Below are 114,513 nucleotides of genomic sequence, written 5' to 3' on the forward strand. Positions count from 1 at the left end.
CTGTTTATACCCCACCGAACCGGACAAATATTGCTGGATAATGCTGAGCTTAAATTGCTCACTGTACTTCGACATGAAAAACCCCAAAAGTTGGTGTCCAACTTTTGGGGTTCAGTTCACGAAGGCGGTTTCTTTATTTCCTGGCGGAAGCGGTGTCAGCCGACTTGAAGTATACCAAATTCCGTGAAAGGCCATGCACGTTAGCATCCATGCGGGTTACATTCAGATTGACAACCACCGCCGTCCATACCGATCCACTAGTATCGGTACATTTTCTGGCTAAAGAGAAGGGGCGCAAGTACCTTCTGACTGCCTAAAGTATGTAAAGCGGTTGTCGTCAACGAATGCCGGCGACCGCCAACGATTTTATCTCTATTAAAATATATATTATTTGTAAATATTTTTAAGAGAACCACTGCCGAAATATTTTTCGTATTCAGCAGCAGCGAAACCGTCCATCATCCCTGCAATATAGTCGGCAACAACACGTGCACGGGGTTCGTTAAGCTTTCTTAGCTCAGGAGGTAGGAGAATATTATGCTTGTTATACTTTTCATCCGATAATACGGTGAAAAGTCCGCGAATAATTTTCTCTCCTCTTTTTTCATAGAGTTGAACATCCTTCTTCCTCGAAATTGCCTTGAATAAAAGTCTTTTCAATCCTTCTGCCAGAACCGAGTTATTTTTATATCCAATTTTTTTCTCATTGTTCTCCTCTACTACGCTGATATCCAAGCAAAGCTCATGTACTATTTTCGAAGTTAACTCTTTTCTTAGAACAGCCGAATATTCTTCGGAACTTTCTAAACACCAGCATTTATTGGCTTCATCTCTCGCTGAGTCAGCTATACGCTTAAATAAATCGTACCCGCTGTTGAACTCCTTGCTTATCTTAAACTCATAGATTATTTCATCTAAATTAATAGCACCGAAGCTGAGAGCATCTTCCAAATCATGGGCTGCGTACGCAATTTCGTCCGACAAATCCATAATTTGTGCATCTATGCCTTTCCTAACACAGACAGAATTTTTCTTCAGCTCTTGGGTGAGAAAATCATAATCATCGTCGTACAGAAATTTTCTCTTATTCTCATTTCTATTGAAAAAATATTTTGTAATTCCAAACAGAGTTCTTACTGTTAAATTAAGACCACTATAAGAATGATGCTTTTTTTCCAATGTCCTGAGTATTCTGAATGCTTGAGCATTTCCTTCGTAACCACCTACGTCTGCAGTTAATTCGTTTAATATTACCTCGCCGTAGTGACCGAATGGAGGGTTTCCAATATCGTGAGCTAGAGAACAGGTTTCAGCCACAACACTTTTTTCCAACTTCAAATCAGAAGCAATGGATCTCGCGAGCTGAGCAACCTCTAAGCTGTGAGTAAGCCTATTTCGATTGAAGCGATTAGCATCCACACCTAACAACTGCATTTTTCCCTGAAGTCGTCGAAAAGATGAAGAGTACAAAACTCGTGCATAATCTCTCATGCACCCTTCACGACTAGTATTCCGATCATCAGTTGGTTGAACTATCCTATACTCAAGTTTAGCTACTTTCGTCTCTTCGTCACGCGCAAATTCAATAGACTCTTCAGAATACATAAATTTTTCCTGGTAGTGAGCTTGGTTGTTTATGATTTTAAGCACATTCCTTGATATTCCACACAAGGAAAAATGATATTCCATCAAGCATAACACCTTACCTTACCTCAGAAGAAGAAAATTTTTCTCACCATTTTTATCTCCGATAAAAAATTAAACACAAGCAATATTAAAAAGAGAAATTTTGCATGTGAGAGTTATAAAAAGACACTTTTTTCCATGGAAATAATAGATTTAAAATTAATTCATAAAATATCATTAATTCCGAAAGTAAAATTAGAGAAATAATACCACTAGAAAAATCACATTTTATAAATCCAAATCATTTCCGGCTTACCTACCAACGGAAGAGGAGAGTCAACTAGCATTCAATCTATTTTGGTGTTTAAATATTGAAACCAACATTAAACGCACTTAACAGAATAAGGGAAATCATTCTATTAAGTGCAGGCAGGGCAGGTAGGCGACAACTCAGAGAAGAATAGGAAATAGGCGACTAATTAATACCCTAAAAATTCACAACCTTAAAAATCAGGACTTAAATAAGTTATTTGGAAGAAAACTTAAACCAATCAGAAACTCCCTAGAATGCAAAGTGTAAAAATTTTATATCATCAAAAAATTATCTTTCTCAAATATTAAATATAAAAATATTGGGATTAGATACCAAATATAAAATGATTTTTTAATTAATGTTCAACTAGATTCTATAGGTTTGTTTTAAAAAATTTTTGCTGGGCGGTTGTATTTTCTCAAAATATCGGCTACATGGCTGGTGAGACCAACCTGTCCTATAATAATTAGTCCCTCGTTACTCTTCAGCGAGGCAAGACATTTCCTCAAAGCTTGTAAGCCTGCCGAGCTTTCAAATTTAATCCACACTTCAGGCTCACCCGGTACAATAATTTTATCCAGTGTCGCAGTAGCACCACGATGTAGTTGTACAATCCAAGCCTTACTTCCATCGTGAACCCATTCAAATCGAATTGGGCCAAAATTTTCATATGCTTTACCGAAAAGATTTAACACATCAGATACTACATCTTTTGGCAATTCTTCTGGTTTGGCGGCACCAAGCATAAATGCCTCGCCATCGCCTTTTTTCCCCTCTATCAAAGGCTGCCCACTCGCGTCCACAATTAAAGCACCTGAATATTCGGATCTCACAGCATGTTGTGACAAAACTGATGCAATATGAACATGCTGGGGATCTTCTCTTGACATGAGTTCGAACGGGTCCAACCATCCATGATGAGTCGTATACTTACCAGGAACTTGTTCAGTCGGACATGTCCTTATCCATCTTTCTGATTTACCTGTAGGTGATCCAAAGCTAAATGGCGCAATCCTTCTACTGATGACTGTAGTGTACGGGACAGGTAAATTTGCTTGGTCTGCCATTAATAGGCCAAATGCCTTATCACCAACAATTTTACTAAAATTATTAGGCCAAATATTTTGTGGCTCAAGCTCTAAAAACTCCGTCTCTTCGTATTCCCAAGCAATTAGATGGGAATTATTCCAACCACATGCTCTGGGGTGAATACTGAATTCTATGCGTTCACACCCTGATGACTTTAATGGAAATTCGATGCCGTAAATGCTCTCAATTAAATTTTTTCCCCATTTATAACTTAGTGATGCTGTACCAGATTTTTCTACACACCGGGGAGTATCGTCGGGAGAGAACTCTATTACCCCGCCCTGCAAAACCCCAGATACTCCTCCATCACTCACATCAATTGTTTCATTTGCAATAACAAAAAAATCGGCTTGTCCCAATCTCAATACTGACTCCATCGCTTTATCTATGCACCGAATCCCATAGATGAACTCGTGACTTTTAGGGTCATTAGGCAGGAAACTTCGGATGTTAATTGAACGATCAACACTAGAGTTCAACAAAGCTATCAGAGCGTCATGTATGGAGCTAAACATGTGATTTGCCTTATAACCTAAAATTCGGCAATACTCTTGTTTTTGTGAATTTCCAGGAGAAAAGCTAACAAACTGCGCAACGTTCACCGTGTCAGCGAGACGGTTTAACGATTCATCTTTACGAAAATAGATAGTAGAGGGACTAAATTTCATAACTTCTCCGAATATGCGCAGTTCCCACTGATTAATATTAAGCAGCAACGTAGATTTATTGTTAAAAATAACATTACATAGCAGTGAAGGTGCTGAATAGCAACTTCATCCATATAGAATGCAACATATGATTGTATCTTGCGATGATCGAACTTGATAGATAAAGGTGTTATTGGTTCGCGCCAAAAATACTTCCACGCGACACCCTGTAACCGAGAAAATAAGAAAATTTGAACGACATTTGTTGCTCGCAATCCATGAACTTACCAGTGACAAGCGCGCGAAAACGCCTCAACAAAAAAAGCCCCAACTCATGGGGCAATGTTCAAAATTTGGCGGAAGCGGTGAGATTCGAACTCACGAACAGTTTAACCCGTCGCTAGTTTTCAAGACTAGTGCCTTCAACCACTCGGCCACGCTTCCAGAGCCTGCATTATACATAAAGCTGGGTGCGTTACCAATGGGGGAAGGCATGTTGGCAGAAAATTTACCCCTTGGCGAGGGCGAAGGAAGCTACTTTTGAAATAACGCTGAAGTTGCTTTTACCCCAGAGGCAAGTGCTGGAATCAAACCCGGCGAGTATGAGGTATCCCGGGTCTTTGCTGCGGGCTAAAAGAGGGCCCTCGAACCTGCGAAAACGTAAAACTACAACTCCCAATTCACCCGCAACACGCGCTCAAACTCCCCGGCCGGCAGCGGCCGCGAGAAGAGGTAGCCTTGCACTTCATCGCAGCCTGAACTCTTCAGGAAAGCCAGTTGTTCGGCCGTTTCCACGCCTTCGGCGATGACTTTGTGGTGCAGCTGCTGGGCGATGCTGATGATGGTGCTGGCGATGGCGCAGTCGCTGGCGTCTGTCGGGATGCCGGTGGTAAACGAGCGGTCGATCTTGAGCGTGTCGATGGGGAAACGCTTGAGGTAGGACAAGCTGGAATAACCGGTGCCGAAGTCGTCCAGCGACAGGGCCACGCCCAGCGCCGTGATGCGGTCCATGATGCCGATCACGCGCTCGATGTTGTGCATCAGCGTGCTTTCCGTGATTTCCAGCTCCAGCCAGGCCGCTTCCAGGCCGTAGCGGGCCAGGGTCGCCGCTACCCTGGCGGGCAGGGCCGAGGTGAATTCGCGCGCGGAGACGTTGACGGCCAGGCGGATCGGCGGCAGGCCGGCCAGTTTCCACGCTTGCGCCTGGGCGCAGGCCGCTTCCAGCACCCATTCGCCCACTTGCACCACCAGGCCCGTCGATTCGGCCAGGGGGATGAACTCGGCGGGCGGGATCATGCCGTGTTGCGGGTGGTGCCAGCGCACCAGCGCTTCGGCGCCAATGATGCGCCCGCTGCCCAGCGCGTATTTCGGCTGGTAATGCAGCAACAGTTGCTGTTCCGATAATGCCTGACGCAAGCCTGTTTCCAGGCGCATGCGCGCCTGCATGCCCAGGTTCATGTCCTGGCTGTAGAAGGCCACGCTTTCCGCTTCGCCGCCGCTGTCCTGCTTGGCACGGTACATGGCGATGTCGGCCAGGCGCAGCAGGGTTTCCGCGTCTTGCCCGTCTTGCGGATACACGCTGATGCCGATGCTGGCGCCCACGCGCAAGTCGTGGCCTTCGATCAGGAACGGTTGCACCAGGGAAGCGAGCAGCTTTTGCGCCACCATGCTGGCCTCGAAGTGCTGGCCGATGTCGAACAGGCCCACGGCGAACTCGTCGCCGCCCAGGCGCGCCACCAGGTCCTGGTCGCGCAATACCTTGCGGAAACGCAGCGAGACCTGACGCAGCAATTCATCGCCGATGCGCCGGCCCAGGGTGTCGTTGATCAGCTTAAAACGGTTCAGGTCGATGAACATCACGCAGCCGAGCATCTTGCTGCGCTGCGCCACGGAGAGGGCCTGGTCGACCAGCTTGGCCAGCAAGGTGCGGTTGGGCAGGCTGGTCAGCGGATCGTAATAGGCCAGGTGGTGCAATCGCTCTTCGGCCAGCTTGCGTTCCGTGATGTCCGTCAGGTAGGCGATGAGTCCGATGGGTTTGTCGTCCATGTCTTGCAGCGGCGACAGGGACAGGCTGGCCCAGAAGATTTCGCCCGACTTCTTTCGGCGGCGCACTTCCATCAGGCGTCCTCCCTGCTCCAGGAAGGCGTCGTGGAAGCCAGTATCTTCGTCGTCGTACAGGAACAGGATGTTGCGCCCCACGGCTTCCACCGAGGTGTAGCCGAACAGGCGCTCGGCGCCCTTGTTCCAGCTGGTGATGTAGCCCGTCAAGTCCATCGTCAGCACGGATTCGTGCAACTGGTCGAGGATTTGCGTCTGCTGCGCCAGCAAGGCTTCGACTTGCGCAAACGCATGGGTCGAGCGTTGCGCCAGCGAATGCACCTGCAGCACGCCGGCCGTCAACGAGGCCAGGCTGGCCAGGTGGCGGCGGTCGGCGTCGTTGTACAGGCTGCGTCCCGCCACGCTGTAATGGCCGAAACAGTGGCCGTCAAAACTGATTTCCTGCAGCAAGGTGGGCGTATCGCGGGGAAACGGCGCGGCGGGCACAGCGGCGCCCATGCTGCCCGCAGGCAAGAACTGGCCATGCGGGCTGGCCATCACGGCGCTGGCGATACGGCCCAGCTCAGCCACCAGCGCGGGACCGCGCAAACGCACGACGGCATCGCACAGGGCGGCGCTGTCACCGAGGTAATCCGACACCGGCAGCAAGGTCATGCTAGAGGTTCCGGCTGACCTGGATGGCCCATTGGTAGGCCTGTAGCAGGCTGCGCCAATAGGTTTCTCCATCGATGCCGGCACGGCGCAAGACTTCGGGCGGCGGCGTGGCGCTTTCGACCAGCGCCAGCAAGGTGCCCAGCTCGCCATTGCGTTCCAGCAAGGCGTCGTTGACTTCGGGCGCCAGGTTCAGGGTGGCGATGATCTCTTCCATCGGCATGCCCAGCAGGACGTCGAGCAGGGAAAACACGCCCGTCATGAAGGCCAGATCTTGCGCATCGCGGTCGCCGCCGCGCAGCTGGCACAGCGCTTCCATCTGCGCCGCGCGCACGGCCGCCAGCGGCAGCAGCGCGTGGATCTTGCCATCGTCCTGTTGCCGCGCATACAGCAGCAGTTGCAGCCAGCGCTGCAGCTGGCGCCGACCCAGCAGGCTGATAGCCTGGCTGAAGCTGGTAATCGGCGCCGTAAAACCAAAGGCGGCCGAATTGACCAGTTTTAATAGATGATAGCTGAGCGATGGGTCCTGTTTGAGCGGCACTTCCAGCTCGTGCGCGTCGGCATCGCGGGCCAGCAGGCCCAGCAGCGCCAGCAAGCGCCGGCGCGAGGTGGCGTCTTCCGGCTCGCTTTGCTGGCGCGCATGCTGCAAGGCGTAGTCGCCGGCAAACCAGCTCACGCCGATTTCTTGCAATGCGGCAAGCTGCGCCGCGTCGACGATGTTGTAGGCCAGGTGCGGCCCCGGCAAGGGCAGCAGCTGATGCAGGGCCGGGCGGGCGCCCGCCGCGTCAAAACTCAGCGCGCGCGCGTCGACCTGCGCCGCCACCACGGGACCGGCATCGGCGCCATCGAGCAGGATGCGATAGCCGGCGTCGCGCCATTGCTGGCATTTTTTCTGGATTTGCTTGTCGCCGGCAAGTTGCGCCGGCAAACGGAAAATGGTGCGTTGCGGCACCAGTTGCGCCAGCACGGCCTCGTCCACGCCATGCGGGTCGGCCAGGGGAATGATGCAGTCGAGCGGCGCCAGGAAGGCATACGCATCGGCAGCGGCCAGCGCCGCCAGCAGCGGCGCCGTCGAGGCCTGCGGTACATGCAAGGTGACAGCGACCCACTCGTTATGAGCATTGGCCACTGCTTGTAATCCCACCAACGGAAACAGGTTTGATTCAGACGCTGACATCGGTATCTCAGTGTGGGTAGGGCGCCATAGTAAATAAACTGACCAGCATTGGCAACCCTGGCCCGACAGGGATGCCATTTCGACAGCGAGAATCATTCTATCCGAATCTCACCCGTGAAACAGTTTAATTTTGGCAATAAATATTCAAAAAAAACACTCCCCCCGGGAGACCCGCCTGTCATGCGGGTTTGAAAAAATCACCGTGACGCGAGCGCCGTTCAGGCGCCGCCGCCATGCGCATGTTCGACCGCATATTTGATCAATTCGGCCTGCCCTTCGATGCCCAGCTTGCGCTTGATGTTCAGGCGGTGCGTCTCCACCGTGCGCACGCTCAAGTCCAGGTCGCGGGCGATCTGCTTGTTCGACTGGCCCGCCGCGATGTGTTGCAGCACTTGCTGCTCGCGCGTGGTGAGAAAGGAATCGTGCACTTGCGGGCGCGACAACTGCCGCGCCAGGGCCGCGCTGTAATAAATGCCACCGGACATCACCGTCTCGATGGCGAAGACGATATCTTTCCCTGGAGCATCTTTGAGCACATAGCCGCGCGCGCCGGCGGCGATGGCTTGCGACACGTATTCGAGCTTGTCGTGCATGGACAGGATCAGCACGGCAATCTGCGGAAACGCCTGCTTGAACAGGGCCGTCGCTTCGATGCCGTTGATGCCGCGCATATTAATATCCATCAATACGAGATCCACCTGATGGAGGCGCGCCTGGGCCAGGGCTTCGTCGGCACCGCCCGCCTCGGCCACCACGTCGAAATGCGCCACCGCCTCTAGGCGCGCGCGCAAGCCGTCGCGCACGAGGGGATGGTCGTCCACCAGCAGGATGTTGATCGTCTTGGTCATGTCTCGGTATCTTCTCGGTATCTGTTCATCAGTGTGTCGGTGGAAGGGCGAGCCGCGCCAGCACCAAGGTACCGGCCGGCGACGAGGTGATGTGCAGGCTGCCGCCGATGGCTTCCATGCGTTCCGTCATGTTGCGCAGGCCGATGCCGCGCTGCGGATGCAGGGCGATGCCGTCGAAGTCGAAGCCGCCGCCATTATCCTGGATGCGCAATTCCACCGCCTTGCCCGCCTCGCGCAGACTCACTTCCACGCCGCGGGCGTGGGCATGGCGCTCGCAATTGGTCAGCGCTTCCTGGGCGATGCGGAACAAGACGGTATTGACCATGTCGGGCAAGCTCTCGCCCGCCGCCGCCGGGCTGGCCGTGAAACTGGCTTGCGCGCTGCTGCTGTCGTTAAATTCATGCACCAGGTGGTCGAGCGCGGCGGCCAGTCCCAGGTCGTCGAGGATGGCCGGGCGCAGGTTGTGCGAAATGCGCCGCACTTCGCCCAGCACCTTATTCAGCTGCTCGGCGGCCCGCTCGAACGTGGCGGGCGCCTTTTCTTTTTGCTCGGCATTGCCGCCCAGACGCGCGATGCCCGCCTCGATCTGCAGTTTAATCGACACCAGCCACTGGCTGATGCCGTCATGCAAGTCGCGCGACAGCCGCGCCCGCTCCTCCTCCTGCGATTCGACCACGCGCTGTGCCAGCACTTTCAGCTTGGCGTCGGCCACGCGCAATTCGCGCAAGTTCAGCACCAGGCCGCAGGCGGCCACCAGCAGGGAGCCGAGGATGGCGATGGCGGCGATCAGCTCCATGGTCGAGCGGATATTGCGCGACTGCTGGGCGTCAACCTTGGCCAGCGCCTGGTCCACGTCATCCATATAAATACCGGTACCCATCATCCAGCCCCATTCCGGCATCAATATCACATAGCCGAGCTTGGGCGCGGACTTGTTGGTCGAGGGCTTGATCCAGTTGTAGCGCTCGAAGCCGCCGCCGCTCCTGGCGCGCTGCATCAGGCGCTGAATGGTCAGATTGCCGTCCGCGTCGCGCAACTCCCACAGATTCTGCCCCACCAGCTCGGGCTGGCGCGGATGCATCAGCGACTTGCCCTGCAAATCATAGATGAAGAAGTAGCCATCGTCGCCATAGCTGAGGGCGGACAGGATGCGCTTGGCTTCCTCTTGCGTGGCGGCATCCTTGCGGCCCGAGCCATATAACGAGGCGATGGAATGGCTGGCCAGGGTCACGTAATGCTTGAGCTCGGCCTCCTTGCTGGCCAGGTAGGCTTGCTGGATGGTGGCGCGCTGCTGCTCGGCCAGGGTAATCGCCTGGTGCCGCACAGCAAACGCGATGGCGCACAGGGCGAGGATGAGCGGCGTGATGGCCAGGAAGATGACTTTCTGTCTGAGTTTCATGGCCTGGCGCGCTCCGGCGGCGTCGATGCTGGTGGGAATGCGTGATTTTACGTCGCGGCGCGGTGATCGGTCTGCGTAGTAATACTGAGCGTTACTGCGTAGTGGTGCGCTTGCGGCAATTATACGATTCCTGAATACTTGCCATAAGCTGCAAATACACCAAAAGTCACATCAAACTGGCGACGACCAGGACCCGCAGCACACATCATCGCACGGCACAGCGCCCGTCAATCTCTGGAGGAAGCATGAACCGCATTTTCAAACAGCTCGGCTGGGCAGCGCTTGCGCTTGCCGGCGCCGGATCCCTGGGCGTCGTCGCCCTGCAACGTGGCGAACCGATCAGCGCGATCTGGATCGTCATCGCCGCCGTCTGCGTCTACCTGATCGCCTACCGTTTCTACAGCCTGTTCATCGCCGACAAGGTGCTGGGCCTGGACGCACGCCGCATGACGCCGGCCTTCAAGCACAACGATGGCCTCGACCACGTGCCGACCAACAAATATGTGCTGTTCGGCCACCATTTCGCGGCGATTGCCGGCGCCGGTCCCCTGGTCGGCCCCGTGCTGGCCGCACAGATGGGCTATTTGCCCGGCATGCTGTGGATTTTGGCGGGCGTGGTGTTTGCGGGCGCCGTGCAGGATTTCATCGTGCTGTTCATTTCCATGCGCCGCGACGGCCGCTCGCTGGGCGACCTGATCAAGGCTGAACTGGGCGAAATTCCCGGCATGATCGCCTTGCTGGGCTGCTTCATGATCATGGTCATCATTTTGGCCGTGCTGGCCTTGATCGTCGTCAAGGCGCTGACCGGTTCCCCATGGGGCAGCTTCACCGTGATGGCGACGATTCCCATCGCCCTGTTCATGGGCGTGTACTCGCGCTTCATCCGCGTGGGCCGCATCGGCGAGATTTCCATCATCGGTTTTGTGCTGCTGATGCTGGCCATCATCGGCGGCCAGTATGTGCAGGAATCCGCCGTACTGGGCCCGATGTTCACGTTCACGGGTACGGAACTGACGTGGATGCTGATCGGCTACGGCTTCATCGCTTCCGTGCTGCCCGTGTGGCTGCTGCTGGCACCGCGCGACTATCTGTCGACTTTCCTGAAAATCGGCACGATTCTGGGCCTGGCCATCGGCATCATCGTCGTCGCGCCTTACCTGAAAATGCCGGCCATGACTAAGTTCATCGACGGCTCCGGCCCCGTCTGGTCGGGCAATCTGTTCCCCTTCCTGTTCATCACCATCGCCTGCGGCGCCGTCTCCGGCTTCCACGCGCTGATTTCCTCGGGCACCACGCCGAAGATGATTGAAAACGAAAGCCACGCCCGCTTCATCGGCTATGGCGCCATGCTGATGGAATCGTTCGTTGCCATCATGGCCCTGGTGGCCGCCTCGACCATCGAGCCGGGCATCTATTTCGCCATGAACAGCCCGGCCGCCCTGATCGGCACCACGGCCGAGTCAGCCGCACAGGCGATCTCGCAATGGGGCTTCTATGTGACGCCGGAAATGCTGACGCAGACGGCCAAGGATGTGGGCGAGCACAGCATCATCTCGCGCGCGGGCGGCGCGCCGACCCTGGCGGTCGGCATGGCGCAGATTCTTTCCGGCGCCATCGGCGGCAAGGCCATGATGGCCTTCTGGTACCACTTCGCCATCCTGTTCGAGGCGCTGTTCATCCTGACGGCCGTCGATGCAGGCACGCGTGCGGGCCGCTTCATGCTGCAAGACTTGCTGGGCAGCTTCGTGCCAGCACTGAAACAGACGGAAAACGTCATCGCCAACCTGCTGGCCACGGGCCTGTGCGTGGCGGCCTGGGGCTACTTCCTGTACCAGGGCGTGGTCGATCCATTGGGCGGCATCAACACCCTGTGGCCGCTGTTCGGCATCGCCAACCAGATGCTGGCAGCCATCGCGCTGATCCTCGGCACTTGCGTGCTGTTCAAGATGAAAAAAGGCCGCTATGCGTGGGTCACCATCACGCCGACCATCTGGCTGCTGCTGTGCACGCTGACGGCGGGCTGGCAAAAGATTTTCGACGCCAATCCGCGTGTGGGTTTCCTGGCGCATGCGAAGAAATACTCGGCGGCGCTCGATGAAGGCACTCTGCTGGCACCGGCCAAGTCGGTGGCGCAGATGCAGCAGATCATCTTCAACGATTACCTCGACGCCGGCCTGGCCGCCTTCTTCGTCATCGTCGTGATCAGCGTGCTGTTCTTCGGCATCCGCACCATCCTGAAGGCGCGCCGCGACAGCCAGCCGAGCACCAAGGAAACGCCGTTCCAGGCCATGCCCACGGTGCAATGATGATCGACGAAATCATCAAGGCTGGACGGTATCTGGGGCAAAGCATGCGGCTCATGTGCGGCTTGCCCGAGTACGACACCTATGTGGCGCACCGGGAAGTGACCCATCCCGGCGAGCCGATGATGACGTATGAAGAGTTTTTCCGCGAACGGCAGGAAGCGCGCTACGGCGGCGCCGGCAAGCGTGGTGGTTGTTGTTAAGTCCGGTGTTGTGACTCAGTAATGGAGGGCGGTCCTGCGGGACCGCCCTTTTTGTTTCATCTCGTATAAGTTCCCCTCCCCTCTCCTCCCTTAGACCCACATCAACATCAGAGTGTGTCTTCGCGTCTATATTTTTCCAATAGGAATTAAAAAACAGTCAACGTATCGACCGGAGAAGCGCCGCCACCATGTTCAATTTCCAACGCTCCAGCATCAGCCAGAAGCTGACCATGATCTCGGTACTGTCATCGGGCTGCGCGCTGCTGCTGGTGTTCGTGGCGTTTGCGCTGACGTCCGTGCTCAGCCACAAGAATGATGAAGGCAAGCAATTGCTGTCGCTGGCGGGCGTGATCGGTGCAGCCAGCGCGGTGCCCTTGCTGGCGGGCAAATCGGCGCAGCCACAGGCGGAGCAGGTGCTGGCCGCGCTGGCCGCGCGCGACGAGGTGGCCCAGGCGGCCCTGTTCGACCGGGGCGGGCGCCTGTTCGCCCTGTACCGCGCGCCGCAGCATGCGGACGGCCTGCCAGCGCCGGAAGACATGGACCCGGCCTTGCTGGCCGACATGGCCGTGCAGCCCGTCACGCAAGGCGCGGGCACGACGCTGGCGCCGGCCATGCGTTTGTACCGTCCCGTCTACCGGCCAGGCGAGCCGCAGCAGATCATCGGCGCCGTGCTGATCGAGGCAGACCTGAACCACATGTGGCGCGACATCGGCCGCCACGTGGGCGCCATTGGCGGCGCCACCGTGCTGTCCTTCCTGATCGCAGTCTTCCTGGCGCGGCGCTTCAAGAGCGTGATTGCCGAACCGATCACCAAGCTGATTGATACGGCGCAAAAAGTGTCCAGCAGCCAGACCTACAGCCACCGCATCGCGCACCAGCGCAGCGACGAGCTGGGCGTGCTGATCGACAGTTTCAACGACATGCTGGCGCAGATCGACAGCCGCGACAGCACCCTGGCCAATTACCGCGACCAGCTCGAGCGCCAGGTGGGCGTGCGCACGGCGCAGCTGGAAAAGGCCAAGGATGCGGCCGAGGCGGCCAGCCAGGCGAAAAGCGCCTTCCTCGCCACCATGAGCCATGAAATCCGCACACCGATGAATGGCGTGCTGGGCATGACGGAACTGCTGCTGGCCAGCCCTTTGAGCCCGCAGCAGCGCCACTACACGAGCATGGTGCAGCGCTCGGGGCAGAATTTGCTGGTGATCATCAACGACATCCTCGATTTCTCCAAGATCGAGGCGGGCAAGCTGAGCGTGGAATACATCCGCTTCAATTTCCGCGAATTGCTCGACGACATAGAGCACGTGTTCGCGCCGCAGGCGGAAGCGAAAAACATCAGCCTGGAATTCGATATCGCCTACGACATCCCCATCGCCATCTGCGGCGACCCGAACCGCTTGCGCCAGATCATCGTCAATCTGCTGGGCAATGCCATCAAGTTCACGGAAACGGGCAAGGTCACCGTGAAAGTGACCGTGTGCAGCGAAGACGCGCCCAGCGTGGGTTTGCGCTTCGAGGTGCACGATACGGGCATCGGCGTGTCGAGCGAGGCGCAGACACGCATCTTCGAATCGTTCTCGCAGGCCGATGGTTCGACCACGCGCAAGCACGGCGGCACGGGCCTGGGCTTGACGATCTCGAAACAGCTGGTGGAGCTGATGGGCGGCACTATCGGCGTTGATAATGCTTTAACGCAAGGCTCGATCTTCTGGTTCGAAGTAAATTTCGATAAGCGGCGGGTCGACAGCGATGACCCGTCCTTCAACCTGAAAACCACACGAGGGTTACGCGCCTTGATCGTCGACCACACACCCGCCACGCGCGCCGTGCTGGAGCGGCAGCTGGCCAGCTGGCACATCGGCTGCGACAGCGCCGGCACCGCCAGCGACTGCCTGGGCAAGCTGCGCGCGGCCGCGCAGGCGGGCACGCCGTATGCCGTGGCCCTGCTCGACATGGAATTGCCGCGCACCAGCGGCCTGGCCCTGGCCGCCACCATCAAGAGCGACCCGCTGCTGGCCGACCTCAAATTACTGCTGCTGAGCACGGAACAGGCGGCGGCCGACCCCGTGCAGCGGCGCGAGGCGGGCGTGGCCTTCCAGCTGATCAAGCCGGCCCGCGAATGCGACCTGTTCGACTGCATCGTCACGCCGCCGCGCGCCAGCGAGGGCATGCGCATCCATCCGCCACACGCGGCGCGGCAGGTGGGCCGGCGCCAGCGCCGCCGCGTGCTGCTGGCCGAGGACAATCGCGTCAACGTGGAAGTGGCGCTGGCCATGCTCGACAGCCTGGGCCTGGACGTGGTGTGCGCGCACAACGGCGAAGAAGCCTTGCAGGCGGCGCAGGCCGAGGATTTCGATTTGATCCTGATGGACTGCCAGATGCCCGTGATGGACGGCTTTGCCGCCACGGCGGAAATCCGCCGCCATGAACAGCAGTGCGGCCACGCGCGCGTGCTGCCCATCGTCGCCATCACGGCCAATGCGCTGCAGGGCGACCGCGAGGCATGCCTGGCGGCCGGCATGGACGATTACCTGAGTAAACCTTTTACGCAGCAGGACCTGGGCCACACGATTGCGCGCTGGATCACCCTGCCGCGCGCGGCCAGCGTGCACCACAGCGAGGCGCCGCAGGCGCAAACACCGCCAGCGCCTGTAGAAGTGCCGCCCGAACCGCCGCCCGAGGTAACGCCGCTATCGGCCGCCCCGCCCGCAGGCCAGCCGCTGAACCGGCAGGCGCTGGAAAACATCCGCGCCCTGTCGCGCGCCGATGGCGATGCGCTGCTGGAACGCGTCATCCTGGCTTTTACCAGCGAGACGCCGCGCCAATTGAGCGCCATGCGCGCAGCGATTGCCGGCGCGGATGCGGAAGCGCTGCGCAAGGTGGCGCACAGCCTCAAGTCGGGCAGCGCCAACGTGGGCGCCGATGGCCTGGCGCAACTATGCAAGGAGATGGAAAAACTGGGCCGCGCCGGCAGTACCGAGGGCGCGGCTGCCCTGCTGCAGCAGATGCAGCAAGCCTTCCTGGCCGTACGCGAATCGCTGAGCGCCATCCTCGTGAAGGAACACTGACATGACAGCGCCCCTCCCTCCCCCACGCGGCCTGGTGCTGGTGGCCGACGACGATCCCGTGATGCGCTTGCTGATGCGGCAAATGCTCACTCAGGTGGGCCTGGACGTGATCGAGGCCGAAGACGGCGTGCAGGCGCTGGCCAGCTACAAGCACAGCGGGCCGGACCTGGTCATGCTCGACGTCGACATGCCGGCCCTGGACGGCTTTGCCGTGTGCCGCGAAATCCGCCGCCAGGAAGTGGGCGGCACCGTGCCCATCATCATGGTCACGGGCGACGACGAGCTGGAAGCGGTCACGCGTGCCTACGAGGTGGGCGCCACGGATTTCATTTCCAAGCCCATCAACTGGCCCATCCTGGGCCATCGCGCGCTGTACGTGCTGCGCGCCAGCGACGCCATCGCCCGCCTGCGCATCGCCGACGCGCACAACCGTGCCGTGCTGGCCGCCATCCCCGACACCTTCTTTCGCCTGAACCGCGAAGGCTTTTATCTCGACTATGAACAGGGCCACGACGCCAGCGTCGGCTTTTCCCTCAGCGACTGCGTGGGCAACCATATCGGCGACGTGCTGCCGCCCGAAATCGCCGCGCGCCTGCTGGACCAGGCGCACGCCGTGCTGGCCACGCAGCACATCGGCTCGGTCGACTACACGCTCACGCACGAAAACAGCACGCGCCATTTCGAGGCGCGCCTGGTGGCAACGGGAGCCGACGAAGTGCTGGGCCTGGTGCGCGACATCAGCGAGCGCAAGCGCACGGAAGAGCAGATCCGCCGCCTCGCCTACTGCGACAGCCTGACGGGTATCCCCAACCGGCAAGCCTTCCTGGAAACGCTGGAACGCGAACTGCTGCGCTCGAAGGAGCACGACAAGAAATTCGCCGTGCTGTTCATGGACCTCGACGCCTTCAAGCGCATCAACGACACCCTGGGCCACGACGTGGGCGACCATCTGCTCAAGGTGGTGTCCGAGCGCCTGCGCGAAACCATCCGTCCCAGCGACCTGGTGCTGCGCGCCGAACACGAGTTTGAGGCCAGCTTCGGCGGCAGCAACCTGGCGCGCTTGGGCGGCGACGAATTCACGATTTTGATTCCCGACCTGGAGCGCGTGGAAGACGCGCTGAACGTGGCGCACCGGGTCAAGGAAGCCATGCGCCGGCCCTTCATGATCGAGGCGCACGAGATTTTCGTCACGGCCAGCATCGGCATTTCGCTGTATCCGGAAGATGGCGAGGATTGCAATTCGCTACTCAAATATGCGGACACGGCCATGTACCACGCGAAGAACTGCGGCAAGAACAACGCCAAGCTGTACAGCTCATCGCTGACGATGGAAATCATGAGCCACGTCAAGATGGAAGTGGGCTTGAGGAAAGCCTTGCAGAACAACGAGCTGTACTTGCTGTACCAGCCGCAGATCGACGTCCCCAGCACGCAGATCGTGGGCGTGGAAGCGCTGGTGCGCTGGCGCCACCCCGAGCGGGGCATCATTTCGCCCACGGAATTCATCCCGCTGGCCGAAGAGACGGGGCTGATCGTGCCCATCGGCGAATGGGTGCTGCGCACGGCGTGCAACCAGGCCAAGGCGTGGCAAAACGACGGCGGGCGCGCCATCCGCATGGCCGTGAACCTGTCGGCCAAGCAATTCAAGGATGAAAACCTGACGCAGATCGTGCTCTCGGCGCTGGCCGACACGGGCCTCGATGCGCGCCTGCTGGAACTGGAACTGACGGAAGGCACCTTGATGGACGATGCGCGCGCCACCATGGTGACGCTGGAGCAATTGCGCGGCATCGGCGTGTATCTGTCCATCGACGACTTCGGCACTGGCTACTCGTCGATGAATTATCTGAAACGCTTCGACGTGCGGGCCTTGAAGATCGACAAGAGCTTTATCGCCGGCTTGCCGCAGGACACGGAAAACGCGGCCATCACGCGCGCCATCATCGCCATGGCGCATGGCTTGAAGATGGTGGTGGTGGCCGAGGGCGTGGAGACGGACGAGCAGTTGCTGATGCTGGAAGAATACGGCTGCGACATGGCGCAGGGATACTTTTTAGGCCACCCGTCACCGCACGACACGATTACGGCCATGCTGGTCAGGCAGGCCGACCAGCTGGCCAGCCTGGAAACTAGAGCACTTCGAAGGCAAGGATTTGCGTGACTTGCTGGGCGTTGAAATTATCGTCGGAAATCATCACCAGGCTGCGGCGGCCGTTTTCCAGGCGCGGGCCCCAACTGATGCCTTCGATATTGTCGATTCTTGCCAGGCCGATCTTTTCCAGGTCCAGCAGCAGTCGCTTGCGCGCCGGCACGTACTTCGCGCCCGCCAACGCCGGCATGGACTGGATGTCGCTGGCGCCATCGGTATCCATCGCGTAGATGCGCACATGGTTCGAATACACGCCATCGGCGTGTTCCACGCCGGCCCGCTCCACCACCAGCACCTGATGGTCGTTCACGGCAAGAATTTCCGACACGCCATTGTCCGCTTCGCGCCCCGGCGCGGGCCGCGAAGCCACGGCTTCAATCGGATACGCATACTGGCGCAGCACGGTGCCAGCGCGGTCCAGGCGCGTGATGCGCACCACGGAACCAATCTCGGGCGTGGCCAGCGGGCCATCCTGGTACAGGGCCGCTTCCATGCCCAGCCACAGGCTCTTGCCATCCGAGGAAAACGACAGTGCCTCGAAGCTCATGTTGTTGCGCGAGCCAATTTCTTCCTGCGAGACATTGAACATGGCGGGCGTGGGCAAGGTAGCCAGATAGTGGCCGCCGCTATCGGCGTGGCGCACAAACGGATGCAGACCCACCTTGCGGTTGCCTTCGCTGCCATACCACAGGCTGCCGTCCTGCGGATCGACGCGGATGGTCTCGATGTCGGGCACCTGCTCGCCACTCTCCAGCTTGGCATGCGCCAGGTTCGGGTAGCGGCTGCCGTCAGGCTGCGTGAAGAAATGCACGCTGGTCAATGTCACGCCCGTAAACGCCTTGCTGTCATAGTTCAAGGCAGCGCGGTAGAAGCGGGCCGGATTGATTTCCGAGCGGTCATCGCTTTCCATCACCCAGCTCTTGTTGGCGGCATCGTAGTCGATGCCGGACAGGCCGCCCACCGTGGTGCCTTCAAACGCCTGTTTCAAAGCGATGCGCTGCTCGCCGATCAGGCGCAGGCCGGCAATCGGCGCGTCGTGGGGGAAGCTGGCGCAGGCGGAGAGGACGATGGCGGCGGATGCCAGGGCAAGCGCGGTACGGAAAATTCGATGCATGACAGGTATCAGTGAGTTGCGTAGGTCGGCTTAGCGCGAAGCGCGTAAGCCGACAACATTGTTGGCCCGGCCGGTAGCGTCGGATCACACCACCCCATCGGCCTTGAGTTGCGCGATGGCGGCAGCGTCATAGCCGAGCGATGCCAGCACTTCATCGTTGTGCTGGCCCAGGGTAGGCCCCAGCCACTGCGTCTTGCCGGGCGTGGCGGACAGTTTCGGGCTGATGGCGGGCAATTTGACGGGCGTGCCGTCGGCGAAATGGTGTTGTTCGAACATGTCGCGGGCGAGAAATTGCGGATCGCTCAGCATATCGCGCACGGAGTAAATTTTGCCAGACGGCACGTCGGCCGCCTTCAACACGGCCAGCGCGCTGTCTATCGTGTGCGTGGCGCACCAGGCGCCGATGGCGTCGTCGATTTCCTGCGTGCGCGCCACCCTGCCGTCGTTGCGCGCCAGCTGCGGGTCGCCCGCCATATCGATGCGGCCCATGGCCAGCATCAGGCGCTTGAAGATGGCGTCGCCGTTGCCGGCAATCACGATGTTTTCGCCGTCGCCCGTCGTGTAGGTATTCGAAGGTACGATGCCGGGCAAGGAACCGCCCGTGCGCTCGCGCACCACGCCCGCCTGGTCGTATTCGGGCACCAGCGACTCCATCAGGTTGAACACGGATTCATACAGGGCCACGTCGACCATCTGCCCTTCGCCGGAGGCCACCCCACCGGTCACGTCGCGGTGGCGCAGCGCCATCATGGCGCCGATCACGCCGTGCAGGGCCGCCACCGAGTCGCCGATCGACACGCCCACGCGCACGGGCGGGCGGTCGGCAAAGCCGGACACATAGCGCAGGCCGCCCATGGATTCGCCGATGGCGCCGAAACCCGGTAAATCCTTCATCGGCCCCGTCTGGCCAAAGCCGGACAGGCGCACCATGATGAGGGACGGCTTTTCCTTTTTCAGCTGTTCGTAGCCCAGGTCCCACTTTTCCAGCACGCCGGGGCGGTAGTTCTCGACGATGATGTCCGCTTCCAGGGCCAGCTGGCGCGCGATGGCGCGGCCCTCGGGCGACTTCAGGTTCAGGGTCAGACTTTTCTTGTTGCGCGCCTGCACCGACCACCACAGGGAGGTGCCATCTTTCAGCACGCGCCAGGTACGGATGGGGTCGCCGCCATCGGGCGACTCGATCTTGATCACGTCGGCGCCGAATTCGGCAAGCATGCGGGCACAGAACGGCCCCGCGATCAGGGTGCCCAGTTCCAGCACTTTAATGCCTTTTAAAGGTAAAGCAGGGGTTTCAGGCGGCATGCCGCCTGCCTGCGTACGGTCTTGCCCTGCAGGGCAAGACTCCTGCCCCAAAGGTTTTTCATCGGCGGCAGTGGTCGCGGAGGATTCTGTCATGTTATGGTCAGGTTGCCCTGCGGTCGAGCATCGCGCGGGCAATCGTGCCCGCGTCGACGTATTCCAGTTCGCCACCCACGGGTACGCCGCGGGCCAGGCGGCTCACGCGCAAGCCCCGCGCCTTCAGCATTTCGCTGATGTAATGGGCCGTCGCTTCACCTTCATTGGTGAAATTGGTAGCCAGTACCACTTCACCGACCACGCCATCGTTGGCGCGGCCCAGTAATTTTTCGAGGTGGATGTCTTTCGGGCCGATGCCGTCCAGCGGAGAGAGTCGCCCCATGAGGACGAAATACAGGCCCTTGTAGGTGAGCGTCTGCTCGATCATCAACTGGTCGGCGGGCGTTTCCACCACGCACAGCAAGCGCTTGTCGCGCTCTTCGTCGAGACAGGTCTCGCACACTTCGTGTTCGGTAAAGGTATTGCACAGGCCGCAGTGATGCACGGCATCGACGGCCTGGAACAGGGCGCGCGACAGCATGGCCGCGCCTTCCCTATCGTGCTGCAACAAATGAAATGCCATCCGCTGCGCCGACTTGGGGCCGACGCCGGGCAGGCGCCGCAGCGCCTCGGTCAAAAATTCAAGCGACTTGGACATGGATCAACCCTGCCCCGTGCCACAGATCGAGCGCATGCGGGATTGCATCAGAATGGCATTTTGAAGCCGGCTGGCAAGTTCATGCCGCCGGTCAAGCCTGCCATTTTTTCCGCGGACGTCGCTTCCGCCTTGCGCACGGCGTCGTTGAAGGCAGCAGCCACCAGGTCTTCCAGCATGTCCTTGTCGTCGGCCAACAGCGACGGGTCGATGGAGACGCGCTTGACGTCGTTCTTGCACGTCATGACGATTTTCACCAGGCCGGCGCCGGACTGGCCTTCCACTTCCACCAGCGCCAGTTGGTCCTGGGCCTTTTTCATGTTGTCTTGCATTGCTTGCGCCTGCTTCATCAGGCCAGCCAGTTGATTTTTCATCATGAGAATGCTCCGTTAATTCAGTTTGTGAGTGTGTTAATCATCAATGCAGGGTCGGCGCGGCGGAGCCGGCCGGTGCAGGGGTAATCGTTCCCGGCACGACAAAAGCGTCGAATGCACGCTTCATGTCGAGCACGAAGGGATCGCTGGCGATGGTTGCTTCCGCTTGCAGCTGGCACGCCTCGCGGTGGGCCTGCGCTTCCGCGCTGGCCGTGTACCAGACGGCGCCCAGTTCCGTGTCGACCGCGACCTTGCGGCCGAAGCGTTCGGTCAGCGCGGCCGCCAGTTTTTCCACGTTGGCCGGGCTGCGCCACGTATCGATCGGTACGCGCAGGCGGAACGTGGTGCTGTGGCCATCGTGCAGGCATTCGATCAGCTCGGCCTGCACGGCCAGCTGCTGGGCCACGCCGCGCAAGGGCAGCACGGCGGCGACGGCCGGCCAGTTGCCATCCCAGTCCAGGCCCGGCACGGGCGTGATCACATACGGCCCGCTGGGCGCGGCTTGCTTGGCGGCACGCTGCGGCATGACGACGGCCGGCTGCTCGGAACTTTGCGCGGCGGGCGCCGACACGGCGATGGACGCGCTGTCGTCGGAAAATTCGGTGACCCACGGCGGCAAGTCGTCGTCGGCGGGCGCCTGCTGTGGCGCTGCCTGGCGTGCCGGCTGCACGGGCGCGGGTGCGGCCACGGGAGCTTCCATCACGGCGACGGGTGGCGCATCGTCCCACGGCGCCGGCGCTTTCGCGGCGGCGGGCGGTGGCGGTGCAGTCTGGACGAACGCGGCCGGGGCTGGCGCTGCGGCGACAGGTTCCGGTACTGCTACTGGTGCCGGCGCGGCTGGCTTGGGCGCCGACGATGGCGCCGATGGCGCGCTGCCCGGACGGCCTTTCGAAGCGGCGCGGGCCGCTTCCAGCGCCGCATTGATGGCGGCGCGGGCGGAACTGATGGGAGCGCCCGAGGCTCCCGGGGCAGCCGCAGCAGGCGGCGGCGCTGCCGGTGCCGGTGCCGGGGCTGGGACAGGTGCTGGGGCTGGCGCAGGTGCGGCCACACGTGGCGGCGGCGCTTCGCTGCGCGCCATGCTGGCGGCGGCGGCAACGACGGCGGGCGGGGTCACGGTTGCATGGCTGGCCACGCTGTTGGTGGCGGCGCGGACTGTCGGTGCGGACGCGCCAGCGGCGGCGCGCGCGGCGGCGACAGCGGCGGGACGGCTCATTGCCCCTGAATTCGGTGCGGCAGTTGGTGCAGCCGCCGGCACGCCATCGGCGCCGCCTATGCCGGGCCGAAAGGCCAGCATGCGCAGCAAGGTCATGGTAAAGCCCGCGTATTCGTCGGGCGCCAGGCCCAGTTCATTGCGGCCATGCACGGCGATCTGGTAAAACAGCTGCACTTCTTCCGCGTCAAACGCGGCAGACAGGCGCACAATGTCCGCGTATTCGGGCAAATCCTGCGGCAAGGCGGCCGGCACGGTTTGCGCCAGCGCAATGCGGTGCAGCAAGGTGCCCAGATCCTGCAGCGCGCCGTTATACGACAGACTGCGCGAAGCCATCTCGTCGGCCACGGCCAGCAGATCGGCGCCATCCTGCTGCGCCAGCGCGTCGAGCAGGCGCACCAGGTAGGATTGGTCGAGCGCACCCAACATGCCTTGCACGGCGTCAAGCGTCACTGCGCCGGCCGCATACGCGATGGCCTGGTCCGTCAGCGACAGCGCATCGCGCATGGAACCGTGGGCACCCTGGGCCAGCAGGCGCAAGGCCGGCTGTTCGAAGGCGATGCCTTCCTGTCCCAGGATATTGTCCAGGTGGCTGATGATGTGGCCGGGCGGCATCTGCTTGAGGTTGAACTGCAGGCAGCGCGACAGCACGGTCACGGGAATCTTTTGCGGGTCCGTCGTGGCCAGGATGAACTTGACGTGTTCAGGCGGTTCTTCCAGCGTTTTCAGCATGGAATTGAACGCGTGGTTCGTCAGCATGTGCACCTCATCGATCATATAGACCTTGAAGCGCGCATTGCTGGGCGCGTAGACCGCCTGTTCCAGCAGCTGCGCCATTTCATCGACGCCGCGGTTCGACGCCGCATCCATCTCTATATAGTCGACAAAGCGTCCCGCATCGATTGCCGTGCATGCTTCGCAGACGCCGCAAGGCTGGGCCGTGATGCCGCCCGTGCCATCGGGGCCGATGCAATTGAGCGATTTGGCCAGGATGCGCGACAGGGTCGTCTTGCCGACGCCGCGCGTGCCCGTGAACAGGTAGGCGTGATGCAATCGGCCGCTGTGCAAGGCATGCGTGAGCGCGCGCACGACGTGCTCCTGGCCGACGAGCGTCTCGAAATTCTTGGGGCGGTATTTACGGGCGAGGACTTGATAGGACATGCTGAGATTTTACCATGCGATTTTGCGGGTGATCCTGCGCGGCGGGCGCAAGCCTCATGGCCGGGCCATACACTATGGCAAACGCGGCAAAGCAGCAATTGTATAACATGGAGAGTGGCATTCTGGAAAATCAGGCAAGCATGCGGACTGGCAAAACACAGCGCCGCAAAACAAAAAAGCCGCCAACGGCAGCTTTACTGTTTGTTTCCCGAAGGAGGCGAGCCTGATCTGCGGCACTCATGGTTAATAGCCGTGGCTGCTTCGTTCCCGACCTGACCAGGTTAGCCATGCCACGATGCGCAGGGGCCCGCCAGGGACAATTATAACCGACCTGCGCAAGATTGGGAAATTGCCGTGTCAATGCTGCGTACGTCGGCGCAGGTCGGCGCAGGTCGGCGCAGGTCGGCGTAGGTCGGCGTAGGTCGGCTTAGGCCGCAGGCCGTAAGCCGACACTGCTGAGTATGCAGGCCGACACCGCTGAGTACGCGGCCGACACTGCTGAGTATGCAGATCGTGAACATGCAAGCAACGTCGGGTTACGCGCAAGCGCTAACCCGACCTACAGCCCCAGCTCTTGCCAGATACTGTCCACCTTGGCCTTCACTTCCGGCGTCATGGCGATCGTCGTGCCCCACTCGCGCGTCGTTTCGCCCGGCCATTTATTCGTCGCATCGATGCCCATCTTGCTGCCCAGGCCGCTGACGGGCGAAGCGAAGTCCAGGTAATCGATCGGCGTGTTGTCGACCAGCGTCGTGTCGCGGATGGGGTCGACGCGCGTGGTGATGGCCCAGATGACCTCTTTCCAGTCGCGGATATTCACGTCTTCGTCGACCACCACGATGAACTTGGTATACATGAACTGGCGCAGGAAGCTCCACACGCCGAACATCACGCGCTTGGCGTGGCCCGCGTACTGCTTCTTGATCTGCACCACGGCCATGCGGTAGCTGCAGCCTTCGGGCGGCAGATAGAAATCCGTGATTTCGCTGAACTGCTTTTGCAGCAAGGGCACGAACACTTCGTTCAGGGCCAGACCCAGCACGGCCGGCTCGTCCGGCGGCTTGCCCGTGTACGTGGAGTGGTAGATCGGGTCGCGGCGCATGGTGATGCGGTCGATGGTAAACACGGGGAAACTGTCCTGCTCATTATAGTAGCCCGTGTGGTCGCCATACGGCCCTTCCAGCGCGTGTTCATAGCCGCTCGGATGGTTTTCATCCGGGTAGATATGGCCTTCGAGCACTATTTCGGCCGAGGCGGGTACGCGCAGCTCGCTGCCGATGGCTTTCACCAGCTCCGTGCGGCTGCCGCGCAGCAAGCCGGCGAACTGGTATTCGGACAGGCTGTCCGGCACCGGCGTGACGGCCCCTAATATAGTAGCGGGATCGGCGCCCAGCGCGACGGCGATCGGATACGGCTTGCCCTTGCTTTGAATCGCATGCTCGCGGAAGTCCAGCGCCCCGCCCCGGTGCGCCAGCCAGCGCATGATGACCTTGTTGCGTCCCAGTACTTGCTGACGGTAAATGCCCAGGTTTTGCCGCTTCTTGTTCGGCCCCTTGGTGATCACCAGGCCCCAGGTGATCAGGGGCGCAATATCGCCGGGCCAGCAATGCTGGATGGGCAGGCGCGCCAGGTCGACGTCATTGCCTTCCCAGACGATTTCCTGGCACTTTGCGCCGCGCAACTCTTTCGGCGACATGTCCCATACGGATTTCACCAGCGAACCGAGGCCCAGCAAGTCCTTGAAATCCTTCGGCGGCTCCGGCTCCTTCAGGCGCGCCAGCACATGGCCGATCTTGCGCAACTCGCTGACGTCTTCCGCGCCCATGCCCAGCGCCACGCGGCGCGTGGTGCCGAACAGATTGCCCAGCACCGGCATGTCGTATCCCGTCGGATTGTTGAACAGCAAGGCCGGTCCGCCTGCGCGCAAGGTGCGGTCGCACACCTCCGTCATCTCCAAAATCGGCGAAATAGGGGTCGAAATAGGCTTAAGTTCACCCATTTGTTGCAGCTGAGAAATAAAATCTCGCAAATCTGAATATTTCATGTGTTTTTAATTTTTTTTGACGTCGGACGCCGTTGCTGAAGGATCTATGCCAAGTAATTGATTTTATTGGCTTTTGGCACAATGCAAGACAAAAAGTAAGACATAAAAGTAATAAAGAATCGATTCGTTAGTATTGACTTGATATAAAACGGCTTCTACAATTCGCCCAACTTGAAAGAGCACGCCGGCCCAGAGCTTGATTTTAGCGTTTCTCTTTCATTCACGGAGTCGGGGCTCCACATGACATTTTAAGGAGTGTTTTCAAAAGGCGTCTGCCTTACCCCCGGTAAAAGTTGTATTGCGACTGATCCAATACCAGCATGGGACCGATCAGCTCAAGCAAGCAATGACGGCGTTTCTCGCACGCATCCATACGCGGCGGAAACGATGATATTTCTGATGCACGGCATTGGCAGTACCCACAACACCGCGAGACCGCGGAGGGACTGCCTGTTGACGCGACATTTCGGGGAACTCTATGACTCATCGTAGCACTGAAGCAGCATTGCCTGCTTCAACCGTGGCTGGCCAGCCAGCGTTGGCGCGTTTGCGCGCCCGCGCACAGGCCATTTCAGCACGTGGCGTATTGACCACTGCGCAACACACACTGACAGTCTTCGGCATTTCCGCCCTGGCACTGATCGCCCTGCTGATGTTCCGCCCCGACCTGGGCAAGCAACTGACGCACAGCCTGTTTCCGCTGCCGATGGCAGAGGCGCAAGCCGTTGAAGCGCCGGCCCTGTCGGCACTGATGGAAGCGCCTGCATCCGTGCAAATGGCCGCCGCCAACGAGGCACCGTTGACCAAGGAAGAAAAAGCCTTGCTGGGCACGCAAAAGCAGCAGCAATGGGTCACCAACTGGCTCTCCAAACGCTACCGCGTGGCCAACGATGCGACCAATATGCTGGTCTCGACGGCGTACCTGACGGCCCGCGAAATCAAGCTGGACCCGCTGCTGATCCTGGCCGTGATGGCCATCGAGTCGGGCTTGAACCCGTTCGCGGAAAGCCCGGTCGGCGCACAAGGCTTGATGCAAGTCATGTCGAAAGTGCACCATGAGCGCTTCCAGGAAATGGGCGGCGTGCAAGCAGCCCTGAACCCGGTCGCCAACATCCGTGTCGGCTCGCTGATCCTGAAAGACTACGTCACGCGTGGCGGTTCCGTCGAAGCGGGCCTGAAAACCTACGTAGGCGCCGCCAATTTCGCCACCGACTCGGGCTACGGCTCGCGCGTGCTGGCCGAATACCGCCGCCTGAAGCAAGTATCGGCTGGCCAACGCGTGCCGACCAGCACGCCGGTGATGGCATCGAACACGCCAGCGCCAGCCAAGGCGCCTGCGCCGGAAAGCGGCATCACCATCAAAGTGCTGCCGCACAACGAGATCGCGGGTCTCTGATTCCCCTGTGACCCTTTAAAAGCCCTCACAGGGGCATCCAAAGAAAAAGCCACCGGCACTTGCGTGCGGTGGCTTTTTCTTTGCCCTGTGGCCTCAGCCACAGGAAATACTTACTCTATATTACTTGCGCTTGTTGGCGCCCACTTCTTCCTCGCGGAATTTCACTGCCAGCTTGTCCAGCACGCCGTTCACATACTTGTGGCCGTCGATACCGCCAAACGACTTGGCCAGCTCGACCGCTTCGTTGATGACGACGCGGTACGGGATTTCCATGTTGTTCTTCAGCTCGAACGCGCCGATCAGCAGGATGCCGTGTTCGATGGGCGACAGTTCCGCGATGTTGCGGTCGATCAAGGGAGCCATGCTGTCGCGCAGCGCCAGCGAATCCTTGATGGCGCCGTACAGCAGCACCGTGAAATGATCGCCATCGGCCTTGTCGAAACCATGCGCGGCGCGAATATTGTTCACGACGGTGGTCGCGTCTTCATTGTTCAGCAGCCACTGGTACAAGCCCTGCAGCGCAAACTCGCGCGCGCGGTGACGCGGCGTGCGGTTTTTGCTGGGATTGGCGAGCAAATTTTTCTCAGTCATGATTGTTACCTGTTCTTAAATACGTATTTACTGCAGATAGTGACGAATACCGCGGTGGACTGCCAGGCAGCACACTGCGGCGCAAGCACGATTAATCCTCGTCTGTGTCTTGCAACTCTTCCAGCGCTTGCGCTAAATTAGCCATTTCCACTGCCACGCGTGCCGCTTCGGCTCCCTTGACCAGCATGCGCACTTCCGCCTGCTCGTCGTTTTCCGTCGTCAACACTGCGTTGGCGATGGGGATGCCGTAATCGAGACCGATGCGCGTGATGCCTGCGCCCGATTCGTTCGATACCAGCTCGAAGTGGTAGGTTTCACCGCGAATCACGGCGCCCAGTGCGATCAGGGCGTCGAATTGCTCGGTTTCTGCCATTTTTTGCAGAATCAGTGGGATTTCCAGGGCGCCCGGCACGGTCACGTGCAGGATATCTTCATCGGCCACGCCCAGCTTGCTCAACTCTTCCAGGCATGCCGACAGCAAGCCACCACCGACGATTTCATTGAATCGTGCCTGGACGATACCGACGCGCAAACCTTCGCCGGCAAAATTGGTTTCATAGGTTCCTACGCTCATCATATGCCTCTTTAATCTGGTGGTTCAGGGCGACATGCACATGCCGCCATCGTTTACTCTCACATCGACGCCTGACAAAAATTTAGTTAGGCGTCTGGCCAGGATGGCACTGAAAACCTGTCACTTCCAGGTCGAAACCGGCCATCGACGGCATCTTGCGGGGACTGGCCAGCAATTGCATCTTGCTCACGCCCAAGTCGCGCAGGATTTGCGCGCCGATACCGTAGCTGCGCAAGTCCATGCTGGCGGCGCGGCCTTTCGGCTTGGCTTGCGGCGTGTCCAGCGCGGCGAACTGGGCAAACAGCTCGCTAGAGGTCTCGCCGCAGTTCAGCAAGACCATCACGCCCCGCTCGGATTGCTTGATGGCCGCCATCGAGGCCGCTACCGTCCACGAGTGGGTGGTCGCTTCGCTTTCCAGCACGTCCAGCAGGGAAACGGGCTGGTGCACGCGCACCAGTGCTTCCAGGCCGGGCGCCAAGTCGCCGTGCACGAGGGCCAGGTGGGCCGAGGCGCTGGGTTTGTCGCGGAACGCGATCAAGCGGAATTCGCCGTGCGCCGTGTGCAGGGTACGCTCGGCAACGCGCTCGACCAGGGACTCCGTCTGGCTGCGGTAATGGATCAGATCGGCAATCGTGCCGATTTTCAAGCCATGCTGCTCGGCAAACACCAGCAAGTCCGGCAGGCGCGCCATGGTGCCGTCGTCCTTCATGATTTCGCAAATCACGGACGCGGGCGTCAGGCCGGCCATGGCCGTCAAGTCGCAGCCGGCTTCCGTATGGCCTGCGCGCATCAGCACGCCGCCTTTTTGCGCTTTCAGCGGGAAGATGTGGCCAGGCTGGACGATATCGCTGGGCTGCGTGCCCTTGGCCACGGCCACCTGGATGGTTTTGGCGCGGTCGGCGGCGGAAATACCCGTCGTCACGCCTTCGGCCGCTTCGATGGACACGGTAAAGTTGGTGCCATACGCCGTGCCGTTGCGCGACGTCATCATCGACAGGTTCAGCTCGTCGCAACGCTCTTCCGTCAGGGTCAGGCAGACCAGGCCACGCGCATGCGTGATCATGAAATTGATGGCTTCAGGCGTCACGAAATCGGCGGCAAGCACCAGATCGCCTTCATTTTCCCGGTCTTCTTCATCGACCAGTATCACCATGCGGCCGGCGCGTAATTCAGCGACGATCTCCTCGGTGCTTGATATAGACATCATTGATCCTCTTAGTGAGACTAAAAACTGAAACATCGCGTGCGAATATTCCGCGAATTTCCGGGAATTTTCTTATAACCTGCTATTTTAAAGGATTTAGCGCTTGCAGACCTGAAATAAGACAGCTTTGCGGCATGCGCGCCGCAGCCTGCCCTACAACGCGCCGATTCCTCGATCCAGCGCAAATGGCGGCGGCAAGACGCGCGCCGCCAGCCTTGCGAAGAGCATAAGATCAGCGAGTCACCGCCACGGCGCTGACGCCCCACTCGCAACGACACCCCACACAGGAGCGGCAACATGAAAACCAACGGATCGGCCATCTGGTCAGGCGGCATCAAGGACGGCAAGGGCGCCATCAGCACGCGCAGCGGCGCCTTGCAGGAATATCCCTACGGCTTTGCCAGCCGCTTCGAAGGCAAGCCCGGCACCAATCCCGAAGAATTGATCGGCGCCGCCCACGCGGGCTGCTTCACCATGGCCCTGTCGCTGATCCTCGGCGAGGCGGGCCTGACGGCGGAAAAGATGGAAACGACGGCCGAAGTGACCCTCGACAAGGTGGACGACGGTTTTGCCATCACGGCCGTCCACCTGATCCTGAAAGCAAAGATACCGGGCGCCGACCAGGCGAAATTCGAGGAATTGACGGGCAAGGCCAAGGCCGGCTGCCCCGTATCGAAATTACTTAAAGCCAACATTACCCTGGACGCTACCCTGCTGCCCTAGATTTTCGTCACGGGCTTGACGGGCTCCACGGCAGCGACGGGCGCCACCAGAGGCAGGCGCGAGTCGCTGGCCGGCAATGGCCGGTTCATCAAGCCCGGATTCAGGGCTGCATTGTTGAGGTTATACGCGGCGATGGCCGCCGCCACGGACGGATCTTGCGACGAGGGCGGCGGCACGGCCATGCCCGCATTTTGCGCGGCCAGCTCTTGCGCCTGGGCATTTTGCTGGGCCAGCTGGGCTTGCGCCGTCGCCAGGCCCGCATCGGCTTGTACTTGTGCTTCGCCTGCCAGCGACTGAGCCCGGTCGGACGCCGCCCGTATCGCCCCTGCAGCCTCCTCCTGCTGCACCTGCTGATCGGTATTCATGCGTTCGCTGTCGATGCGCCGGGCATCCACGCGCAGGCTGTCGGCCCGCTGCGCCTGCAGCAAGTCCTGCTCATCGATGGTGACGGCTGCCGGCGCCGCCGGCCGCAATTCCTGCAAGTCCAGGTTCAACTCTTCCGTTTCCAGTTGCTGCTGCAGCTCCAGTTGTCGTTGTGCAATGGCAGCAGTTTGTGCCGGCGCCCCTTGAACCGTGGCCTGCGCGGCGCTGGCCGGCAAGGCTGCGCCCGTCAAATCCGCTTCGACCACGGCCGCCAGCGGCGCGCCCTGCCGCTGGACCAGCACGGCACCCACCTGTGCCAGCACGTCCGTTCCCTGTTGCAAGGCATCCAGGGTGGCGCTACTGTCGGCCGCATATGCGGCCTGCAAAGTTGCCGCATCGACATCTTCATTGCGCAAATCGATGCCGATGCGGGCCAGTTGCGCTTGCGTGAGCAGGCCGCCGTCCTGCGCCAGCGCGGCCGCCGCATCCGTGGTGCCATCGCCCGACAACAAATCGTAGCGCTGCGCCAGGCTGCCCGGCGTGTCACCCGCCGTCGCCAGCTGGCTGGCATCGATGCCGCTCGTTTGCAGCTGGGCGAACGATTCCGTCAGCTGTCGCGCCAGCGCCAGCAAATCATCATTGACATTCACGGGGGTATTTGCCGTGCCGGCCTGCTCTGCGGCGCCCTGCAAGGCCAGCAGTTGCCGACGCGACAAGGCCACGCCGGACAGGAACTGCCCCAACGGAGAGAGGTCGACCTGGGTCGATGACAGAGCGGCGAGGGCCGCCGCCGCGCTGGACGACGGCACAGGCAGCGCGGGCGCCAGAGGTGCCGTTTCGCCCACGCGGGGCGTCGCCGGTATGACATTGGGCACGGTTGCGCGCGAAATCGGGTCCATGGCTAGCCTCCACTGCGGAAAGCTTCATAGTATGCGCGTCTGCAAGAAAAGCAACACACGCTTGGCAAGATGCAAAGGCCGGCGGAGGTGTTGCTGTGTTCAGTTGCTGTGTTCAGTTCTTATTTCAGGCGGCAGCCTTGTCCAGCGACAACATGCGCTCGACATAGCGGGCGATCAGATCGATTTCCAGGTTGACCTTGCCATCGACCGTCAAGTGTTTCAGGGTCGTCATGGCAATGGTGTGCGGAATCAAATTGATCGAGAAGCGGCAGCCATTGACGGCGCCCGCGCCCAGGTCGTCCACGCGGTTGACCGTCAGGGACACGCCATTGACGACGACGGAACCCTTGAAGGCCAGGTATTTCGCCAGTTCATGCGGCGCTTCGATGACCAGCTCCCACGATTCGCCCACGGCTTCGAACTTGCGCACAATGCCCAGGCCGTCGACGTGGCCGGACACCAGGTGGCCGCCCAGGCGCTCGGCCAGGGTCAGGGCTTTTTCCAGGTTCACCTCCGTGGTGGTATCGAGGCCCACGGTGCAATTGAGGCTTTCGCGCGAGACGTCGACGGCAAAGCCCGTGTCCGACTTTTCCACCACCGTCATGCAGGCGCCATTGATGGCGATCGAATCGCCCAGGGCCACGTCGGCCAGCGGCAAGCCGCCCGCGTGGATGGTCAGGCGCACGCCGGCGTCGAGGCCGCCTTCGAGTGCTTGCACGGTTTCAATCTTGCCAATGGCGGCAACAATTCCTGTAAACATGGAGCTAACCCTATAAAAATGAGTAAATTTATTAATTGCGCTGGGCGAATCTTGCAAGGATACGCAAATCTTCGCCCACTTGCTGAATCTGGTGAAATTGCAAAGTGCGCTGCTGTTTGAGATCCGTCAAGGCGGGCAAGGCAAACATGCCTTGCCCATCGCCCAGCAAGGTGGGCGCCAGGTAGACCAGCAACTCGTCGACGCAGCCTTCGCGGATCAGCGAGCCGTTCAGCCTGGCGCCGGCCTCGACGTGGACTTCATTGCATTGCCGGCGTCCCAGTTCCAGCATCAGCGCGGCCAGGTCGACCTTGCCGGCCGCGTTCGGCAGCAGAATGACTTCCGCGCCCAGGGCGCGCAGCTGCGCCTCTTTCTCGGGGTTGGCCACGGCGGCCACGATCCACGTGCCGCCGCCTTGCAAGATGCGTGCATCGAGGCTGATGTCGAGCCGGCTGTCGACGACGATGCGGCGCGGCTGACGCGGCGTCTCGACGGCGCGCACGTTCAATTGCGGATCGTCCGCCTTGACCGTGCCGATGCCCGTCAGGATGGCACAGGCGCGCGCGCGCCAGGCATGGCCGTCGGCACGCGCCTCCGGTCCCGTGATCCACTGGCTTTGTCCATTGTGCAAGGCCGTCATGCCGTCCAGGCTGGCCGCCGTTTTCATGCGCACCCACGGCTTGCCGCGCTGCATGCGCGAAAAGAAGCCGATATTCATTTCATATGCCTCGTCGGCCAGCACGCCCGTGCTGACGGCGATGCCGGCCGCTTCCAGCTTGGCCAGCCCCTGCCCCGCCACCAGCGGGTTCGGGTCCGTCATGGCGGCCACGACGCGCCCCAGCCCCGCGCGCACGAGCGCATCGGAACAGGGCGGCGTGCGGCCATGGTGGTTGCACGGTTCCAGCGTGACATAGGCAGTGGCGCCGCGCACGTCGTTGCCGCGCGCCGCCGCATTCGCCAGCGCTTGCACCTCGGCATGATCCTGCCCCGCCGCCTGCGTCACGCCAGCGCCGATCACCTGGCCATCCCGGACGATCACGCAGCCGATGCGGGGATTGGGCGAGGTCGTGTATAAACCGCGCGCCGCCCATTCCAGCGCCAGGCGCATGCCATCGATATCGTTGAGTATTTCCACGGGCTTCTTTGATAGTGAGTAATAGAAAAGTCGGGTTACGAACTGTCGGCCACCCCGCTGCAATTGGCCGCTTGCTGCTGCGGATCGCACACGCGCACCCGGCCCAGCATATTGATTTTAATATGGCGCACCTGCTTTCCCAAAGTCAGGGACAAGGTACCCCAGCGCGCCGCCAGACTATTGGTCGCGCTGCAACTGCGTCCTGCGCCATTGTAGGCGATATAAAACGGCGCCGTGGCCGAGGAAAACGCAAACTGGGCCGCAATGCCCGCCGGCAGCGGTCCCTGGCGCAACAACAATTCGTCGCCGTCATCGAACGCCAGGTTGGCATTGCGGTCGATGAATGCCAGCCAGCCCGTGCCCCAGTCCGTGCCACCGGGCCCGGCCGGCATCAGCAGTACGCGCTGTCCCCGCGCCATCGCCTGCGCCCGCGTCAATTCGATGGCCGAGAACAAGTCCGTGGCCGCCGCCCGCACCTGCTGGCGCGCCAGCAACTGCTGCAGGCTGGGCATGGCGGCGGCCGCCAGCAGCGCCGCAATCGCCAGCACGGCCAGCAATTCGAGCAAGGTATGCCCGAAGGTCCGCCCAGTCCGCGGTGGCCGCTTGGGCTTGACCATGAACTAAGGCCAGCAACGGCTGGCGGGGCCGCTGCTGCCGCGCTGGCCCGTGCTGCTCAAGGACAGGACACCACAATCGGCATCCTGGAATTGCGCATCGACCTTGGACGTGCCCGGCATGGCCCGCAACAGCACACATTGCCCTATCGTCGAGCCGGGACAAGCCAGTGCCTCGATTTCATACGCGCTGGCAGCCGCGCTGGCAGCCGGCCCTTCGCCGGACCACCACGGAAACGCTTGCACCTGCGGTGCCGGCGAGACCGAGGAAAAGGCCAGGTAATGATTGTTTTGCGAATAATAACGTTCCTGCTGCTGCATCAGCCGCAGCAAGGTCGCCTGTCCCTGCACCCGCTTGGCGCGCACGACATGGCCGTGATAAGCGGGTACGGCCAGCGCCAGCAGCAGACTCATGATCGCCAGCGCGGACAACAGTTCGATCAGGCTGAAGCCCAAGGTAGCGGCAAGGGTGCCACCGTCTGCAGCGGGCCAGTGCCGCCTTGCCAACGTCCCCATGCGAACCCTCCTTTCCAAAAAAGTGCCAGCCGATGCGCCACCCTTGCCGGGCCTACTTTTTCTTGGCCGCCTCGTGTAATTCGCGCCAGTTCGCCACTTCGCGCCAGCTGAGGCGCCGGGCCGGCAGCGGTGCGCTGACGACCTTGAGCACCGTCCCGCTGGCCGCGCCAGGCAAACCCGGTTGCAGCACGGCCAGTTCCTTGCGCCCCTCGGCCCGTCCTGCCGCCGTCGCGGCGCCCACCGTGCTGTTCAGTTCCAGCGCCAGCGGCGGCGCGCGCGCCAGGCCATCGAACAAGCGCCCCGTCTGCTCGCCCGCCTGCACGACGCCGGCGCCATCGGCGGCAAAGCCGCTCAGCACATCGAGCACGTACAGGCGCGTGGCCGGCTTGGCGCAAGGGTCGCTCCCGGGCAGGACGGTATTGAACAGCACCTTGCCTGCGGCCAGTACGGGACTGCTGACGCTGCGTTCTCCCGTCTGCGCGGGATTGAGAAAATCGAGATGCCAGCCGCGCATGGCCTCGTTGCCCGTATAGCGCAGCTCCGCGCCATCGACGCGCACGCCGCCCACCGCCTCGCCCAGGCTGCGCGGCTCCAGGTCGGCCCGGCTGCGCGTGGGGGATGTTTCCCGCAAATCATCGTGCACGGCATAAAACGACTGCGACAGAAAGGCGGAAGGCCAGGTATCGGCCGCTTCGAGCAGCTTGCCCGTGCCGAACAGCAGTACATAGCCGCCACCGGGCGCGTACGCCACGCTCGGTTGCTGCGTCACGGGCTGGCGCCTGCCCTGTGCATCGCGCGCGACAAACACGAGCTTGCGCCCCAGGCCATCCTTCCACGGCGGCCCGCCGGCCATGTCGAGACGCCAGATATTGCCCTGCAAATCGCCTACATAGATATACGCCAGTGCGCCGTCACCGCCCGGTACCACGGCGGGCGGGCCCAGCGCGTGGAGGACGGCATCGGCATCGGCGCCCGCATCAGTATCATGGCCGCCACCGCCGCCGCTGGCCACGGGCACCTTGAGCCGGAAGTAATTACTTCCCAACAGCCAGGGTGTGCCAGGCGCCTTGTCCAGCGCCAGCAGAAAAATGGCGGCGGCCGCTGCGGGCGCCATCGTCTCCTTGCCGTCATTCACATGGTTGTTGTACCCGCTGGCAACGATGGCAAAATCGCGGTAGGCCGGCGCGCCCTCCTTGCCGCCCATGTTGATGCGCGCAAAGGATGGCGGCGCGCGCACATTGCCCATCAGCTTATCGTCGCGGTCGGTAAACTCCCACAGCGCCCCGTCTTGCGCGAAGCGGGCCGGGTCGGTGATGTCGAGCGCAAACACGCCTTGTGCCCCGCCGCCCATGCCCGACACCAGCACCGTCTTCCAGCGTCCCAGCGCCAGCACTTCCGCCGTGGCTGCCGCGCCGTCGAGCAGCGGGCCAGGGCTGTAGTGAGTGCTCGCAGCGGCTGCTGCCGCGTGCAGCAGCGCCTGCGGCAGATAGGCAAACACTTCGCTGCCCGTGCGCGCATCGAAGGCATGCAGCAAGCCATCGTTGGCGCCCAGGTACAGCATTTTGCGCCGCTGCAGCAGCGTCTGGCGGTGCAAGCCATAACCGGCGCCCGGCATGCCCAGCCCGGGCGCGCCCACGTACAGCAAATTGGCGTATGGTGCCGCCCCCAGGCTGCCCGACCTGCGCCGCAGGAAGCCGCCCGGCTGGCCCACCTCGTGCGTGCGCTGACCCAGCAGGTACGCCAGGCGCACCTCCCCTTGCCCATCCCCGCCGTCGAATGCGTTGCGCTGTTCCGCGTCGAGACGGTTCCAGGCCAGCGGCATCAGGCTGCCCTGGGCGTCGAGCGTGTAGACGGGACGCAAGACTGTCGGCGTTCCATCCGGTGCCACCTTGTCCAGCCCGCCGGCGCGCCACCATGACTTGCCCGGAAGCAGCGCGCCAGCGGCGCCCACGGCAAACGCGGCGCGCGACAAGCTCATGCTGCCATCGGCCAGGCGCAGCTGCGTCTGGAACCAGTATGCCTCTTCCGTCCCGCTGGCCAGCGCCATCAGGGCCGGTCCGGCAAGCGTCGCCGGCAAGGTAGCCTTGTCGGCAGCCGCAAAGGCTGAGCGCAGTCCCGCGATCAGGGCAGCCGGGTCGCTGCCGGGCAAGTAATGGGCGGGCCAGCGGCCGTCCACGCTCCACTCCTCCAGCGCGCTGCCCGTTGCGCTCTTGTAGGGGTTGGCGTCACCGTTCGCATCGAGAAAGCCGCCATATTTGGCCGCCAGCAACAAGGGTGTGGAGGCGGGCGTGGCGGCAGGCACGCTCGCCGGGTCGCCCTGGCGCAAGTCGCCCGCATAGTGCTCGACCTTTGCCACGCCGTCGTTCTTGCCGCCAGGACGCAGTGGCTGCACATGCGACCAGTAGGCCAGGCCCGCCGCATGGTAGCTGGCACCGCCCGCCCCGTGGGCCAGCAGCTCCAGCGCCGCCAGTTCGGGCCGTGGTGCGGGATTGCCCTGCGCGCCGCTGCTTTCCAGGCTGCCCACCGCGTGCGTCCAGGCCATCGCATCAAATGGCGGCGACGCAAAGCCATCGGCGGCGCAGGCGCGGTCGCCGTTGGATGCGGGAGCCACAGGAACATTGCCGGGCACGTAGCGGTCGAGCACCATGCCCGCATCGCCGAGGCTGACGACGACATGGCGCTGGCAGCTGGCCGTTTGCGGGTCGCTCCATGGAGTCACGACCGGCAAGCCGTCGTCGATGGCGGGCGGGGCCGTGGCAGGCGGCACCGGGGCGCTCGCCTGCCTTCCCTGCAGGTAGCGCAGCGATTCGTACAGCAATTCGGCCAGCGGCGCCGCCCTCGCGTATGCACCGGGATGTCCGGCGTTGCTTCGGCCCAGGCCATTGATGTAAGCGGTCACCCCGCCGCCAGGGCTCGCAGCTTGAGACATATAGACGCCAGTGACTCGATTCCATTCGGCGTCGGCATTATCTTGCGGCAGATAGTCGGGCGCCGTCCAGCGCTGCCGTCCCACGTGGGCCAGCGGTGCGCGCAGCACGCCGCCATACACGGGACCGGCGCTGGCGCTCACGCCGTTCAAGTGGCCAAACACGCCCACGCGCAGCCGGCCGCCATGGCGCTGCACGGCGCCCACGGGCTTGTAGTTCTTGCCATACGCCAGACACAAGTCGTCGCGCAGCGGCCCTTCTTCCGTGTCGCAGACGCGCACGCGCGCGAGAAACACACCGTGCGTGGCGGCAGTGCCGGGCGCGTCGCAACTGCCGCCCGGCGGCAAGCTGGCGTCGCCGAACAGCAGGCGGTTGTGGCAGGAAACGATGGCCAGTTGCGCCAGCGCAAACGGCGTCGCCGCCGCCACGCCGGCCTGCAAGACCTTGCGCGGGAAAAAGACAGAGTGGGCAAAGAAGTCGACGGGGCCGTCGCCATCGGGCAGGTAAGCGCGCTGCAGCACCGTCTTGCGCACCTCGTCGATGACGCGGTCGCCGCCCGTCAGTGCATAGCGGACGATATCGAGCAAGCTGGCGCTGGCCCAATTGAGAAAGTTACCACTAAAACTATCGCCGCCGCAGCCGTGCAGCGCATCGGCCCGTTTCAACACAGAGAAGTAAGCGGTCGCTACGCGCAAGTCCGGCAGCATGACACCATCCTTGCTGCGGTACGGATAGCTGTAGCACATGCGCGCATGAAAGTAACCGGCGTACTCGCGCTGCGGCGCATAGTCGCCGCCATGCGCAGCAGCGGCGGCCGCATGCGTGAGGGACAGGTTGAGCAGCAGATTCGGCGGCACCCTGGCACCGTGCAAGCCCGCGTCGGCCCGTGCCAGCGTCACCGTCGGCTGGGCCGCAACGGCACCACAAGCCAGGCAAGCCAGCAGCGTCAGGCAGGCGTACAACAAAGCGAATGAGCAAGCCCTCATGGCCCCGCTCCCGCCGCCTCTTTGCGATAGTAGCTTTGCAGCACGACTTGCGTGCTTTCCTGCGCGCCAAAACCGATGGCCGTGATGCGGTACACATAGCTTTCCGTGGCCAGGCCGCCAGTCACTGCCGCCGCCTGCGCGCCGGGCGGGTGGAACGGCAGCAGTTCGATCAGGTAGCGGGGCCGGCGCGACGGCAGGAAACCCTGCCCCGTCGGCATGACGGCGCCCGTGAACTGGCCATATGGCACCGCGCGGCTGCTCCCTTCGGCGCCATCGAGGTCCGTACTTAGCCAGAGTGCTGGCGCGTCCGGCGCTGCAGGCAGGCACAGGCCCAGTGCGCCTCCCTCGCCACAGTCGTCCGCGAAGCCGGCCGCACTGCCTGACGCGAAGAGGCTGCTGCGTCCCGGTGCGCCGGGCAAGCCTTCGATATCGTTCTGCGCATCCACCAATGCCTCCTCCGCCGCCTGAAACGCGATCTGCCGGTCGCGCTCGCCGCGTGCCGCCTTTTCGCCCTGCAAGGCCATCTGCGCCGCCGATATACCCAGCAGCAAGATGATCACCAGCAGGCACAGCACATACACGAGGGTGGCGCCACCGTGACGCACACGAGCTACGCACCAAGGTTCGCAACAGCGCCCGCCCGCGCCAGCCATCATGGCGCCCGCCTAGACCGGCCCGTTGCGCAGCATGATGCTTGTCTGCACCAGTTGTCGCAGCCGCGAGCGCGTCGCGGCGGGCAAGGCCGTGCGCGCGATGCGCACGCCCGTGTCGCCAGCGCCGTGCGCCTCGGCATATGCCTTGCCGAACAGGTCGAACTGCGCCGGTCCCAGTTCCGCCATCTTGTTCGCCTGGCCCGCTTCGCCATGCAACAGCAGCGCCACGCGCACGCCGGCCACGCGCTTCCAGTGCGTGCGGCGATACAAATCGCGCTGGCGCGCGGCCGCATCCTCACCCACCAGCACCAGCGCCGCATCGAAGGCGTCGAGCGCGCTGGCGTTGACATAGCGGTTCGCCACGCCGTCGGGCGGCATATCCGTGTCGAGGCCATACAGCACCTGAAAACCATCGACGCCACGGATGATGGCGTCCGCCCCCCAGCCGTTCGCGCCACGGTATTTGCAGCGCAACTCGCCCTCGCCATCGGCGCCCTGCGCCACATAGAAAATGCTCCAGCCCCGCTGCGCCTGCGTTTGCGCGGCCCCCACGCCGAAGCCCGCACAATTGAGCACGGAACCGTCGCCACCCTCTTCCTTGCCGGCGCCGTAGTAGCGCAGGGCCAGCACATCGCTGCCATGCAGGGCGTCGGGCAGCGCGCCGCTGATGCCCTCGCTGTTCTTGCCCAGGCTGTGCGCGTCGAGGCCGGCGATATTCGCGCTGTCGTGCGCGGCATGGGCGACGGGCGCGGCGCTGCTGTCCCAATTTACATAGGCCGTCTGGCGCACGGCGCGGGTGATGGTGTCGAGCGCATAGCGGCCGTTGTCGTCCAGGCGCGCACTGGAGGACTGGTCGCCATAACTGCCGCTGGCCGCCAGCAGCACGCTATTGGCCGCCAGCATCAACAGCGCGCCCAGCGACAGGGCCACCAGCAATTCGAGCAGGCTCATGCCACGATGCCGGCGCAAGCGGGCGTGCATGCCGTTCATGCGCCGCCTCCGCCCAACTGGAATGTCAGCCTGGGCAGCGACTCGCCTGCCGCATTCACGGCGGGCGAACCATCGGGCTGTCGGCCACGCCAGCCCAGCTTGATGACGATGGGTGCGCCCTTGCCGCCGCTGCACGCCCACTGCAAGCCTTGGGCGGCGGCATCCCAGGCGGGCGCGTCGCGGCAGATATGCAGGCGTGCGCCGGGCAAGGCCGATTGCAGCTGCTGTTTCCATTCGGCGATATCGAATTGCGCCAGTTCGGCCGCGCTGCAGGCGCCAGCACCAAAACAGTCGGGCGCGCCGCCTGCTTCGGCGTCGTCCGCCGCCGCATAGGCCACGTTCAGGTAGGGATTGCCCGTATCGGGGCCATTCATAAGCACGCTGTTCGCGCGCATGCGTTCGGCCATGCCGGCGGCGAGTTGCACGCCCGCCGACAACAGCGCCGACTCGTGGCGCGCGCGCAGGGAATGCAGTTGCAGGATGCTGGCGCCCAGCAAGCCCAGCGCCAACAGCAACAGCGACACCAGCACCTCGACAAGGCTGCTGCCACCCGCAGGAAACATAGTGCGACCGCCATTGCGCATGCGCTACTCCCTTCCGCAGACAGAGTCGCAAGAACAGGCGGCCCAGCTACACGATAGGCGCGCGCAAAAAAACGGGTCTGCGCTGGCGCAAACAGCACGGCGATAAGGTGAGAAGAACAGCGTTGGGATTGATCAGACCGCTTGCCAGGCGAACGCTGGCGTGGTGCACACGGGGCGCAGAACCGGCCCCGTTTTCAAGTTTTCAATAAGGTGAGCGTCAGGGCTTGCTGCGCGCCTGTCCCACTTCGGCGATCGCATCCTGGAACTCGGCCAGGTCTTCGAAATTCTTGTAGACGGAGGCGAAGCGGATGTAGGCGATCTTGTCGAGGCGCTTGAGTTCCTGCATGACGAGTTCGCCGATATAGCCGGAATCGACTTCGCGCAAGCCGCTGGTCAGCAGTTTTTCCTGGATGGAGGCGATGGCCGTATCCACGGAGGCGGCCGCGACGGGACGCTTGCGCAAGGCCAGCATCAAACTGCCGCGCAACTTATCCGCAGCGAACTCCGTCCGGCTGCCATTCTTTTTGACGACGGCCGGCATGATAAGTTCAATGCGCTCGTACGTGGTAAACCGCTTGTCGCATTTGCCGCAACGGCGGCGGCGCCGAATGGCATCCCCTTCCTCCGATACGCGCGTATCGAGAACCTGGGTGTCGCCGTGCTGGCAAAATGGACATTTCATGGGCTGGCTACAACTTTATAGTAATAATTACGGGAAATCGCCGCCCTTGTACAAAGGGCGCCCGAATCACTCCGGGCGCCCTTGGGCACGAAGGAATGTGTCATACAGAATCTTACTCTGTATGACACATTCTGGACAAATAATTATGCGTACACTGGATGCGCGTCGGCCAGCACTTTCACGGCCGCTTTCACGCGCTCGATGGTGGCGGCGTCATGCGGATTGTCCAGCACGTCGGCGATCAGGTTGCCCACTTCTTCCGCTTGCGCTTCCTTGAAACCGCGCGTCGTCATCGCCGGGCTGCCCAGGCGGATGCCCGAGGTGACGAAAGGTTTTTGCGGGTCGTTCGGGATGCCGTTCTTGTTGCAGGTGATGTGCGCGGAACCGAGGATGGCTTCGGCTTCCTTGCCCGTCAGGTTCTTGGCGCGCAGGTCGACCAGCATGACGTGCGATTCGGTGCCGCCGGAAACGATGCGCAGGCCGCGCTTGATCAGGGTTTTCGCCAGCACGTCGGCGTTCTTGACCACTTGCTTCTGGTATTCGACGAATTCCGGGCTCAGCGCCTCCTTGAAGGCGACGGCCTTGCCGGCGATCACGTGCATCAGCGGGCCGCCCTGGATGCCGGGGAAGATGGCCGAGTTGATGGCTTTTTCGTGCTCAGCCTTCATCAGGATGATGCCGCCGCGCGGGCCGCGCAAGGATTTGTGCGTGGTCGAGGTGACGAAGTCGGCGAATGGCACCGGATTCGGGTACAGGCCGGCGGCGATCAGGCCGGCGTAGTGGGCCATGTCGACCATGAAGTAGGCGCCCACTTCCTTGGCGATCTTGCCGAAACGCTCGAAGTCGATCTTTTTCGAGAAGGCCGACGCGCCGGCGATGATCAGCTTCGGCTTGCGTTCACGGGCCAGACGTTCCATTGCCTCGTAATCGATGTCTTCTTCCGCCGTCAAGCCATACGACACGACGTCAAACCATTTGCCGGACATGTTCAGCGGCATGCCGTGGGTCAGGTGGCCGCCTTCGGCCAGCGACATACCCATGATCAGGTCGCCTGGTTTCAGCACGGCAAAGAACACGCCCTGGTTCGCCTGCGAGCCGGAGTTCGGCTGCACGTTCGCGCATTCGGCGCCGAACAGTTTTTTCACGCGGTCGATGGCCAGTTGCTCGGCGATGTCGACGAATTCGCAGCCACCGTAGTAACGCTTGCCTGGATAACCTTCGGCATATTTATTCGTCAGCTGCGAGCCTTGCGCTTCCATTACGGCTGGCGACGTGTAGTTCTCCGACGCGATCAGTTCGATGTGGTCGTGCTGGCGCGTGTTCTCTTTTTGAATGACGGCGAACAATTCAGGATCGACGTTGGCGAGGGTGTGATCTTTTGCAAACATGTAAAAACTCCAAGTATGAGGGTGCTTGTACTGGCAGGTTGGATCGAATGAGGGGAGCCGGCGTTAAGTGAATAACAACATTGGACAGGCAGCCTCTTCGTGCTTTTCCATAGTGGCTACCCAGGCGAACGGCTGATGAAAAATCTCACGTTTCCCGGTGGGTGCCCACCTTTCGCCGGTTTGCCGATCGCCATCCATGGAGATCGCCCGACTTTTCGCCAGTCACGTGAGACGTAATGGAAATCAAATTGTAAGTTAAGTGCCCAAATTGAGCAAGGAATGCAACCGTGCGGCTATAATCGCCGCGCGCCATCGCAGCCCGGGCATGGGCACAGGCCGCCCCGCAGCGTGCCTGCGGCTCTTAAGCTGAACGTAAACCTGGCTGCGGCATGTAAGCGTATGTTACGAAGCTTGCCATTGTGCCCCCCGGATTTACAATGCTGCGGTGCAACTTATATGCAGCTTTTGCATGGCTTTCCAGCAAGCGCCCACAGTCACAAGAAGAAAAATCGCGTAAAATGTTGCTCAATCTCACTACTGGCGCAATAAACATGCCTTCAGTCTTTACCTGGAACGTACGTGTCTACTATGAAGACACCGACGCCGGCGGCATCGTCTATTACGCAAATTACCTGAAATTCTTCGAACGCGCGCGTACCGAATGGCTGCGCGCCATCGACGTGGGCCAGCAGGAATTGCTGGAACAACACGACGCGATGTTCGTTGTCAAAAGCGTCAACGCCGACTATCATGCGCCAGCCAGGCTCGATGACACGGTAAGATTAACCTTAAGCATAGAAAAAATGGGGCGCGCCTCCATCGTTTTCCTGCAACAAGCCTGGTGCGGCGACCGCCTGCTGAACACGGCCCGCGTCAAGATCGGCTGCGTCGACTCGGCACTGCGCCCGCGCGCCGTGCCTGATGCAGTGGCAGCCCGCATGCGCGCCGCCTGAGCCCTACCCGCCACCCCCCGGACAATTCACCCAACAGACTGCCAGCCAATGAACGTTACACAAGATCTTTCTTTCCTCGCGCTCATCTCCAATGCCCATTTGATCGTGCAACTGATCATGGCCCTGCTGCTGCTGATTTCCCTGACCAGCTGGACTTACATTTTCCGCAAGATGTTTGCCGTGCGCCAGGCGCGCAAGCAAACCATCGAATTTGAACGCAGCTTCTGGGCCGGCGGCAACCTGCATGCGCTGCATCAAAGCGCCAGCGGCAACCGCGACCAGAGCGGCGCGCTGGCCCGCATCTTCGATGCCGGCATGGGCGAATTCATCAAGGGCAAGGCATCCTACGGTTCGCGCGAAGCGCTGGACGTGGGCGCCGTGCTCGACGGCGCACGCCGCGCCATGCGCGCCGCCTTCCAGCGCGAAATGGACGTGCTCGAATCGCACCTGGCCTTCCTCGCTTCCGTCGGTTCCGTCTCGCCCTACATCGGCCTGCTGGGCACCGTGTGGGGCATCATGAACGCCTTCCGCGGCCTGGCCAACGTGCAGCAAGCTACCCTGGCTGCCGTCGCGCCCGGCATTGCCGAAGCGCTCATCGCCACCGCCATCGGCCTGTTCGCGGCCATTCCCGCCGTCGTCGCCTACAACCGTTTTTCGCATGACATCGACCGCCTGGCGATCCGCTTCGAAAGCTTCGTCGAGGAATTCTCCAACATCTTGCAGCGCCAGTCGCGCTAAAAGGGAGCAGCGTCCATGGGTTCCTCATTCAATAGCGGCGGCATGCGCGGCGGCCGTGGCCGCAAGTTCAAGTCCGAAATCAACGTCGTGCCGTATATCGACGTGATGCTGGTGCTGCTGATCATTTTCATGGTGATGCCATCGTCGAACAATCCCAGCGTGGTGAACCTGCCCAACGCGGAAAGGTCGGCGAAACCGCCCGATGACTATATTCAGATCGTGCTGAAACCAAATGGTTCGCTGTCGATCGGCGTCATCGGCAAGGAACAGCTGTCGCCGGAAACGGAACCGAACCGCGACGCCCTGCTGCGCAAGCTGCGCGGCTTACACGAGAGCAATCCCGACTATCCCGTGATGATTGCGGGCGACAAGGAAAGCAAGTACGACGATGTGATCCAGCTCATATCGGAAGCGAAAAAGATGGGCATTACCAGAGTCGGCCTGGCCACCAAGTAAGCGCATTACCCTGTTTCCAGACTTGACCGTTTTTAGATAGACTAGACTTTGCAGACCAAACAAATCGACCATGTACTCGGCAAGCCCTATAGCGTGCCGCGCGAACGCAGCCGCTGGCCCTCGCTGGGCCTGGCGCTGGCGATGCACCTTGGCCTGCTGTTTTTCCTGTGGGTGGGCGTACACTGGCAAAATACGGAACCTGTCGCCGTCGAAGCGGAAGTATGGGACCTGAAAGTGCAGACGGCCGCGCCGCCACCCGAGGTGGCGACGGAACCGGAGCCGACACCGGCGCCGCCGCAACCGCAAGTGGAGCAACCGGCTCCGCCGCCACCGCCGCCGGTGGCAGCGCCCGAGCCGAAGGTTGACCTGCGCGAGGCGGAGATCGCCCTGGAGCGCAAGAAGGCCAAGCTGAAGGAAGAAAAAGACAAAGCGGCAGCGGAAGAACGCCGCAAGCAGGAATTGAAGGAACGCGAGGAAGAAAAGCGCGAACTGGAAAAACAGAAGCAGAAAGAAAAAGACAAGGCTGCCAAGCTGGAGAAAGAAAAAGCAGAAAAGGCCGACAAGCTGGAGAAAGCCAAGGAAGCCAAAGAGAAAGCGGCGGAAGAAAAAGCCGAGAAAGAACTGGCCGATAAAAAAGCCGCGGCCGAAAAAGCCGCCAAGGCCAAGAAAGCGGCGGAAGAGAACAAAGCCGCCGACAAGGCGCGCGCCGCGGAAATGAGCCGCATCACGGGTGCGGCGGGCGCCGGCACAACGGGCACGGCCGCGAAAGCGACCGCGCCACGCAAGGACAGCGGCTATGTCGCTGCCCTGACGAGCAAGATCAAGAGCAATATCGCGTACAGCGGTAGCACGGACGTGCCGGGCAACCCGCGCGCCGTGTTCAAGATCGAGCAACTGCCAACTGGGGAAATTATTTCGGTCCGAAAGATTAAAAGCAGCGGTCTGCCGGCGTATGACAGCTCGGTGGAAAACGCCATTAATAAATCGTCGCCACTGCCGAAGAAAAAAGACGGCACCGTGGAACGCGAGATTGAACTCATATTCGAGATGAAGGATTTGCCTAAATGATGACCATGAAAAAAATGAGCTATGTCGTGCTCTGTGCCGGCCTGATGCTGGGAGCCTCCGGCGCCCAGGCGCAGCTGCGCGTGGAGATTACAGGGATCGGCAGCAACCAGATCCCGGTAGCTGTCGCCAGCTTTGTCAATGAATCGGCGGCGCCGCAATCGCTGTCCGGCATCATCAAGGCCGACCTGGCGCGCAGCGGCGTGTTCAAGCTGATCGACGCCGATGCGCCCGTATCGGAAACGGCCCCCGTCAGCTACGACCAATGGAAGTCGCGCGGCGCCGACGCGCTGGCGGCCGGCAGCGTGCAAAGCATGGCCGATGGCCGCCTGGACGTGCGCTACAAGCTGTTCGACACCATCAAGGGCGCGCAGATCTCGAGCATGAACAATGCGGCCGCGCCGCAGTTCAACCGCCTGCTGGCGCACAAGATCGCCGATGACATCTATGAGAAGTTGACGGGCACGAAAGGCGCGTTCGCCACGCGCATCGCCTACGTCACGCAATCGGGCCGCGAATACCGCCTGGAAATCGCCGACGCCGATGGCGAAGGCATCCAGGTCGCCCTGCGCTCGAACGAGCCGATCATTTCGCCATCGTGGTCGCCGGATGGCACCAAGGTGGCGTATGTCTCGTTTGAAAAGAAAAAACCGATTGTCTACGTGCAAAACCTGGTGACACGCCAGCGCACCATCGTATCGAATGAAAAAGGCAGCAATTCGGCACCCAGCTGGAGCCCGGACGGCGCACGCCTGGCAGTGGCCCTGTCGCGCGATGGCCATACCCAGGTCTACACCGTCAATGCCGACGGCAGCGGCTTGCGCCGCGTCAGCAACAGCAGCGGCATCGATACGGAACCCCAATTCTCGGCCGATGGCCAAAGCATTTACTTCACCAGCGATCGCAGCGGCGGACCACAAATCTACCGCATGTCGGTCAGCGGTGGCGACGCCAAGCGCGTGACGTTTGGCGGCTCCTACAACATCAGCCCGCGGATTTCGTCCGACGGGAAGACTCTCGCTTATATTTCCCGTCGCGACGGCAATTTCCAGCTCTACGCGCTCGACCTGGCTAGTGGTCAGGAACTGCGTCTGTCGGACACCGCCAACGACGAATCACCGAGCTTTTCGCCCAACGGGAAATATATCATGTACGCGACCGAATCCGGACGACGCAAGTCGCTGGCAGTGGTATCGGTGGATGGCCGCGTCAAACAGCGTTTGACTACGCAAGCTGGCAATATCAAGGAGCCCACCTGGGGTCCTTTCATGAAGTAAATGCTGTACAGTTTCACCTTTAACCATGACCCGGAGAATAAAAATGAGTAACTTTAAAAGCTTGGCTTTCATCGCCGCTACCGCAGCCCTGCTGTCCGCCTGCAGCACCCCAGTCAAAGTCGCAGAAACCCCAGTGGTTGAGCGCGCTCCTGAAAAAGTCGTCGCTCCAGTTGACACCCGTCAAGTTCAGCCAGTAACGACCGCATCGGTCGATCCACTGGACGATCCAAAAGGCGTGCTGGCTAACCGCAGCATCTACTTCGACTTCGACAAATACGTCGTACGCGAAGCAGACACCGCAGTCGTGCAAAACCACGCTGGCTACCTGGTGAAAACGCCTAGCCGCAAGATCCTGATCCAAGGTAACACCGATGAACGCGGTGGCGCTGAGTACAATCTGGCCCTGGGCCAGAAACGTGCTGAAGCCGTGCGCAAGTCGATGGCCGCCCTGGGCGTGCCAGAAGGCCAAATGGAAGCCGTGTCGCTGGGCAAAGAAAAGCCTAAAGCTCAAGGCAGCAACGAAGCAGCATGGGCAGAAAACCGCCGCGCTGACATCGTTTATTGATGTTCACGGGTGAGCGCTGCAGCATTGACGCTTACCTAACTGGCCAGTCATAGGCATAATAATGGGGCGCAGCGCGGTGATTCACCGCCCGGCGCCCCGTTTGCATGTTTTGCGTAACCTTTGAAAGCCCGACCCATGATGACATTCTCGAAAGCCGGCGTCGCCGCCGCCTTGATGGCCGCGTTTGCCTACCTGCCCCTGCACGCCAACGCCGCCCTGTTCGACGACGACGAAGCGCGCAAGGCCATCCTGGAGCTGCGCGCCAAGGTCGACGCCATGGCACGCGACCTGAACAGCCGCATCGACACCAAGGCGGACAAGACCAGCACCTTGAGCCTGCTCAACCAGCACGACCAGACCATGCAAGAGATCGCCCGCCTGCGCGGCCAGATCGAAGTGCTGGGCAACGACCTGACGAATGTGCAAAAGCGCCAGAAGGATTTCTACACCGACATCGACGCGCGCCTGCGCAAGCTCGAGCCGCGCCAGGTCACCATTGATGGCCAGGAAGCGGCCGTGGGCGTCTCCGAGCAAAGCTCGTACGAGTCGGCATTCGGCCTGTTCAAGTCGGGCGACTACAAGGGCGCCGTCACGGCCCTGGACGCCTTCGTGAAACGCTACCCGGAATCGGCCTACGCGGCCAACGCACAATACTGGCTGGGCAACGCCTATTACGCCCAGCGCGACTGCAAGAGCGCCATCACGGCCCAGCAGGCAGTGCTGAAACACTACCCGGACAGCCCAAAGGCGCCCGACGCCATGCTCAACATCGCCAGCTGCTACACGGAGCTGAAAGACAAGCCGAACGCGACCAAGACCCTGAACGCCCTGATCTCGCGCTACCCGGAGTCCAGCGCGGCGCAAGCGGCCAAGGAACGGGCCGGTAAAAAGTAAAACCGGGGAAAAAGTTGCCCGTTAGGTTTGACAGAATCCCGGGCACGCCCTATAATCTTTCTTCTTCGGGTCGTTAGCTCAGCTGGTAGAGCAGCGGACTTTTAATCCGTTGGTCGCAGGTTCGAATCCCGCACGGCCTACCACGAATACGCAGTACTGATCTGCTTGCGAGTTGTACTAGCAAGCATTTTTTTACAGCACAGTGTTACCGAAGTTGTTGTAAAAAGTTTTTGGGTCGTTAGCTCAGCTGGTAGAGCAGCGGACTTTTAATCCGTTGGTCGCAGGTTCGAATCCCGCACGGCCTACCAAATACTATGAAGAAGCCAACCGTTCGCGGTTGGCTTTTTTGTTTTCAGCAGCATCACTTGCGCAGGATGCCATTCCTGACACAAATCAAACGCCTCATCACCTGCGATACAGCTTTGTCGGACTGCCGTATAATCAGACCATCATGAGCACCATCCTACCCTCGACCACGTCCGAATTTGAGACAACGGAAGCCGCCGAAACCTATGACCACTGGTTTCGCGCCAAGGTATTGTCGTCACTGAATGATGACCGCCCTGCCCGCCCACATGGCACTGTCATGGCGCAACTGAAAAAAATCGTCGCAGCCGGGCCTGATGACCATGCTGCCGATTCAATGGAAGGTTGAAGCGCAGGAAGATTTGACCGCGATACTCACGTATATCGCGCAGCGCAACCAGCCGGCGGCGTTGCAGCTTTACAATGACATCGACCACGCCATCTCCCGACTTCCCTGCCACCCTCACCTATACCGGCCCGGAAGAGTTTCAGGTACGCGCGAAATGCTTGCCCATCCAAACTATGTCGTCGTGTATCGCGTTGAAGCAAGCGCGATAGAAATTCTTGCCGTCATGCATACACGGCAACTATATCCTTAAGCCCCTTCTCCCGGCATATCGGAAAACAGTCCTTAACGCGACACCAACGCCGGCCTCCCGGCCAGATGCGCCACCACGCCACCCATCACCCGCCCCAGCGGCACCTCCACCCAGCGGTGAAACGCGGCCCCGGCCACCAGGCTGGCACCCCAGGCGGTCAGCATGCCCAGCGCCTGCCAGGCCGGCTCCAATGGAACATAGGAGGTAAACAAGGCATTCACCAGCAGGCTGACAGGGAAGTGCACGAGGAATACGGCATACGAGATGCGCCCCAGGGCGTTGATGATGTTCCAGGCGCCGCCCTGCGCGGGCGTGCGGGCGCGGCCAAACAGGAACAGGGCGCAGGCGACGATCAGCGCCAGCGCGATGCGGCTGCGGTAATCGACGGCCAGGGCCAGCAGGACGGGTACGGCGGCCATGACCATGAGCGCGGTCATGGCACCGGGCTTGCGCCTGGGGTCGCTGGCCCACCAGGCCATGAGTCCCAGGCCATAGCTGCCGAAGAAATACGGCGCCCAATTGTCCCAGCCCGCATCGAGATTGAAATACAGCAAGGAAAAGGTGATGCCCACGGTGACGGCCAGCGGCATCAGCCAGTGTCCGCGCCGCTGGCCCGCCAGGCGGCCGCCCAGCCACAGCAGCGATACCGTCAGCAGGTACAGCTGGAAATCGATGGCCACGTACCAGGCGCCGGCCGACAGCGATTCATAGCCCAGCACGCCATGCAGCAGCAAGGCATGGGCGCTCAGCTGGCCCAGGGTAACGGCGGCCGACATGGAATCGTGCAGCATCCAGATGCCGGCCACGGGTGTAATGATGGCGGCGAGCAAGGTGGCGGCCAGGAAAGGCGGCGCCAGCTTGGCATAGCGGCGCCAGACGGCTTGCAAGGGGGTGGCGATGCCGGGACGACCGGCGGGAGAGAGGGATTTGGCGACCAGGAAGCCGCCGATGACGAGAAACACTTGCACGGCGATGCGCGCGCTGCCGCCCAGCCAGTCCAGCAACTCGGGCCACAGGGGGCGCACGTAATCGGACATGGGGCCGTAAAACGCCAGGTGATGCAACACGATCAACTGCGCCGCGCCCGCCTTTAAACCATTGATCCAGCCAAACTGCGGACGACTTGCCAGGTCCGCCCGTGATACCGCTGCTGCTACCGTCATTCCCATCCCTTGCCATGCCAGGCAGTGTCGCCAGCCCTTCGCGCAACAGGCGCGCGGCCGAGGATTTACCGAAAGGCCGACATCATAGCCGAGCCTGGCAAATGGCGGGGCACGGCAGGCGGCTAAGCCGCCGGCTTTTCCGCTTCCGGCGGCCCGGACGCCAAGGGCTGCTGCGCCAGAATGGCGTCCAGCAAGCCGGGGAAACGGCTCTCGATATCGGCGCGGCGCAGGGTGTTCATGTGCGTCGTGCCCGCGTTTTCCGTGTAGACCAGGCCCGCTTCGCGCAAGACCTTGAAATGGTGGGAGACAGTCGACTTCGGCCGCCCGCCATCGAGGTCGCCGCAGGCGGCCGCGTCCACTCTGGCCAGGTGGCGCACGATGTCGAGGCGAATGGAATCGCTCAAGGCGTAGAGTACGCGTTCGAGGACGAATTCGCTGGCGGGAGGATGTTTGTGTGGACGCATGAGCAGAATCATACAGCATGCGCTATACTAATTCCATTCTTCGAATATTTACGAACTACCGAATCAGCATTTCCCTACTTTTCCATCAACATACACAAAGGCCACCATGTCCGCCCTCTTCCAGCCCTACACCCTCAAAGACATCACCCTGCGCAACCGCATCGCCGTGCCGCCCATGTGCCAGTACATGGCCGTCGATGGCCAGGCCAATGACTGGCATCTGTCGCACTATGCGGGGATGGCCCGTGGCGGCGCGGGCCTGGTGATTGTCGAAGCGACGGCCGTGGCGCCGGAAGGCCGCATCACGCCCGGCTGCACGGGCATCTGGAACGATGACTTGGCGCAAGCCTTCGTGCCTGTCGTGAAAGCCATCAAGGCGGCCGGCTCCGTGCCCGGCATCCAGATCGCCCACGCAGGCCGCAAGGCCAGCGCCAACCGACCATGGGAAGGCGACGACCATATTCTTGACGGCGACGCGCGCGGCTGGCAAACCATCGCCCCGTCCGCCATCGCCTTTGGCGGCGGCCTGCCGAAAGTGCCGCGCGCCATGGACCTCGACGATATCGCCCGCGTGCAACAGAACTTCGTCGACGCGGCCATTCGCGCGCGTGAAGTGGGCTTCGAATGGCTGGAACTGCACTTCGCCCACGGCTACCTGGCGCAAAGCTTTTTCTCGTCCCACGCGAACCAGCGCGACGACATCTATGGCGGCAGCGTGGAAAACCGCAGCCGCTTCCTGTTGGAAACATTGAAAGCCGTGCGTGCCGTATGGCCCGAGCACCTGCCGCTGACGATCCGCTTCGGCGTGCTGGAATTCGACGGCCGCGACGAACAAACCCTGCTCGAATCGATCGGCCTGGTGCGCCAGTTCAAGGATGCGGGCATGGATATGCTCAGCGTCAGCATGGGTTTTACCATTCCCGACGTGTCGATTCCGTGGGGTCCGGCCTTCATGGGGCCGATCGCCGAGCGCGTACGCCGCGAAGCGGGTGTTCCTGTCTCGTCCGCCTGGGGCTTCGGCACGCCAGCGATTGCCGAGCGCGTCGTCAAGGAAGAACAGCTGGACGTGGTCATGGTCGGCAAGGCGCACCTGGCCAATCCGCATTGGGCATACTTTGCCGCCAAGGAACTCGGCGTGGAACGCGCCTCGTGGACCCTGCCGGCGCCGTACGCGCACTGGCTCGAACGCTATTGATCATCGTTGACCGTTGCCGGATGCCCCTCCAGGGGCAGTTCCGGCAGGAACAGCAGGAAGACCAGTCCCACTAGCAGCAGCACGGCGCCGGCACCAAACACGCTGGCGATCGCATGGCGGTACACTTCCACCGTCTGCGCCGCCGCATGCGCGCCCAGCGCCGAGACGGCTTCCACGCCATGTTGCTGCAGCTGGTGCGCCAGGATGGCGCCGGACGCCGTCACGCCCAGCAAGCCGCCCAGCGAGCGGAAAAAGGCCAGCATGGCCGTGCCCACGCCGCGGCGCGCCAGGGGCAAGGCATTTTGCACGGCTATCGTCATGTTCGGCATCACCAGTCCCAGCCCCGTGCCGAGGAGGAAGATGGCCGGCTCGATGATCCAGTAACCGCGCGACGTTGCCATGGCCCAGGCCAGCACGGCAAACGCCACCACTGCCACGGCCAATCCCGCCACCTGCACCATCTTGTACTTGCCCGAGCGCGACAGCACACGTCCGTTGAACATCGACGACGCCACCAGCCCCACCATCATCGCCACCGTCATCACGCCGGACTCCGCCGGACTGGTGCCCATCACCAGCTGAAAGAACAGGGGAAAGAAGACGCTGGCGCCCATCAAGCCCATGAAAGTCATGGCCATCACCAGACTGGCAATATTAAAGGTGCGGTTCTCGAACAGATCGGGCGGCAGCACGGGTTCATCCACCCTGCTCACGTGGAAGGCTAGCCAGATACCCAGCAGCACGGCAATGCCGCCGCACACCTTGATGGCCAAGGAATCCCACGGCCATTCCGTGCCGCCCAGCGCCAGCACCAGCAGGGCCGCCGTGATGGCGCCCGTCAGCAATGCCGACCCCAGGTAGTCGATCTTGTGCGCATGCGTGCGCGCGGGTTTGCGCATGGCGCGCGCAATGATGACAAAGGCCACCGCGCCGATGGGCAGGTTGACATAGAAAATCCAGTGCCACGACAAGGCATCCGTGATGACGCCGCCCAGCACGGGGCCCAGCACGCTGGTGACGGCATACACGATGGGCACCATGCCCTGCCGCTTGCCCCGTTCGGCCGGCGGCACGATGTCGCCAATAATGATTTGCGCCAGCGGCATGAAGCCGCCCGCACCCAGGCCCTGGATGGCGCGAAAAATGATCAGCTCCGTCATATTCTGCGCCAATCCACACAGCACGGAACCGAGCAAAAAGGTCAGCAGGGCCGTGAAGATCATGGGACGGCGGCCGTACTGGTCGGCCAGCTTGCCGTACAGGGGCATGGTGGCCGTCGAGGCCAGCACGTACGCCGTCACCACCCATGACAAGTGCGCCATGCCGCCCAGATCATCGACGATGCGCGGCAAGGCCGTGGCGACGATGCTCTGATCCAGCGCACCGAGGCCCAGCACGGCCATCAGGCCCAGATAGATGGCGCGCACTTCGCGTTCGGTGACGGGCTTCGCGGCGTCTTTTTCAGCGCCTGCGGCGTGATCGTGGCCGCTCATGCCTGGCCAATCTCAAGCAGGGGCTGCATGGCGGCGGCCAGCGCATCGATCTGCTGCGGCGACAAGCGGGCGATGCGCCGCGCCAGCGCATCGCGGCGGCGCGCGCGCAAGGTTTCGAGCATGCTCAAGCCTTGCGCGGACACCTGCAGGCCCGAGCGACGCCGGTCCTGCGGATCGGGCGCGCTGCGCTCGACCAGGCACGCTTCTTCGAGCGACTTGACCTGCGCGCTGACGGTGGGCCCGCGCACATTCTGCAGACGCGCCAGCGCGGCCACGCCGATGCCGGGCTGCTCATGGATCAGCGCCAGCAGCATGTACTGCATCATCGATACGCCACCCTCCAGCTCGCCCCCTTCACGCTGCATGGAGCGCAACAGGCGCTTGAACGCCAGGCGCAAGTCATCGGACAGCGCCAGCGCGCGTGCGGGAATGGGAAGGTCTTCGGTTGTAGGCATGGAATCAGATAAATAGGTAGGCTATCTACTTATATTAGACCGCGCATGAGGACCATGCAAGGCTTTTTTCCACCCCGGCCCTTCCCAAAACCGCCGTTGGCCGTCATAATAGCCGCCCTTGGGTCGTTAGCTCAGCTGGTAGAGCAGCGGACTTTTAATCCGTTGGTCGCAGGTTCGAATCCCGCACGGCCTACCAAGAATTTGCAGTCCGCTTGCATGCCTTCATGGCAAGCACGTACCGCACAGTATTACCGCAGTAAGTAGTCAAAGTTTTTGGGTCGTTAGCTCAGCTGGTAGAGCAGCGGACTTTTAATCCGTTGGTCGCAGGTTCGAATCCCGCACGGCCTACCAAATACTTCAGGAAAGCCCACGAATTTCGGTTCATGGGCTTTTTTGTGTCTGGTCGCTTCAAAAAACCTCCCACTCGCATCTAGACCTGCAAGACGTTTCAAGGCAACCACAATCGCAATGCCTTTCTGCCGCTGATGCTTAGTTCGATGGAACCGGTATAAAATCGAGCTTTGGCACAACTGGGAGGTTATATGTCGAAGGACGAAGAAGGCGCAACTGTGAGCCGTCAAACGGCTAAAGCTGCGCTCGATAACATTCGCCGCATGCTAAAAGGTGAGGTAGGGTTTCCTGCCCCAGTGGACGCTACAGGTGAGATGACGAAGGCTGCCGTTCCAGTTTTGCAGTCACCTCCGGAAGACCTCCCGTTCCATGGCACCTCAGAGCAAGTAATCGCAGGCTTCGAGGATGCTGCGAAGACGACTGCCGAGAACGTCCAATATTGGAGCGCACTTGAATTGATGGAACTGTTGGGCTATGGGTCCTGGCAAAGCTTTGAAGGCGTCATACAGCGTGCGTATATCGCCTGCAATCAAAGTGGACTCACCATCAATGAGCATTTTTCGGAGATAAGCGAAAACGTTAAAACTCAAGCAGGAGTAGAGTCGCGAATTCGCGATATCAAGGTTACCAGATACGGCGCATATTTGATTGCACAGAATGCCGACTCCAAGAAAAAACAGGTGGCGTTTGCTCAAACATATTTTGCGGTACAAACGCGCCGACAAGAACTACAAACAGATTATGATGAGCAGCTAATTGAACAACATCGCCGCCTGTCATTGCGCAATGACATTGCTGAGCACAATAAGGACTTGGCAGATGCCGCGAAAGACGCTGGTGTAGTTCAGCCAATGGAGTATGCAGCGTTCCAAAATGCTGGCTACCGAGGTCTATACAACGGACTGGATGCGGCGGGCATCAAAACTACCAAGCGACTCACCGGAAATGCGAAGATCTTAGATCACATGGGCAGCACGGAACTAGCGGCGAATCTTTTTCGGCTTACGCAAGCCGAGGACAAACTACGCCGCGAGGGGATAAAGGGAAAGTCTAACGCCAACGCTGCGCACTACGATGTGGGTCAAAAGGTGCGCAAGGCTATTGCGGACATTGGAGGCACTATGCCCGAGATGCTAGAAGTAGCAGAAGATATCAAGAAAGTTCAGCAACGTTTAGAAAATAAGAAAGCAGTAAAAGAATTGAAATGACATAGGAATCGGCGACAGGCAAACAGCACCACCAGCGATAGTTATGGGGACCGGAGTCAAGTCCGGCATTCGTACACGATTTCAGCCTTGACCACCTCTATCAACAGCAAGTTGCGCTTTATCAAACGCCGATATTGCTCGATTCACTGCCATTCCCTTCCCCATACCTCCCCGGCGTCACCCCCATCACCCGCTTGAACATGGCGATGAAGGCGCTGACGTTGTCGTAGCCCAGGTCCAGCGCAATCGTCGTCACGGGCTGGCCGGTGGCCAATAATTCCAGGGCGCGCAGGATGCGGGCGCGCTGGCGCCAGGCGGAGGGCGTAAAGCCCGTCTCGAGCGTAAAACGGCGGGCAAGGGTGCGCGGTGATACGCCGGCCCAGGCGGCCAGCGCTTCCACGCCCCGCTCGTCGGCCAGGTCATCGAGCACGGCGCGCGCCACACGCAACAGGCGCGGGTCCGTGGGCAGGGGCAAGCCGAAGGATTCGTGCGGCGCGGCGGCGATCTCGTCGAGGATCACGCCCGCTACCCTGATCTGCCGCGCGTCCAGCGCGCCCTCGTCCCAGGCGCTGGCGCGGCCCACCGCCTCGCGCAGCAAGCCCGAGACGCGCATCACGCAAGGCGCAGCGGGCAAGCTGCCGCAACTGGTCTCGTCCACATACACACTCCAGCCCGCAAACGGGCCATGCGAACGCAGCGCATGGACGTGATGGGGCGGCACCCACACGCAGTGGCTGGCCGGCACCACCCACTGCCCGCTATCGGCAGCAACGGAAAGCAAGCCCCGCATGGCGCCGAATAGCTGACCACTGGCATGACTGTGCGCCGCCGTCACCCGTTCCTGCGGCTGGGCAATGCGCATGGCACGCAGCGGCGACGGCGTCGAAGGCAAGATTGGCGGATTTGACGTATCGAATGACATAAACAACGCAGGCAAGACAATCCCGCCATCATACAGTGGAGTCTTTCCATCGTTCAGGAGTTCACCATGCGTGCAGAAGACGTATTAGCCGATCAACAAAACCAGGGCCAGTTCAATGGCGTCACCGTGCGCAAGGGAACGGTGGGAGCCTTCCTCGCCAATGCCAGGCTGTGGCTGGACGAGACCACCAGCGACGCCGAACGAGGCATCGCCGAGCGCGACATCCTCGACGCCTTGCCCGCCCTGCACGCGCTGGGACTGTTCGATATCCTGCAAGTGCGCGACCTTGCGCTGCGCGAACTGGTATCAGTTTCCGCAGCGCGACCGGGCTGACTCGTCCCCGGCGCGCATTTCCTCTATCATGCTGCTTTGCCCGCCTTCGCACCCGCCATGCCGTTTACCATTGCCACCTCCGTCCACAGCGAACTGATCATCAAGAAAAGCCGTTTCATCGGTTGCGTGCAGCCGATGACGGACCGCGCCAGCGCGCAGCAGGTGGTCAACGACTTGAAGGCGCAGCATCCGGGTGCATGCCATGTGTGCTGGGCCTTGCTGGCGGGCGGGCAGTCGGCGGCCGTTGATGATGGCGAACCGAGCGGCACGGCCGGGCGGCCCATGCTCGACGTGCTGCGCCACCAGGATCTGGAAGGCGTGCTGGCCACCGTCGTGCGCTACTTTGGCGGGATCAAGCTGGGCGCAGGCGGCCTGGTGCGTGCCTACACGGACAGCGTAGCGCAAGCGTTGTTGCAGGCGGAAAAGACGGCCATCGTGCGCCAGCGCACCTTGCGCTGCACGGTGCCGTACGCGATGGAAGGCATGCTGCGCCGCGAACTCGATGGCGCCGGTGCCACCTTGCTGAACGTGACACACGGCGACGCCGTGCTGTTCGACTTCAGCCTGCCTGAAACGGCGGCCACCGCGCTGCTGGCCCATCTGCATGAGGCGGGCAATGGCCGCATCGTCTGGCTTGACGCAGAGGACTGAGACTGAGACTGAGACTGAGACTGGCGCAGCTTATTGCACGCGGCGCACCTTGGGCGAGTTGTTCGTGCCTTCGATCTTCAGGAAGAAGGTGCCGATGAAATTGCGTTCGACCGTCACCTTGGGATTGTTCTGCGGCGCCAGCACGGCGGAGCTGCCATCGACGATGCGCCAGACCTGGCCATTGCTCAATTTGATCAATTCGTTGCCGCTCCAGCCATCGAACTTGCCGGCGATGCTGCTGCTGATCGACTTGTTTTCTTCCGGCTCGGCTGCCTTGGGCGCCTTGACCGTTTCCATGCCAAAGCTTTGCTCGCGCTGCTGCGCGGTCGGCACCGCAGTAACGGGGGCGATGGGCGCGGCGGCGCTCAGAGGAATGGCGTCATAGCATTTCACGCGGCTGGCGATATCGGCCAGCGAACGGCATTGCAACATGGCAGCATCATCGGCCAGGGCCGCGCCCGATACGAACAGCAGCAAAAAGAGAGCTTTCATCGAAATTCTTTCAAAATAAGAGAAGTTGCGCCAAGCATGCCGTTTGCCATGCATGCGGGAATGATTATATCGATGTCCAGGGGCCGTGGCATGACGATCTTGCCACGGCTTGCAATGCTTGTGCGAAACTCAGGCGCCGCGCGGACGTTTGACCTGCAGCAAAATGAAATGGGTCCACGCCAGTGCCGGCAACACCAGCAACAGCAGCATCAGTCCGGCCGGCATATCCGGCACGAAGCGCACGAAGCAGGCGAGAAAAGCGGCGATGGCCAGCCAGAAGCGCCAGTTGAACGCATATGCCTTGCGCGCCACTGTCGCCAGCGCAATGCGCCAGAACTCCAGCAAGGCCCACAGGCCGCCCGTCAACAACAGAGCGGCCAGGGCATTGGCGCCGGGGGCGTCGGCCCAGGTGCGCACCAGGTTGTACAGCAGCACGGGATAGCCGGCCGTGATGGCCAGGGTGGCCGGGCCGGCGGCGATGACAGCTTCCAACAGCTGCCCTTTGGAACGATGATCCACTACCTCACCCCTATGCCACGACGCCAGAATGGGCGGCGGTCACTTGCAGCGCACCGGTCGCATCCTGCGTCCAGACGCGCGTAAAACGGAAGTCGCCATGCGTTTCCGCGTCGTGATAACTGCCCGTCAGCTGCATGCGCACGGAGACCACGGCCATGTTTCCGTTGACGCGCACATGGCGCTCGGAGGCGCGCAGATCGGTGATGGTCAGCAGGCGCTGCTCGTGCGCCGCCAGGTCCGCATGCTTGCTCAGCAAGTGCCCCAAGTGATTCGTAAACAACAAGTCATCGGCCAGCAAATCATTCAGTACAGCCACGTCGGAGGCCATCATGGCCAGGCGCAAGCGCTCTTCCGCATCGAGTACTTGGGCTTCCGTTAAAGCATTCATCTTTTTCCTTAAAAATAGTGCGCCAGATTAGCAAACGAACAAACGTGCAATGCTGGCATGAAATCTTCGTTTTCACAATCATCCGGCAGACCTATACCTGCGCTTATGCCTGTGAAGCATATTTATATAGCGTAATATTCGCAGCGGTATTGCGCAAAACGCCCCCATAGTACTGTACAGTGCTTGCCCTTCCGCCCCGGGCTGGGGCAGTTGTCAGTTGTAGTACTGTTTTATGTGCTGCGTGCAGTCTCGAATAAAACCAAGATAAGGCCCCCTTCATGGCAATTAACATCATTCTGAACCTGCTCGTAGCGTTGCTCGTCTTCGCCTTCATGTTCCACCAGCAACGCAAACACGCGACGTTTACCGTGCGCGTCTTCACGGGCCTGGGCCTCGGCGTGCTGCTCGGTGCGGCAGTGCAGTGGCTGTATGGCGCCGGCTCGCCCATCATCGCGGGCACCAATGAATACATCGACATCGTCGGCAGCGGCTACGTAAAACTGCTGCAGATGATCATCATGCCGCTGATCATGGTCTCCATCATTTCCGCCATTTTAAAACTCAAGGATGCGAGTTCCCTGGGCAAGATCAGCGCGCTGACCATCGGCACCCTCCTGATTACCACCACGATCGCCGCCGCGCTGGGCATTTTAATGGCCAAACTGTTCGGCCTGACGGCCGTCGGCCTGACCTCGAGCGCCGCGGAAGTGGCGCGCGGCGTGCAGTTGCAAGGCTCGCTGGAAACGGCGAAAGCCCTGTCGCTGCCCAAACTGCTGGTCAGCTTCGTGCCGACCAACCCCTTCCTCGACATGACGGGAGCGCGCAAGACGTCGACCATCGCCGTGGTGGTGTTTTCCATTTTCATCGGCATCTCGGCCACGGGCATCGCCGCGAAAAAGCCGGAAATCTTCGCTTCCTTCGAAAGCTTCATGAAAGTGGCGCACTCCATCGTCATGCGCATGGTCACCCTGGTGCTGCGCCTGACACCGTACGGCGTGTTCGCGCTGATGTTTGAGGTGGTGGCCTCGTCGAGCTACACGGACATCTTGAAACTGATCAACTTCGTCGTCGCCTCGTACAGCGCGTTGATATTGATGTTCCTGGTACACCTGGCCATCATCGCCGGAGTGGGCCTGAACCCGCTGCGCTTCGTGAAAAAAGTCTTTCCCGTGCTGGCTTTCGCGTTTACGTCGCGCACGAGCGCCGGTTCGATACCGATGAGCGTGCAGACGCAAACCCAGCGCCTGGGCACGCCGGAAGGCATCGCCAACTTCGCCGCCTCGTTCGGTTCGACCATCGGCCAGAACGGCTGCGCCGGCATCTATCCGGCCATGCTGGCCGTGATGATCGCCCCTACCGTCGGCGTCGACCCGTTCACCGTCAGCTTCCTGCTGCCACTGCTGGCCATCATCACCATCGGTTCCGTTGGCGTGGCCGGCGTGGGCGGCGGTGCCACGTTTGCCGCGCTGATCGTGCTGTCGGCCATGGACTTGCCCGTCGCACTGGCCGGCTTGCTGATCTCCGTCGAACCGCTGATCGACATGGGCCGCACGGCCCTCAACGTGAGCGGCTCGATCACGGCCGGCACCGTCACCAGCAGGGTCATGGGACAGACCGACCTGGCCGTCTACAACAGCGACGACGCGCCCGACTTGGATGAAGCGGAACATGCCGCCTAAGTAGCCATCCACCGGCGCGCCGCGCCTTGCCGCTTTCATCTATATTGATACATAGTCAATACTTAGGAAGGCGCAAGGCGATGGAACAGAAATGGCCGCAGCAAATCTGGATCGTGCGTCACGGCCAAAGTGCCGGCAACGTGGCGCGCGATGCCGCCGAAGCGGAAAAACAGCTGTTGATCGCCATCGCCGAGCGCGATGTCGATGTCCCCCTCTCCGAGCTTGGCGCGCGCCAGGCGCACGCCCTGGGCGACTGGTTCGCCGCCCTCCCCCCTGAACAACAACCGACCGTCGTGCTGTACTCGCCCTACGTGCGGGCGCAGCAGACGGCGCAAGCCGTGCTGGCGCGCATCGATGCGGACAGCCTCGCCTCCGTGGTGGCCGACGAACGCCTGCGCGAAAAGGAATTCGGCATTCTCGACCGCCTGACCGTGCACGGCATCGCCAGCAAGTACCCGGAACTGTACGAGCAGCGCCAGCACGTCGGTAAATTTTACTTCCGCCCACCGGGCGGCGAAAGCTGGTGCGACGTCATCCTGCGCCTGCGCAGCGTGCTCGACACCATCACCCGCGAATACCGGGGCGAACGGGTACTGATCGTCGGCCACCAGGTCATCGTCAACTGCTTGCGCTACCTGCTGGAACGCTGCGACGAGCAGGCCATCCTGGCCATCGACAAGGCGGCCGACGTACCCAACTGCGGCGTCACCTCCTACGCTTTCAATCCCGCCCTGGGCAGGCACGGCAAGCTGCAACTGGACCTGTGCAACTTCGTCGCGCCGCTGGAAGCGGCCGGCACCCCCATCACGGCCCAGCCCGACATGCCGACTGCGCCGAAATCCTGATACTTCGGAGGCATGCTTGGACGCTATCGACAGCACGCCTTGGCTACATCACGCCTTCCCTGCCGCGTTCCTGGCGGCATAAAAACAACAGCATAAGCATATCCAGAAAGAATCGTTAGCGCCGGCGGGTGCCTCCCTTAAGCTCATGGCAACTGTTTTCACACCGACACTAATCGAGCCCAAAGGACCACGCCGTGCATCCGCGCCATTTCTATCCTGTATCTGCCACTCCCGCCACGCCGCTGCGCACCATCGTGCTGGCCTGCGCCATGCTGGGCGCACCGTCCGCCTGGGCACAAGATGCGCAAGCCACCACCGGCAGCGCCAATGAAACGACCGGCGCCAGCATCGACCAGGTCACCGTCGTCGGCTCGCGCGCGCGCAATCGCACGGTGTTCGACAGCAGCGTGCCCATCGACCGCTTCGGCACGCGCGAAGTGAGCAATGCGCTGTCGACAGGCGACGTGGGCGCGGCCCTGCAAAACCTGTCGCCGTCGATCAATTTCCCCCGCATCGAGTCGAGCGGCGCATCAGACTCCGTGCGCGGCATCCAGTTGCGGGGCCTCGCGCCCGACCAGGTGCTGGTGCTGATCAACGGCAAGCGCCGCCATACGAGCGCCGTGCTCGACACGGAAAGCAGCTTTGCCGGCACCGTGCCGGTCGACATCAACGCCATTCCGCCCAACGCCATCGACCACATCGAAATCCTGCGCGACGGCGCCGGTGCCCAGTACGGCAGCGACGCCGTGGCGGGCGTGATCAACATCGTGCTGAAAAAAGCCCGCACGGGCGGCGCCGCCTCCGTCAGCTATGGCGCCAACCACACGCATTTCGACCCGACCGATCAAACCCTGACGGATGGCCAGACCGTCATCGTCAACGCCGACTATGGCGTGCCGCTGGGCGAAGCGGGGTTCTTCCGCTTCGGCGCGGAAACGCGGCGCCGCTCGCCCACGGAACGGGCCGGCCCCAGCGACGCGGGCTGGACTTCCTACAACTTCACGCCGGCCGACCAGGCGCTCGACGGCAAAGTGGTGTTCAAGTCGGGCGACTCGCGCCAGCACAACAACTACCTGTTCTACAACACCCAGCTCACCCTGGCCAACGGCCTGGACCTGTACTCGTTTGCCACCTTGAACGAGCGCAAATCCGACGGCAGCGCCTACTTCCGCTATCCGGGCGACCCGTCGAATGTGCCGGCCCTGTATCCGAACGGCTACCGCCCCGTCACCAACGGCGACAAGAGCGACCTCAGCATCGTGGCCGGCGTGCGTGGCAGCACGGGCGAGTGGAACTGGGATGCCAGCGCGCGCCACGGCAGCGACCGCTTTGACTACGGCGTAAGCCACTCCGTCAACGCTTCGCTGGGCGCGGCCAGCCCCACGCGTTTCAAGCTGGCCGGCTTCGACTTCCGCCAGAACGCCTTGAACCTTGATGCCACGCGCAGCATCGACATCGGTTTGCCCGCCCCTTTGAGCCTGGCAGTGGGCGCCGAATGGATGCGCGAAACCTACACCAGCTCGGCCGGCGACCCCGCTTCGTATGCGGCCGGCAGTTTTACTGACGCGCCACCGGGCGCGCAGGCGGGACCGGGCTTGCGCCCGTCGGACGCCTACGACGGCAGCCGGCAGATCCGCTCCGTGTATGCGGACGTGGAAAGCGACCTCACGCCGCGCCTGCTGATGGGCGCCGCCGCCCGCTATTCCGACTACAGCGACTTCGGCAGCGCCAGCACGGGCAAGCTGTCCACGCGCTATAAAGTGACGGACAACTTCCTCGTGCGCGGCTCACTGTCGAACAGCTTCCGCGCACCGGCCCTCGTGCAGACGGGCTTCCGCTTCGCCACATTAAACTTCAACGCCGATGGTACGGCCTTGCAAACGGCGGCCCTGCTGCCGGCCAGCGACCCGCTGGCGCGCAGCTTCGGCGCGCAACAGCTGAAACCTGAAAAGTCGACCAACGTCTCGCTAGGCCTGGCCTGGAAACCGGCCGCCGCCACCAGCGTGACGGTGGATGCCTACGTGATCCGTATCCGCGACCGCATCACGCGCTCGAGCGACTTGCAGAGCGACGCCGTCACCGCCTACCTGGCCGCGAATGGCCGCAGCGACATCCAGTCCGTGGCCTACCTGGCCAACCTGCTCGACACGCGCACAAAAGGCCTGGACGTGGTGCTGAATCACGACCTGGCCTTCACGTCAGGCAAGCTGAACCTGAACGCGGCGCTGAACCTGAACAAGACCAGTCTCGACAAGGTGCGCCAGAGTTCCGCTGCGCTGGCCAATATCGATCCCAGCCTGACCCTGCTGACGGAGACAAGTTTGTTCCGCATCAAACATGCGTCACCGACCAGCAAATTGATCCTCGGCGCCGATTGGCAGACGGCCGGCTGGGGCGTGCAGGCGCGCGCCACGCGCTTCGGCGAGCTGAAAGATTTTTCGTATGACAGCGATGCGCCGCTGATCGATGGCATCCCCGCGCAGCGCTTTGGCGCCGTCTGGTCGCTGGACCTGGAAGGCCAATTGAAACTGAGCAAGCAACTGACGGTGAGCGTGGGCGGCAACAATATCCTCGACCGCTATCCGCAGCGGGTGCGGGAAACGAATAACGCCACGTATGGCGGCGCCCTGCCCTACAATTTCATCAACCCCATCGGCGTCAATGGCGCCTACTTTTACGCTAAATTAAGCTACACGTTCTGACACTGGATACAAAGGAAATCATGATCATCAAACGCCTCTCCCACCTCGTCGCCGGCGCCTGCCTGAGCACCCTCCTGCTGTCGCCCGCTCAGGCTGCCGCGCCGCTGGTGCTGATGACGGACTTCGGCACGGCCGATGGCGCCGTCTCCGCCATGCATGGCGTCGCCTATGGCGTCGATCCCCAGCTCACCATCTCGGACCTGACGCACCAGATTCCCGACTACGATATCTGGCTGGGCGCCTACCGCTTGTACCAGACGGCCAATTACTGGCCGCAAGGCACGGTGTTCGTGTCCGTCATCGATCCTGGCGTGGGGACCAATCGCAAGTCGGTGGTGTTGAAAACCAAGGGTGGCCGCTACTTCGTGGGGCCGGACAATGGCCTGTTCACCCTGATCGCCGAGCGCGACGGCGTGGCCGAACTGCGCGAAATCGACGAAAAGGTCAACCGCCTGGCGGGATCGAGCGAGTCGTACACCTTCCATGGCCGCGACGTGTACGCGTATGTCGGTGCGCGCCTGGCCTCGGGCGCCATCAGCTATGAACAGGTGGGCCCGCAATTGCCGAGCGAATCCGTGGTGAAGATCGCGTATCAAAAACCTGTGCGCGACGGCAACACCATCCGCGGTATCGTGCCCGTGCTGGACGTGAAATATGGCAATGTGTGGACGAATATTCCGAAGTCCCTGCTCGACGCATTGCAGGTAAAACTGCATGACCCGCTGCAAGTGCGCATTTTGCACAAGGGCAAGCAAGTGGCCAAGGTCACGGCGCCCTTCGAGCACACGTTTGGCGGCGTCGCCAAGGGCAAACCCCTGGTCTACCTGAACAGCCTGCTCGATGTCGCTATCGCCATCAGCCAGGGTGACTTTGCGACCAAGCATCACATCGAGTCGGGCGTGGATTGGGAAGTGGAAGTAAGCAAGGCCCCTGCCGCCAAATAAACCATTCGTTCGCGGCCAGGACGCCCTGTCCTGGCCCATCTGGCCATATCCATTGCGGGTTTGCGCTACGTCAAACCCAGCGCTCTGCCCGCCCCCGCCAACACCACGCATGTACAAGTCCGGTGAACCTGTACCACCCCACCCACTCTAAACCTTGCAAGCGATGCCAGCCTTGTTCCAGATGCGCAATCTGGCGGGGCATGCGTTTCCACGACAGTCTTCCACTGAAAAGGAACAATCATGACGGCTCCACTCCTGACCACCAGCAAGCTCGTCCTCGGTAGCGCCATCGTCTGTGCGCTGCTGGGTGCTTGCAACAAACACAGCGACACCAGCACCACCGCCACACCCGCCGCCACCGAGCCGGCAACGCCGCCCGCCACCAGCGGCACTTCCGGCACCACGGGCACGACCAACCCGGACACCACGACGCCGGCCACGCCTGGTATGACACCGGGCACCACCACCAATCCCGATGGCACGACCACCCCGCCATCGACCACGCCGCCCCACAACGGTACGACACCGGGAACAGGTACCGGGACCACTTCTCCACCGCGCAACAGCTAGCGCACCCTGGCCAGCCGGACAGGCAAAAAAAGAGCCTTCCGCAGAAGGCTCTTGAAATACCACGGCGCAGCGCAAGCCACGCCTTGGCCCGGTATTACTTTTGCAGGCTGACCGACGCCGCTTTCGGCGTGCGGCGTCCCATCAGGAACAGCACGGCCTTTTTCAGCATGCGGTAGACGAAGCGCACCAGCAGCAGGGTCAGCACGCACTCGATCAAGGTCAGGATCATGGCCACGGCCACGGGCATGCGCGCGGCGCGGCGGTGGAACTTGGCCACGGCGCCATCGCGGGCGATTTCGATGCTGTCATAGAAGGTCGGCACTACCAGCAGGGTCAGAATCGTCGAGGTGATGGTGCCGCCGATGATGGCGATCGCCAATGGACGGTAGAACTCGCCGCCCTCGCCCAGGCCCAGCGCCACGGGGAACATGCCGGCGATCAGTGCAAACGTCGTCATCAGGATGGGACGCAAACGCATGCGGCCCGCATACATCAGCGCGTCTTCGCGGCCATGGCCCTCTTCCTCGCGCTTGCGCGCCGCGTCCAGCAGCAAGATGGCGTTCTTGGCGACCAGGCCCATCAGCATGATGATGCCGATAAAGCTCATCAGGTTGAGGGTATTGTTGGTGATCACCAGCGCCACCACCACGCCGATCAGACTCAGCGGCAAGGACATCATCACGGCCACCGGCGCCGTGAAAGAACCAAACTGCATCACCAGGATCAAATACATCAGGCCGATACCCATCACCAGCGCGATCAGCATTTCCGTGAACAGCTCCTGCTGGTCCTGGCCGGCGCCACCGAGTGCCAGGCCGTAGCCGGGCGGGAAGTCGATGGAGTTGGCCAGCTTCATGGCGTCGGTCGTCACTTCGCCGTTCGAGCGGCCTTGCGCATTGGCCGACACGGTGATCGTGCGCTTGCCATTCTTGTGCTCGATGCCGGACGGGCCCTTGCCCATGGTAATGGTGGCGATCTGGTCAAGCGGCACCATTTGCGACGTGCCCGTCACGCTGATCGGCAGGCGTTCGATGTTTTCCGATGCCACGCGGTCATCGGGATGCAGGCGCACGGCCACGTCGCGCGTTTCGCCCGTCGGATCGACCCAGTCGCCCACTTCCACGCCGGCAAACGCCACGCGCAGCGATTGCGCCGCATCATTGACGGAAATGCCCATCGAGTTGGCCAGGCCACGGTTGAGCTCAATCTGCAGCTCGTTTTTCGGGTCCTGCTCGGACAAGCCCACGTCGACGGCACCGGGAATGGCGCGCAGCTTGTCCATGTAGGCGTTGGTAATTTCCATCAGTTTACGCGAATCGGGACCCGTGAATTCCACCTGGATGGGCTTTTGCGAACCGTTGCTCAAGTCATCCTGCACCACGTATTCGGCGCCCACCAGGCGCGACATCTTCTCACGCAGCTCGACCGCGATTTCCTTGGCCGAACGCTTGCGGGTGTTGCGCTTGCCGATGTCGACATACACGCGGCCGCCACCAGCATTGATGGAACTGTTGGTATCCTTGGTTTCAGGCAAGGTGCGCGCCAGCACGGCCGCCGCTTCCAGTTTCAAACGCGAATACTCGATGCTGCTCGACGATGGCGTGCGTACATTGATCATCAGGTTGCCCGAGTCGGATGCAGGCAAGAAACTCGTGCCGCCATGCGTGGCGTGCAGGGCAATGGCCCCCACCAGGCTGCCGAAGGCGATGACGGCCATCCAGCGGCGGTGATGCAGGGCCCAGGCGATCACGCGGCCATAGCGGTCGGCCTGGTGGTCGAACCAGTGGTTGAATTTCTCCAGCACGCGGCCGATGCCCTTTTTCGGCGCCGAGTGTTCCTCGACCGGGTCGCCCCAGTAGGCCGACAGCATGGGGTCGAGCGTAAACGAGATGCCCAGGCTGACCAGCACCGAGCACGTCACCGTCAAGGCAAACGGGCGGAACCATTCGCCAGAGATACCGGGCATGAAGGCCACGGGAATGAAGACGGCGATGATGGAGAACGTCGTGGCGGCCACGGCCATGCCGATCTCGGCCGTGCCTTCCAGCGCGGCCGTGCGACGGTCCTTGCCCATTTGCATGTGGCGCACGATGTTTTCACGCACCACGATGGCGTCATCGATCAGCACGCCGATGGCCAGCGACAGGCCCAGCAAGGTCATGAAGTTCAGGGTAAAGCCGCACAGCCACACGGCAATGAAGGCGGCAATCACGGACGTAGGCAGGCTCAGCGCCGTGATCAGGGTCGAACGCCACGAGTTCAGGAAGGCGTAGACGACGAAAATTGTCAGCACGGCGCCCAGGACCAGCGATTCGATCACATTGTTCAGGCTATGCTGGGCGTTTTCGCCACCGTCGCGCGTCACTTGCAAGATCGTGCCTTTCGGCAAGGTCTTGTTGATTTCCGCCACCATGTCGCGAATCTTGTTGGCCACGCTGACGGTGGAGGCGTCGCGCACGCGGGTAATCGACATGCCCACGTTGGGCTTGCCGCTGCGCATGCTCAGGCTGTTGACTTCAGCAAAGCCATCCACGATGGTGGCCACTTGCGCCAGGCGCACGATTTCCTCGCCGCGGCGCTTGATCACCACTTTTTCGAAGTCGCTTGGCGACTCGATGCGGCCCACCAGGCGGATGCTTTTCTCGTCCAGGATGCCGCGCACCTTGCCCACGGGCGCATTCGTGTTCTGGTTGCGCAAGGCAGTGACGACGTCGCTGACGGAAACGTTATATTCACGCAATTTTTCCGCGCGCAGCAGCACGGACAGCTCGCGCTTCAGCGAACCGCCCACGTTGACCAGCGCCACGCCATCGACGGTGCGGAAGCGGTCCGACAGCACGTCCTCGGCCAGGCGCGAAATTTCCGCGTGGCTTTGCGTATTCGACGACAGTGCCAGCTGCATGATCGGCTCGGCGGCCGGGTCGATGCGCTGCAAGATAGGCTCCCGCATTTCCGTCGGCAACTTGTAGCGCACGGCGGCAATCGAATTACGGATATTGTCGGACGCCTCGATCAAATTGGTATTGAAGGAAAACTTCAGGAAGATGGTGGCCGAACCTTCATTCGAATCGCTGTTGACCTCGGTCACGCCGGAAATGCTTTGCAAGGATTTTTCCAGGCGGTTCACCACTTCGCGCTCGACCGTATCAGGTGATGCGCCAGGGTAAGGAATGCTGACGACGATGAAGGGCACTTCGACGTCCGGGTTCTGGTTGACGCGCAATTTCTTGAGCGCCAGCAAGCCGACACACATCATGGCCAGAATCAGGACGATGGTGGCGGTAGGCCGCTTGATACTGAAATCGGAAAGGAACATGGCTTAGTTTCCTTTACCGGCAACGGCGGTGCTGCTGCTGGCCACGGCGGCGGCTGGCACGGCCTTGGCTGCCGTCAATTCCACCTTCTGCCCATCCTTGAAGGTGGAACCCGGCGTGCGCAGCACGGTGTCGCCGCTGGCCAGGCCGCTTTGCACTTCCCACTGCCCCGTGCGCACGTCGCGCGCGCCGATACGCAAATTGGTTTTATGCAAGGCCTTGTCCTTGACCTTCCACGTGTAGGTCACGTCGCCCGCCTTGACCAAAGCCGAGTCGGGTATCATCAGCGCGCTGACGGTTTCCGTCTCGATGCGCCCTTCCGCATACAGGCCGGCCACTCTCGGCTGTTCCTTGTCATTGAAATCGACCAGCACGGCCACCTGGCGCGTGACGGCATTGGCGGCAGGATCGACGCGGCGCACCTTGCCCGCGAAATCCTGGCCTGGATAACCATTGATGCGGAACAGCACGGGCTGGCCCACCTTGACGACGCCGATCTTGTCGGCCGACACCAGGCCCTCCAAACGCATGCTGGTCGGATCGATGACCTTGATCAATTCCTTGCCGATTTGCGCCGTATCGCCATTCGACACCTTGCGCTCGCTCACGATGCCGTCGAACGGCGCACGCACGAGGGTGCGCTGCAGCTGCTGGCGGGCTTGCGCGGCGCGGCTTTTCGCGGCGGACAGATCGCTTTGCGCATTATTGCGGCGAATTTCCGCGTCTTCCAGCGCCTGCGTCGACGTCATGCCCGAGGCGCGCAGGGTTTTCATGCGCTGGAACATGCGTTCGGACTGTTCCAGCACCTGGCCCGAGGCACGGCTGGCTTCCTCGGCCGAATTGAGGCTGTCGCGAATGGACGTTTCATCCAGGCGCACCAGCACGTCGCCCCGCTTGACGACTTCGCCGTTTTCCTTCATGACCTGGATCACCACGGCCGACACTTCGGCGCGCAAGTCCGCGTTGCGCTCGGGCTGCACGGAACCGGTGATGACGGGACCCGACGCCAGCGCATTGCTCTGGATGGTCAGCAGGTCTTCCGGGGAAACGAGCAAATTGACGGCGGCGCCCGCCTGTTCCTTGGCATTCTTGCCGCCCTTGCCGGGATCTTTGGACTCTTTGCCGCAGGCGGTCAGGGCAGAAGCGATTGCCAGAACAAACAGGGTTTTGCGCAACATGGGTAATTCTCCGGATAGATAGCACCGCGACGGTCCCGCAGCCCGGATAGGGCTGCAGGCGTTAGCAGGCATTTATTTTTATTAAAACCACAAGCGCCAAAGTATCCATGAGCGTGTCCGGGCATGTCAATCGGCGGTTTCCTGTAATGCTTTAATCAATGGATGAAACGTAGTTTTTACGCCCTGAAACGCAAAACCCCGCCTTGAAGCGGGGTTTTGCGTTTCTGGAGAAGCGAGCTTAGCGGCTAAAAACGGTGTTGATCAGGAAACCGATCGCCACGCCCGTGCACAGGCCGCCGGCGATTTCCACCAGGGTATGGCCCATGCGCTCGCGCAAGGTCTTGTGCGCGGCGCTGGCCGCTTCCCCGGCCAGGCGGTTGATGGCCGCCGCCTGCTTGCCCACATGCTGGCGCAGGCTGTTGGCGTCGATGATGACGATGAAGGCCAGGGTCACGGCCACGCCGAAGGCGGGGTGGCCGATGCCTTCGCGCAAGGCGATCAGGGTTGCCATGCTGGACACAACAGCGCTGTGGTTGCTGGGAAAGCCGCCATTGCCGACCAGGCCGAACGCCCATTGCCGCGTGCGGACACTGTTGATCAGGAATTTGATCGGTCCGACCAGGATCCAGGCGATCAGGGGCGTGACGAGGTAAGCGATATCCACGGGTATTCCTTCTTTTATATGTATAGAGTGTGTCTGGAGAGACGGGCGCGCCGCAATTATCGCAGATCATCCACGCCAGCAGAACTGTCTGGCGTCAGACTATAAAACGCGGCCCCGGGCGGCAACTAATATAAAATCATGGCATATACAACAATTGACGTATATCAACACTGAGCGCGGCGCGCACAGCGGCGCGGATAATCAAACGTCTTTCATACTTGCAACGGGGTCCTCATGCGGCATTTCAGAATTTCCTTTTTAGTCACTTTTATCCTGATGGCGGTATCGGGCTGGTGGGGTTACAGCCATGGCGGCATGCCCGGCCTGATCAATGCCCTGTGGATCACGGGCGTGCTGGGCGTCATGGAAGTGTCGCTGTCGTTCGACAATGCCGTGGTGAATGCCTCGGTCTTGCGCCACTGGAATGAATTCTGGCAAAAACTGTTTTTGACGGTCGGTATCCTCGTGGCCGTTTTCGGCATGCGGCTGCTGTTCCCGCTGGTCATCGTATCCGTCGCCACGGGCCTGGGCCTGGTCGACGTCTGGACCATGGCCACCACCACGCCGGATGTATATGCCAAGCACCTGACGGACAACCATGCGCAAGTGGCGGCCTTCGGCGGCGCCTTCCTGCTGCTGGTGTTCCTGAACTTCCTGTTCGACGATGAAAAAGAATTGCACTGGCTGGGCTGGGCCGAGGAAAAAGTCAATGCGCTGGGCACCGAAAGCCTGGCCGTGCTGATCACCATGGGCGCCGTGGCCGCCTGCGTGGCGATGGGCCCTGCGGAAGAAAAATACAGCGTGCTCGCTTCGGGCGTCGTCGGCATCGCCGTCTACATCGGTGTGAACTGGATCAGCGGCTTGCTGGAAGAAGGCGAACCGGACTTGCAGGATGACGCGGAAGAAGGCGCCGCGCCAGCCAAAAGCGGCAATGGCGACCTGGTCAAGTCGGTGGCGCGCGGCAGTATCGGCGGTTTTCTGTACCTGGAAGTGCTGGATGCCTCGTTCAGCTTTGACGGCGTGATCGGCGCCTTTGCCATCACCAACGACGTCGTCATCATCATGCTGGGCCTGGCCATCGGCGCCATGTTCGTGCGCTCGATGACGGTCTTCCTGGTGCACAAGGGCACGCTGGACGAATTCGTCTACCTCGAGCACGGCGCCCATTACGCGATCGGCATCCTGGCCTTGATCATGCTGACGTCCGTCAAGTACCATATTCCAGAGTGGTTCACGGGCCTGTCGGGCGTGGCATTCATCCTGGTCTCGCTGTGGTCGTCCCTGCGTTATCGCAAACGGCACGCGGCACAAGCTTGAAATCGGGGGTTGCGCCCCCAATTGAAAGAGTAATGGCACGAGCGCCTGGCGCTCATCCCATGAAGGCATGTTTAAGCTAAATCACTAAAAGGAGCACCACATGGCAATCAGTTTGCAAAAAGGCGGCAACGTCAACCTGAGCAAGGAAGCACCGAACCTGAAGAAGATCATCGTCGGCCTCGGCTGGGATCCTCGTTCCACGGATGGCGCCACCTTCGACCTTGACGGTAGTGCTTTCCTCCTGAAAAGCGACGGCAAAGTCCGTGGCGACTCTGACTTTATCTTCTACAACAACCTGAAGTCGACCGACGGTTCCGTCGTCCACACGGGCGACAACACCACGGGCGAAGGCGAAGGCGACGATGAGCGCATCGAAATCGACCTGTCGCGCGTACCAGCCGACATTGACCGCGTCAGCATCACCGTCACCATTCACGATGCCGACGCGCGCCGCCAGAACTTCGGCATGGTCTCGAAAGCCTTCATCCGCTGCCTGAACGCGGAAGGCGAAAAAGAAATCGCCCGCTACGACCTGTCCGAAGACAGCTCGACGGAAACGGCGATGATCTTTGGCGAAATCTACCGCTACAACGGCGAATGGAAGTTCAAGGCCATCGGCCAGGGCTTCAACGGCGGCCTGGGCCCTCTGGCCCGTTCGTTCGGTGTGAATGCCTAAACGTTTTATGCGCTAAACACAGCCGCCTGGACGTACTCAGGCGGCTTTTTTTTGGAGATTTATCATGCCAGTATTTAGTGTCACGGGAGACGTAGATCCCTTCCTCCACGTCAGCATGAAGCAGGGCGAAACCATCTATTGCGAATCGGATGCGATGGTGATGATGGAGACGGCGCTGGACTTGAAAGGCAAGATGACGGGCGGCTTGGGCAGCGCCATCATGCGCCGCTTCGCGAATGGCGAATCGTTCTTCCAGCAGCACATCGAAGCGGTGCGTGGCAGCGGCGACTGCCTGCTCTCGCCCACCCTGCCGGGCGCCATCGAAGTGGTCGACGTGGGCGCGCGCCAGTACCTGCTCAACGACGGCGCCTTTGTCGCCGCCACCTCGGGCACGGAAATGAAGGTGCGCACGCAAAGCATCGGCAACGCGCTGTTCGCCCAGTCTGGCGGCTTCTTCGTCATGGAGACGGCCGGCACGGGGCAAGTGGTGGTGTCGGGCTTCGGCTCCATGTTCCAGCTCGACGTCGAGCCAGGCAAGGATGTCGTGATCGACAATTCCCACGTGGTGTGCTGGGACAATAGCCTGAAATACGAGATTTCCGTGACCACGGGCGGCGGTGCCAGCGGCGGCGGCATCGGCGGCTTCCTCGGCAATATCGTCAACAGCGTGACCAGCGGCGAAGGCATCGTGCTGCGCTTTTCCGGCTCGGGCAAGGTCTTCATCTGCTCGCGCAACCGCGACGCCTTTTTAAAATGGACGGCCAGCGGCAAAGCCGGCTGATTCCCCCTCTATAAGGCCAGGTTAAGTTTTTCTGGCTACACTGCCCGCGCGCGCACCTGCGCGCGGCTTCCCCTTTCTTTACCCGGTCCCCCGTACATGCAAAGAGTTTGGTTCAACAAAACATTTTCCTCGGTCGGCACGGCCATGCGTTTGATCCGCGAGGCCGACATGGCCGCCACAAGCGGCGCGCCCCGCTATCACATCGTGTGCAGCAATACGAACGCGCACGCGGCCGCCTTCCTGTCGGCCCACGAATATGCGGTCGAACCGTCAGGACTGACGGGGCACAATTATGTCGAGTGGTGCCTGGAGTTTTGCCGCGAGCGGGGTATCACGATTTTCTGGCCCGGCAAGGAAGCGGGCCTGATCGGCAGCGCCAGCGCGCGCTTCGCCGCCCTCGGCACGCGCGTGCTCAGCGTGGCCACCGAAGAGGTACTGGACCTGATGCACGACAAGGCACGCTTCTGCGACGGCCTCGATCTGCCCATGGCGCGCCCGGCCGACTACCGCGCCGTGACCACCATCGCGCAATACGACGCCGCCTACGCCGAACTGCGCCCCCTGCACCGCAAGCTGTGCATCAAGCCGTCCGAATCCGTGTATGCCCTGGGCTTTGCCATACTCGATGAAGAGCGCAGCAGCGCCCAGCTGCTGCTGGCCGGCGCCGCCTACCAGATCAATGCGCAGGAGCTGCGCAACGGCCTGGCGCAGATGGAAACGTTCAAGACCCTGCTGCTGATGGAATACCTCGATGGCCACGAATACAGCGCCGACTGCGTCGCCGACCAGGGCAAGCTGATTTGCGCCGTGCCGCGCAAGAAGCTGCATGGGGGCGGCAGCGGCCAGCTGATCGAACTGCGCGACGACTTGCTGGCAGCCTGCGACAAACTGGCGCGCGACTACCGCCTCAATGGCGTGTTCAACATCCAGTTCCGCGAAGGCGCGAATGGCCTGGCCTTGTTGGAGATCAACCCGCGCATGTCGGGCGGCATCGGCATGGCGTGCGCGGCGGGTCCCAACCTGCCCTACCTGGCGCTGGCCGGCTTCGACCAGGGCTTTGACAAGCTCAGCGTGCCCGCCATCCACGAAGGCATGCGCGTGGGCGAAGCCGCCTACGCCGTGGAGCTGCCATGAACAGCGTCAAGAAGCAGATGCCCACGGGCGAGCTGACCCTGAAGGTGGACGAGGCGCGCTTTCCGCTGGACTGGCTGATCGGCTTTGCCGCGCGCGCCAACGCCAAGCGCGGCTTCCTGTTCCTTTCAAAAGTGCTGGGCAAGCACTGGCCCGTCACGCCGCGCGCCATGCAAGCCATCCACGACGACCTGGCCGCACAAATCCCCCCCAGCCTGCCCGGCCCCGTGGTCTTCATCGCCATGGCGGAAACGGCCGTCGGCCTGGGCCAGGGCGTGTTCGAAGCCTGGCTGCGCGCCAATCCCGGCTCTTCCTGCAAAGCGCTGTTTTTGCACAGCTCGCGCTACCGCGTGGGCACGGTGCCCTTCTTCGAATTCGAGGAATCGCACAGCCACGCGCCACGCCAGTTCCTGCACTTGTCGGACGCGGCCAGCGCGCTGTTTTCCACCGCGCGCAGCCTGGTGCTGATCGACGATGAAGCGTCGACCGGCAACACCTTCGCCAACCTGGTGCAAGTGTGCCGCGCGCGCTATCCGCAGCTGGAAAAACTGCACCTGGGCGTGATCACCAATTTCATGGGCCAGGCCGCCAACGCGGGCTTGAGTGAGCGTTTCGGCCTGCCAACCACCGTCGGCGCGGCGCTGTCCGGCCACTACGCCTTCCAGGCCGGCGATACGCCAGCGCCGATAGCGGCCAGCGCGCAGCGCTTCGAAGCGAATGCGGAACGCGGCGCCAGCCCCGCCTTCGGGCGCATCGGCGTGGGACGCGCCCTCACGCCGCCGCAAGGTCTTGCCGTGCAACTGGCGCAGGAAATCGGCGCCGGCGACTCCGTGCTGGTGTTGGGCACGGGCGAATTCATGCACCCGTCGTTCCTGCTCGCGCGCGAGCTGGAAAGCCTGGGCAAGAACGTGGTGGTGCAATCGACCACGCGCTCGCCCATCCTGTCGTGGGGCTCCGTCGGCCATATCGTCCACTGCGACGACAATTACGGCGAAGGCATCGCCAATTACCTGTACAACGTGGCGCCTGGCCAGTACCAGCACGTTTTCATCTGCCATGAAACGCCGGCCAGCCCGGCCCTCATGCAACTCGCCGGCCAGTTGAATGGCCGCCTGTTCCACTTTCAGTCAGAGACCAAAATTGAAGAAATTCCTGTTTGTTGATCTGGACGACACACTGTTCCAGACCCCGAAAAAATGCCCAGGCGAGACCGACCTGCAAGCGGCCGCCTATTTGAAAAATGGCGACGCCTGTTCGTTTACGACGGCGCGCCAGCGCGCCTTCTTTGAATTCGCCCAAAGCGGCATGACCCTGATCCCCGCCACGGCGAGAAATGGCGACGCGTTCCGCCGCGTCGACCTGCCGTTTACCAGCTACAGCGTGCTCGATTACGGCGGCATCGTGCTGCAGCCGGGCGGCGCGCTCGACGCGGGCTGGCTGGCCCTGATGCAAAGCGACATGCAGACGGCGCTGCCCGGCCTGCAGGACGCCATGCGCATCATCGACGACTTCCAGATCAAGACGGGCATGCCCTCGCGCGCGCGCCTGATCGAGGATTACAACACGCCGTTCTACATCGTCGTCAAGGACCATGAAGCGCGCGGCGAACGCCTGGCCGACATCGAAGAGCAAGTGCTGCAGCAATGGATCGCCACCGAAGGTTCGGACTACTTCATCCACCGCAACGGCAACAACCTCGCCGTGCTGCCAAAGACCCTGAACAAGGCGCGCGCCGTGGCTTACCTGCGCGCGGAGCTGGAAGCCGAACATGGCCCCATTCTCAGCTTCGGCATGGGCGACAGCCGTTCGGACGCGCGCTTCATGGCCGCCTGCGACTACGCCATCATCCCCAACGGCACCCAGCTGGCGGCACTCACGGTGGCGGCGCTATGACCGACAGCACGCAGCATTTCAGCGGCAGCTACCGCCAGGAAGATGTGGAGTTCCTGCTCACGCCGATGGCGCTCGAACCCATCCTCGACCTGGCCGAAAAAGAGCGCTTGATCCAGTCCGGCCAGCGCCACTACAGCGAGATGCTGTCGCCAGAGTCTTTGCCCTCGCCCGCCTACCTGGCGCTGTTCCAGAGCGCATTTGCGGCCAACCGCCTGCAGATGGCGCGCGACTGTCTGCGCCTGGCAGCGCTGATCGCGGCGCGCCGCACTGGCGCCATTACGCTGGTGTCGCTGGCGCGCGCGGGCACGCCCGTGGGCGTCATCCTGGGACACTTGCTGCGCCAGGTATTCCAGCGCGAATGCAGCCACTATTCCGTCTCCATCATCCGCGACCGCGGCATCGACGCGAATGCGCTCAAGCACATCCTGGCACAGGGCCATGCGGCCGACTCCATCGTCTTCGTCGATGGCTGGACGGGCAAGGGCGTGATTTCACGCGAATTGCACCAGACCGTCAATGATTTCAATGCCGCCAATGGCACGGCGATCGACGGCGGCCTGTTCGTGCTGGCCGACCTGGCCGGCACGGCCGCCTGCGCCGCGTCGTCGGGCGACTACCTGATCCCGTCGAGCATTTTGAACGCCACCGTCTCGGGCCTGGTCAGCCGCTCCGTGCTCAATGAAGCCATCGGCCCCGACGACTTCCACGGCTGCGTGTACTACGCGCAGTTCGAGCAGCACGACCAGTCGCGCGATTTCGCCGACGGCCTGGTGGCCGACGCCATGGCCATTGCCGCCAGCAGCGGCATCCCGCTGGCCGAAGCGAGCGATGCGCCAGCCATGGCGGCGCGCTCGCAAGCCTACATGGCCGCTGCGCAGCAGGAATACGGCATCAGCGACATCAACCTGATCAAGCCAGGCATCGGCGAAGCGACGCGCGTGCTGCTGCGCCGCGTGCCCGAGCGCCTGATCGTGCGCGACACGAATGCGCCGGACGTGGCACATTTGCTGCTTCTGGCGCAGGAAAAAGCCATACCCGTCATAGTAGAACCGGCGCTGCCGTACCAGGCGGTCGCCCTTATCAGGAGCGCAGTCGATGGATAACAACTCCCTACACCCACAAAGTGAACACAAGGCGGCGCTGGGCGCCTCCATGTATGTGCCAACCACGCACAAGGACTTGCTGGCGATCGCCAATGGCGACAAATTCAGCCATTTGCGCTCGGTCATTCTTTGCACCGAAGACGCCATCGCCGAACGCGACCTTAGCTACGCGCTGTTCAATTTGTCGCTGGCGCTGCAAAACATGTGCGACGAATCGGATACCCTGCGCTTCGTGCGCGTGCGTAATCTCGAGGTACTGGCGCGCGTGCTGGGCATGCCCGGCGCCGAGAAATTGAGCGGCTTCGTGCTGCCGAAATCCACGCGCCACAACTTCGCCGCGTATTTCGAGCTGGTGCGCCACACGCACCATCTGCTGATGCCGACCCTGGAAACGGCGGAAGTATTCGACGACGACGAGATGAAGCAGTTCCGCATCATCCTGTCGGCGCCGGAAGTGCGGCGCCGCATCCTGGCCCTGCGCATCGGCGGCAACGATTTATTAGCCCTGCTGGGCCTGCGCCGCCCCACCAGCGGCACCATTTACCAGACCCCGCTGGGCCAGGTCATCGGCCGCCTGGTCACCATTTTCAAGCCGCACGGCTTCCAGCTGACGGCGCCCGTCTTCGAGCACCTGTCGCAGGGCAGCTGGCTCGACGCCGAAGTGGCGCAAGACATGGCGCACGGCATGATCGCCAAGACGGCCATCCACCCGGACCAAGTGCCGCAGATCGAGCGCCATTACCAGGTGGCGCAGTCGGACATCGAACTGGCATTGCGCATCATCGACCCGGATAGCCCGGCCGTGTTCCGCATGCAGGAATCGATGTGCGAAGTGGCCACACACAGCAGCTGGGCGCAGCGCATCATCGAACAGGCGCGCCTGTTCGGCATCCGCCATGCTGCCGACGCGGCACCGGCGCACGTTCCGACTACCTCATTGACTCAACTCTCAAGCGACGAAGGGATTGCACGACCATGACCAATTTCACACGCGGACAAAAAGGCAAACTGGCTGACCTGGGTTTGAATGGCCCGTTTGCCGTCACGCTCGATATCGTTTCGGGCTCGATGGAAGTGGACGTCAGCTGCTTCGGCGTCGATGCGGCCGGCAAGCTGTCGGACGACCGCTACATGGTGTTCTTCAACCAGAAAAGCGCGCCGGACAACGCCATCACGGTGGACTTGAACGGCCCCCGTTCCACCTTCCAGGTGGATCTGGCCCGTCTGCCCGCCTCGATCGACAAGCTGGTCTTCACGGCGGCGACGGAACAGGGCAGCATGCGCGCGCTGGGCAATTCCAGCATGGCGTTGGGCCAGGCGGCCACCTTCGCGTTCACGGGCAATGACTTCCAGGACGAGAAAGCCGTCATCATCGGCGAACTGTATCGCCGCGACGGCAGCTGGCGCTTCGGCGCCGTGGGCCAGGGCTTTGCGGGCGGCCTGGCGGCGCTGCTGAAGCACTTTGGCGGCAGCGAGGCGGCTTCGTCTTCCCCTGCGCCGGCTCCCGCGGCACCGCCAGCGGCGAATAAAATCTCGCTGTCGAAAATCCGCCTGGAAAAACGCGGCGACAAGATTTCGCTCGACAAGCGCGACAGCGGCGGCTATGGCCGCATCAAGGTCAACCTGAACTGGAACCAGAACGCCGCGCAAGGCCAGGCGCCCGCCTCGAAGCTGGACACGGGCTTCCTCGGCAAGCTGTTCAACAAGCCGGCCAGCCGTTCGGGCGGCATCGACCTCGATATCGGCTGCCTGTTCGAAATGAGCAATGGCAGCAAGAGCGCCGTGCAAGCCTTGGGCAACAGCTGGGGCGCCTATGACAGGCCGCCGTACATCCACCTGGAAGGCGACGACCGCACGGGCAGCATCAGCAGCGGTGAAAACATCTTCATCAACGGCACCCATTTCGACCAGATCAAGCGCGTGCTCGTCTACGCCTTCATCTACGAAGGCGTGCCAAATTGGGCCGCCACGGATGGCGTCGTGACGATCGAAATTCCCGGTCAGCCGACCGTGGAAGTACGCCTCGACAGCGACAGCCAGCACGCCATGTGCGCCATCGCCATGCTGGAAAACCACGGCGGCAACCTGCAGGTGACAAAATTGGTGGAATACTTCGGCGGCCAAGGTAAAATCACGGCGCACCAGGCCATGGACGAGCGCTACAACTTTGGCCTCAACTGGAAAGCCGGACGGAAAGACTAACTCTTTCTCCAACTAAACAATTCACCCCCAACCATGACCCCTACGACCAAAAAAGTCACCTTCGCCTTCGTCATCTTCCTCGTGGCCGGCTTCCTGCTGCTGGCCGCCTACACCTGGATGGCCCTCAGCTTCTCGTACTCGGAAGGCGAACGGGCGGGCTACCTGCAAAAGTTCTCCAAGCGGGGCTGGATCTGCAAGACATGGGAGGGTGAATTGCTGCTGACGGCGCTGCCGGGCACCATCCCGGAAAAATTCCAGTTCAGCGTGCGCGACGAGGAAGTGGCGAAGCAACTGTCGGCCGCTGCCGGCAAGCGCATCCTCGTCACCTACAGCCAGCACAAGGGCGTGCCGACGCAATGCTTCGGCGAGACGGAATATTTTGCCGACAAAGTCGTATTGAGCCAGTAATAGAGACAGTAATACGACCGCAAGTCCAGCAGCATCGCGCCGGCCAGCCCTTCCAGGCCGGCGCCTCCCCTCCCGCCGCATCATTGGCGCGCCGCACACATTCTCACTTTCTTATACACTAGGACAATTAGTTCTGACTGAGACATTTTACTAATGTAGTAAATGTGCGTGATGATTGCGCCATCGCATGATGCCCAGCCAGCCAACCTTCAGCCTGCATCATCACCGGAAATTTCATGCGCATACGCCCCGCCGCCTTGGCCTTGCTGGCCGCCTCGCTCCCCCTGTCCGCCCCGGCACAGGATATCTCCGGCATGGCCGGCGCCCTGAAAGTCAGTTCGACCAATGAGCGCACCTTTGTGGCCGCCGTCAGTTACACGCAGCCGGTGGGAAACTACAACGCCGTCAGCCTGTCGTATATCAACGAAGGCCACCCGGAAGACCATCACCGCGACGGCATGGCGGGCCAGTTCTGGCTGCGCACAAAAAAAGTGGAGCAGGGCCTGATGCTGGGCGCCGGCGTGGGCCGCTACTTCTTCTTCGACACGGCCAGGACCGACGACGGCCTGCACAACTTCGACAACGACCACGGCTGGGGTTCCATCGTCAGCCTGCAGGCGCGCTGGCAATTCGACAATCGCTGGTATGCGCAAGCGCAAATCAACCGCATCCGCCCCAGCGGCAAGGACAACACCACGCACCTGCTGATCGGCGCCGGCTACCGCTATGATGGCGTGCCGGGCGCCAAGCTGCACTTGCAGAACTGGGCCCACGACGACACATTGACACTCTCGACGGGCCACACCATCGTCAACAGCTTGCGCTCGGAAAGCGCGCGCCCGTTCACGCTGGAATACCGGCGCGCGGCGGGAAAATACGTGGACTGGACGGTCACCGCCCTCGATGAAGGCAATGCCGACCTGGCGCACCGGCGCGGCGTGGCCGCCCAGCTGTGGCTGATCCGTTCACTCAATGAAAAGGTGGAATTCGGCATGGGTGGCGGTCCCTACCTGGCGTGGGACGGGCGAGATACCCAGGGCCACAGCACGCGCCTGACAGGCTTGCTGTCGGCCACGGCCCGCTACCACGTCGACCGCCGCTGGGTGGCGCAAGTGGCGTGGAACCGGGTCATCACCGATTATCACCGCGATGCGGATGTGATTTTGGTAGGGGTAGGACGGAAGTTCTGATGGCGAAACCAGTCCCGGTGGGACTGGTTTCGTATCCTGCCTAGCGCGAACGCCAGACGGCGCCAGCTTCGTTAGGCTGCGTCAAGCGCTCGATCACTTCGCGCGTCAAACTGGCCGAGCTGACTTGCTCGGCTTTTGCGCGGGCGGCGCTCAATGAGTTGGAAAAGACCGTTTGCGGTTGCTCCAGGCTGGCGCGCAGGGCGGCCAGTTCACGCTCTTGCTGCTGCGCGCGGGCCGTGTCCAGTTCCAGCAACTGCTGCCTGGCGGCGGCCATCGCGCGCGTAGTCTCTGCGGCCTTGCGCTGCAGGGCCGCATGGGCCTGGGCGCTGGCCAGCAAGGCTTGCTGCGCGTCGAGTTTCTCGCTGGCCGCCTGCTGCGCGGCCCGTTCCAGCTGCTCGCGCTGACGCATGGCGTCGAGCGTTTGCTGTTCCATGGCGGCGCGCGTTTCAGCGGCCGCCGTCGCCTGCTTTTCCGCTTCCAGGCGGCCGGCGATGGCTTGCGAGGCGCGCTCTTCGGCACCGCTGGTCTGGCGTTGCTGCATCAGTTTTTGCGCGATCAAGGCCAGCGACTCGCGTTCGGCCGCGACGAAATCGCGCTCGGACGCCAGCAGCGCGTCGGCCGCTTGCGCCTTGTCTTCTTCCACGCGGGCGCGCTCGCTATGCACTTGTCCCAGTTCCACGGCCAGGCGCGCCTGCGCCTGCACCGCTTGCGCGGCAGCGGCTTTCTGCTCGCCTTCGACCAGCGCCTGGTCCATCAGGATGCGAATGGCGTCGGCTTCCTTTTGCACCGCTTCCCGCAAGACCTGTTCGGCAGCGTGCTGGCCGCGCAGCAGTTCGGCTTGCGCGTCTTCTGCGGCGATGCGTTCCTGCGCTGCGTTGAACGCCAGCGCTTCCGCTTCGAGTTTTTCTTTCAGGGCGGCCAGGGCTGCTTGTTCGGCGGCCAGGCGCTCCTGCTCGGCTTGCAGCAGTTGCTCTGCCTGCCGGGCTTTTTCCTGCGCCAGTTGCGACGCCTGCGCCTGTGCAGCCAATGTCGCCTTGACGGCATCGACCTCGGCCTGCTCGGCGTCATTCTGGCTGGCGGCCAGTTCCGACGCCTGGCGCGCCAGTTCGGCGCGTTCGTGCGCCAGGCTGGCGGCGCGCTGCTGCTCTTCCAGTTCGCGCGCCGCTGCCACGGCGGCTGCCTGCTCGGCCGCTTCGCGCACCTTGGTCTGTTCCAGTGCGGCCGTTTCCGCTTCCAGCTTGGCATGGCCGGCGATTTCCGCATCCTGTTCGGCCGCTACGCGGGCCAGCGCCACGGCGCGCAGCTGGCGGTCCACCTCGATCCGCGCCTCGGTCGCGGCCAGGATGCGCACGTCGGCATCGCGGCGCGCCTGCGCGCTGGCCACGGCGACCATTTCCAGGCGCTCGCGGTGGATGGCCGCGTCGCGCAATTCCTTTTCCGTCTGCAGGCGCAAACGCAGGGACTGTGCCGCATGGCGTTCCGATTCCGCCTGCGCCAGGGCGATGGCTTCGCGTTCCTGCTCCAGGTGCGCCAGCGCGCGCGCTTCTTCCAGGGCACGCACTTCGGCGGCAGCGCGGTTGAAGGCCGATTCCAGCGCGATCTGGTCGGCGCGCTCGCGCTGCACCGTCAAGTCCAGCGCCTCGCTTTCCGCTTCGGCCAGCATCTGCGCCGTCTGGCGCGCACCGTGCGCATGGCGCTCGCGTTCACGCGCCAGCACGGCGACTCTGGCGTCGGCCGAGGCGATGCCCACCATTTCTTCCTTGGCCGCCTGCACGGCGGCGACGCGCTCGACGGCTTGCAGGCGTGCCTGCTCCGTCTGCACCTGCAATTCTTCGGCGGCGCGGGCTGCCTGTTCGGCCAGTTCCGACTGCACGGCCACTTGCTCGCAGGCGCGCAAGCGGCTTTCCTGTTCGGCGCGCGAACGCTGTTCGGCGGCCAGGCGGATGGCATTGTCGGACTCCACGCGGGCGCGCAGTTCGGCCGTCTCCTGCTTGACCGCTTCCAGACGGGCCACGCTGGCCTGCGCGGCGGCGCGCATGGTATCGAGACGTTCGCGGTTGGCGGCAATCGCTTCTTCGGCTGCCTGCGCATTTTGCTGTGCGGCGGCGGCTGCTGCCGCGTCGATGGCGGCGCGGTCCTCGGCCAGCGAGCGCACGCGCGCCTCGGCCAGCGCGCGGCTTTCGGCAGCGCAGGTGGCCTTCGCTTCCGCTTCCACGCGGGCAATCGCCTCGTGGATGGCCTTCAATTCCATTTTCTGGCGTTCGGCGGCAGGCGCCTTGCTGTCGGTGTCAGTTGCCGGCTCGGCTTGCGGTTCGGCGTGCAATTCGGGTGTGATGGCGACGGCCGGTGCTTCCGCCTTGCGCTCCAGGTCCTTGAAATCATGCAGCGAGACCATGCTGTCCTGGTCGAACTCATCGTCGGCGGAATACGCGACGGTGAGGGAGGCGGCCTGGCGCGGATTTTGCTGTGCTTGCATGATTTCTCGCTTATTCGGGTGAATTCTTTTGCTTATGGGAATTTATTAACACCATTATCGAGTAAGCGCAGGCAAATCAGCACGGCAAGAAGAGCCTGTTTTACCGCTCTTTTCATGATTTGCCAGGGATTTAAGCGTCCGAGAAAATGCTCAGGGCAAGGCGCATTGCCGAAGGCAGTACGAATAGTACGCCTAGGCAATGCAACGCCGCCATGGGCTTTTTATCGGACGCTTAAATTGGCCAGAGCGGCGCTTCATCCATAAGCGCCACCTGCTCCCTGAGCTCAAGGATGCGATCCTGCCAATAGCGCTGCGTGTTAAACCACGGGAAGGCGACGGGGAAGGCGGGGTCGTCCCAGCGGCGCGCCAGCCAGGCCGAATAATGGATCAGGCGCAGCGTGCGCAGCGCTTCAACCAGGTACAGCTGGCGCGGGTCAAAATCGCAAAAATCTTCGTAGCCGGCCAAGATGTCGCTCATCTGGCGCACCTGGTCGCCCCGTTCGCCCGACAGCATCATCCACAGGTCCTGGATGGCCGGGCCCATGCGGCTATCGTCGAAATCGACGAAATGGGGGCCGGCATCCGTCCACAGCACGTTGCCGCCATGGCAATCGCCATGCGTGCGCAGCACGGCGACGTCGCCCGCGCGGTCATAGCAGCGCTTGACGCCATCGAGCGCCTGCTGCGCCACGCTGGAATACGCGGCCAGCAGTTCTGGCGGCAGGAAATTGCCCTCCAGCAAGAACTCGCGCGGCTCGACGCCAAACGTCTGGTGATCGAGTGCCGGCCGTTCCTGGTAGGTGGACAACCCACCGACGGCGTGGATGCGGCCGATGAAGCGCCCTATCCATTCCAGGGTGGCCGGGTCATCCAGCTCGGGCGCGCGGCCGCCGTGGCGGGGGAAGACGGCAAAGCGGAAGCCCTGGTACTGGTGCAAGGTGCCGCCATGGATCTCCAGCGCCGGCACTACCTGGATTTCGCGCTCGACCAGCTCGGACACGAACGCGTGTTCTTCCAGGATGGCCGCATCGCTCCAGCGTGCGGGACGGTAAAACTTGGCCACCAGCGGGGCGCTGTCTTCGATGCCCACCTGGTAGACGCGGTTTTCGTAGCTGTTGAGCGCCAGCAGGCGGCCATCGCCGCGCAGCCCAACGCTGTCGAGGGCATCGAGCACGCAATCTGGGCTCAGGGCGGAAAAGGGATGGACGGGCCGGTCGTCCTCGTGCGGCTGGTTTTCATTGTGCATAAGCGACATTGTAAGGCGCACGCGGGCCGCCGGTGCAAACACTTCGGTGATGATGCGCCGCAAGGCGTATACTGGCGCCTTACATTCAATCAAAGAGCAAGCCATGCAACTCGAACAGCCATTATCAGAAAAAGAATTCGACGAACTAGACCAATTCCTGTTGTCGGAGCGCTGCTCCGAAGACGCGATGACCATGGATATGCTGCACGGCTATCTGACGGCCGTCGCCATCGGACCGGAACCGATCATGCCGGCCGAGTGGTTGCCGCGCGTGTGGGGCGAAGATGCCGAAGATGCACCGAAATTCAAGAACAGCAAGGAAGAAGAACGCATCGTCAACCTGATCATGCGCTTCATGAACGAAGTGCTGGTGACGTTTGAAGTGGCGCCGAAGGAATTCGAAGCCCTGTTCGTCGAGCACGACTACGAAGGCCAGACCCTGATCGACGCCGAAGCCTGGTGCTGGGGCTTCTGGGACGGCATGGAACTGCGTCCTGGCTCGTGGAGTGAAATCTGGGATTCCGAAGTGGCCGAGCTGATGCAGCCGATCTACCTGCTGGGCGCCGACGAAATCAAGGAAGAAGAACTGAAACTGGTGGAAGACCCGGTCAAGGCGCACAAGCTGGCGCAGGAACTGGAAGCGAACCTGCCGGCCATCCACCGTTTCTGGGTACCGCGCCGCAAGGCACCGGTGCAAACCATGAAGCGCGAAGAGCCGAAAGTGGGCCGCAACGACGACTGCCCTTGCGGCAGCGGCAAGAAGTTCAAGAAATGCTGCGGCGCCGAGCCGGCAGCCGAGTAATACCGCAGTAGCATCCCTCTGCGCCGGCGTCCTGCCGGCGCAGCGCTGGCGCTGGCCCCCGGGCTATAATCGCCGCATGAAACTCCCTGACCTGAACCTGCTCGTCGCCCTCGACATCCTGCTCGAGGAAGGCAGCGCCGTGGCCGCTGCGCGGCGCATGCATCTGAGCGCGCCGGCCATGAGCCGCACCCTGGCGCGCATCCGCGACGCCATCGGCGACCCCGTCTTCGTGCGCTCCGGGCGCGGCCTGGCGCCTACTCCGCGCGCGCTGGAATTGCGCGAGCAGGTGCGCGGCGTGGTGGAGCAGGCGCACGCCATCTTCACCTCCGGCCGTGAAATCGACCTGCGCACCCTGGAACGCACTTTCAGCCTGTGCGCCAACGACGTGTTTGTCGGCGCGTATGGCGGCAAGCTGCGCGACCTGCTGGCCATCCATGCGCCGCACACGGTGCTGCGCTTCGTGCCCGAAGGCGATGGCGCCACGGAAAACGACGCCCTGCACGCGGGCCGCATCGACCTGTACATCAGCGCGCGGCGCGCCTTTGCGCCCGACATCAAGCTGCAGCAGCTGTTTACCAGTTCCTTTGTCGGCATCGCCCGCAGCGACCACCCGATCTTCGACGGCCCCATCAACCTCGACAGCTTTACAGAATACGAACATATCAGCGTCTCGCGGCGCGGCCTGGCGCGCGGTCCCTTCGATACGGCCCTGGCCGAACGGGGTTACATGCGCCGGGTGTCGCTGATCAGCCCCAACTTCCAGTCCGCCATCTTCGCCGTGGCCGATTCGCGCCTGCTGCTGCCGCTGATGCCCACACCCCTGCTGCCCATCGTCGAGCGCCTGGGCTTGAGACTGCGCACCTTCCAGCTGCCGATTCCCGTCGACAGCGTGGAAGTATTCCAGGCCTGGCACCCGCGTCTGGACCACGACCATGCGCACCGCTGGCTGCGCCGCATGATCAAGGACTTGTGCACGGGGTCAGACCCTTGCGGGTCTGCCCCCGGCATTTGATTTGGGGGAGTTTGATTTGAACTCACCCGCCAGACGCCAAACCCAACGACAAAGACCGGGGTCAGACCCATAGGGTCCGCCCCCCATCATCATTGCGTCTGACGCAACTCAGACTTCATCAATGATCAATTTTCATCATATTTAGCGCTACCTATACTGCGTGGACTGATCCTCATCCACGGAGTTCCCTGTGTCCGCTGCACCCCTTCCCGGCGCCGCCCCTGCGGCCGCGCCACCCGCACCTCCCATTTTCGGCCTGCGCCTGGCCACGGGCCTGGCCGGCGTGCTGCTAGCCGTGCTGGTGTCCGGCCTGAATGAAAACATCACCAAGGTCGCGCTGGCCGACATCCGCGGCGCCATGGGCATCGCGCGCGACGACGCCAGCTGGCTCGTGGCCCTGTACGCGGCCGCCTCGGTGTCGGCCATGGCGTTTGCGCCATGGTGTTCCGTCACCTTCTCGCTGCGCCGGCTGACGGCCAGCGCCATCATCGTCTGCATGGCCGCAGGTCTGCTATGCCCGTTCGCGCCGAACCTCTCCGTGCTGATGTTCCTGCGCGTGGTGCAGGGCGCGGCCGGTGGCGCCCTGCCGCCCATGCTGATGACGGTGGCGCTACGCTTCCTGCCGCCGAACATCAAGTTGTATGGCCTGGGCGGCTATGCGCTGAGCGCCACCTTCGGTCCCAGCCTGGGCACGCCGCTGGCCGCCTTCTGGACCGAGTACCTGGGCTGGCAATGGGCCTTCTGGCAAGTCGTCCCGGGCAGCATCGTCGCCCTGCTGATGGTGTCCTGGGGCTTGCCGCAAGACCCGCTGCGCCTGGAGCGCTTGCGCCAGTTCGACTGGCGCGGCCTGCTGCTTGGCCTGCCCGCCATCAGCATGCTGGTCATCGGCATGCTGCAGGGCGAGCGCCTGAACTGGTTCCATTCGCCGCTGATCTGCGTGCTGCTGGGCGGCGGTCTATTGCTGCTGGTGCTGTTCTTCATCAACGAATGGTCGCATCCGCTGCCGTTCTTCAAACTGCAACTGCTGTCGCGGCGCAACCTCAGCCACGCCCTGCTGACCCTGGGCGGCGTGCTGTTCGTGCTGCTGGCCGTGATCCTGATCCCCTCGTCCTACCTGGCGCAGGTGCATGCCTACCGCCCGCTGCAAACGGCGCCCGTGATGCTGATGGTGGCGCTGCCGCAGTTGATCGCCCTGCCGCTGGTGGCCGCCCTGTGCAATCTGCGCGCCGTCGACTGCCGCTGGGTGCTGGCCATCGGCCTGGCCCTGCTGGCCCTGTCCTGCGTGCTCGGTGCGCGCATGTCGCCGGACTGGATCCGCACGCATTTCTACCTGCTGCAAGCGGTGCAGATTTTTGCGCAACCGATGGCCGTGATTCCCTTGCTGCTGCTGGCCACCACGGGCCTGGCGCCGCAGGATGGCCCTTTCGCCTCGGCCTGGTTCAACACTATCAAGGGCATGTCGGCCGTCGTCGCCACCGGCGTGCTCGATGCGCTGATCACGCGCCGTAACCATTTTCATTCGACGGTGCTGAGCGAACGCCTGGGCAACCTGCCGACCGGCGTGGACATGGGAGGATTGGCACAGCGCATGCATGCGCAAGTCGTCACCCTGACCTCGTCCGACCTGTACCTCACGGTGGCCGCCATCGCGCTGACCATGATTGTGATCATTCCCATCCTGCCGACGCGCGTCTATCCGCCGCGCGCCGCCTGACTTTTACTTCACGAAAGAGCTTCACCATGCAAAAACCCATACTGCGCTCGCGCGCTTTCATCCTCGGCCTGGCCCTGCTGGCCTGTGCCCTGGCCTTTTGTGCCTGGCAATTGCTGTTCGCCCGTGGCGACGAACAAAGCACCGACGACGCCTTCGTCAGCGCCGACTACACCGTGCTCTCCCCCAAGGTGGGCGGCATCGTGCGGGAAGTGCTGGTGGAAGACAACCAGACTGTCAAGACAGGTCAGCTGCTGGCGCGCATCGACGACCGCGACTACCAGGCCGCCGCCGCCTCGGCGCGTGCCGACGTCGCCGGCGCCGAAGCACAACTGGTCAATGCCCGCGCCACCTTGCAGCGCCAGCAATCGGTGATCGAGCAGGCCAGCACCCTGGTCGACGCCAACCAGGCGGAAGACAAACTGGCGCAGCAGGAGCTGGCCCGCTCACAGCACCTGGCCGGCCAGGGTGCAGGCAGCGTACAGAACGCGCAGCAGGCGCAATCGCGCTTCGACGTGAGCCGCGCGCGCCTGGCGCAAAACCGCGCCGCCCTGCTCTCCTCCCGCAAGCAGACGGACATTTTGCAGGCGCAGCAAGGCGCGGCCGAAGCGTCCCTGCTGCGCGCCCGCGCCAGCCTGCAGCGGGCCGAACTGGATCTGTCGCATACGCAGCTGCGCGCCCCCATCGACGGCATCGTGGGACGCCGCATCGTGCGCGTCGGCGCCCTGGTGGCTCCCGGCGCCAGCCTGATGGCCGTGGTGCCCTTGAACCGCAGCTTCGTCGTCGCCAACCTGCAGGAAACCCAGCTGACCCACGTGCGCCAGGGCCAGCGCGCCAGCATCGCCGTCGACGCCTATCCGGGCGTGCTCCTGCACGGTACGGTGCACAGCATCGCGCCAGCGACGGGCGTGACGTTTGCCGCCATCGCGCCGGAAAACGCCACCGGCAACTTCACCAAGGTGGTGCAGCGCATCCCCGTCAGGATCGCGCTCGAACCGGGCCAGGATGGCGAACATCGCCTGCGCGTGGGCATGTCGGCCGAAGTGCGCATCGATACGGCCATGCGCCGTCAACAGCTGCAACAGGTGAGCGCGCGATGAAAGCACTGATACTCATCACGGCCCTGGGCCTGGCCGGCTGCGCCAGCGTCGGCAGCGACTTCCAGCGCCCGCACAACGATCTGGGACAGCAATGGCGCCAGGCGCAGGACGCCCGTTTCGCCGCAGGGCAGGATGGCGCCATCGAACAGCGCTGGTGGGACAGCTTTGGCGACGCGACTTTATCCTCCCTGCTGCAGCGCGCCGCCGGCGCCAACCTCGACCTGCTGGCGGCCGCCAGCCGGCTGGAACAGAGCCGCGCCGCGCGCGGCGTGGCCGGCGCCGCGCAAGGCCCGTCGCTGGGTGCGAATGGCAGCTACAGCCGCGCGCGCAACAGCGAACAAGGCTTGAGCGACCCGTCGCGCAACAACGGCCAGTCCGCCTACAGCCTGTGGCAAGGCAATCTCGACGCGGCCTGGGAACTGGACCTGTGGGGCCGCGTGCGGCGCGAAGTGGAAGCGGCTGACGCGCACGTCGACGTGGCCTTGGAAACGCAGCGCGGCGTGCTGCTGGCCGTGCTGGCCGAGACGGCGCGCGACTACATCGAGCTGCGCGGCGCGCAGCAGACGCTGGCCATCACGCAGCAACTGCTCGATATCGCGCGCCATACCCTGGACCTGACCCGCATCCGCTTGCGCGAAGGCGCGGCGACGCAGCTCGACGAGGCCGAGGCGGCGGCCCACGTGGCCACCATCGAAGCGCGCCTGCCGCCGCTGCAGCAGCGCGAAGCGCGCCTGGGCAATGCCCTCGCCCTCTTGCTGGCGCTGCCGCCGCAGTCCCTGCAGGCGGAACTGGCGGCCGGCAAGGACATTCCGGCCGTGGCCATGCAGGTGCAACTGGGCGTGCCGAGCAGCCTGGCCGAACGGCGGCCCGACATCCGCCGCGCCGAAGCGCAGCTGCACGCGGCCACGGCTGCCATCGGCGTGGCGCAAGGCGATTTTTATCCACGCATCACGCTCTCGGGCAGCATCGGCCTGCAAGCGATGCAGCTGTCCGACATCGGTTGGGACGCCAGGCGCTTCGCCTTCGGCCCCGGCTTCAGCGTGCCCCTGTTCGATGGCGGCCGCCTGCGCGGCAAGCTGCAATTACGCGAAGCGCAGCAGCAGGAAGCGGCCATCGCCTACCGCCAGACGGTGCTGGCCGCCTGGCACGAGGTGGAAGACGCGCTCTCGGGCTACCAGGCGAACCAGCGCCGCCAGGCCAGCCTCGATGAAGCCGTCAAGCAGGGACGGCGCGCGCTGGGCAGCGCGGAACTGCAATACCGCCAGGGAGGCACGGACCTGCTCAACGTGCTGCATGTGCAAAACACGCTCTTGAACAACGAAGCGGCGCTGGTTGACAGCCGCGCCACCGCTTCACTGTCGCTGGTCCAGGTCTACAAGGCGCTGGGCGGCGGCTGGCAAGCATTTTCAACCACATCGCAAGGAAACACGCCATGAAACCGAATCCCGCACACTTCTCCATCCACGACGTCAGCGACTTTCCCATCGTGCGCTTTCGCCCTGAAACGGCCGTCACCGGCTATGCCCCGCTGTGGGAAAACGACATGGACGCCCTGCTGCGCCATGGTGTACCGTTCGTCATGCTGTTCGAAGAGGAGCGCAGCAATGAAGCGCACATCGACCGCAAGCGGCGTGGCCTGTGGCTCAAGCATAACAAGGTAGCGCTGGCCGCCATTTGCCGGGGCCTGGTGTCGGTCGAGGCGGACGCGGAGCAGCGCGCACGCCTGCAGGCGATGGCGGCTGGCGCCATGCAAGCCTTCGGCATCGTGCAGGAAGTCGCCGCCACGCGCGAACAGGCCGAGGCCCTGATGGTGTGGCTGCTGGGCAGCGGCCAGATGGCGCGGCCGCGCGCGGCGGACGTCTGGTGAGCGAGGGAGTAAGTGAGTCAGGCGGCCCTGCGTACCGCGCTCCTGGCAGGGATGACGCACACGTCGCCATCGCTGCTGGTCGCCGTCGTCAGGGCGATGCCGTACAGCGCGGCCAGGGCGGGAACGGCGCCGGCATCGCTGGCGATATCGGCGACCAGCTGGCCCGAACGCACCAGCAGCAGCCGGTCAAAACCCAGCAAGGCATGATTGATGTCGTGCAGGATGGCGACGACGGCGTGGCCGCGCGCGGCGGAAAACTGCTGCAGGCTATCGAGCAGATCGAACTGCAGGCCGGGATCGAGCGCCGCCAGCGGTTCGTCGACGAGTATCAAGCCATCGTGTACGTCCCACATCTGCGCGAAGATGCGCGCCAGCTGCACCCTGGCCTGTTCGCCGCCGGACAGGGTGTCCAGGCGGCGGCCCAGCAAATGCGCGGCGTGCGCCAGGGCGGCCGCGTCCTGCACGATACGCTCCAGCGATGGATCAAGCAGGCGCGCCACCCGCCCCAGGCCGATCACCAGCTCGCATTGCAATCCGAAGGCCACGTTCGAGCCTTGCGGCAGGACGGCGCGGCGCAGGGCCAGATCGGCCAGCGGCCACTGCGCCAGCGGCCGGCCCGCGAATATCACCTGGCCCGCCTGCGGCTGCAGTTCGCGCGCCATCAGTTTGAGCAGGGTCGACTTGCCCGCGCCGCTGGGACCGAGGATGGCGATGCGCTCGCCGGGCGCCACCCGCACATTGAAGGGGCCGAAATACTGCTGGCCCAGTTGCGTGGTGGCGAAGGCGAGTTCCAGTATGGGTGTCATGTTCACCTCTAGGCGCTGGCGTGGCGGAAACGCCGCAACAGCATCAGGAAAAATGGCCCGCCCAGCAAGGCCGTGAAAATGCCGACGGGGACTTCTGCGGGAATGGCGACCGTGCGCGCCAGGGTGTCGGCCAACAGCAGCAGCAAGGCGCCCATCAGCATCGCCAGCGGCAGCACGCGGCGCTGGTCGGCCCCCAGCCAGGTGCGCACCAGGTGCGGCGCGATCAGGCCAATAAAACCGATGCCGCCGCACCAGGCCACGGCAAAACCCGTCAACACGGCCACCAGCACAATCACCTGCGTGCGCAGCCGGCCCACGTCGATGCCCACGTGCAGAGCCTGCGCCTCGCCCAGCGCCAGCGCGTTCAGGGAACGCATCAGAAAACGTGTGGCCCACAGCGCGCCGGCAAGCACCAGCAGCAACGCCGCCACCTGGCGCCAGCTGCCGGCCGACAGCGAGCCGAGGGTCCAGAAAGTCAGGGTGCGCAACTGGTCGTCGCTGGCCAGGTAGATGCACAGGCCCATGACGGCCACCGTGATGGCATTGAGCGCCACGCCCGTCAGCAGCAGGCCGACGATGGAACCGGGCGTGGCCCAGCGGGCAACCCGGTCGAGCAGCACGCAAATGAGCATGGCGCCGGCAAACGCGGCCCCCGGCAGCAGCCACACGCGCAACTCGGGCGCCACGTGCAGGCTGGCGGCGAAGACGATGGTGCCCGCGCCCGCGCAGGCGGCGCCGCTGCTCACGCCCAACAGCCCCGGGTCGGCCAGCGGATTACGGAACAACCCTTGCGTCAGGCCGCCGGCCAGCGCCAGCGCGGCGCCGATCAGGATGGCAAACAGGGCGCGCGGCAAGCGGATATGCCACAGCACGTATGCGCCACCGGACAGCGCCGCGTCGCCAGATTGAAACGGCGCCAGCCAGTCGGCCAGGGTCACCGGCACGGCGCCCGCCTGCACGGCGACGAGCAAGCCGCAAGCCAGTGCGATGGCCAGCAGCCCGCCAGCGCCCCAGCGTGGCCAGCGCCACGGAGCGACAGACGCCAGGGAGGCCACGTTCATGCTGTCATGGCTTTGGCAAACGCGGCGTCCAGGTCGGCCAGCGCCTGCGGCATGCGCGGGCCAAAGCCCAGCAGCAGCATGGCTTCCTGCGAGACGATGCGGTGCTTGCGCCCGGCCGGCGTCTGCGCCAGGCCCGGTAATTTGAGGATGCCGTCCACGCCGCCCGAGGCCTTCAGACCCTGGTCGGTGACGAGCACGATATCGGGCCGCGCGGCGATCACGGCTTCCGGCGTGAGCGGCTTGTAGCCGGCAAATCCGCCCTGCCCGCCCATCACGTTGACGGCGCCCGCATACGCGAGCATGGCGTCGGCGCCCGTCTCGCGCCCACCCACCATCACCTGGTTCGGCGCATGGGCGAGGATGAACAGCACGCGCACGGCTGATTGCACCGGTGATTGGCTGCGCTGGCGCACCTTGCCCAGGGCGCCGTCCCACTGCTGCTGCAAGGCTTGCGCCAGGCGCGCGGCGGGGTCGGCACGGCCCGTGATCCGGCCCACCTGTTTCACGCGTTCGAGCAAGCCTTCGAATTGGTTATTCGCGCTGAGCACCGCCACCGGCACGCCCGCGTCGCGCACCTGGCGCAGCACCGCTTGCGGCCCCGCCTCCTCGGTGGCGATCAGCTGCGTGGGCGCCAGCGACAGCACGCCCTCGGCCGACAGGGTGCGCGCGTAACCCACCTGCGGCAGCTGTTGCGCCACGGCCGGATACAGCGAAGTGGTATCGACGCCCACCAGTTCGCCCTGCGCCTCGAGCGCGTAGACGATTTCCGTCAGGGCGCCGCCCACGCTGACGATGCGCCGCGCCTTGACCAGCGGCTTGGCCGCGTCGGACACTGCCGCCAGCACCTGCATCGGCGCGGCAAGGGCCAGCGCTCCCGCTCCCATTTTTTTCAGCGCGATGCGGCGCGCCACGCTGGCGGCGATCATGCGGCGCATAGTTCGCCCTCCTGCGCCACTCTGTCGACGATGTGGCGCCATTCGCACAACTCATGCACGCCCGGCTTGCGTTCGCCGAAGAACATGACGATGGTGTCGCCCCTGGCGTCGAACAGTTCCACCGACGTCACCAGGCCATCGACGGTGGGCTTTCTGACCACCCAGGCGCTGGCGATATGGTCTTCGCGCAAATGCAGGTTGAAGCGCGTGTCGAGGACATTGATCCACTGCCCCATCACTGCGATCTTGTGCACGGGCCCCGAATGGATCTGGATCATGCCGGCATTGCCGACGAAGGCCATGATGGACACTTTTTCAAGGGCGGCGCTATTGAGCAGGTCGAGCACGCAGGATTTGTCGAGCTGCTGCACGAAGCGAGCCTCGGCCAGGCGCAGGCCTTGCAGGCGCGAGACCGCATATTTTTTCAGCACGGTGAAAAATTCATGCGTGTCACGCAAGTCGGCCCAGGCGGCGCGAAAACCGGCCACGTCGATCTGCGCGTCGGGCAGTTCGGCCGGCGGCGCCGCCGGCGCCGTCACGGCGATGCCTGCCGCCTGGTTCGCGTCGGCAAAATGCGTCACCAGGGCGTCGTAGGCGGCAATGTCGCTTTGCGGCTTCAGGAAAATCTTGTGCACGGCATGGCCGGCCGCATCGAAGAATTGCAGGCTGCGCTGCACCTCCTTTTCACCCATCTCGCGCACGGCAAAGCCATGCGCCCACTGGCGGTAAAACACGCGCAAGTCGATGTCGCCACCGAGCACCAGGCCCACATGATTATTGTGGCTGGCTTTTCGATAGACGCCCATCTTTTCATGCACGCACGAGGCGTTGCGCGTCAGCGCCATGACTTCGCCCAGCGGTTCCAGCGCGGCGATGATGGCGGGCCAGTCGGCCTGCAGGCGCTCGGCGCCCAGCAAGGCGCCATTGGCCAGCGACAAGCCCGCATGCGCGGCGATCAGCTCGCCTTCGGCAATGGCCAGTTCCTCGGCGATGTCGCGGTGGCGGGCCTTTTTCTCGCGGCGCAGGCGGGCAAATTCACTGGCGACCAGCTCGGTATTGCAAATGGGGAACGTGCTCGACACGGTGTCTCCTTTCAAGGCGAACACTGGCTGGCATGCGGAAGGCTGGCTGGTGGTGGGGGAATCTTGAAGTCAATTATAAATGAGAATCATTCGCAATCAAGACTTTATGTGCAAAAAAAAAGCGCCGCGACAGGAAACCCGTCGCGGCGCCAAAGGAGACCGATCGATACAGCCGATCAGTTCAGGAAAACAGGATCAGGCGCTGGCCTGCACGGCCGGCATGGCTGCCGGCTTGGCAGTGGGCCGCTGCGCCAGCAAGACCACGGCGGCCAGCACCATGGCACCGCCCAGCAATTGCGTGCCGCTGACAGTTTCTTTCAGCATGGTCACGCCGAACGCCATCGTGATCACAGGTTCAAACGTGGAAATGATGGACGCCTTGGCCGCGCCGATTTGCGCCACGCCGGCAAAGAAGGCGGCAATCGCGATGGCCGTCGAGAACAGGGCGATGGCGCTGACGGCCAGCCAGCCCGTCGGCGTGCCCGGCAAGGCCACGCCTTGCCAAAGGGCAATCGCAGTATTCGACAGGCCAGCCGTGCCCAGGATCACCACACAGGCGGCCAATGGGTGAATATTCTCGCGGCTTTTCGACAGGCTGTTGCCAAACAGGATGTACACGGCGTACACGCCGGCGGCCATCAATGCCAGCGCGATGCCGATGGGCTGGCCCTGCAGCTTGCCGCCCAGGGTAATGGCCATGCCGGCAATCGCCAGCGCCATCAGCACCAGCATGCGCCGGTCCAGCTTTTCCCAGCCCAGCGCCAGCGCAAGGATGGTGACCAGCACGGGATACACATACAGCAGCATGCCGCACAGGCCGCTGCTGGCATACATGAGGGCATTGAAATAGCCTTGCGACTGGGCCGTGTACATCAGGCCCATCAGCATGTAGCCAGCCAGCAGGCGGCCGCGCGGCAAGCGCCAGCCACCGAGCCACACGAGCGGCAGCAACAGCATGGCGGCGATGACGAAACGCAAGGCCAGCATGGTCGACGGGTTGACCCCGGACGCATACGCCGCCTTGGCAAACACTGCGGAACTGCCGAAACCGGCGGCCGACAGCAACACCAGCGCAACAGCGCGGCGATCAGACATGACTAAACCTCTTTGAGTACGCCAGGGTAAACCTGCTGCGCGTCGCGCTTTGCGGCCGGCGATGCTCACCGTACTGAAGTACGGTTGCGCTTCTCGGCCACAAATCACTGCCGCTCGCGACGGTTTTCCCAGGCGTTGTAAATATTAATGCCAAGCAAGGCTGGAAGGTAATGCGTACGTGAAATACATGCGTGAATCCTATTGCGGGTCACTTCACGCAGTGACGGCATCATATTCGCTTGCGCAAAATGAAACAAACCAATATTCTTCACGGATAGGCCGAATATTACTGAGGCTCAATTCCCTTGAAGAGTGCCATGTCACGTCCCTTGCCCCCACTCGCCGCCCTGCACGCCTTTGAGGCGGCGGCCCGCCATGAAGGCTTCCAGCGCGCGGGCGAAGAATTGCATGTCTCGGCCGGCGCCATCGGCCACCACGTGAAACAGCTGGAAGCGTGGCTCGGTATCGTGCTGTTCCAGCGCATGCCGCGCGGCGTGGTGCTCACCAGCGCCGGCCAGCGCTATGCAGCTTCGCTGGGGCCGATACTCAACCAGCTGGCCGACGTCTCCGAGCAGGCCCGGCGCCAGGGCGATGACAAGGTGGTGACGGTGACGGCCACCAGCTCGCTCGTCTCGCGCTGGCTGATGCCGCGCCTGGGCCGGCTGCGCGACCGCTATCCGCAGATCGAGCTGCGCGTGCTGGCCTCGATGTACCCTGTCGACCTGGCGCGCGATGGCGTCGACGTGGCCATCCGCCTGGGACCGGGGCGCTATCCGGGCCTCAAAGTGGATTTACTCATGGAAGAATGGTTTTCCGCCGTCTGCAGCCCCGGCTTTCGCGCCAACGCGGCCAGCCTGCGCCAGCCCGCCGACCTGCTGCGCTACCCGCTGCTGCACGACGAGCCGGAAGTGCACCTGCCCGGTGAAATCGACTGGACGCGCTGGCTGCACAGCTGCGGCGTGCATTACAGCGGCAATAGCGGCAACAGCGGCGCGCGCTTTTCGCACACGTATTTATGCCTGGACGCGGCCGCCAGCGGCCAGGGCGTGGCCATTGCGGCCAGCCCCCTGATCGGCGACGACCTGCGCTCGGGCCGCCTGGTGCGCGTCTTCGAACACGCGGTGCGCGGTCCCCACTGCTATTACCTGCTGCGCTCGCCCCAGGCAGAAACGCGGCCCCTCGTGCATGCATTCTGCGAATGGCTGATCGCCGAGGCGCGCGCCGACCAGGAAACCATCTGGCCCACCGTGGAGACAGCATGAGTCGCCGCGAACTGGCGCGCAGCGCCGGCTACATTGTCCAGCACGAGTATGAACAGGCCACGGTGACGGCGGCCGATGGCCGGCAAGCCAGCCTGGGCGAGTTCTATGGCGATCCGGCCGTGGCCTTGATCGATGCCGATGAACAATGGTGCGCCGTGGCGGGCGAGGGATTGGTGTTGTGCCGGCTGGGCCAGCCGTTCGGGCAGAGCGCGGCATATTTCCGCCAGCCTGGCGAAACAGTATGGATCACGGACTTGCGGCAAACGGGGCCGTTTGCGCTGGAGTGGCAGGATGAGGATGGGGCTTGGTCTGCCCTCGCCTTCGAGGCGGCGGATGTGTCGGCTTACGCGCCAAGGCGCTAACCCGACCTACGCCAACGGCGGTAACGGCTCGTAGGTCGGCGTAGGTCGGCGTAGGTCGGCTTAGCGCGCAGCGCGTAAGCCGACAACACCCGTAAGCCGACAACACCCGTAACCCGACAACACCATTACAATTTAATAAAATGCTCGCGGTAGTATTTCAGCTCTTCGATCGACTCCAGAATATCGGCCAGGGCCGTGTGCTTCTGGTGTTTCTTGAAACCGGTGGCGATTTCCGGCTTCCAGCGCTTGCACAGCTCTTTCAGTGTCGATACGTCCACATTGCGATAGTGGAAGAACGCTTCCAGCTTCGGCATGCCGCGCACCATGAAGCGGCGGTCCTGGCCGATGGTGTTGCCGCACATGGGCGACTTGCCTGCCGGTACGTATTTTTTCAGGAACGCGATCAGTTCCGCTTCCGCCTGCGCTTCCGTCACGGTCGACGCTTTCACCTTGTCGATCAGGCCGGAGCGGCCATGCGTGCCCTTGTTCCAGGCATCCATCTTGTTCAGCGTTTCATCCGACTGGTGAATCACGAACACGGGGCCTTCGGCCAGCAGGTTCAAGTGCATGTCCGTCACCACCACCGCCACTTCGATGATGCGGTCGGTATCGGGCTCCAGGCCCGTCATTTCCATGTCAACCCAGACCAGATTCATCTCGTTTGGACGTGCCGGGACAACGGGTGCAGGGGTGGATGCAGTTAAGTCGGTCGCTTGTGACATAATTCTCTCTTGGCCTAATCAAACTAAATAATCAGCCATTTTCTCACAGGCACAGAATGTATTCACTCGCGTTTTCGATTTTGTTTGTATCCGTCCTCGTTTTGACCCTCGCCGTGCGCTTCTGGCTCGCTTCGCGGCAGATTCGCCACGTGCTGGCGCACCGCGCGGCAGTCCCGCCCGAATTCGCGGAAAAGATCCCGCTGGCCGCGCACCAGAAGGCGGCCGACTACACGGTGGCGAAGACCAAGTTCGGCTTGCTGACCTTGCTGGTCAACTACGCCGTGCTGATCGGTTTTACCTTGCTGGGCGGCTTGCAGTGGCTAGCGCTGTCCCTGAATGAATGGATGGGGGCGGGTTCGCCCATGCTGTACCAGATCGGTCTGATCACCGCCTTCGCCGCCATTTCCGGCCTGATCGACCTGCCCTTCGACTACTACCGCCAATTCGTGCTGGAACAACGTTTCGGCTTCAACACCATGGCACGCAAGCTGTTCTTCACGGACATGCTCAAGGGCGTGGGCCTGGGCGCGGCCATCGGCTTGCCGCTGATCTGGGTCGTGCTGACCCTGATGGCCAGGTCGGGCGACCTGTGGTGGCTGTACGCGTGGTTCGTCTGGAGCGGCTTCCAGTTGCTGATGATGGTGCTGTTTCCTACAGTTATTGCCCCGCTGTTCAACAAATTCACGCCCCTGGCCGACGAATCCTTGAAAAGCCGTATCGAAGGCTTGATGCAGCGCGTGGGTTTCGCCTCGAAAGGCTTGTTCGTGATGGACGGCTCGAAGCGCAGCGCCCATGGCAACGCGTATTTCTCGGGTTTTGGCGCCAACAAGCGCATCGTCTTCTTCGACACCCTGCTGTCGCGCCTGGCGCCGCAGGAAATCGAAGCCGTGCTGGCGCATGAACTGGGCCACTTCAAGCTCAAGCACATCGTCAAGCGCATCGCCATGATGTTCGTCATCTCGCTGGGCTTTCTGGCGCTGCTGGGCTTCCTGAAGACGCAGCCATGGTTTTATGCGGGCCTGGGCATCGATCCCGTCACCCTGGCACTGACGGGCCAGCCGACGGACGCGCTGGCCCTGCTGCTGTTCATGCTGGCCTTGCCCGTCTTCACTTTCCTGCTGGGACCGCTGACCTCGCTGAGCTCGCGCAAGCATGAATTCGAAGCCGACGCCTTTGCCGCCACGCACACGCAGGCGGACGACCTGGTCTCGGCCCTCGTGAAAATGTATGAAGACAATGCGTCGACCCTGACGCCCGACCCGCTGCACTCGGCCTTCTATGACTCGCATCCGCCGGCCAGCGTGCGCATCCGCCACCTGAAAGGGGCTACGACATGAATACGCCATCGACTTCGCAAGACCTGTCCCAACTGTCCTGCGCACCGCGCCAGCAGGCACTGGGCGACACCGACATCGCCACCCTGCACGCCCTGCTGCCCCAGTGGACGGTGCAAAATGGCAAGCTGTGCCGCGACTTCGGCTTCAAGAATTACTACCAGACCCTGGCGTTCGTGAACGCCCTGGCCTATATGACCCATACGCAAGACCACCATCCGGAGCTCATCATTACTTATAAAACCTGCGCCGTGCGCTACGATACGCACTCGGTCAACCAGGGCGCCGGCGGCCTGTCCGAAAACGACTTCATCTGCGCCGCCAAGGCCGACCTCATCTACCAGAGCAGCCAGGTGGCCCCATGAGCGAAGGCAAGTTGACGGGTATCATCATTGCCGCCCATGGCCGCCACTACCTGGCCGACGTGGACGGCGCCAAGCTGCAATGCGTGACGCGCGGCAAGAAAACCAATGTGGCCGTAGGTGACATCGTGCACCTGACGCGCACCTCCAACGACCAGGCCGTCATCGACCGCATCGAGGAACGCAAGACCCTGCTGTACCGCTCGGACCAGTACAAATCGAAATTGCTGGCAGCCAACCTGACGCAGCTGTTCATCGTCGTGGCCACGGAACCGGGCTTTGCCGACGACCTGATCTCGCGCTCGCTGGTAGCGGCCGACGCGGCCGGCATCGCGGCGCGCATCATCCTGAATAAAACGGACGTGACGGCCTCGCTGGAGCGCGCCCGCGAACGCCTGCTGCCGTATTCTTCGATGGGCTATCCCGTCGATGAGGTATCGGCGCGCGCCGAACCGGAGCACGCCGTAGCCACCCTGGCGCCGCTGCTGGCGGGCCAGTCGTCGATCCTGATCGGCCAGTCGGGCATGGGCAAGTCGTCATTGATCAACCTGCTGGTGCCGGACGCCGACATCGCCGTGCGCGAAATCTCGGCCGCGCTCGACACGGGCAAGCACACGACGACCTTTACGCGCCTGTACAAGCTCGACGAACTGGGCGCGAACAGCTCCATCATCGATTCACCGGGCTTCCAGGAATTCGGCCTGTACCACCTGTCCGAGGGCATGCTGGAGCGCGCCTTCCGCGAATTCCAGCCCTATCTGGGCGGCTGCAAGTTCTACAACTGCCGCCACCTGATCGAGCCGCAGTGCGCCATCCTGCAAGCATTGTCTGAAGGCAAGATCGCCAAGATGCGCCATACCCTGTATGGCCAACTGCTGCACGAATCGGCGCAGACGCTGTATTAATAAATATTTCGTTCATTCAAATATAGAGTCGAAAAACACCCGGCAAGCGAAATTTAATTTCGCTGCCGAGCCCGCCTTCCGACTTTAATCCCAAAACCGTTCATCCGCTGTTTTCGGCATTTCAGCGCATCAAACCTGCCTTCCATCGCCTGCCACTGGCGACGGCCAGGTGCGTTTGCTAACTTGACACCAGTCCCTGCCGGAAACCCGCCAGCGACCACACGATCTAACTCTAACCAATCCTGTCATCCTGATCGAAGGTGAATGTCATGCATACCAAACGCTTACTCCCCCTCCTCGCCGCTATCTTCGCCCTTGCCGGCGGCACGGCCCAGGCGCAAACCGCGGCCGCACCGCAAACCACTGACAGCGTGCGCGTCACGACTGGCACCTACTATCACGTCACAGCCCAGGAAGCCTTCGACATCGAACAGCAATACCGCATGTCGAATGGACAACGCCTGGAAGTCCAGCAGCAGCACAACCGTTTCTTTGGCCGCCTGATCGACGACCGTGAATTGCGGGCAAAGCCCAGCGTGGAAATCTATCCCACCGGGCCAGGCCAGTTTGTCAGCAAAAAGGGCGCGACCTTCGTTTTCAGCAATGCGGGCGACCGCGTGGTGATCGACGACGCCCAGTTCCTGCCCGGCTTGCGCATGCCCGCCGACATGCGCAGCGCCAGCACCGCAGCTGGCAGCGGCAGCATCCGCCTCGTGTCGCGTTAAGCGCCGGGCCCAGCATCGAACGCCGGGGGCAAATCGCCCCCGCCGGTGGCGCCATGCCGGATGAATAATTCTGACCGGCGCACTGAACAATTCCCCTGAATGCAGCTTACAATGCGATGACACATGGCCTGTGCGGTCGCAGGCTGGGGCTAAGTTTGCGGGGGAGAATGCTTGAATGGAAATGTTCGCGCTCGAACATGACGTAGCGCAGTGGGAAAGCGCATTGCTGCCGTCGCGCGGTGCCGGGCGCGTACCGCTGCTGCTGTTGCTATCCTGGCATTTGCGCCAGCGTGATTGCACCAGAGCAATTGCGCTGAGCGAGGAAGCGCAGCTGCTGCTGCCGCTGGCCGGCCTGGAAGCGGCAGCAATGGAACAGGCGCGCGCGCGCTTGCAACTGGTGCAGGCGGAAGTAGCGTGGCTGCAAGGCGCGCTCGACTCCGCGGAAAGCCTGGCCATGGCGGCGCACGCCATCCTGTGCGAGCACAGCGACGGCGCCGGTTGCGCCGACGCCCACTGGCTGCTGTCCTCGATCGCCGTCGACCGGGGCGACCATGCCCGTTGCGATGCCGAACTGCTGGCCGCAGCGGAGCAAGCGCGCGGCGCCGGCGATGCGATGCGCGCCCGCCTGGCCGACGCGGCCTCGGCGCGCTGGGCCGTCTTGCGCGATGCGCCAGCCGCGCAGGCGCGCTGGGGCAAGCACTTCCAGGCCGACAGCGCCAGCGGCAAGCTGCCTGCGCCGTTGGCCGCCTGGGTGCACGACTACCGTGGCTTGCTGGCGCATACGTCGCGCGACCTGGGCGCGGCTGCCGGCCACTACATGCAAAGCTATGAAGCGGCGCTGGAAAGCGGCCAGCTGCGCGGCGCCATCACGGCCGCCATCAATATCGGTGACTGCTTCTCCAGCCTCAACGACAACGAATCGGCCCTCGAATGGATGCAGTGCGCGCTGGACCTGGCGCGCCCCACCGGCTGGCCGCGCAGCATCGGCGCCTGCCAGACGCATACAGCCGAAACCATGCGCAAGCTGGGACGCCTGGCCGCCGCCGAAGACTTGCTGCGCGAAGCGCTGCACATCCTGACCCCCGTGTCGGGTGCGCGCACGTATGCCAACGCGCTGTTCCACCTGGGCGAACTGAGCCTGGACAAGGGCGACTACGACACGGCGCTCGACGCCTTCAGCCGCCTGGCGCAGCGCGCCGAAGCGCTGCGCCAGGCCGATTTCCGCAGCATGGCGCAGCGCGGCAGCGCCCACGCGCTGTCCTACCTGGACCGCCCGGACGAGGCGTTGCAAGCGGCCGAGCGGGCTTGCCAGCTGGCCACGGCGCAGGGCGACGCCATGCACCAGGTGGCGGCGCTGCGCGTCCTGGCCATGCTGCATGCGCGCCACGAGCTGCCGCCGCCGGCAGGCATGCAGGAACGCAATCCGGCCCTGCATTTCCTGCACCAGGCGCTGCAGGTAGCCTCTTCCATCGAAGGCTATGTGCCGCCCGGCGAACTGCTCGATGCGCTGGCGCGCGAATACGCCCATGCGGGCGACTATGCGCGCGCCTACGATATCGCCCTCGATGCTGGCGTGGCGCGCGAAAAAAGCCACACCCAGCAAGCCAGCAACCGCGCCACCGCCATGCAGGTCTATCACCAGACGGAACATGCGCGCTCGGAAGGCTATCACCACCGCGAGCTGGCCGCTTCCGAAGCGCGCCGCGCCGAAGTGCTGCAGCAGACCAGCGACACGCTGGAACGGCTGTCGGCCATCGGCCAGGAAATCACCACTCACCTCGACGCCAGCGCCGTGTTCCAGGTGCTCGACCGCCACGTGCATGCCTTGCTGCCAGTCAACACCTTCGCCGTCTACATGCTCGATGCGGCGGGCACGGCGCTGCGCCGCGCACACGGCATGGAAGCGGGCCGTCCCCTGCCCGACAACGCCATTCCACTGAGCAATCCACGCGCCTACTCCGTGCGCTGCCTGCTGGGCCGGCGCGAAGTGTATATCGACCAGGTGCCGCCCAAGCGCCACGCCTACACCGTGCCCGGCACCCTGCATAACCAGAGCGTGCTATATGTGCCCTTGACGGTGGGCGAGCGCGTGCTGGGCGTGATGACGGTGCAGGCTTGCCATGCCCATGCCTACGGCGAACGCGAGCGGCTGATCTTCCGCACTCTGTGCGCGTATGGCGCCATCGCGCTCGACAATGCCAGCGCCTACCGGCAGTTGCAAGATGCCCAGGCGCAACTGGTGTCGCAGGAAAAACTCGCCGCCCTCGGTTCCCTGATGGCCGGCGTGGCACATGAACTCAATACCCCCATCGGCAACAGTCTGTTGATCGCCAGCACCATGCAGCAAAAGACGGAAGACGTGGAACGCCTGATGAACGGTCCCGGCCTGCGCCGCTCCGACCTGGCCGCCTACATCGACGATGCGGGCAAGGCGTCGGCGCTGGTGATGCGCGGCCTGCACAGTGCGGCCGACCTGGTCAACAGCTTCAAGCAGGTGGCCGTCGACCGCACCACCGAACAGCGGCGCCAGTTTGACTTGCAACAAGTGAGCAATGAAATCATCGCCACCGTCATGAACCGCATCCGCAGCTCGGGCCACCGAATCGAGACGGACATCGATTTCGGTATCGCCATGGACAGCTATCCGGGCCCGTTCGGCCAGGTGATCACCAACCTGATCAACAACGCCCTGCTGCACGCGTTCGCTCCCGCGCCCAACGATGGCGGCGCCGGCGCGGGCTGCATGCGCCTGTCCGCCACGCTCGATGGCGCGCGCGTACAGATCGTCTTTGCCGACAATGGCGGCGGCATCGCCGAACAGCATCTGTCACGCATCTTCGACCCCTTCTTTACTACCAAGCTGGGCCAAGGCGGCAGCGGCCTCGGTTTGTCGATCAGCTACAACATCGTCACGGCCTTGCTGGGCGGCACCATCCAGGTGGCCAGCAGCTCCTCCGGTACGCGTTTCACGCTCGATCTGCCGCTGGTGGCGCCGCAGATCGATGCGGCCAGCCCGGCCAACATCTATTGAGCCGGCAAGAGCCTGGCTGGACGCGGCCACTTGTCTACACAAGTACCCGTCCCGCCAGTCTTTCCAATCTAAAAGCAAAACCCTTATAATTGAATGGCTGAAGTCCCTGCCATTGCATGATTTACAACTTGGCAAACCGCATCGACCCGCGCGACAAACAGGCACGGGCACCGATCAACACAGCAGCGCGCCGGGCGAGGCAGTCATCAGACGAGATGTTGTACGCTGATGCAACCCGGCGGGAAAGGCACGCCGCCGGCGGCCTGCGCATCTTCAAGTGGTCATTATGTCGATAAAAAAACCGATCAAGCACTACCTCCAGTTCTCCGATTTCACGTTGGAAGAGTACGAATATGTGATCGAACGCGCCCATCTGATCAAGCGCAAGTTCAAGAATTACGAAATCTACCATCCACTGATCGACCGCACCCTGGTGATGGTCTTTGAAAAGAACTCCACCCGCACGCGATTGTCGTTCGAAGCGGGCATGCACCAGCTGGGCGGCGCCGCCATCTACCTGAACACGCGCGATTCCCAACTGGGCCGCGGCGAGCCGGTGGAAGACGCGGGCCAGGTCATGTCGCGCATGTGCGACATCATCATGGTGCGCACGTTTGGCCAGGAAATCATCGAGCGTTTCGCCGCCAATTCGCGCGTGCCGGTGATCAATGGACTGACCAATGAACACCACCCGTGCCAGGTGTTTGCCGACATCTTCACCTACATCGAACACCGCGGCTCGATCACCGGCAAGGTCGTCGCCTGGATCGGCGACGCCAACAACATGCTGTACTCGTGGCTGCAGGCGGCCGAAGTGTTCGGTTTCCACGTCAACGTGTCGACGCCGCAGGGCTACGACATCGACTTGTCGCAAGTCAAGACCGAACGCTACACCTTCTTTGCCAACCCGTCCGACGCCTGTGAGGGCGCGCACCTGGTCAACACGGACGTGTGGACCAGCATGGGCTACGAAGCGGAAAACGCGGCCCGCATTGCCGCCTTCGACGGCTGGATCGTCGATGGCGCGAAGATGGCCCGCGCCGCGCCCGACGCGCTGTTCATGCACTGCCTGCCCGCCCACCGCGGCGAGGAAGTGGCCGCCGAAGTGATCGACGGCCCGCAATCGGTGGTGTGGGACGAGGCGGAAAACCGCCTGCACGTGCAAAAAGCGCTGATCGAATACCTGTTACTCGGTAAAATCAACTAATTCGCCAGGCACTGCAACCATTCTGGCAGCATCGCAATACATACATCGACAACGACAACTGGAAGCAATATGAGCGACATTAAAAAAGTAGTCCTGGCCTATTCCGGCGGACTCGACACCTCCGTCATCCTGAAATGGCTGCAAGATAACTACCAGTGCGAAATCGTCACCTTCACGGCCGACCTGGGCCAGGGCGAGGAACTGGAACCGGCGCGCGCCAAGGCCATCAAATTCGGCATCAAGCCGGAAAACATCCATATCGAAGATGTACGCGAAGAATTCGTGCGCGATTTCGTCTTCCCGATGTTCCGCGCCAACACCGTGTACGAAGGCGAATACTTGCTGGGCACCTCGATCGCCCGTCCGCTGATCGCCAAGCGCCTGATCGAGATCGCCAACGCCACCGGCGCCGACGCCATCTCGCACGGCGCAACCGGCAAGGGCAATGACCAGGTGCGTTTCGAACTGGGCGCCTACGCGCTCAAACCTGGCGTGAAAATCATCGCCCCATGGCGCGAGTGGGATCTGCTGTCGCGCGAAAAGCTGCTGAAGTACGCGGAAGACGCCGGCATCGACATCGACATGAAGCACAAGAACGGCGGCGCGCCGTACTCGATGGACGCCAACTTGCTGCACATCAGCTTTGAAGGCCGTCACCTGGAAAACCCGAGTGCCGAAGCGGAAGAAAGCATGTGGCGCTGGACCGTCAGCCCTGAAAAGGCGCCGGACGAAGCGGAATACCTGGACATCGAATACGAAAAAGGCGACATCGTCGCCATCAACGGCGTGCGCATGTCGCCCGCCACCGTGCTGGCCGAACTGAACAAAGTGGGCGGTAAGCATGGCGTTGGACGCCTGGACCTGGTGGAAAACCGCTACGTCGGCATGAAATCGCGCGGCTGCTATGAAACCCCGGGCGGCACCATCATGCTGAAAGCCCACCGCGCCATCGAATCGATCACCCTGGACCGTGAAGTGGCCCACCTGAAAGATGACCTGATGCCGCGCTACGCGTCGATGATCTACAACGGCTACTGGTGGGCGCCCGAGCGCGTTGCGCTGCAAACCCTGATCGACCATACGCAGGAAACCGTGAACGGCTGGGTACGCATCAAGCTGTACAAGGGCAATGTCATCGTCGTCTCGCGCGATTCGAAGACCGATTCGCTGTTCGACATGAACATCGCCACCTTCGACGAAGACGGCGGCGCCTACAACCAGGCCGATGCCGGCGGCTTCATCAAGCTGAACGCCTTGCGCATGCGCATCGCCGCCATCGCCCGCGAAAAGCGCGGCCAGAAGTAATTAGTTGCCGGAAGGCACTACCTCCCGCGCCAGCCGAAAGCCGCCCAAGGGCGGCTTTTTTACGTCTGAAACGCACTGGTCCGCGATTTACGCCCCTGCAGCTCCCGTATCACCCCCCCGTTTTGCTGTCCCCGTGGCAAAATGCTACAGTGCAATTTAGTCGAAACTTCCCGCTTCCGGAGCCACCATGTTCAAAGACCTGAGTATCAAGAATAAACTGTACCTGGGCTTCGGCTCCATCGTGGCCATCATCCTGATCCTGCTGGGCGTCGCCTACAACAGCTTTTCGCGCCTGTCGGAAGCCAATGCATGGGACCGCCACACGATGGAAGTGCTGGTCGAGATCGACAAGATCCACAATTCCATCCTGCAAATCCAGGTGGAGGTGCGCGGGTTCATCCTGACCGGCAACGAAGCCTCGCTGAACCCGGAAACGGACGAGATGGCGGTGCTGAGCCAGCACACGCAAAAAGCCATCGCCATGACGGTCGACAACAAGCAACAGTCAGAACGCTTCCGCAAGATCGACCAGCTGACCACGACCTGGGTCAAGGACTGGATCAATCCGCTGATCGAGAAACGCCGCGCGCTGGGCAATGCCCCGGGCGCGACGGAATCAGTGGCGCGCAGCATGCCGCCGACCGGCTACCCGGCCGTCGCGCAAGCGAACAAGCTGCTCGACGAAGTCGCTGCCGAGGAAAGCCGCTTGCTGGCCGAACGCACGGCCAACACGGCAAAATTGCAGGAAACCATGCTGCTGACCCTGGCCTTGGGCGGCTTGCTGTGCGTGGTGCTGGCGCTGGGCATTTCCTACCTGTTGGGCCGTTCCATCCTCGGTCCGCTGAACAACCTGACGGATGCCGTCGGGCGCATCGCCGGCGGCGAGCAGAACGCGCGCGCCGCCATCCTCTCGCGCGACGAGCTGGGCAAGGTGACGGAAGAATTCAACCGCATGGCGCAAACCATCCAGGACAACCAGGCCAATGAACTGGCCGCGACCAACAGTTTGCGGGCCAAGGTCGATTCCTTGCTGGAAGTGGTATCGAAGGCGGCCTCGGGCGACCTGACGGGCAAGGTCAGCATCACGGGCAGCGATGCCATCGGCCAGCTGGGCAACGGCCTGGCGAAGATGTTCGAGAACCTGCGCAGCCTGCTCAACAATGTACAAAAGGCCGGCATCCAGGTGACGACGTCGGCCACGGAAATCGCCGCCTCGGCACGCCAGCAGGAAGCCACCGGTATTGAGCAAGCGCAAACCAGCGTGGAAATCCTCAGCACCACCAAGGAAATCTCGGCCAATACGAGCCAGTTGCTCAAAACCATGGAAGACGCCACGGCCGTGGCCGACTACACGACGAATGCCACGGCCGAAGCGCAAAACAACCTCAAGCGCATGGATTCGACCATGCAGCACATGGTCTCGGCCACCGATTCCATCAACGCCAAGCTGGCCGCCCTGTCGGAAAAGGCCAGCAATATCAATAGCGTGCTGATCACCATCACCAAGGTGGCCGACCAGACCAACATCCTCTCGCTGAACGCCGCCATCGAGGCGGAAAAGGCGGGCGAAGCGGGCCGCGGCTTCTCCGTCGTGGCTACCGAGATTCGCCGCCTGGCCGACCAGACCTCTGTTTCCACCTGGGATATCGAGCAAATGCTCAAGGAAATGCAGTCGGCCGTGTCGGCCAGCGTGATGGGCATGGATAAATTTTCTGAGGAAATTCGCCGCAGCGTGGGCGAAGTGCGGCAAGTGGCCGAGCAGCTGTCATCCGTGATGGACCAGGTGCAAAAACTCACGCCGCAATTTGATGCCGTGCTGCAAGGCATGCAGTCGCAAGCGATAGGCGCGTCGCAAATTTCCGACACCATGATGCAGCTCAACGACGCCACCCAGCAAACGGTGGAATCCTTGAAAGCCACCAGCGAAGCGGTGCACCAGCTGCAATATGCGGCGGGCGACCTGCAGTCGAGCGTGTCGTCCTTCGCCGTCACCATCTGATCCCATGAAAGTGCTGCTCTTTCACATCGGACGCGACCGCTACGGCCTGCCCCTGGCCAGCATCGTGCGCGTCTTGCCGCTGCTGGAGCTGAAACAATTGCCGCTCACGCCAGACTATGTAGCCGGCCTGATGGACTTGCACGGCAAGCCCGTGCCCGTGATCGATCTGTCGCGCCTGGCCGGGCTGCCGGCCGCCGCCGCGCAGTTCGACACGCGCATCGTCATCGTCGACTACCGCGCACCTGGCGGCACCACGCATGCGCTGGGCGTGATGGCCTCGCAGGTGCGCGGCATCGCCGACATCGACCCGCAAGGGCTTGAAGACAGCGGCGTGGCGACGGCGCCGTTCCTGGGCCAGGTGGCCAGCGACGCTGACGGCATCGTGCAGCTGATCGAACTGGCACACCTGCTGCCGCCCGACGTGCGCGCGCTGCTGTTTCAAGACGCGGGCGCAACATGACGGCACAAACCCTGCTGCGCCGCGCGACCGGTCTGTCCGTCTCCAAAGCCGTGGCCGAGCGGGCCGTCGGCCAGCGCATGGAGCAAACGGGCTTCAGCGATAGTGCAGCCTACCTGCAGGCGCTCACGCCGGCCGAAATGACGCAATTGATCGAACTGGTGGTGGTGCCGGAATCGTGGCTGTTCCGCGACCCGCAGGCGTTCTACGCCACCGTCGAACTGGTGCAGGAACGCTGGGCACGCGGGCGCGCCACGCGCATCCTGTCGATTCCGTGCGCGGGCGGCGAAGAACCGTATTCGATGGCCATGGCGCTGCGCGACGGCGGCGTGCCAAAACAGGCCTTCAGCATCGACGCGTATGACCTCAGCCCCGGCTGCATCGAGCGGGCGCAGGTGGGCGTGTATGGCCGCAACGCCTTCCGTGCGCAGGACGTGGCCTTTCGCGAACGCTATTTCACGCACGTGGCCGATGACGCCTACCGCATCATCGACGCCTTGCGCGAACAGGTGACCTTCAGGCAGGGCAATCTGCTGCTGTTCGATACGGCCACCTACAGCCGCCATTACGACGTCATCTTTTGCCGCAACCTGCTGATTTATTTCGACAAGCCGACCACGCGCGCGGCCATCCATAACCTGTCCGCCCTGCTGGCCGACGACGGCATGCTGCTGGCCGGCTACGCGGAAGTGCCGTCGTTCTGCCAGAACGGCTTTGCGCCGCTGCAGTTCCGCCAGGCCTTCGCGCTGAAAAAGGAAGCCACGCCACCGGCCGCAGTGATCCAGGTGGCCGCCTTGCCGCCGCCGACGCGCGCGCTGCGCAGCGTGCCGCCCGCGCCACGGCCCGCGCCGGCCCGCGCCGCCCCTGCTCCGGCGGCGCGTCCGCGTCCCGTGCCGGTGCAGGCGCCGCAGCCACCGGCGGATCTGCTGGCCGAAGCGCGCCTGCTGGCCGACCGTGGCCAGTTGCGCGAGGCGGGTGAAAAATGCCACGCCCACCTGGCCCGCGTGCCCGAGGCGGCCGAAGCGTATTTCATGCTGGGCATCATCAATGAACTGGCCGGCAAGATGGACCTGGCCGACGACTACTGGCGCCGCTGCATCTATTTGCAGCCGGACCATTACGAGGCGCTGTGCCACCTGTCCCTGCTGGCCGAACGCAATGGCAACCACACGGCCGCCGCCACCCTGAAGGCGCGCGCGGCGCGCATCTACCAGCGCCGCCAGGCGTCCAACTAAGGGGCATGCATGACAAACCTCATCGCCACCGAGTCCCCCGCCAGCATCGACGACTGCTGGAACCATATCGGCGTGGTCGGCGACCAGAGCTGCCCCAAGCTGCCAGCCAACGTGCATTGCCGCAATTGCGACGTGTATGCAGGTGCCGCCCAGCGCAACCTGCAGCGGCCCGTCGATGAGCACTACCAGCGCGACTGGGCCAGCCACTTCCGCCAGATCGATGCGGGCGGCGAAGTGCGCGACAGCTCGGTGCTGGTGTTTCGCATCGGCCGCGAGTGGCTGGCGCTGCCCACGCGCGTGTTCGACTCCGTCGCGCCCCAAGCGAAGCCGCACGTGCTGCCGCACCGCAGCGGGCGCGGCCTGTCTGGCATCGTCAATATCGGCGGCAAGCTGTATCCGTGCATGTCGCTGGCCACCCTGCTGGGCATCGATGAGCAGGGAGCGCCGCCCGCCAAGGGACGCCATACGTTCGCGCGCCTGTTGCTGCTGCGCTGGGAAGAGCAAGCCTACGCGCTGCCCGTGGCCGACCTGCACGGCATCGTGCGCTATGCGTCGGGCAGCCTGCAAACGCCGGCGGCCACCATCAACAAGGGCCTGTCGCGCTTTCTGTCTGGTGTCATCACCGAGGGCGACATGCGCATCGGCTGCCTGGACACGGCGCTGATCGGTTTTCAACTTGCGAGACTATTACGATGAGCCAGGACCAGCACGGCGACCTGAGTGCCTTTTCCATGCTGGACCTGTTCCGCATGGAGGCGGACAGCCAGACCCAGATTCTTACCGATGGCTTGCTGGCCATGGAGCGCCATGCGGGCGACGCGGCCGCCGTCGAATCGATGATGCGCGCGGCGCACTCGATCAAGGGCGCCGCCGCCATCGTCGGCCTGCAAGTGGTGGTGCAGCTGGCGCACGGCATGGAAGACAGCTTTGTCGCCGCCCAGCATGGCCGCTTGAAACTCACGCCGGAGCGGGTCGACGTGCTGCTGTCGGGCGTCGACCTGATCGTGCAGCTGTCGCGCCTCGACGATGCGGGTGCCGAAGCGTGGCTGGCCGCCAACGCGACGCAGATCGACCAGATCCTGAACGCCATCGCCGGCATCGCCGAGCTGCCGGAGCTACCCGCCCTGCCCTCGCTGCCTTCGCCTGTGCCGACAGCAGCGCCCTTGCCGCCGCTCCCCACCGAACTGCAAGCCCTCGTGGCCGGCGGCCTGGCGGGCGAGGAAGTGGAGTCGGCGGCCGCCCACGCGCCGCGTACCGGCGCGCCAGCCAAGGCCCAGGCGCAGAATTTCGACAAACTGCTGTCGCTGGCCAGCGAATCGCGCATCAATGCGCACCAGATGCACCCGTTCATCGGCGCCCTGCAGCGCTTCAAGCGCAACCAGAGCAGCCTGTTTTCCGCCATCGAACAGCTGCACGTCGCCATTGCCCGCTCGGGCGACCCGGACCTGATGGAAAAATCCCTGCTGGCGCTGCACAAGACGCAGCCCCTGAAGCAGTTCATGCTCGAGCACATCGCCGATATCGAAACCTATGAACGGCGCCTGCTGGCCGTCTCGCAGGGCATGGTCGACGAAGTGCTGGCGCTGCGCATGCGCCCTTTCCGCGACGGCATCCACGCGTTTCCGCGCATGGTGCGCGACCTGGCGCGCAGCCTGGGCAAGGAAGTGCAGCTGGAGATCGACGGCGAAGACACGCTGGTCGACCGCGACATCCTGGCGAAGATCGAAAGCCCGCTGAACCACATGCTGAGGAATGCCATCGACCATGGCATGGAAGGCCCGTACGAGCGCATCGACGCGGGCAAGGCAGCAATGGGCACGATACGCATGGAAGCGCGCCACCGCGCCGGCATGCTGAGCATCGAGATCAGCGACGACGGGCGCGGCGTCGACCTGGAAAAAATCCGCCAGTCCGTCATCGAGCGCAAGATGGCCAGCCCCGCCATGGCCGCCGCGCTGTCGCCGGGCGAGCTGCTGGAATTTTTGTTCCTGCCCGCCTTCAGCCTGAAAGCGACGGCCAACCAGCTGTCCGGGCGCGGCGTGGGCCTCGATATCGTGCATGAGACGATACGCCAGCAAAACGGCACGGTGCGCCTGGAATCGGAGCCGAGACGGGGTTTTCGCGCCCTGATTACCCTGCCGCTGACGCAGTCGATCGTGCGCGCGCTGGTGATCGACATCCAGGGCGAGGCCTACGCCATCCCCATCGTCAAGGTGGAAAGCGTGGTGCGCGTGCCGCAAGCGGCCATCCACACCTTGGAAAACAAGCAGTTCTTTGAACTCAAGGGCGAGCATCTGGGCCTGGTGTCGGCGGCGCAGGTGCTGGAGCTGGGCGAAATGCCCAGCAGCGCCGACGATTTGCCGGTGGTGGTGATCGGACGCGGCAAGCAGAGCTATGCGCTGGTGGTCGACGCCATCCGCGGCGAGCAAAGCCTGGCGGTGCAGGCCATCGATCCGATCTTTGGCAAGATGCGCGACATTTCCGCCGCCGCCCTGCTCGACGACGGCGAGCCGGTACTGATCCTCGACGTGCCCGATTTGCTGCTGTCGATCGACAAGCTGCTGCACGAGGGCGGCCTGCACCAGCTGGCGCAGGCCGGCCACGCGCAGCAGCGCCGCGCCAAGCGCATCCTGGTGGTCGATGATTCGCTGACGGTGCGCGAAATGGAGCGCAAGCTGCTGCTGGCGCGCGGTTTCGAGGTCGATGTGGCGATCGACGGCATCGACGGCTGGAACGTGGTGCGCAGCGGCGAATACGACCTGGTGATCACCGACGTGGACATGCCGCGCATGGATGGCATCGAGCTGGTCTCGCTGATCAAGAAGGACCTGCACCTGCACAAGCTGCCGGTGATGATCGTCTCGTACAAGGACCGCCCGGAAGACCGCGCGCGCGGCCTGTCCGCGGGCGCCGATTATTATCTG

100 protein-coding genes, 5 tRNA genes, 1 other RNA gene and 1 riboswitch (1 of these 107 only partly in view) are annotated in these 114,513 nt (G+C 62.5%); of the genes, 59 read left to right on the top strand and 47 right to left on the bottom strand.

Features of this window, described 5'->3' with window-relative positions:
• Positions 1-387: 387 nt before the first annotated feature.
• The 7 genes from dgt to ACP7EG_RS25970 all read right to left on the bottom strand — a co-directional run bounded on the left by dgt (position 388) and on the right by ACP7EG_RS25970 (position 9,808).
• Positions 388-1,689, bottom strand: coding sequence for a dGTP triphosphohydrolase (gene dgt, locus ACP7EG_RS25940; RefSeq protein ID WP_426090055.1), 1,302 nt, complete (start codon positions 1,687-1,689; stop codon positions 388-390).
• Between the two features lie 636 nt (positions 1,690-2,325).
• A complete protein-coding gene (locus ACP7EG_RS25945; protein ID WP_426089985.1) occupies positions 2,326-3,696 on the bottom strand; it encodes a hypothetical protein in 1,371 nt (456 codons plus the stop codon).
• Between the two features lie 333 nt (positions 3,697-4,029).
• Positions 4,030-4,119: transfer RNA gene (locus ACP7EG_RS25950), tRNA-Ser, on the bottom strand.
• Between the two features lie 222 nt (positions 4,120-4,341).
• Positions 4,342-6,387 (bottom strand): putative bifunctional diguanylate cyclase/phosphodiesterase, encoded by a 2,046-nt coding sequence (locus tag ACP7EG_RS25955; RefSeq protein WP_426089986.1) that lies wholly within the window; start codon positions 6,385-6,387, stop codon positions 4,342-4,344.
• 1 nt (position 6,388) lies between these two features.
• The gene (locus ACP7EG_RS25960) at positions 6,389-7,513 is read right to left on the bottom strand and encodes an EAL and HDOD domain-containing protein (RefSeq protein ID WP_426089987.1); all 1,125 of its coding nucleotides are present in this window, start codon (positions 7,511-7,513) and stop codon (positions 6,389-6,391) included.
• A gap of 266 nt (positions 7,514-7,779) precedes the next feature.
• Entirely contained in the window at positions 7,780-8,409 is a 630-nt protein-coding gene (locus tag ACP7EG_RS25965) for a response regulator transcription factor (RefSeq protein WP_071078703.1), read from the bottom strand.
• Positions 8,410-8,437: 28 nt separating this feature from the next.
• Positions 8,438-9,808, bottom strand: coding sequence for a cache domain-containing protein (locus tag ACP7EG_RS25970; protein WP_071078704.1), 1,371 nt, complete (start codon positions 9,806-9,808; stop codon positions 8,438-8,440).
• 245 nt (positions 9,809-10,053) lie between these two features.
• Between ACP7EG_RS25970 and ACP7EG_RS25975 the strand changes: the two genes are divergently transcribed.
• The 4 genes from ACP7EG_RS25975 to ACP7EG_RS25990 all read left to right on the top strand — a co-directional run bounded on the left by ACP7EG_RS25975 (position 10,054) and on the right by ACP7EG_RS25990 (position 17,543).
• Positions 10,054-12,114 (top strand): carbon starvation CstA family protein, encoded by a 2,061-nt coding sequence (locus ACP7EG_RS25975; protein ID WP_096234488.1) that lies wholly within the window; start codon positions 10,054-10,056, stop codon positions 12,112-12,114.
• Positions 12,114-12,314 carry a YbdD/YjiX family protein gene (locus ACP7EG_RS25980; protein WP_010396213.1) on the top strand — a complete coding sequence of 67 codons (201 nt, stop codon included), beginning with the start codon at positions 12,114-12,116 and terminating at the stop codon, positions 12,312-12,314. The genes ACP7EG_RS25975 and ACP7EG_RS25980 overlap by 1 nt, the downstream gene beginning before the upstream one ends.
• Positions 12,315-12,502: 188 nt before the next feature.
• On the top strand, positions 12,503-15,382 hold the full coding sequence (locus ACP7EG_RS25985; protein WP_426089988.1) for a response regulator: 2,880 nt from the start codon (positions 12,503-12,505) through the stop codon (positions 15,380-15,382).
• 1 nt (position 15,383) lies between these two features.
• Positions 15,384-17,543 (top strand): putative bifunctional diguanylate cyclase/phosphodiesterase, encoded by a 2,160-nt coding sequence (locus tag ACP7EG_RS25990; RefSeq protein WP_426089989.1) that lies wholly within the window; start codon positions 15,384-15,386, stop codon positions 17,541-17,543.
• Here the strand turns inward: ACP7EG_RS25990 and ACP7EG_RS25995 are convergent.
• The 7 genes from ACP7EG_RS25995 to ubiD form a co-directional block, all read right to left on the bottom strand.
• Positions 17,512-18,645, bottom strand: coding sequence for an esterase-like activity of phytase family protein (locus ACP7EG_RS25995; protein WP_426089990.1), 1,134 nt, complete (start codon positions 18,643-18,645; stop codon positions 17,512-17,514). The two genes, ACP7EG_RS25990 and ACP7EG_RS25995, sit on opposite strands and share 32 nt — an antisense overlap.
• A gap of 84 nt (positions 18,646-18,729) precedes the next feature.
• On the bottom strand, positions 18,730-19,947 hold the full coding sequence (locus ACP7EG_RS26000; RefSeq protein WP_426090056.1) for a CaiB/BaiF CoA transferase family protein: 1,218 nt from the start codon (positions 19,945-19,947) through the stop codon (positions 18,730-18,732).
• 100 nt (positions 19,948-20,047) lie between these two features.
• Positions 20,048-20,638, bottom strand: a complete 591-nt coding sequence (gene recR / locus ACP7EG_RS26005; protein ID WP_071078710.1) for a recombination mediator RecR — start codon at positions 20,636-20,638, stop codon at positions 20,048-20,050.
• Positions 20,639-20,685: 47 nt separating this feature from the next.
• Positions 20,686-21,012, bottom strand: coding sequence for a YbaB/EbfC family nucleoid-associated protein (locus ACP7EG_RS26010; RefSeq protein WP_010396201.1), 327 nt, complete (start codon positions 21,010-21,012; stop codon positions 20,686-20,688).
• A gap of 40 nt (positions 21,013-21,052) precedes the next feature.
• Positions 21,053-23,380 carry a DNA polymerase III subunit gamma/tau gene (dnaX, locus tag ACP7EG_RS26015; protein WP_426089991.1) on the bottom strand — a complete coding sequence of 776 codons (2,328 nt, stop codon included), beginning with the start codon at positions 23,378-23,380 and terminating at the stop codon, positions 21,053-21,055.
• A 213-nt stretch (positions 23,381-23,593) separates the two neighbouring features.
• Positions 23,594-23,692, bottom strand: an RNA gene (gene ffs / locus ACP7EG_RS26020) — signal recognition particle sRNA small type.
• A gap of 247 nt (positions 23,693-23,939) precedes the next feature.
• Positions 23,940-25,424, bottom strand: coding sequence for a 4-hydroxy-3-polyprenylbenzoate decarboxylase (gene ubiD, locus ACP7EG_RS26025; RefSeq protein WP_081344841.1), 1,485 nt, complete (start codon positions 25,422-25,424; stop codon positions 23,940-23,942).
• A gap of 478 nt (positions 25,425-25,902) precedes the next feature.
• On the opposite strand from ubiD, the gene ACP7EG_RS26030 reads away from it, so the two are divergent.
• On the top strand, positions 25,903-26,820 hold the full coding sequence (locus ACP7EG_RS26030) for a transglycosylase SLT domain-containing protein (protein ID WP_426089992.1): 918 nt from the start codon (positions 25,903-25,905) through the stop codon (positions 26,818-26,820).
• Between the two features lie 120 nt (positions 26,821-26,940).
• Here ACP7EG_RS26030 and nusB read toward each other — a convergent pair whose 3' ends face one another.
• The 3 genes from nusB to ribBA all read right to left on the bottom strand — a co-directional run bounded on the left by nusB (position 26,941) and on the right by ribBA (position 29,189).
• Positions 26,941-27,411 carry a transcription antitermination factor NusB gene (nusB, locus tag ACP7EG_RS26035; protein WP_071078713.1) on the bottom strand — a complete coding sequence of 157 codons (471 nt, stop codon included), beginning with the start codon at positions 27,409-27,411 and terminating at the stop codon, positions 26,941-26,943.
• Positions 27,412-27,502: 91 nt separating this feature from the next.
• Positions 27,503-27,985 carry a 6,7-dimethyl-8-ribityllumazine synthase gene (ribH, locus tag ACP7EG_RS26040; RefSeq protein ID WP_071078714.1) on the bottom strand — a complete coding sequence of 161 codons (483 nt, stop codon included), beginning with the start codon at positions 27,983-27,985 and terminating at the stop codon, positions 27,503-27,505.
• Positions 27,986-28,067: 82 nt separating this feature from the next.
• Positions 28,068-29,189, bottom strand: coding sequence for a bifunctional 3,4-dihydroxy-2-butanone-4-phosphate synthase/GTP cyclohydrolase II (gene ribBA / locus ACP7EG_RS26045; protein ID WP_426090057.1), 1,122 nt, complete (start codon positions 29,187-29,189; stop codon positions 28,068-28,070).
• A gap of 297 nt (positions 29,190-29,486) precedes the next feature.
• Here ribBA and ACP7EG_RS26050 point away from each other — a divergent pair, with 297 nt between their 5' ends.
• Entirely contained in the window at positions 29,487-29,912 is a 426-nt protein-coding gene (locus ACP7EG_RS26050; RefSeq protein ID WP_034759136.1) for an OsmC family protein, read from the top strand.
• Here ACP7EG_RS26050 and ACP7EG_RS26055 read toward each other — a convergent pair.
• From ACP7EG_RS26055 to glyA, 11 genes are all read right to left on the bottom strand, one after another.
• On the bottom strand, positions 29,909-31,174 hold the full coding sequence (locus ACP7EG_RS26055) for a hypothetical protein (RefSeq protein ID WP_426089993.1): 1,266 nt from the start codon (positions 31,172-31,174) through the stop codon (positions 29,909-29,911). The two genes, ACP7EG_RS26050 and ACP7EG_RS26055, sit on opposite strands and share 4 nt — an antisense overlap.
• Before the next feature lie 124 nt (positions 31,175-31,298).
• Positions 31,299-31,934 carry a riboflavin synthase gene (locus ACP7EG_RS26060; protein WP_426089994.1) on the bottom strand — a complete coding sequence of 212 codons (636 nt, stop codon included), beginning with the start codon at positions 31,932-31,934 and terminating at the stop codon, positions 31,299-31,301.
• Between the two features lie 31 nt (positions 31,935-31,965).
• Complete coding sequence (gene ribD / locus ACP7EG_RS26065; RefSeq protein WP_426090058.1) at positions 31,966-33,039, bottom strand: bifunctional diaminohydroxyphosphoribosylaminopyrimidine deaminase/5-amino-6-(5-phosphoribosylamino)uracil reductase RibD; 1,074 nt, start codon at positions 33,037-33,039, stop codon at positions 31,966-31,968.
• A 62-nt stretch (positions 33,040-33,101) separates the two neighbouring features.
• Entirely contained in the window at positions 33,102-33,683 is a 582-nt protein-coding gene (locus ACP7EG_RS26070) for a GspH/FimT family protein (RefSeq protein WP_426089995.1), read from the bottom strand.
• 3 nt (positions 33,684-33,686) lie between these two features.
• Positions 33,687-34,196, bottom strand: a complete 510-nt coding sequence (locus ACP7EG_RS26075; RefSeq protein ID WP_426089996.1) for a type IV pilin protein — start codon at positions 34,194-34,196, stop codon at positions 33,687-33,689.
• Positions 34,197-34,248: 52 nt separating this feature from the next.
• The gene (locus tag ACP7EG_RS26080) at positions 34,249-38,109 is read right to left on the bottom strand and encodes a pilus assembly protein (RefSeq protein ID WP_426089997.1); all 3,861 of its coding nucleotides are present in this window, start codon (positions 38,107-38,109) and stop codon (positions 34,249-34,251) included.
• Positions 38,106-38,714, bottom strand: coding sequence for a pilus assembly PilX family protein (locus ACP7EG_RS26085; protein ID WP_426089998.1), 609 nt, complete (start codon positions 38,712-38,714; stop codon positions 38,106-38,108). Before ACP7EG_RS26085 ends, ACP7EG_RS26080 begins: the two co-directional genes overlap by 4 nt.
• A 60-nt stretch (positions 38,715-38,774) precedes the next feature.
• Entirely contained in the window at positions 38,775-39,752 is a 978-nt protein-coding gene (locus ACP7EG_RS26090) for a PilW family protein (protein WP_426089999.1), read from the bottom strand.
• Positions 39,749-40,315 carry a type IV pilus modification protein PilV gene (gene pilV / locus ACP7EG_RS26095; protein ID WP_426090000.1) on the bottom strand — a complete coding sequence of 189 codons (567 nt, stop codon included), beginning with the start codon at positions 40,313-40,315 and terminating at the stop codon, positions 39,749-39,751. The genes ACP7EG_RS26090 and pilV overlap by 4 nt, the downstream gene beginning before the upstream one ends.
• A 238-nt stretch (positions 40,316-40,553) precedes the next feature.
• Complete coding sequence (gene nrdR / locus ACP7EG_RS26100; protein WP_071078724.1) at positions 40,554-41,018, bottom strand: transcriptional regulator NrdR; 465 nt, start codon at positions 41,016-41,018, stop codon at positions 40,554-40,556.
• Positions 41,019-41,161: 143 nt separating this feature from the next.
• A complete protein-coding gene (gene glyA / locus ACP7EG_RS26105; protein WP_426090001.1) occupies positions 41,162-42,406 on the bottom strand; it encodes a serine hydroxymethyltransferase in 1,245 nt (414 codons plus the stop codon).
• Positions 42,407-42,517: 111 nt separating this feature from the next.
• Positions 42,518-42,642, bottom strand: a riboswitch (ZMP/ZTP riboswitch).
• Between the two features lie 315 nt (positions 42,643-42,957).
• Between glyA and ybgC the strand changes: the two genes are divergently transcribed.
• The 11 genes from ybgC to ACP7EG_RS26160 all read left to right on the top strand — a co-directional run bounded on the left by ybgC (position 42,958) and on the right by ACP7EG_RS26160 (position 49,259).
• Complete coding sequence (gene ybgC / locus ACP7EG_RS26110; protein ID WP_046682324.1) at positions 42,958-43,359, top strand: tol-pal system-associated acyl-CoA thioesterase; 402 nt, start codon at positions 42,958-42,960, stop codon at positions 43,357-43,359.
• Between the two features lie 48 nt (positions 43,360-43,407).
• Complete coding sequence (gene tolQ, locus ACP7EG_RS26115) at positions 43,408-44,097, top strand: protein TolQ (RefSeq protein WP_071078726.1); 690 nt, start codon at positions 43,408-43,410, stop codon at positions 44,095-44,097.
• A gap of 15 nt (positions 44,098-44,112) precedes the next feature.
• On the top strand, positions 44,113-44,553 hold the full coding sequence (locus ACP7EG_RS26120; RefSeq protein WP_242428498.1) for an ExbD/TolR family protein: 441 nt from the start codon (positions 44,113-44,115) through the stop codon (positions 44,551-44,553).
• A 48-nt stretch (positions 44,554-44,601) separates the two neighbouring features.
• Positions 44,602-45,621, top strand: a complete 1,020-nt coding sequence (gene tolA / locus ACP7EG_RS26125) for a cell envelope integrity protein TolA (protein ID WP_426090002.1) — start codon at positions 44,602-44,604, stop codon at positions 45,619-45,621.
• 5 nt (positions 45,622-45,626) lie between these two features.
• On the top strand, positions 45,627-46,895 hold the full coding sequence (tolB, locus tag ACP7EG_RS26130) for a Tol-Pal system beta propeller repeat protein TolB (RefSeq protein WP_426090059.1): 1,269 nt from the start codon (positions 45,627-45,629) through the stop codon (positions 46,893-46,895).
• Positions 46,896-46,938: 43 nt separating this feature from the next.
• Positions 46,939-47,460: a peptidoglycan-associated lipoprotein Pal gene (gene pal / locus ACP7EG_RS26135; RefSeq protein ID WP_096234468.1), complete on the top strand. Its 522-nt coding sequence runs from the start codon at positions 46,939-46,941 to the stop codon at positions 47,458-47,460.
• Between the two features lie 135 nt (positions 47,461-47,595).
• A complete protein-coding gene (gene ybgF, locus ACP7EG_RS26140; protein WP_426090003.1) occupies positions 47,596-48,354 on the top strand; it encodes a tol-pal system protein YbgF in 759 nt (252 codons plus the stop codon).
• Between the two features lie 67 nt (positions 48,355-48,421).
• Positions 48,422-48,497, top strand: a tRNA-Lys gene (locus tag ACP7EG_RS26145).
• Positions 48,498-48,586: 89 nt separating this feature from the next.
• Positions 48,587-48,662, top strand: a tRNA-Lys gene (locus ACP7EG_RS26150).
• Between the two features lie 143 nt (positions 48,663-48,805).
• Positions 48,806-49,009: a stability determinant gene (locus ACP7EG_RS26155; protein ID WP_426090004.1), complete on the top strand. Its 204-nt coding sequence runs from the start codon at positions 48,806-48,808 to the stop codon at positions 49,007-49,009.
• On the top strand, positions 48,978-49,259 hold the full coding sequence (locus ACP7EG_RS26160) for a type II toxin-antitoxin system RelE/ParE family toxin (RefSeq protein ID WP_426090005.1): 282 nt from the start codon (positions 48,978-48,980) through the stop codon (positions 49,257-49,259). The genes ACP7EG_RS26155 and ACP7EG_RS26160 overlap by 32 nt, the downstream gene beginning before the upstream one ends.
• Before the next feature lie 32 nt (positions 49,260-49,291).
• Here the strand turns inward: ACP7EG_RS26160 and ACP7EG_RS26165 are convergent, their stop codons facing one another.
• Together ACP7EG_RS26165 and ACP7EG_RS26170 are read right to left on the bottom strand one after the other, a co-directional pair.
• Entirely contained in the window at positions 49,292-50,422 is a 1,131-nt protein-coding gene (locus tag ACP7EG_RS26165; protein ID WP_426090006.1) for an acyltransferase family protein, read from the bottom strand.
• Positions 50,423-50,544: 122 nt separating this feature from the next.
• The gene (locus ACP7EG_RS26170; protein ID WP_071078827.1) at positions 50,545-50,886 is read right to left on the bottom strand and encodes an ArsR/SmtB family transcription factor; all 342 of its coding nucleotides are present in this window, start codon (positions 50,884-50,886) and stop codon (positions 50,545-50,547) included.
• A 106-nt stretch (positions 50,887-50,992) separates the two neighbouring features.
• Here ACP7EG_RS26170 and ACP7EG_RS26175 point away from each other — a divergent pair, with 106 nt between their 5' ends.
• Positions 50,993-52,081: an NADH:flavin oxidoreductase/NADH oxidase gene (locus ACP7EG_RS26175; protein ID WP_426090007.1), complete on the top strand. Its 1,089-nt coding sequence runs from the start codon at positions 50,993-50,995 to the stop codon at positions 52,079-52,081.
• On the opposite strand, the gene ACP7EG_RS26180 is transcribed toward ACP7EG_RS26175, so the two are convergent.
• Together ACP7EG_RS26180 and ACP7EG_RS26185 are read right to left on the bottom strand one after the other, a co-directional pair.
• Positions 52,075-53,574 carry an MDR family MFS transporter gene (locus tag ACP7EG_RS26180; RefSeq protein ID WP_426090008.1) on the bottom strand — a complete coding sequence of 500 codons (1,500 nt, stop codon included), beginning with the start codon at positions 53,572-53,574 and terminating at the stop codon, positions 52,075-52,077. The two genes, ACP7EG_RS26175 and ACP7EG_RS26180, sit on opposite strands and share 7 nt — an antisense overlap.
• Positions 53,571-54,029: a MarR family winged helix-turn-helix transcriptional regulator gene (locus ACP7EG_RS26185; RefSeq protein ID WP_426090009.1), complete on the bottom strand. Its 459-nt coding sequence runs from the start codon at positions 54,027-54,029 to the stop codon at positions 53,571-53,573. The genes ACP7EG_RS26180 and ACP7EG_RS26185 overlap by 4 nt, the downstream gene beginning before the upstream one ends.
• A 120-nt stretch (positions 54,030-54,149) precedes the next feature.
• Between ACP7EG_RS26185 and ACP7EG_RS26190 the strand changes: the two genes are divergently transcribed.
• The 3 genes from ACP7EG_RS26190 to dinD all read left to right on the top strand — a co-directional run bounded on the left by ACP7EG_RS26190 (position 54,150) and on the right by dinD (position 55,588).
• Positions 54,150-54,225 (top strand) — tRNA-Lys (locus ACP7EG_RS26190).
• 79 nt (positions 54,226-54,304) lie between these two features.
• Positions 54,305-54,380 (top strand) — tRNA-Lys (locus ACP7EG_RS26195).
• Positions 54,381-54,571: 191 nt separating this feature from the next.
• Positions 54,572-55,588, top strand: coding sequence for a DNA damage-inducible protein D (gene dinD, locus ACP7EG_RS26200; protein ID WP_426090010.1), 1,017 nt, complete (start codon positions 54,572-54,574; stop codon positions 55,586-55,588).
• Positions 55,589-55,709: 121 nt separating this feature from the next.
• Here the strand turns inward: dinD and ACP7EG_RS26205 are convergent, their stop codons facing one another.
• Positions 55,710-56,510, bottom strand: coding sequence for an AraC family transcriptional regulator (locus ACP7EG_RS26205; RefSeq protein WP_426090011.1), 801 nt, complete (start codon positions 56,508-56,510; stop codon positions 55,710-55,712).
• A gap of 66 nt (positions 56,511-56,576) precedes the next feature.
• On the opposite strand from ACP7EG_RS26205, the gene ACP7EG_RS26210 reads away from it, so the two are divergent.
• Positions 56,577-56,843, top strand: a complete 267-nt coding sequence (locus ACP7EG_RS26210) for a hypothetical protein (RefSeq protein ID WP_426090012.1) — start codon at positions 56,577-56,579, stop codon at positions 56,841-56,843.
• 57 nt (positions 56,844-56,900) lie between these two features.
• Entirely contained in the window at positions 56,901-57,494 is a 594-nt protein-coding gene (locus tag ACP7EG_RS26215; protein ID WP_096238354.1) for an IMPACT family protein, read from the top strand.
• 30 nt (positions 57,495-57,524) lie between these two features.
• On the opposite strand, the gene ACP7EG_RS26220 is transcribed toward ACP7EG_RS26215, so the two are convergent.
• From ACP7EG_RS26220 to ACP7EG_RS26230, 3 genes are all read right to left on the bottom strand, one after another.
• On the bottom strand, positions 57,525-57,986 hold the full coding sequence (locus ACP7EG_RS26220) for a hypothetical protein (protein WP_426090013.1): 462 nt from the start codon (positions 57,984-57,986) through the stop codon (positions 57,525-57,527).
• A gap of 129 nt (positions 57,987-58,115) precedes the next feature.
• The gene (locus ACP7EG_RS26225; protein ID WP_071078746.1) at positions 58,116-58,505 is read right to left on the bottom strand and encodes a hypothetical protein; all 390 of its coding nucleotides are present in this window, start codon (positions 58,503-58,505) and stop codon (positions 58,116-58,118) included.
• 10 nt (positions 58,506-58,515) lie between these two features.
• The gene (locus ACP7EG_RS26230; protein WP_071078747.1) at positions 58,516-58,893 is read right to left on the bottom strand and encodes a nuclear transport factor 2 family protein; all 378 of its coding nucleotides are present in this window, start codon (positions 58,891-58,893) and stop codon (positions 58,516-58,518) included.
• Positions 58,894-59,171: 278 nt separating this feature from the next.
• Between ACP7EG_RS26230 and ACP7EG_RS26235 the strand changes: the two genes are divergently transcribed.
• The 5 genes from ACP7EG_RS26235 to ACP7EG_RS26255 all read left to right on the top strand — a co-directional run bounded on the left by ACP7EG_RS26235 (position 59,172) and on the right by ACP7EG_RS26255 (position 65,633).
• Positions 59,172-60,572 (top strand): L-cystine transporter, encoded by a 1,401-nt coding sequence (locus ACP7EG_RS26235; RefSeq protein ID WP_426090014.1) that lies wholly within the window; start codon positions 59,172-59,174, stop codon positions 60,570-60,572.
• Positions 60,573-60,652: 80 nt separating this feature from the next.
• On the top strand, positions 60,653-61,417 hold the full coding sequence (locus tag ACP7EG_RS26240; RefSeq protein ID WP_426090015.1) for a histidine phosphatase family protein: 765 nt from the start codon (positions 60,653-60,655) through the stop codon (positions 61,415-61,417).
• A gap of 194 nt (positions 61,418-61,611) precedes the next feature.
• The gene (locus ACP7EG_RS26245; RefSeq protein ID WP_426090016.1) at positions 61,612-64,119 is read left to right on the top strand and encodes a TonB-dependent receptor plug domain-containing protein; all 2,508 of its coding nucleotides are present in this window, start codon (positions 61,612-61,614) and stop codon (positions 64,117-64,119) included.
• 20 nt (positions 64,120-64,139) lie between these two features.
• On the top strand, positions 64,140-65,063 hold the full coding sequence (locus ACP7EG_RS26250; protein WP_426090017.1) for an SAM hydrolase/SAM-dependent halogenase family protein: 924 nt from the start codon (positions 64,140-64,142) through the stop codon (positions 65,061-65,063).
• Positions 65,064-65,303: 240 nt separating this feature from the next.
• Positions 65,304-65,633 carry a hypothetical protein gene (locus ACP7EG_RS26255; RefSeq protein WP_426090018.1) on the top strand — a complete coding sequence of 110 codons (330 nt, stop codon included), beginning with the start codon at positions 65,304-65,306 and terminating at the stop codon, positions 65,631-65,633.
• 94 nt (positions 65,634-65,727) lie between these two features.
• On the opposite strand, the gene ACP7EG_RS26260 is transcribed toward ACP7EG_RS26255, so the two are convergent.
• The 3 genes from ACP7EG_RS26260 to ACP7EG_RS26270 form a co-directional block, all read right to left on the bottom strand.
• Positions 65,728-68,949 (bottom strand): efflux RND transporter permease subunit, encoded by a 3,222-nt coding sequence (locus ACP7EG_RS26260; protein WP_426090019.1) that lies wholly within the window; start codon positions 68,947-68,949, stop codon positions 65,728-65,730.
• 3 nt (positions 68,950-68,952) lie between these two features.
• Positions 68,953-70,125, bottom strand: coding sequence for an efflux RND transporter periplasmic adaptor subunit (locus ACP7EG_RS26265; protein ID WP_426090020.1), 1,173 nt, complete (start codon positions 70,123-70,125; stop codon positions 68,953-68,955).
• 238 nt (positions 70,126-70,363) lie between these two features.
• On the bottom strand, positions 70,364-70,789 hold the full coding sequence (locus ACP7EG_RS26270) for a divergent PAP2 family protein (RefSeq protein WP_071078753.1): 426 nt from the start codon (positions 70,787-70,789) through the stop codon (positions 70,364-70,366).
• Positions 70,790-71,023: 234 nt separating this feature from the next.
• Here ACP7EG_RS26270 and ACP7EG_RS26275 point away from each other — a divergent pair, with 234 nt between their 5' ends.
• The 11 genes from ACP7EG_RS26275 (at position 71,024) to ACP7EG_RS26325 (ending at position 81,490) form a co-directional block, all read left to right on the top strand.
• Complete coding sequence (locus tag ACP7EG_RS26275) at positions 71,024-72,106, top strand: DUF475 domain-containing protein (RefSeq protein WP_426090021.1); 1,083 nt, start codon at positions 71,024-71,026, stop codon at positions 72,104-72,106.
• Positions 72,107-72,206: 100 nt separating this feature from the next.
• Complete coding sequence (locus ACP7EG_RS26280; RefSeq protein ID WP_096234446.1) at positions 72,207-72,782, top strand: TerD family protein; 576 nt, start codon at positions 72,207-72,209, stop codon at positions 72,780-72,782.
• A 64-nt stretch (positions 72,783-72,846) separates the two neighbouring features.
• On the top strand, positions 72,847-73,563 hold the full coding sequence (locus tag ACP7EG_RS26285; protein ID WP_035826041.1) for a TIGR00266 family protein: 717 nt from the start codon (positions 72,847-72,849) through the stop codon (positions 73,561-73,563).
• A 144-nt stretch (positions 73,564-73,707) separates the two neighbouring features.
• Positions 73,708-74,697 (top strand): ATP-grasp domain-containing protein, encoded by a 990-nt coding sequence (locus tag ACP7EG_RS26290; protein WP_426090022.1) that lies wholly within the window; start codon positions 73,708-73,710, stop codon positions 74,695-74,697.
• Positions 74,694-75,857 carry a phosphoribosyltransferase domain-containing protein gene (locus tag ACP7EG_RS26295; protein WP_426090023.1) on the top strand — a complete coding sequence of 388 codons (1,164 nt, stop codon included), beginning with the start codon at positions 74,694-74,696 and terminating at the stop codon, positions 75,855-75,857. The genes ACP7EG_RS26290 and ACP7EG_RS26295 overlap by 4 nt, the downstream gene beginning before the upstream one ends.
• The gene (locus tag ACP7EG_RS26300; protein ID WP_282409623.1) at positions 75,835-76,587 is read left to right on the top strand and encodes an HAD family hydrolase; all 753 of its coding nucleotides are present in this window, start codon (positions 75,835-75,837) and stop codon (positions 76,585-76,587) included. Before ACP7EG_RS26295 ends, ACP7EG_RS26300 begins: the two co-directional genes overlap by 23 nt.
• On the top strand, positions 76,584-77,690 hold the full coding sequence (locus ACP7EG_RS26305; protein ID WP_426090024.1) for a cysteine protease StiP family protein: 1,107 nt from the start codon (positions 76,584-76,586) through the stop codon (positions 77,688-77,690). The genes ACP7EG_RS26300 and ACP7EG_RS26305 overlap by 4 nt, the downstream gene beginning before the upstream one ends.
• Positions 77,683-78,669, top strand: coding sequence for an HpcH/HpaI aldolase/citrate lyase family protein (locus tag ACP7EG_RS26310; RefSeq protein ID WP_426090025.1), 987 nt, complete (start codon positions 77,683-77,685; stop codon positions 78,667-78,669). The genes ACP7EG_RS26305 and ACP7EG_RS26310 overlap by 8 nt, the downstream gene beginning before the upstream one ends.
• Positions 78,666-79,892: a TerD family protein gene (locus ACP7EG_RS26315; RefSeq protein WP_426090026.1), complete on the top strand. Its 1,227-nt coding sequence runs from the start codon at positions 78,666-78,668 to the stop codon at positions 79,890-79,892. Before ACP7EG_RS26310 ends, ACP7EG_RS26315 begins: the two co-directional genes overlap by 4 nt.
• A 33-nt stretch (positions 79,893-79,925) precedes the next feature.
• Positions 79,926-80,300: a hypothetical protein gene (locus ACP7EG_RS26320; RefSeq protein ID WP_096234439.1), complete on the top strand. Its 375-nt coding sequence runs from the start codon at positions 79,926-79,928 to the stop codon at positions 80,298-80,300.
• 236 nt (positions 80,301-80,536) lie between these two features.
• Positions 80,537-81,490 (top strand): hypothetical protein, encoded by a 954-nt coding sequence (locus ACP7EG_RS26325; protein ID WP_426090027.1) that lies wholly within the window; start codon positions 80,537-80,539, stop codon positions 81,488-81,490.
• 40 nt (positions 81,491-81,530) lie between these two features.
• On the opposite strand, the gene ACP7EG_RS26330 is transcribed toward ACP7EG_RS26325, so the two are convergent.
• Together ACP7EG_RS26330 and ACP7EG_RS26335 are read right to left on the bottom strand one after the other, a co-directional pair.
• The gene (locus tag ACP7EG_RS26330) at positions 81,531-83,966 is read right to left on the bottom strand and encodes a hypothetical protein (protein ID WP_426090028.1); all 2,436 of its coding nucleotides are present in this window, start codon (positions 83,964-83,966) and stop codon (positions 81,531-81,533) included.
• Between the two features lie 232 nt (positions 83,967-84,198).
• Complete coding sequence (locus ACP7EG_RS26335; RefSeq protein WP_426090029.1) at positions 84,199-85,212, bottom strand: serine/threonine protein kinase; 1,014 nt, start codon at positions 85,210-85,212, stop codon at positions 84,199-84,201.
• A gap of 103 nt (positions 85,213-85,315) precedes the next feature.
• Between ACP7EG_RS26335 and ACP7EG_RS26340 the strand changes: the two genes are divergently transcribed.
• From ACP7EG_RS26340 to ACP7EG_RS26365, 6 genes are all read left to right on the top strand, one after another.
• Positions 85,316-86,014 (top strand): UPF0149 family protein, encoded by a 699-nt coding sequence (locus ACP7EG_RS26340; protein ID WP_071078834.1) that lies wholly within the window; start codon positions 85,316-85,318, stop codon positions 86,012-86,014.
• A gap of 76 nt (positions 86,015-86,090) precedes the next feature.
• Complete coding sequence (locus ACP7EG_RS26345; RefSeq protein ID WP_426090030.1) at positions 86,091-87,026, top strand: LysR family transcriptional regulator; 936 nt, start codon at positions 86,091-86,093, stop codon at positions 87,024-87,026.
• A 190-nt stretch (positions 87,027-87,216) separates the two neighbouring features.
• Positions 87,217-88,740 (top strand): MFS transporter, encoded by a 1,524-nt coding sequence (locus ACP7EG_RS26350; protein WP_426090031.1) that lies wholly within the window; start codon positions 87,217-87,219, stop codon positions 88,738-88,740.
• 26 nt (positions 88,741-88,766) lie between these two features.
• Positions 88,767-89,837, top strand: a complete 1,071-nt coding sequence (locus tag ACP7EG_RS26355) for an HlyD family secretion protein (protein WP_426090032.1) — start codon at positions 88,767-88,769, stop codon at positions 89,835-89,837.
• Positions 89,834-91,273, top strand: coding sequence for an efflux transporter outer membrane subunit (locus ACP7EG_RS26360; protein ID WP_426090033.1), 1,440 nt, complete (start codon positions 89,834-89,836; stop codon positions 91,271-91,273). Before ACP7EG_RS26355 ends, ACP7EG_RS26360 begins: the two co-directional genes overlap by 4 nt.
• Positions 91,270-91,704: a hypothetical protein gene (locus ACP7EG_RS26365; RefSeq protein ID WP_426090034.1), complete on the top strand. Its 435-nt coding sequence runs from the start codon at positions 91,270-91,272 to the stop codon at positions 91,702-91,704. The genes ACP7EG_RS26360 and ACP7EG_RS26365 overlap by 4 nt, the downstream gene beginning before the upstream one ends.
• Positions 91,705-91,721: 17 nt before the next feature.
• Here the strand turns inward: ACP7EG_RS26365 and ACP7EG_RS26370 are convergent, their stop codons facing one another.
• The 5 genes from ACP7EG_RS26370 to ACP7EG_RS26390 form a co-directional block, all read right to left on the bottom strand.
• Positions 91,722-92,510, bottom strand: a complete 789-nt coding sequence (locus ACP7EG_RS26370; protein ID WP_426090035.1) for an ATP-binding cassette domain-containing protein — start codon at positions 92,508-92,510, stop codon at positions 91,722-91,724.
• Between the two features lie 8 nt (positions 92,511-92,518).
• Positions 92,519-93,571, bottom strand: a complete 1,053-nt coding sequence (locus ACP7EG_RS26375; RefSeq protein WP_426090036.1) for a FecCD family ABC transporter permease — start codon at positions 93,569-93,571, stop codon at positions 92,519-92,521.
• The gene (locus ACP7EG_RS26380) at positions 93,568-94,506 is read right to left on the bottom strand and encodes a heme/hemin ABC transporter substrate-binding protein (RefSeq protein WP_426090037.1); all 939 of its coding nucleotides are present in this window, start codon (positions 94,504-94,506) and stop codon (positions 93,568-93,570) included. Before ACP7EG_RS26380 ends, ACP7EG_RS26375 begins: the two co-directional genes overlap by 4 nt.
• Entirely contained in the window at positions 94,494-95,588 is a 1,095-nt protein-coding gene (locus tag ACP7EG_RS26385; protein WP_426090038.1) for a hemin-degrading factor, read from the bottom strand. Before ACP7EG_RS26385 ends, ACP7EG_RS26380 begins: the two co-directional genes overlap by 13 nt.
• A gap of 195 nt (positions 95,589-95,783) precedes the next feature.
• The gene (locus ACP7EG_RS26390) at positions 95,784-96,683 is read right to left on the bottom strand and encodes a DMT family transporter (RefSeq protein WP_426090039.1); all 900 of its coding nucleotides are present in this window, start codon (positions 96,681-96,683) and stop codon (positions 95,784-95,786) included.
• Between the two features lie 317 nt (positions 96,684-97,000).
• Between ACP7EG_RS26390 and gcvA the strand changes: the two genes are divergently transcribed.
• Both gcvA and ACP7EG_RS26400 read left to right on the top strand, forming a co-directional pair.
• Positions 97,001-97,945, top strand: coding sequence for a transcriptional regulator GcvA (gcvA, locus tag ACP7EG_RS26395; RefSeq protein WP_426090040.1), 945 nt, complete (start codon positions 97,001-97,003; stop codon positions 97,943-97,945).
• The gene (locus ACP7EG_RS26400) at positions 97,942-98,307 is read left to right on the top strand and encodes a hypothetical protein (protein WP_426090041.1); all 366 of its coding nucleotides are present in this window, start codon (positions 97,942-97,944) and stop codon (positions 98,305-98,307) included. Before gcvA ends, ACP7EG_RS26400 begins: the two co-directional genes overlap by 4 nt.
• Positions 98,308-98,432: 125 nt before the next feature.
• Here ACP7EG_RS26400 and orn read toward each other — a convergent pair whose 3' ends face one another.
• The gene (gene orn / locus ACP7EG_RS26405) at positions 98,433-99,029 is read right to left on the bottom strand and encodes an oligoribonuclease (protein ID WP_170840539.1); all 597 of its coding nucleotides are present in this window, start codon (positions 99,027-99,029) and stop codon (positions 98,433-98,435) included.
• 56 nt (positions 99,030-99,085) lie between these two features.
• On the opposite strand from orn, the gene ACP7EG_RS26410 reads away from it, so the two are divergent.
• The 12 genes from ACP7EG_RS26410 to ACP7EG_RS26465 all read left to right on the top strand — a co-directional run.
• Positions 99,086-100,366, top strand: a complete 1,281-nt coding sequence (locus ACP7EG_RS26410) for a M48 family metallopeptidase (protein WP_426090042.1) — start codon at positions 99,086-99,088, stop codon at positions 100,364-100,366.
• Positions 100,363-100,728, top strand: a complete 366-nt coding sequence (locus ACP7EG_RS26415) for a 4a-hydroxytetrahydrobiopterin dehydratase (RefSeq protein ID WP_071078777.1) — start codon at positions 100,363-100,365, stop codon at positions 100,726-100,728. The genes ACP7EG_RS26410 and ACP7EG_RS26415 overlap by 4 nt, the downstream gene beginning before the upstream one ends.
• Positions 100,725-101,630, top strand: coding sequence for a ribosome small subunit-dependent GTPase A (gene rsgA, locus ACP7EG_RS26420; protein ID WP_096234426.1), 906 nt, complete (start codon positions 100,725-100,727; stop codon positions 101,628-101,630). Before ACP7EG_RS26415 ends, rsgA begins: the two co-directional genes overlap by 4 nt.
• 269 nt (positions 101,631-101,899) lie before the next feature.
• Positions 101,900-102,355: a hypothetical protein gene (locus tag ACP7EG_RS26425; protein WP_426090043.1), complete on the top strand. Its 456-nt coding sequence runs from the start codon at positions 101,900-101,902 to the stop codon at positions 102,353-102,355.
• A 181-nt stretch (positions 102,356-102,536) separates the two neighbouring features.
• Entirely contained in the window at positions 102,537-105,386 is a 2,850-nt protein-coding gene (locus ACP7EG_RS26430; RefSeq protein ID WP_426090044.1) for an ATP-binding protein, read from the top strand.
• Between the two features lie 286 nt (positions 105,387-105,672).
• Positions 105,673-106,593 (top strand): ornithine carbamoyltransferase, encoded by a 921-nt coding sequence (gene argF, locus ACP7EG_RS26435; RefSeq protein ID WP_426090045.1) that lies wholly within the window; start codon positions 105,673-105,675, stop codon positions 106,591-106,593.
• Between the two features lie 69 nt (positions 106,594-106,662).
• A complete protein-coding gene (locus tag ACP7EG_RS26440; RefSeq protein WP_071078781.1) occupies positions 106,663-107,898 on the top strand; it encodes an argininosuccinate synthase in 1,236 nt (411 codons plus the stop codon).
• 187 nt (positions 107,899-108,085) lie between these two features.
• The gene (locus ACP7EG_RS26445) at positions 108,086-109,897 is read left to right on the top strand and encodes a methyl-accepting chemotaxis protein (RefSeq protein WP_426090046.1); all 1,812 of its coding nucleotides are present in this window, start codon (positions 108,086-108,088) and stop codon (positions 109,895-109,897) included.
• Between the two features lie 4 nt (positions 109,898-109,901).
• Positions 109,902-110,357 carry a chemotaxis protein CheW gene (locus ACP7EG_RS26450; protein WP_426090047.1) on the top strand — a complete coding sequence of 152 codons (456 nt, stop codon included), beginning with the start codon at positions 109,902-109,904 and terminating at the stop codon, positions 110,355-110,357.
• Positions 110,354-111,589: a CheR family methyltransferase gene (locus tag ACP7EG_RS26455; protein WP_426090048.1), complete on the top strand. Its 1,236-nt coding sequence runs from the start codon at positions 110,354-110,356 to the stop codon at positions 111,587-111,589. The genes ACP7EG_RS26450 and ACP7EG_RS26455 overlap by 4 nt, the downstream gene beginning before the upstream one ends.
• A 9-nt stretch (positions 111,590-111,598) precedes the next feature.
• Positions 111,599-112,285 (top strand): chemotaxis protein CheW, encoded by a 687-nt coding sequence (locus ACP7EG_RS26460; RefSeq protein ID WP_426090049.1) that lies wholly within the window; start codon positions 111,599-111,601, stop codon positions 112,283-112,285.
• Positions 112,282-114,513 carry the 5' portion of a hybrid sensor histidine kinase/response regulator gene (locus tag ACP7EG_RS26465; protein WP_426090050.1) on the top strand. 72 nt of this gene lie beyond the right edge of the window, so 2,232 of the gene's 2,304 nt are visible here — the first part of the coding sequence; its start codon is at positions 112,282-112,284; its stop codon lies beyond the right edge, outside the window. The genes ACP7EG_RS26460 and ACP7EG_RS26465 overlap by 4 nt, the downstream gene beginning before the upstream one ends.

Origin of the sequence: Janthinobacterium sp. PSPC1-1 (assembly GCF_049897625.1) — a bacterium.
Taxonomy (GTDB): domain Bacteria; phylum Pseudomonadota; class Gammaproteobacteria; order Burkholderiales; family Burkholderiaceae_D; genus Janthinobacterium; species Janthinobacterium tructae.

Excerpts from the sequence above, each read along its gene's own strand:
- dgt (WP_426090055.1), bottom strand. The coding sequence starts at position 1,689 with ATGGAATATCATTTTTCCTTGTGTGGAATATCAAGGAATGTGCTTAAA.
- ACP7EG_RS25945 (WP_426089985.1), bottom strand. The coding sequence starts at position 3,696 with ATGAAATTTAGTCCCTCTACTATCTATTTTCGTAAAGATGAATCGTTA.
- ACP7EG_RS25955 (WP_426089986.1), bottom strand. The coding sequence starts at position 6,387 with ATGACCTTGCTGCCGGTGTCGGATTACCTCGGTGACAGCGCCGCCCTG.
- ACP7EG_RS25965 (WP_071078703.1), bottom strand. The coding sequence starts at position 8,409 with ATGACCAAGACGATCAACATCCTGCTGGTGGACGACCATCCCCTCGTG.
- ACP7EG_RS25970 (WP_071078704.1), bottom strand. The coding sequence starts at position 9,808 with ATGAAACTCAGACAGAAAGTCATCTTCCTGGCCATCACGCCGCTCATC.
- ACP7EG_RS25975 (WP_096234488.1), top strand. The coding sequence starts at position 10,054 with ATGAACCGCATTTTCAAACAGCTCGGCTGGGCAGCGCTTGCGCTTGCC.
- ACP7EG_RS25980 (WP_010396213.1), top strand. The coding sequence starts at position 12,114 with ATGATCGACGAAATCATCAAGGCTGGACGGTATCTGGGGCAAAGCATG.
- ACP7EG_RS25985 (WP_426089988.1), top strand. The coding sequence starts at position 12,503 with ATGTTCAATTTCCAACGCTCCAGCATCAGCCAGAAGCTGACCATGATC.
- ACP7EG_RS25990 (WP_426089989.1), top strand. The coding sequence starts at position 15,384 with ATGACAGCGCCCCTCCCTCCCCCACGCGGCCTGGTGCTGGTGGCCGAC.
- ACP7EG_RS25995 (WP_426089990.1), bottom strand. The coding sequence starts at position 18,645 with ATGCATCGAATTTTCCGTACCGCGCTTGCCCTGGCATCCGCCGCCATC.
- ACP7EG_RS26000 (WP_426090056.1), bottom strand. The coding sequence starts at position 19,947 with ATGCCGCCTGAAACCCCTGCTTTACCTTTAAAAGGCATTAAAGTGCTG.
- recR (WP_071078710.1), bottom strand. The coding sequence starts at position 20,638 with ATGTCCAAGTCGCTTGAATTTTTGACCGAGGCGCTGCGGCGCCTGCCC.
- ACP7EG_RS26010 (WP_010396201.1), bottom strand. The coding sequence starts at position 21,012 with ATGATGAAAAATCAACTGGCTGGCCTGATGAAGCAGGCGCAAGCAATG.
- dnaX (WP_426089991.1), bottom strand. The coding sequence starts at position 23,380 with ATGTCCTATCAAGTCCTCGCCCGTAAATACCGCCCCAAGAATTTCGAG.
- ubiD (WP_081344841.1), bottom strand. The coding sequence starts at position 25,424 with ATGAAATATTCAGATTTGCGAGATTTTATTTCTCAGCTGCAACAAATG.
- ACP7EG_RS26030 (WP_426089992.1), top strand. The coding sequence starts at position 25,903 with ATGACTCATCGTAGCACTGAAGCAGCATTGCCTGCTTCAACCGTGGCT.
- nusB (WP_071078713.1), bottom strand. The coding sequence starts at position 27,411 with ATGACTGAGAAAAATTTGCTCGCCAATCCCAGCAAAAACCGCACGCCG.
- ribH (WP_071078714.1), bottom strand. The coding sequence starts at position 27,985 with ATGAGCGTAGGAACCTATGAAACCAATTTTGCCGGCGAAGGTTTGCGC.
- ribBA (WP_426090057.1), bottom strand. The coding sequence starts at position 29,189 with ATGTCTATATCAAGCACCGAGGAGATCGTCGCTGAATTACGCGCCGGC.
- ACP7EG_RS26050 (WP_034759136.1), top strand. The coding sequence starts at position 29,487 with ATGAAAACCAACGGATCGGCCATCTGGTCAGGCGGCATCAAGGACGGC.
- ACP7EG_RS26055 (WP_426089993.1), bottom strand. The coding sequence starts at position 31,174 with ATGGACCCGATTTCGCGCGCAACCGTGCCCAATGTCATACCGGCGACG.
- ACP7EG_RS26060 (WP_426089994.1), bottom strand. The coding sequence starts at position 31,934 with ATGTTTACAGGAATTGTTGCCGCCATTGGCAAGATTGAAACCGTGCAA.
- ribD (WP_426090058.1), bottom strand. The coding sequence starts at position 33,039 with ATGCGCCTGGCGCTGGAATGGGCGGCGCGCGGTTTATACACGACCTCG.
- ACP7EG_RS26070 (WP_426089995.1), bottom strand. The coding sequence starts at position 33,683 with ATGGTCAAGCCCAAGCGGCCACCGCGGACTGGGCGGACCTTCGGGCAT.
- ACP7EG_RS26075 (WP_426089996.1), bottom strand. The coding sequence starts at position 34,196 with ATGGGGACGTTGGCAAGGCGGCACTGGCCCGCTGCAGACGGTGGCACC.
- ACP7EG_RS26080 (WP_426089997.1), bottom strand. The coding sequence starts at position 38,109 with ATGAGGGCTTGCTCATTCGCTTTGTTGTACGCCTGCCTGACGCTGCTG.
- ACP7EG_RS26090 (WP_426089999.1), bottom strand. The coding sequence starts at position 39,752 with ATGAACGGCATGCACGCCCGCTTGCGCCGGCATCGTGGCATGAGCCTG.
- pilV (WP_426090000.1), bottom strand. The coding sequence starts at position 40,315 with ATGTTTCCTGCGGGTGGCAGCAGCCTTGTCGAGGTGCTGGTGTCGCTG.
- nrdR (WP_071078724.1), bottom strand. The coding sequence starts at position 41,018 with ATGAAATGTCCATTTTGCCAGCACGGCGACACCCAGGTTCTCGATACG.
- glyA (WP_426090001.1), bottom strand. The coding sequence starts at position 42,406 with ATGTTTGCAAAAGATCACACCCTCGCCAACGTCGATCCTGAATTGTTC.
- ybgC (WP_046682324.1), top strand. The coding sequence starts at position 42,958 with ATGCCTTCAGTCTTTACCTGGAACGTACGTGTCTACTATGAAGACACC.
- tolQ (WP_071078726.1), top strand. The coding sequence starts at position 43,408 with ATGAACGTTACACAAGATCTTTCTTTCCTCGCGCTCATCTCCAATGCC.
- ACP7EG_RS26120 (WP_242428498.1), top strand. The coding sequence starts at position 44,113 with ATGGGTTCCTCATTCAATAGCGGCGGCATGCGCGGCGGCCGTGGCCGC.
- tolB (WP_426090059.1), top strand. The coding sequence starts at position 45,627 with ATGAAAAAAATGAGCTATGTCGTGCTCTGTGCCGGCCTGATGCTGGGA.
- pal (WP_096234468.1), top strand. The coding sequence starts at position 46,939 with ATGAGTAACTTTAAAAGCTTGGCTTTCATCGCCGCTACCGCAGCCCTG.
- ybgF (WP_426090003.1), top strand. The coding sequence starts at position 47,596 with ATGATGACATTCTCGAAAGCCGGCGTCGCCGCCGCCTTGATGGCCGCG.
- ACP7EG_RS26155 (WP_426090004.1), top strand. The coding sequence starts at position 48,806 with ATGAGCACCATCCTACCCTCGACCACGTCCGAATTTGAGACAACGGAA.
- ACP7EG_RS26160 (WP_426090005.1), top strand. The coding sequence starts at position 48,978 with ATGACCATGCTGCCGATTCAATGGAAGGTTGAAGCGCAGGAAGATTTG.
- ACP7EG_RS26165 (WP_426090006.1), bottom strand. The coding sequence starts at position 50,422 with ATGACGGTAGCAGCAGCGGTATCACGGGCGGACCTGGCAAGTCGTCCG.
- ACP7EG_RS26170 (WP_071078827.1), bottom strand. The coding sequence starts at position 50,886 with ATGCGTCCACACAAACATCCTCCCGCCAGCGAATTCGTCCTCGAACGC.
- ACP7EG_RS26175 (WP_426090007.1), top strand. The coding sequence starts at position 50,993 with ATGTCCGCCCTCTTCCAGCCCTACACCCTCAAAGACATCACCCTGCGC.
- ACP7EG_RS26180 (WP_426090008.1), bottom strand. The coding sequence starts at position 53,574 with ATGAGCGGCCACGATCACGCCGCAGGCGCTGAAAAAGACGCCGCGAAG.
- ACP7EG_RS26185 (WP_426090009.1), bottom strand. The coding sequence starts at position 54,029 with ATGCCTACAACCGAAGACCTTCCCATTCCCGCACGCGCGCTGGCGCTG.
- dinD (WP_426090010.1), top strand. The coding sequence starts at position 54,572 with ATGTCGAAGGACGAAGAAGGCGCAACTGTGAGCCGTCAAACGGCTAAA.
- ACP7EG_RS26205 (WP_426090011.1), bottom strand. The coding sequence starts at position 56,510 with ATGTCATTCGATACGTCAAATCCGCCAATCTTGCCTTCGACGCCGTCG.
- ACP7EG_RS26210 (WP_426090012.1), top strand. The coding sequence starts at position 56,577 with ATGCGTGCAGAAGACGTATTAGCCGATCAACAAAACCAGGGCCAGTTC.
- ACP7EG_RS26215 (WP_096238354.1), top strand. The coding sequence starts at position 56,901 with ATGCCGTTTACCATTGCCACCTCCGTCCACAGCGAACTGATCATCAAG.
- ACP7EG_RS26220 (WP_426090013.1), bottom strand. The coding sequence starts at position 57,986 with ATGAAAGCTCTCTTTTTGCTGCTGTTCGTATCGGGCGCGGCCCTGGCC.
- ACP7EG_RS26230 (WP_071078747.1), bottom strand. The coding sequence starts at position 58,893 with ATGAATGCTTTAACGGAAGCCCAAGTACTCGATGCGGAAGAGCGCTTG.
- ACP7EG_RS26235 (WP_426090014.1), top strand. The coding sequence starts at position 59,172 with ATGGCAATTAACATCATTCTGAACCTGCTCGTAGCGTTGCTCGTCTTC.
- ACP7EG_RS26240 (WP_426090015.1), top strand. The coding sequence starts at position 60,653 with ATGGAACAGAAATGGCCGCAGCAAATCTGGATCGTGCGTCACGGCCAA.
- ACP7EG_RS26250 (WP_426090017.1), top strand. The coding sequence starts at position 64,140 with ATGATCATCAAACGCCTCTCCCACCTCGTCGCCGGCGCCTGCCTGAGC.
- ACP7EG_RS26255 (WP_426090018.1), top strand. The coding sequence starts at position 65,304 with ATGACGGCTCCACTCCTGACCACCAGCAAGCTCGTCCTCGGTAGCGCC.
- ACP7EG_RS26260 (WP_426090019.1), bottom strand. The coding sequence starts at position 68,949 with ATGTTCCTTTCCGATTTCAGTATCAAGCGGCCTACCGCCACCATCGTC.
- ACP7EG_RS26265 (WP_426090020.1), bottom strand. The coding sequence starts at position 70,125 with ATGTTGCGCAAAACCCTGTTTGTTCTGGCAATCGCTTCTGCCCTGACC.
- ACP7EG_RS26275 (WP_426090021.1), top strand. The coding sequence starts at position 71,024 with ATGCGGCATTTCAGAATTTCCTTTTTAGTCACTTTTATCCTGATGGCG.
- ACP7EG_RS26280 (WP_096234446.1), top strand. The coding sequence starts at position 72,207 with ATGGCAATCAGTTTGCAAAAAGGCGGCAACGTCAACCTGAGCAAGGAA.
- ACP7EG_RS26285 (WP_035826041.1), top strand. The coding sequence starts at position 72,847 with ATGCCAGTATTTAGTGTCACGGGAGACGTAGATCCCTTCCTCCACGTC.
- ACP7EG_RS26290 (WP_426090022.1), top strand. The coding sequence starts at position 73,708 with ATGCGTTTGATCCGCGAGGCCGACATGGCCGCCACAAGCGGCGCGCCC.
- ACP7EG_RS26295 (WP_426090023.1), top strand. The coding sequence starts at position 74,694 with ATGAACAGCGTCAAGAAGCAGATGCCCACGGGCGAGCTGACCCTGAAG.
- ACP7EG_RS26305 (WP_426090024.1), top strand. The coding sequence starts at position 76,584 with ATGACCGACAGCACGCAGCATTTCAGCGGCAGCTACCGCCAGGAAGAT.
- ACP7EG_RS26310 (WP_426090025.1), top strand. The coding sequence starts at position 77,683 with ATGGATAACAACTCCCTACACCCACAAAGTGAACACAAGGCGGCGCTG.
- ACP7EG_RS26315 (WP_426090026.1), top strand. The coding sequence starts at position 78,666 with ATGACCAATTTCACACGCGGACAAAAAGGCAAACTGGCTGACCTGGGT.
- ACP7EG_RS26320 (WP_096234439.1), top strand. The coding sequence starts at position 79,926 with ATGACCCCTACGACCAAAAAAGTCACCTTCGCCTTCGTCATCTTCCTC.
- ACP7EG_RS26325 (WP_426090027.1), top strand. The coding sequence starts at position 80,537 with ATGCGCATACGCCCCGCCGCCTTGGCCTTGCTGGCCGCCTCGCTCCCC.
- ACP7EG_RS26330 (WP_426090028.1), bottom strand. The coding sequence starts at position 83,966 with ATGCAAGCACAGCAAAATCCGCGCCAGGCCGCCTCCCTCACCGTCGCG.
- ACP7EG_RS26335 (WP_426090029.1), bottom strand. The coding sequence starts at position 85,212 with ATGCACAATGAAAACCAGCCGCACGAGGACGACCGGCCCGTCCATCCC.
- ACP7EG_RS26340 (WP_071078834.1), top strand. The coding sequence starts at position 85,316 with ATGCAACTCGAACAGCCATTATCAGAAAAAGAATTCGACGAACTAGAC.
- ACP7EG_RS26345 (WP_426090030.1), top strand. The coding sequence starts at position 86,091 with ATGAAACTCCCTGACCTGAACCTGCTCGTCGCCCTCGACATCCTGCTC.
- ACP7EG_RS26355 (WP_426090032.1), top strand. The coding sequence starts at position 88,767 with ATGCAAAAACCCATACTGCGCTCGCGCGCTTTCATCCTCGGCCTGGCC.
- ACP7EG_RS26360 (WP_426090033.1), top strand. The coding sequence starts at position 89,834 with ATGAAAGCACTGATACTCATCACGGCCCTGGGCCTGGCCGGCTGCGCC.
- ACP7EG_RS26365 (WP_426090034.1), top strand. The coding sequence starts at position 91,270 with ATGAAACCGAATCCCGCACACTTCTCCATCCACGACGTCAGCGACTTT.
- ACP7EG_RS26370 (WP_426090035.1), bottom strand. The coding sequence starts at position 92,510 with ATGACACCCATACTGGAACTCGCCTTCGCCACCACGCAACTGGGCCAG.
- ACP7EG_RS26375 (WP_426090036.1), bottom strand. The coding sequence starts at position 93,571 with ATGAACGTGGCCTCCCTGGCGTCTGTCGCTCCGTGGCGCTGGCCACGC.
- ACP7EG_RS26380 (WP_426090037.1), bottom strand. The coding sequence starts at position 94,506 with ATGCGCCGCATGATCGCCGCCAGCGTGGCGCGCCGCATCGCGCTGAAA.
- ACP7EG_RS26390 (WP_426090039.1), bottom strand. The coding sequence starts at position 96,683 with ATGTCTGATCGCCGCGCTGTTGCGCTGGTGTTGCTGTCGGCCGCCGGT.
- gcvA (WP_426090040.1), top strand. The coding sequence starts at position 97,001 with ATGTCACGTCCCTTGCCCCCACTCGCCGCCCTGCACGCCTTTGAGGCG.
- ACP7EG_RS26400 (WP_426090041.1), top strand. The coding sequence starts at position 97,942 with ATGAGTCGCCGCGAACTGGCGCGCAGCGCCGGCTACATTGTCCAGCAC.
- orn (WP_170840539.1), bottom strand. The coding sequence starts at position 99,029 with ATGTCACAAGCGACCGACTTAACTGCATCCACCCCTGCACCCGTTGTC.
- ACP7EG_RS26410 (WP_426090042.1), top strand. The coding sequence starts at position 99,086 with ATGTATTCACTCGCGTTTTCGATTTTGTTTGTATCCGTCCTCGTTTTG.
- ACP7EG_RS26415 (WP_071078777.1), top strand. The coding sequence starts at position 100,363 with ATGAATACGCCATCGACTTCGCAAGACCTGTCCCAACTGTCCTGCGCA.
- rsgA (WP_096234426.1), top strand. The coding sequence starts at position 100,725 with ATGAGCGAAGGCAAGTTGACGGGTATCATCATTGCCGCCCATGGCCGC.
- ACP7EG_RS26425 (WP_426090043.1), top strand. The coding sequence starts at position 101,900 with ATGCATACCAAACGCTTACTCCCCCTCCTCGCCGCTATCTTCGCCCTT.
- ACP7EG_RS26430 (WP_426090044.1), top strand. The coding sequence starts at position 102,537 with ATGTTCGCGCTCGAACATGACGTAGCGCAGTGGGAAAGCGCATTGCTG.
- argF (WP_426090045.1), top strand. The coding sequence starts at position 105,673 with ATGTCGATAAAAAAACCGATCAAGCACTACCTCCAGTTCTCCGATTTC.
- ACP7EG_RS26440 (WP_071078781.1), top strand. The coding sequence starts at position 106,663 with ATGAGCGACATTAAAAAAGTAGTCCTGGCCTATTCCGGCGGACTCGAC.
- ACP7EG_RS26445 (WP_426090046.1), top strand. The coding sequence starts at position 108,086 with ATGTTCAAAGACCTGAGTATCAAGAATAAACTGTACCTGGGCTTCGGC.
- ACP7EG_RS26450 (WP_426090047.1), top strand. The coding sequence starts at position 109,902 with ATGAAAGTGCTGCTCTTTCACATCGGACGCGACCGCTACGGCCTGCCC.
- ACP7EG_RS26455 (WP_426090048.1), top strand. The coding sequence starts at position 110,354 with ATGACGGCACAAACCCTGCTGCGCCGCGCGACCGGTCTGTCCGTCTCC.
- ACP7EG_RS26460 (WP_426090049.1), top strand. The coding sequence starts at position 111,599 with ATGACAAACCTCATCGCCACCGAGTCCCCCGCCAGCATCGACGACTGC.